This window comes from Chitinophaga sedimenti (assembly GCF_023156195.1).
GTDB classification, from domain to species: domain Bacteria; phylum Bacteroidota; class Bacteroidia; order Chitinophagales; family Chitinophagaceae; genus Chitinophaga; species Chitinophaga sedimenti.
Window position 1 is genome coordinate 4752274 of sequence record NZ_JAKUKA010000001.1, and the last position, 109062, is coordinate 4861335.

135 protein-coding genes, 1 tRNA gene, 9 pseudogenes and 1 riboswitch (1 of these 146 only partly in view) are annotated in these 109062 nt (G+C 49.1%); of the genes and pseudogenes, 50 read left to right on the forward strand and 95 right to left on the reverse strand.

The window, feature by feature from the left end:
• The first annotated feature begins 43 nt into the window (after positions 1-43).
• Positions 44-274: an enoyl-CoA hydratase-related protein gene (locus MKQ70_RS39705; protein ID WP_282456770.1), complete on the forward strand. Its 231-nt coding sequence runs from the start codon at positions 44-46 to the stop codon at positions 272-274.
• The gene (locus tag MKQ70_RS27110) at positions 249-821 is read left to right on the forward strand and encodes an enoyl-CoA hydratase-related protein (RefSeq protein WP_282456772.1); all 573 of its coding nucleotides are present in this window, start codon (positions 249-251) and stop codon (positions 819-821) included. The genes MKQ70_RS39705 and MKQ70_RS27110 overlap by 26 nt, the downstream gene beginning before the upstream one ends.
• A gap of 50 nt (positions 822-871) precedes the next feature.
• On the opposite strand, the gene MKQ70_RS27115 is transcribed toward MKQ70_RS27110, so the two are convergent.
• Positions 872-1552, reverse strand: coding sequence for an outer membrane beta-barrel protein (locus tag MKQ70_RS27115; protein ID WP_248075786.1), 681 nt, complete (start codon positions 1550-1552; stop codon positions 872-874).
• A gap of 226 nt (positions 1553-1778) precedes the next feature.
• Here MKQ70_RS27115 and MKQ70_RS27120 point away from each other — a divergent pair, with 226 nt between their 5' ends.
• The 3 genes and pseudogenes from MKQ70_RS27120 to MKQ70_RS27130 all read left to right on the forward strand — a co-directional run.
• Positions 1779-2438 carry a hypothetical protein gene (locus MKQ70_RS27120; protein WP_248075787.1) on the forward strand — a complete coding sequence of 220 codons (660 nt, stop codon included), beginning with the start codon at positions 1779-1781 and terminating at the stop codon, positions 2436-2438.
• 14 nt (positions 2439-2452) lie between these two features.
• A complete protein-coding gene (locus tag MKQ70_RS27125; protein WP_308199546.1) occupies positions 2453-2857 on the forward strand; it encodes a PAS domain S-box protein in 405 nt (134 codons plus the stop codon).
• Positions 2858-2950: 93 nt separating this feature from the next.
• Positions 2951-4306: pseudogene (locus MKQ70_RS27130) on the forward strand (ATP-binding protein); the annotation flags it as partial.
• 85 nt (positions 4307-4391) lie between these two features.
• Here MKQ70_RS27130 and MKQ70_RS27135 read toward each other — a convergent pair.
• The 12 genes and pseudogenes from MKQ70_RS27135 to MKQ70_RS27195 form a co-directional block, all read right to left on the reverse strand.
• Positions 4392-6365 (reverse strand): ATP-binding protein, encoded by a 1974-nt coding sequence (locus MKQ70_RS27135; protein WP_248075788.1) that lies wholly within the window; start codon positions 6363-6365, stop codon positions 4392-4394.
• 52 nt (positions 6366-6417) lie between these two features.
• Positions 6418-7530 (reverse strand): sensor protein KdpD, encoded by a 1113-nt coding sequence (locus MKQ70_RS27140; RefSeq protein ID WP_248075790.1) that lies wholly within the window; start codon positions 7528-7530, stop codon positions 6418-6420.
• Positions 7531-7607: 77 nt separating this feature from the next.
• Positions 7608-8732: a porin gene (locus MKQ70_RS27145; protein WP_308199200.1), complete on the reverse strand. Its 1125-nt coding sequence runs from the start codon at positions 8730-8732 to the stop codon at positions 7608-7610.
• Between the two features lie 75 nt (positions 8733-8807).
• A pseudogene (gene kdpC / locus MKQ70_RS42790) lies at positions 8808-9370 on the reverse strand (potassium-transporting ATPase subunit KdpC).
• Between the two features lie 6 nt (positions 9371-9376).
• Positions 9377-10897 carry a potassium-transporting ATPase subunit KdpB gene (gene kdpB, locus MKQ70_RS27160; protein WP_308199201.1) on the reverse strand — a complete coding sequence of 507 codons (1521 nt, stop codon included), beginning with the start codon at positions 10895-10897 and terminating at the stop codon, positions 9377-9379.
• Positions 10897-11433 carry a P-type ATPase actuator domain-containing protein gene (locus MKQ70_RS43400; protein WP_282456778.1) on the reverse strand — a complete coding sequence of 179 codons (537 nt, stop codon included), beginning with the start codon at positions 11431-11433 and terminating at the stop codon, positions 10897-10899. The genes kdpB and MKQ70_RS43400 overlap by 1 nt, the downstream gene beginning before the upstream one ends.
• Positions 11434-11446: 13 nt before the next feature.
• Positions 11447-13161, reverse strand: a pseudogene (kdpA, locus tag MKQ70_RS42795) (potassium-transporting ATPase subunit KdpA).
• A 14-nt stretch (positions 13162-13175) separates the two neighbouring features.
• The gene (locus MKQ70_RS27175; protein WP_308199547.1) at positions 13176-13256 is read right to left on the reverse strand and encodes a potassium-transporting ATPase subunit F; all 81 of its coding nucleotides are present in this window, start codon (positions 13254-13256) and stop codon (positions 13176-13178) included.
• Between the two features lie 92 nt (positions 13257-13348).
• Positions 13349-13675, reverse strand: coding sequence for a DUF7674 family protein (locus MKQ70_RS27180; protein ID WP_248075800.1), 327 nt, complete (start codon positions 13673-13675; stop codon positions 13349-13351).
• Positions 13676-13747: 72 nt separating this feature from the next.
• On the reverse strand, positions 13748-14386 hold the full coding sequence (locus tag MKQ70_RS27185; protein ID WP_248075801.1) for a GNAT family N-acetyltransferase: 639 nt from the start codon (positions 14384-14386) through the stop codon (positions 13748-13750).
• 1 nt (position 14387) lies between these two features.
• Positions 14388-14744 carry a DUF7674 family protein gene (locus tag MKQ70_RS27190; protein WP_248075802.1) on the reverse strand — a complete coding sequence of 119 codons (357 nt, stop codon included), beginning with the start codon at positions 14742-14744 and terminating at the stop codon, positions 14388-14390.
• Positions 14745-14749: 5 nt separating this feature from the next.
• Entirely contained in the window at positions 14750-14893 is a 144-nt protein-coding gene (locus MKQ70_RS27195; protein WP_248075803.1) for a hypothetical protein, read from the reverse strand.
• Between the two features lie 990 nt (positions 14894-15883).
• On the opposite strand from MKQ70_RS27195, the gene MKQ70_RS27200 reads away from it, so the two are divergent.
• Positions 15884-16651, forward strand: a complete 768-nt coding sequence (locus MKQ70_RS27200) for a transposase (protein WP_248065901.1) — start codon at positions 15884-15886, stop codon at positions 16649-16651.
• Positions 16652-16692: 41 nt separating this feature from the next.
• On the opposite strand, the gene MKQ70_RS27205 is transcribed toward MKQ70_RS27200, so the two are convergent.
• The 8 genes from MKQ70_RS27205 to MKQ70_RS27240 all read right to left on the reverse strand — a co-directional run bounded on the left by MKQ70_RS27205 (position 16693) and on the right by MKQ70_RS27240 (position 20945).
• Positions 16693-18036, reverse strand: a complete 1344-nt coding sequence (locus tag MKQ70_RS27205) for a sigma-54-dependent transcriptional regulator (protein WP_248075804.1) — start codon at positions 18034-18036, stop codon at positions 16693-16695.
• Between the two features lie 180 nt (positions 18037-18216).
• Positions 18217-18705: a hypothetical protein gene (locus MKQ70_RS27210; protein ID WP_248075805.1), complete on the reverse strand. Its 489-nt coding sequence runs from the start codon at positions 18703-18705 to the stop codon at positions 18217-18219.
• 31 nt (positions 18706-18736) lie between these two features.
• Complete coding sequence (locus tag MKQ70_RS27215) at positions 18737-18904, reverse strand: hypothetical protein (RefSeq protein ID WP_248075807.1); 168 nt, start codon at positions 18902-18904, stop codon at positions 18737-18739.
• 76 nt (positions 18905-18980) lie between these two features.
• Positions 18981-19247, reverse strand: coding sequence for a non-homologous end-joining DNA ligase LigD (gene ligD, locus MKQ70_RS27220; RefSeq protein WP_248075808.1), 267 nt, complete (start codon positions 19245-19247; stop codon positions 18981-18983).
• Entirely contained in the window at positions 19235-19882 is a 648-nt protein-coding gene (locus tag MKQ70_RS27225; RefSeq protein WP_248075811.1) for a DNA polymerase domain-containing protein, read from the reverse strand. Before MKQ70_RS27225 ends, ligD begins: the two co-directional genes overlap by 13 nt.
• Before the next feature lie 117 nt (positions 19883-19999).
• Positions 20000-20209: a Ku family protein gene (locus MKQ70_RS27230; RefSeq protein WP_248075813.1), complete on the reverse strand. Its 210-nt coding sequence runs from the start codon at positions 20207-20209 to the stop codon at positions 20000-20002.
• Complete coding sequence (ku, locus tag MKQ70_RS27235) at positions 20194-20649, reverse strand: non-homologous end joining protein Ku (protein WP_308199548.1); 456 nt, start codon at positions 20647-20649, stop codon at positions 20194-20196. The genes MKQ70_RS27230 and ku overlap by 16 nt, the downstream gene beginning before the upstream one ends.
• Positions 20631-20945, reverse strand: coding sequence for a hypothetical protein (locus MKQ70_RS27240; protein WP_248075815.1), 315 nt, complete (start codon positions 20943-20945; stop codon positions 20631-20633). The genes ku and MKQ70_RS27240 overlap by 19 nt, the downstream gene beginning before the upstream one ends.
• A gap of 58 nt (positions 20946-21003) precedes the next feature.
• Here MKQ70_RS27240 and MKQ70_RS27245 point away from each other — a divergent pair, with 58 nt between their 5' ends.
• Positions 21004-21366 (forward strand): hypothetical protein, encoded by a 363-nt coding sequence (locus MKQ70_RS27245; RefSeq protein WP_248075816.1) that lies wholly within the window; start codon positions 21004-21006, stop codon positions 21364-21366.
• Between the two features lie 96 nt (positions 21367-21462).
• Here MKQ70_RS27245 and MKQ70_RS42800 read toward each other — a convergent pair.
• The 4 genes and pseudogenes from MKQ70_RS42800 to MKQ70_RS27275 all read right to left on the reverse strand — a co-directional run bounded on the left by MKQ70_RS42800 (position 21463) and on the right by MKQ70_RS27275 (position 24745).
• Positions 21463-22544 (reverse strand): annotated as a pseudogene (locus MKQ70_RS42800) (DNA topoisomerase IB).
• A complete protein-coding gene (locus tag MKQ70_RS27260) occupies positions 22537-23193 on the reverse strand; it encodes an SDR family oxidoreductase (RefSeq protein WP_308199203.1) in 657 nt (218 codons plus the stop codon). Before MKQ70_RS27260 ends, MKQ70_RS42800 begins: the two are co-directional and overlap by 8 nt.
• Before the next feature lie 333 nt (positions 23194-23526).
• Positions 23527-24116: pseudogene (locus tag MKQ70_RS42805) on the reverse strand (YciE/YciF ferroxidase family protein).
• Between the two features lie 77 nt (positions 24117-24193).
• Positions 24194-24745: a hypothetical protein gene (locus tag MKQ70_RS27275; protein ID WP_248075822.1), complete on the reverse strand. Its 552-nt coding sequence runs from the start codon at positions 24743-24745 to the stop codon at positions 24194-24196.
• 326 nt (positions 24746-25071) lie between these two features.
• Here MKQ70_RS27275 and MKQ70_RS27280 point away from each other — a divergent pair, with 326 nt between their 5' ends.
• From MKQ70_RS27280 to MKQ70_RS41550, 6 genes are read left to right on the forward strand one after another with little or no spacing between them, the layout of a single operon-like run.
• Positions 25072-25407, forward strand: a complete 336-nt coding sequence (locus tag MKQ70_RS27280; RefSeq protein WP_248075826.1) for a CHASE3 domain-containing protein — start codon at positions 25072-25074, stop codon at positions 25405-25407.
• A 5-nt stretch (positions 25408-25412) separates the two neighbouring features.
• Positions 25413-25673, forward strand: coding sequence for a hypothetical protein (locus tag MKQ70_RS27285; protein WP_248075836.1), 261 nt, complete (start codon positions 25413-25415; stop codon positions 25671-25673).
• Positions 25613-26497 carry a sensor histidine kinase gene (locus tag MKQ70_RS27290; RefSeq protein WP_248075837.1) on the forward strand — a complete coding sequence of 295 codons (885 nt, stop codon included), beginning with the start codon at positions 25613-25615 and terminating at the stop codon, positions 26495-26497. Before MKQ70_RS27285 ends, MKQ70_RS27290 begins: the two co-directional genes overlap by 61 nt.
• Positions 26490-26939 (forward strand): response regulator, encoded by a 450-nt coding sequence (locus MKQ70_RS27295; RefSeq protein ID WP_248075840.1) that lies wholly within the window; start codon positions 26490-26492, stop codon positions 26937-26939. Before MKQ70_RS27290 ends, MKQ70_RS27295 begins: the two co-directional genes overlap by 8 nt.
• Positions 26940-26947: 8 nt before the next feature.
• The gene (locus tag MKQ70_RS27300; protein ID WP_248075843.1) at positions 26948-27904 is read left to right on the forward strand and encodes a response regulator; all 957 of its coding nucleotides are present in this window, start codon (positions 26948-26950) and stop codon (positions 27902-27904) included.
• Positions 27868-28386, forward strand: a complete 519-nt coding sequence (locus tag MKQ70_RS41550; RefSeq protein ID WP_248075853.1) for a two-component system sensor histidine kinase NtrB — start codon at positions 27868-27870, stop codon at positions 28384-28386. The genes MKQ70_RS27300 and MKQ70_RS41550 overlap by 37 nt, the downstream gene beginning before the upstream one ends.
• Here the strand turns inward: MKQ70_RS41550 and MKQ70_RS27310 are convergent.
• Positions 28372-29328: a DUF6528 family protein gene (locus MKQ70_RS27310; RefSeq protein WP_248075855.1), complete on the reverse strand. Its 957-nt coding sequence runs from the start codon at positions 29326-29328 to the stop codon at positions 28372-28374. The two genes, MKQ70_RS41550 and MKQ70_RS27310, sit on opposite strands and share 15 nt — an antisense overlap.
• 77 nt (positions 29329-29405) lie before the next feature.
• A complete protein-coding gene (locus MKQ70_RS27315; RefSeq protein WP_248075858.1) occupies positions 29406-29561 on the reverse strand; it encodes a lmo0937 family membrane protein in 156 nt (51 codons plus the stop codon).
• A 224-nt stretch (positions 29562-29785) separates the two neighbouring features.
• Between MKQ70_RS27315 and MKQ70_RS27320 the strand changes: the two genes are divergently transcribed.
• On the forward strand, positions 29786-30241 hold the full coding sequence (locus MKQ70_RS27320; protein WP_248075861.1) for a ferritin-like domain-containing protein: 456 nt from the start codon (positions 29786-29788) through the stop codon (positions 30239-30241).
• A 453-nt stretch (positions 30242-30694) separates the two neighbouring features.
• On the opposite strand, the gene MKQ70_RS27325 is transcribed toward MKQ70_RS27320, so the two are convergent.
• Positions 30695-30880, reverse strand: coding sequence for a CsbD family protein (locus tag MKQ70_RS27325; protein ID WP_248075864.1), 186 nt, complete (start codon positions 30878-30880; stop codon positions 30695-30697).
• A gap of 336 nt (positions 30881-31216) precedes the next feature.
• On the opposite strand from MKQ70_RS27325, the gene MKQ70_RS27330 reads away from it, so the two are divergent.
• The 4 genes from MKQ70_RS27330 (at position 31217) to MKQ70_RS27345 (ending at position 33617) form a co-directional block, all read left to right on the forward strand.
• Positions 31217-31576, forward strand: a complete 360-nt coding sequence (locus MKQ70_RS27330) for a response regulator (protein ID WP_248075867.1) — start codon at positions 31217-31219, stop codon at positions 31574-31576.
• Positions 31577-31754: 178 nt separating this feature from the next.
• Positions 31755-32072 carry a response regulator gene (locus MKQ70_RS27335; RefSeq protein ID WP_248075870.1) on the forward strand — a complete coding sequence of 106 codons (318 nt, stop codon included), beginning with the start codon at positions 31755-31757 and terminating at the stop codon, positions 32070-32072.
• Positions 32051-33100: a sigma-54 interaction domain-containing protein gene (locus MKQ70_RS27340; RefSeq protein ID WP_248075872.1), complete on the forward strand. Its 1050-nt coding sequence runs from the start codon at positions 32051-32053 to the stop codon at positions 33098-33100. Before MKQ70_RS27335 ends, MKQ70_RS27340 begins: the two co-directional genes overlap by 22 nt.
• Before the next feature lie 73 nt (positions 33101-33173).
• Positions 33174-33617 carry a low affinity iron permease family protein gene (locus MKQ70_RS27345; RefSeq protein WP_248075874.1) on the forward strand — a complete coding sequence of 148 codons (444 nt, stop codon included), beginning with the start codon at positions 33174-33176 and terminating at the stop codon, positions 33615-33617.
• A 244-nt stretch (positions 33618-33861) separates the two neighbouring features.
• Here MKQ70_RS27345 and MKQ70_RS43405 read toward each other — a convergent pair whose 3' ends face one another.
• From MKQ70_RS43405 to rimP, 12 genes and pseudogenes are all read right to left on the reverse strand, one after another.
• Complete coding sequence (locus tag MKQ70_RS43405) at positions 33862-34704, reverse strand: lyase family protein (protein ID WP_308199204.1); 843 nt, start codon at positions 34702-34704, stop codon at positions 33862-33864.
• Between the two features lie 28 nt (positions 34705-34732).
• Positions 34733-35074, reverse strand: a complete 342-nt coding sequence (locus tag MKQ70_RS43410; RefSeq protein ID WP_308199549.1) for a lyase family protein — start codon at positions 35072-35074, stop codon at positions 34733-34735.
• A 270-nt stretch (positions 35075-35344) separates the two neighbouring features.
• Positions 35345-35854 carry a SixA phosphatase family protein gene (locus MKQ70_RS27355; protein ID WP_248075876.1) on the reverse strand — a complete coding sequence of 170 codons (510 nt, stop codon included), beginning with the start codon at positions 35852-35854 and terminating at the stop codon, positions 35345-35347.
• A gap of 138 nt (positions 35855-35992) precedes the next feature.
• Positions 35993-37201 (reverse strand): amidophosphoribosyltransferase, encoded by a 1209-nt coding sequence (locus MKQ70_RS27360; RefSeq protein ID WP_248075878.1) that lies wholly within the window; start codon positions 37199-37201, stop codon positions 35993-35995.
• On the reverse strand, positions 37177-37839 hold the full coding sequence (locus tag MKQ70_RS27365) for an amidophosphoribosyltransferase (RefSeq protein WP_248075880.1): 663 nt from the start codon (positions 37837-37839) through the stop codon (positions 37177-37179). The genes MKQ70_RS27360 and MKQ70_RS27365 overlap by 25 nt, the downstream gene beginning before the upstream one ends.
• A gap of 127 nt (positions 37840-37966) precedes the next feature.
• Positions 37967-39373, reverse strand: a complete 1407-nt coding sequence (locus MKQ70_RS39725) for a peptidylprolyl isomerase (RefSeq protein WP_282456790.1) — start codon at positions 39371-39373, stop codon at positions 37967-37969.
• Positions 39374-39518: 145 nt separating this feature from the next.
• Positions 39519-39932, reverse strand: a complete 414-nt coding sequence (locus MKQ70_RS39730) for an EF-Tu/IF-2/RF-3 family GTPase (RefSeq protein WP_282456792.1) — start codon at positions 39930-39932, stop codon at positions 39519-39521.
• A gap of 115 nt (positions 39933-40047) precedes the next feature.
• Positions 40048-41382, reverse strand: a pseudogene (infB, locus tag MKQ70_RS27385) (translation initiation factor IF-2); the annotation flags it as partial.
• 887 nt (positions 41383-42269) lie between these two features.
• Complete coding sequence (locus MKQ70_RS27390) at positions 42270-42884, reverse strand: NADH-quinone oxidoreductase subunit E (protein ID WP_248075881.1); 615 nt, start codon at positions 42882-42884, stop codon at positions 42270-42272.
• 125 nt (positions 42885-43009) lie between these two features.
• Positions 43010-44116, reverse strand: coding sequence for a transcription termination factor NusA (nusA, locus tag MKQ70_RS27395; RefSeq protein ID WP_248075883.1), 1107 nt, complete (start codon positions 44114-44116; stop codon positions 43010-43012).
• Positions 44113-44256 carry a hypothetical protein gene (locus MKQ70_RS27400; RefSeq protein WP_248075885.1) on the reverse strand — a complete coding sequence of 48 codons (144 nt, stop codon included), beginning with the start codon at positions 44254-44256 and terminating at the stop codon, positions 44113-44115. The genes nusA and MKQ70_RS27400 overlap by 4 nt, the downstream gene beginning before the upstream one ends.
• Before the next feature lie 16 nt (positions 44257-44272).
• Positions 44273-44737 carry a ribosome maturation factor RimP gene (rimP, locus tag MKQ70_RS27405; RefSeq protein WP_248075887.1) on the reverse strand — a complete coding sequence of 155 codons (465 nt, stop codon included), beginning with the start codon at positions 44735-44737 and terminating at the stop codon, positions 44273-44275.
• Between the two features lie 193 nt (positions 44738-44930).
• On the opposite strand from rimP, the gene MKQ70_RS27410 reads away from it, so the two are divergent.
• Positions 44931-45164, forward strand: coding sequence for a GlsB/YeaQ/YmgE family stress response membrane protein (locus tag MKQ70_RS27410; protein ID WP_248075888.1), 234 nt, complete (start codon positions 44931-44933; stop codon positions 45162-45164).
• 213 nt (positions 45165-45377) lie between these two features.
• On the opposite strand, the gene MKQ70_RS27415 is transcribed toward MKQ70_RS27410, so the two are convergent.
• On the reverse strand, positions 45378-45578 hold the full coding sequence (locus tag MKQ70_RS27415) for a hypothetical protein (protein WP_248075891.1): 201 nt from the start codon (positions 45576-45578) through the stop codon (positions 45378-45380).
• Between MKQ70_RS27415 and MKQ70_RS27420 the strand changes: the two genes are divergently transcribed.
• Entirely contained in the window at positions 45567-45710 is a 144-nt protein-coding gene (locus tag MKQ70_RS27420; protein ID WP_248075895.1) for a hypothetical protein, read from the forward strand. The genes MKQ70_RS27415 and MKQ70_RS27420 overlap by 12 nt on opposite strands.
• Here MKQ70_RS27420 and MKQ70_RS27425 read toward each other — a convergent pair whose 3' ends face one another.
• Positions 45711-46151, reverse strand: coding sequence for an HAD-IA family hydrolase (locus tag MKQ70_RS27425; RefSeq protein ID WP_248075898.1), 441 nt, complete (start codon positions 46149-46151; stop codon positions 45711-45713). It abuts the gene before it with no gap.
• Between the two features lie 312 nt (positions 46152-46463).
• Between MKQ70_RS27425 and MKQ70_RS27430 the strand changes: the two genes are divergently transcribed.
• Positions 46464-46537 (forward strand) — tRNA-Ile (locus tag MKQ70_RS27430).
• 105 nt (positions 46538-46642) lie between these two features.
• The gene (locus MKQ70_RS27435) at positions 46643-47284 is read left to right on the forward strand and encodes a hypothetical protein (RefSeq protein ID WP_248075901.1); all 642 of its coding nucleotides are present in this window, start codon (positions 46643-46645) and stop codon (positions 47282-47284) included.
• A gap of 80 nt (positions 47285-47364) precedes the next feature.
• On the opposite strand, the gene MKQ70_RS27440 is transcribed toward MKQ70_RS27435, so the two are convergent.
• The 3 genes from MKQ70_RS27440 to MKQ70_RS27450 all read right to left on the reverse strand — a co-directional run bounded on the left by MKQ70_RS27440 (position 47365) and on the right by MKQ70_RS27450 (position 50203).
• Positions 47365-48723 (reverse strand): sulfatase family protein, encoded by a 1359-nt coding sequence (locus tag MKQ70_RS27440; protein ID WP_248075903.1) that lies wholly within the window; start codon positions 48721-48723, stop codon positions 47365-47367.
• Positions 48724-48837: 114 nt separating this feature from the next.
• Positions 48838-49596 carry a pyrroline-5-carboxylate reductase gene (proC, locus tag MKQ70_RS27445; RefSeq protein WP_248075906.1) on the reverse strand — a complete coding sequence of 253 codons (759 nt, stop codon included), beginning with the start codon at positions 49594-49596 and terminating at the stop codon, positions 48838-48840.
• A 121-nt stretch (positions 49597-49717) separates the two neighbouring features.
• Positions 49718-50203 carry an HNH endonuclease family protein gene (locus MKQ70_RS27450; protein WP_248075909.1) on the reverse strand — a complete coding sequence of 162 codons (486 nt, stop codon included), beginning with the start codon at positions 50201-50203 and terminating at the stop codon, positions 49718-49720.
• An 886-nt stretch (positions 50204-51089) separates the two neighbouring features.
• Here MKQ70_RS27450 and MKQ70_RS27455 point away from each other — a divergent pair.
• The 5 genes from MKQ70_RS27455 to MKQ70_RS27475 all read left to right on the forward strand — a co-directional run bounded on the left by MKQ70_RS27455 (position 51090) and on the right by MKQ70_RS27475 (position 53813).
• A complete protein-coding gene (locus MKQ70_RS27455) occupies positions 51090-51662 on the forward strand; it encodes a CPBP family intramembrane glutamic endopeptidase (protein ID WP_248075911.1) in 573 nt (190 codons plus the stop codon).
• Positions 51662-51892 (forward strand): putative signal transducing protein, encoded by a 231-nt coding sequence (locus tag MKQ70_RS27460; RefSeq protein WP_248075914.1) that lies wholly within the window; start codon positions 51662-51664, stop codon positions 51890-51892. Before MKQ70_RS27455 ends, MKQ70_RS27460 begins: the two co-directional genes overlap by 1 nt.
• A 37-nt stretch (positions 51893-51929) precedes the next feature.
• Positions 51930-52805 (forward strand): phosphatidate cytidylyltransferase, encoded by an 876-nt coding sequence (locus MKQ70_RS27465; protein WP_248075918.1) that lies wholly within the window; start codon positions 51930-51932, stop codon positions 52803-52805.
• 81 nt (positions 52806-52886) lie between these two features.
• Entirely contained in the window at positions 52887-53543 is a 657-nt protein-coding gene (locus tag MKQ70_RS27470; RefSeq protein ID WP_248075919.1) for a phosphatidylserine decarboxylase family protein, read from the forward strand.
• Positions 53544-53600: 57 nt separating this feature from the next.
• A complete protein-coding gene (locus MKQ70_RS27475; protein ID WP_248075921.1) occupies positions 53601-53813 on the forward strand; it encodes a hypothetical protein in 213 nt (70 codons plus the stop codon).
• 114 nt (positions 53814-53927) lie between these two features.
• Here MKQ70_RS27475 and MKQ70_RS27480 read toward each other — a convergent pair whose 3' ends face one another.
• Positions 53928-54626, reverse strand: coding sequence for a YjjG family noncanonical pyrimidine nucleotidase (locus tag MKQ70_RS27480; protein WP_248075924.1), 699 nt, complete (start codon positions 54624-54626; stop codon positions 53928-53930).
• Positions 54627-54710: 84 nt separating this feature from the next.
• Here MKQ70_RS27480 and MKQ70_RS27485 point away from each other — a divergent pair, with 84 nt between their 5' ends.
• The 5 genes from MKQ70_RS27485 (at position 54711) to MKQ70_RS27505 (ending at position 58284) form a co-directional block, all read left to right on the forward strand.
• Positions 54711-55211 (forward strand): SDR family oxidoreductase, encoded by a 501-nt coding sequence (locus MKQ70_RS27485; protein ID WP_248075928.1) that lies wholly within the window; start codon positions 54711-54713, stop codon positions 55209-55211.
• Between the two features lie 4 nt (positions 55212-55215).
• Entirely contained in the window at positions 55216-55416 is a 201-nt protein-coding gene (locus MKQ70_RS27490; protein WP_248075931.1) for an SDR family oxidoreductase, read from the forward strand.
• Between the two features lie 198 nt (positions 55417-55614).
• Positions 55615-57489 carry a BatD family protein gene (locus tag MKQ70_RS27495; protein WP_248075940.1) on the forward strand — a complete coding sequence of 625 codons (1875 nt, stop codon included), beginning with the start codon at positions 55615-55617 and terminating at the stop codon, positions 57487-57489.
• 31 nt (positions 57490-57520) lie between these two features.
• Complete coding sequence (locus MKQ70_RS27500) at positions 57521-57901, forward strand: hypothetical protein (protein WP_248075942.1); 381 nt, start codon at positions 57521-57523, stop codon at positions 57899-57901.
• 11 nt (positions 57902-57912) lie between these two features.
• Positions 57913-58284, forward strand: a complete 372-nt coding sequence (locus tag MKQ70_RS27505; protein WP_248075944.1) for an SH3 domain-containing protein — start codon at positions 57913-57915, stop codon at positions 58282-58284.
• On the opposite strand, the pseudogene MKQ70_RS41555 reads toward MKQ70_RS27505, so the two are convergent.
• The 12 genes and pseudogenes from MKQ70_RS41555 to MKQ70_RS27565 all read right to left on the reverse strand — a co-directional run bounded on the left by MKQ70_RS41555 (position 58279) and on the right by MKQ70_RS27565 (position 63939).
• Positions 58279-58637, reverse strand: a pseudogene (locus tag MKQ70_RS41555) (LytR/AlgR family response regulator transcription factor). The gene MKQ70_RS27505 and the pseudogene MKQ70_RS41555 sit on opposite strands and share 6 nt — an antisense overlap.
• Positions 58638-58726: 89 nt before the next feature.
• Positions 58727-59080: a LytR/AlgR family response regulator transcription factor gene (locus tag MKQ70_RS27515; protein ID WP_248075949.1), complete on the reverse strand. Its 354-nt coding sequence runs from the start codon at positions 59078-59080 to the stop codon at positions 58727-58729.
• Positions 59070-59348, reverse strand: coding sequence for a hypothetical protein (locus tag MKQ70_RS27520; RefSeq protein ID WP_248075951.1), 279 nt, complete (start codon positions 59346-59348; stop codon positions 59070-59072). Before MKQ70_RS27520 ends, MKQ70_RS27515 begins: the two co-directional genes overlap by 11 nt.
• An 8-nt stretch (positions 59349-59356) precedes the next feature.
• Positions 59357-59773 carry a histidine kinase gene (locus MKQ70_RS27525; protein ID WP_248075960.1) on the reverse strand — a complete coding sequence of 139 codons (417 nt, stop codon included), beginning with the start codon at positions 59771-59773 and terminating at the stop codon, positions 59357-59359.
• 336 nt (positions 59774-60109) lie between these two features.
• Entirely contained in the window at positions 60110-60319 is a 210-nt protein-coding gene (locus tag MKQ70_RS27530; RefSeq protein ID WP_248075962.1) for a winged helix-turn-helix domain-containing protein, read from the reverse strand.
• On the reverse strand, positions 60280-60819 hold the full coding sequence (locus MKQ70_RS27535; protein ID WP_248075965.1) for a response regulator transcription factor: 540 nt from the start codon (positions 60817-60819) through the stop codon (positions 60280-60282). Before MKQ70_RS27535 ends, MKQ70_RS27530 begins: the two co-directional genes overlap by 40 nt.
• 70 nt (positions 60820-60889) lie before the next feature.
• Entirely contained in the window at positions 60890-61906 is a 1017-nt protein-coding gene (locus MKQ70_RS27540; RefSeq protein WP_248075967.1) for a sensor histidine kinase, read from the reverse strand.
• Complete coding sequence (locus MKQ70_RS27545) at positions 61907-62413, reverse strand: gliding motility lipoprotein GldH (protein ID WP_248075970.1); 507 nt, start codon at positions 62411-62413, stop codon at positions 61907-61909.
• Positions 62403-62876, reverse strand: a complete 474-nt coding sequence (locus tag MKQ70_RS27550) for a DUF1732 domain-containing protein (RefSeq protein ID WP_248075979.1) — start codon at positions 62874-62876, stop codon at positions 62403-62405. The genes MKQ70_RS27545 and MKQ70_RS27550 overlap by 11 nt, the downstream gene beginning before the upstream one ends.
• Positions 62873-63295 (reverse strand): YicC/YloC family endoribonuclease, encoded by a 423-nt coding sequence (locus MKQ70_RS27555; RefSeq protein WP_248075981.1) that lies wholly within the window; start codon positions 63293-63295, stop codon positions 62873-62875. Before MKQ70_RS27555 ends, MKQ70_RS27550 begins: the two co-directional genes overlap by 4 nt.
• 54 nt (positions 63296-63349) lie before the next feature.
• Positions 63350-63496, reverse strand: a complete 147-nt coding sequence (locus tag MKQ70_RS27560; RefSeq protein ID WP_248075984.1) for a hypothetical protein — start codon at positions 63494-63496, stop codon at positions 63350-63352.
• Positions 63497-63516: 20 nt separating this feature from the next.
• Positions 63517-63939, reverse strand: a complete 423-nt coding sequence (locus MKQ70_RS27565) for a pseudouridine synthase (RefSeq protein ID WP_248075987.1) — start codon at positions 63937-63939, stop codon at positions 63517-63519.
• Between the two features lie 192 nt (positions 63940-64131).
• Here MKQ70_RS27565 and MKQ70_RS27570 point away from each other — a divergent pair, with 192 nt between their 5' ends.
• The 4 genes from MKQ70_RS27570 (at position 64132) to MKQ70_RS27585 (ending at position 67099) form a co-directional block, all read left to right on the forward strand.
• Positions 64132-64794: a Crp/Fnr family transcriptional regulator gene (locus MKQ70_RS27570; RefSeq protein ID WP_248075990.1), complete on the forward strand. Its 663-nt coding sequence runs from the start codon at positions 64132-64134 to the stop codon at positions 64792-64794.
• A gap of 444 nt (positions 64795-65238) precedes the next feature.
• A complete protein-coding gene (locus MKQ70_RS27575; protein WP_248076000.1) occupies positions 65239-65754 on the forward strand; it encodes an LpxD N-terminal domain-containing protein in 516 nt (171 codons plus the stop codon).
• On the forward strand, positions 65754-66191 hold the full coding sequence (locus tag MKQ70_RS27580; RefSeq protein WP_248081695.1) for an LbetaH domain-containing protein: 438 nt from the start codon (positions 65754-65756) through the stop codon (positions 66189-66191). The genes MKQ70_RS27575 and MKQ70_RS27580 overlap by 1 nt, the downstream gene beginning before the upstream one ends.
• 233 nt (positions 66192-66424) lie before the next feature.
• The gene (locus MKQ70_RS27585) at positions 66425-67099 is read left to right on the forward strand and encodes a hypothetical protein (protein ID WP_248076002.1); all 675 of its coding nucleotides are present in this window, start codon (positions 66425-66427) and stop codon (positions 67097-67099) included.
• On the opposite strand, the gene MKQ70_RS27590 is transcribed toward MKQ70_RS27585, so the two are convergent.
• From MKQ70_RS27590 to pheS, 3 genes are read right to left on the reverse strand one after another with little or no spacing between them, the layout of a single operon-like run.
• The gene (locus MKQ70_RS27590) at positions 67096-68079 is read right to left on the reverse strand and encodes an NAD-dependent epimerase/dehydratase family protein (RefSeq protein WP_248076003.1); all 984 of its coding nucleotides are present in this window, start codon (positions 68077-68079) and stop codon (positions 67096-67098) included. The genes MKQ70_RS27585 and MKQ70_RS27590 overlap by 4 nt on opposite strands.
• A gap of 13 nt (positions 68080-68092) precedes the next feature.
• The gene (locus MKQ70_RS27595) at positions 68093-68956 is read right to left on the reverse strand and encodes a 3-hydroxyacyl-CoA dehydrogenase family protein (RefSeq protein ID WP_248076006.1); all 864 of its coding nucleotides are present in this window, start codon (positions 68954-68956) and stop codon (positions 68093-68095) included.
• Between the two features lie 9 nt (positions 68957-68965).
• Positions 68966-69859, reverse strand: a complete 894-nt coding sequence (gene pheS, locus MKQ70_RS27600; RefSeq protein ID WP_248076010.1) for a phenylalanine--tRNA ligase subunit alpha — start codon at positions 69857-69859, stop codon at positions 68966-68968.
• A 307-nt stretch (positions 69860-70166) separates the two neighbouring features.
• Between pheS and MKQ70_RS27605 the strand changes: the two genes are divergently transcribed.
• Positions 70167-71441 (forward strand): histidine kinase, encoded by a 1275-nt coding sequence (locus MKQ70_RS27605; RefSeq protein WP_248076012.1) that lies wholly within the window; start codon positions 70167-70169, stop codon positions 71439-71441.
• A 159-nt stretch (positions 71442-71600) separates the two neighbouring features.
• On the opposite strand, the gene MKQ70_RS39740 is transcribed toward MKQ70_RS27605, so the two are convergent.
• From MKQ70_RS39740 to MKQ70_RS27625, 5 genes are all read right to left on the reverse strand, one after another.
• On the reverse strand, positions 71601-73193 hold the full coding sequence (locus MKQ70_RS39740; RefSeq protein WP_282456805.1) for an efflux RND transporter permease subunit: 1593 nt from the start codon (positions 73191-73193) through the stop codon (positions 71601-71603).
• A 16-nt stretch (positions 73194-73209) separates the two neighbouring features.
• Positions 73210-74796 (reverse strand): efflux RND transporter permease subunit, encoded by a 1587-nt coding sequence (locus MKQ70_RS39745; RefSeq protein ID WP_282456807.1) that lies wholly within the window; start codon positions 74794-74796, stop codon positions 73210-73212.
• A gap of 133 nt (positions 74797-74929) precedes the next feature.
• Entirely contained in the window at positions 74930-75934 is a 1005-nt protein-coding gene (locus MKQ70_RS27615; protein ID WP_248076013.1) for an efflux RND transporter periplasmic adaptor subunit, read from the reverse strand.
• Between the two features lie 65 nt (positions 75935-75999).
• Positions 76000-76905 carry a TolC family protein gene (locus MKQ70_RS27620; protein ID WP_248076015.1) on the reverse strand — a complete coding sequence of 302 codons (906 nt, stop codon included), beginning with the start codon at positions 76903-76905 and terminating at the stop codon, positions 76000-76002.
• On the reverse strand, positions 76884-77357 hold the full coding sequence (locus tag MKQ70_RS27625; RefSeq protein ID WP_248076018.1) for a TolC family protein: 474 nt from the start codon (positions 77355-77357) through the stop codon (positions 76884-76886). Before MKQ70_RS27625 ends, MKQ70_RS27620 begins: the two co-directional genes overlap by 22 nt.
• A 111-nt stretch (positions 77358-77468) precedes the next feature.
• On the opposite strand from MKQ70_RS27625, the gene MKQ70_RS27630 reads away from it, so the two are divergent.
• Positions 77469-77684 (forward strand): hypothetical protein, encoded by a 216-nt coding sequence (locus MKQ70_RS27630; protein WP_248076019.1) that lies wholly within the window; start codon positions 77469-77471, stop codon positions 77682-77684.
• A 30-nt stretch (positions 77685-77714) separates the two neighbouring features.
• Here the strand turns inward: MKQ70_RS27630 and MKQ70_RS39750 are convergent.
• From MKQ70_RS39750 to gcvT, 13 genes and pseudogenes are all read right to left on the reverse strand, one after another.
• Positions 77715-77897 (reverse strand): annotated as a pseudogene (locus MKQ70_RS39750) (hypothetical protein); the annotation flags it as partial.
• 111 nt (positions 77898-78008) lie between these two features.
• Complete coding sequence (locus MKQ70_RS27635; RefSeq protein WP_248076024.1) at positions 78009-78620, reverse strand: TetR/AcrR family transcriptional regulator; 612 nt, start codon at positions 78618-78620, stop codon at positions 78009-78011.
• Positions 78621-79160: 540 nt separating this feature from the next.
• A complete protein-coding gene (locus tag MKQ70_RS27640; protein WP_248068777.1) occupies positions 79161-80024 on the reverse strand; it encodes an IS3 family transposase in 864 nt (287 codons plus the stop codon).
• Positions 80025-80615: 591 nt separating this feature from the next.
• Positions 80616-81875 (reverse strand): pyridoxal phosphate-dependent aminotransferase, encoded by a 1260-nt coding sequence (locus MKQ70_RS27645; RefSeq protein WP_248076044.1) that lies wholly within the window; start codon positions 81873-81875, stop codon positions 80616-80618.
• Between the two features lie 274 nt (positions 81876-82149).
• Positions 82150-83976, reverse strand: a complete 1827-nt coding sequence (locus MKQ70_RS27650; protein WP_248076047.1) for a DEAD/DEAH box helicase — start codon at positions 83974-83976, stop codon at positions 82150-82152.
• A 5-nt stretch (positions 83977-83981) separates the two neighbouring features.
• Complete coding sequence (locus MKQ70_RS27655) at positions 83982-84161, reverse strand: hypothetical protein (RefSeq protein WP_248076056.1); 180 nt, start codon at positions 84159-84161, stop codon at positions 83982-83984.
• Positions 84162-84187: 26 nt separating this feature from the next.
• Positions 84188-84364, reverse strand: coding sequence for a hypothetical protein (locus tag MKQ70_RS27660; RefSeq protein WP_248076058.1), 177 nt, complete (start codon positions 84362-84364; stop codon positions 84188-84190).
• Complete coding sequence (locus MKQ70_RS27665; RefSeq protein WP_248076068.1) at positions 84328-84846, reverse strand: hypothetical protein; 519 nt, start codon at positions 84844-84846, stop codon at positions 84328-84330. The genes MKQ70_RS27660 and MKQ70_RS27665 overlap by 37 nt, the downstream gene beginning before the upstream one ends.
• A 2-nt stretch (positions 84847-84848) precedes the next feature.
• Positions 84849-85100 carry a hypothetical protein gene (locus MKQ70_RS27670; RefSeq protein ID WP_248076071.1) on the reverse strand — a complete coding sequence of 84 codons (252 nt, stop codon included), beginning with the start codon at positions 85098-85100 and terminating at the stop codon, positions 84849-84851.
• Positions 85101-85143: 43 nt separating this feature from the next.
• A complete protein-coding gene (locus MKQ70_RS27675) occupies positions 85144-85884 on the reverse strand; it encodes an SWIM zinc finger family protein (protein ID WP_248076096.1) in 741 nt (246 codons plus the stop codon).
• A 208-nt stretch (positions 85885-86092) separates the two neighbouring features.
• Positions 86093-86815, reverse strand: coding sequence for a 2-phosphosulfolactate phosphatase (locus MKQ70_RS27680; RefSeq protein ID WP_248076098.1), 723 nt, complete (start codon positions 86813-86815; stop codon positions 86093-86095).
• 17 nt (positions 86816-86832) lie between these two features.
• Complete coding sequence (locus MKQ70_RS27685) at positions 86833-87306, reverse strand: SRPBCC family protein (protein WP_248076102.1); 474 nt, start codon at positions 87304-87306, stop codon at positions 86833-86835.
• A gap of 94 nt (positions 87307-87400) precedes the next feature.
• The gene (gene gcvT, locus MKQ70_RS27690) at positions 87401-88489 is read right to left on the reverse strand and encodes a glycine cleavage system aminomethyltransferase GcvT (protein ID WP_248076104.1); all 1089 of its coding nucleotides are present in this window, start codon (positions 88487-88489) and stop codon (positions 87401-87403) included.
• Between the two features lie 171 nt (positions 88490-88660).
• Between gcvT and MKQ70_RS39755 the strand changes: the two genes are divergently transcribed.
• From MKQ70_RS39755 to MKQ70_RS41560, 7 genes are all read left to right on the forward strand, one after another.
• A complete protein-coding gene (locus MKQ70_RS39755) occupies positions 88661-89566 on the forward strand; it encodes a M28 family peptidase (RefSeq protein ID WP_308199206.1) in 906 nt (301 codons plus the stop codon).
• Positions 89567-89592: 26 nt separating this feature from the next.
• Complete coding sequence (locus tag MKQ70_RS39760; RefSeq protein WP_282457656.1) at positions 89593-90141, forward strand: M28 family peptidase; 549 nt, start codon at positions 89593-89595, stop codon at positions 90139-90141.
• A gap of 2 nt (positions 90142-90143) precedes the next feature.
• The gene (locus tag MKQ70_RS27700) at positions 90144-90278 is read left to right on the forward strand and encodes a hypothetical protein (protein WP_248076107.1); all 135 of its coding nucleotides are present in this window, start codon (positions 90144-90146) and stop codon (positions 90276-90278) included.
• Between the two features lies 1 nt (position 90279).
• On the forward strand, positions 90280-90633 hold the full coding sequence (locus MKQ70_RS27705; RefSeq protein ID WP_248076110.1) for a hypothetical protein: 354 nt from the start codon (positions 90280-90282) through the stop codon (positions 90631-90633).
• Between the two features lie 160 nt (positions 90634-90793).
• Complete coding sequence (locus MKQ70_RS27710) at positions 90794-91396, forward strand: NUDIX hydrolase (protein ID WP_248076113.1); 603 nt, start codon at positions 90794-90796, stop codon at positions 91394-91396.
• A gap of 459 nt (positions 91397-91855) precedes the next feature.
• A complete protein-coding gene (locus tag MKQ70_RS27715) occupies positions 91856-92419 on the forward strand; it encodes a hypothetical protein (protein ID WP_248076117.1) in 564 nt (187 codons plus the stop codon).
• 224 nt (positions 92420-92643) lie between these two features.
• Positions 92644-93645 carry a BamA/TamA family outer membrane protein gene (locus MKQ70_RS41560; protein WP_248076161.1) on the forward strand — a complete coding sequence of 334 codons (1002 nt, stop codon included), beginning with the start codon at positions 92644-92646 and terminating at the stop codon, positions 93643-93645.
• Here the strand turns inward: MKQ70_RS41560 and MKQ70_RS27725 are convergent.
• The 8 genes and pseudogenes from MKQ70_RS27725 to thiS form a co-directional block, all read right to left on the reverse strand.
• Positions 93642-93938 carry a ThiH family protein gene (locus MKQ70_RS27725; protein WP_248076162.1) on the reverse strand — a complete coding sequence of 99 codons (297 nt, stop codon included), beginning with the start codon at positions 93936-93938 and terminating at the stop codon, positions 93642-93644. The two genes, MKQ70_RS41560 and MKQ70_RS27725, sit on opposite strands and share 4 nt — an antisense overlap.
• Positions 93935-94753, reverse strand: coding sequence for a radical SAM protein (locus MKQ70_RS27730; RefSeq protein ID WP_248076181.1), 819 nt, complete (start codon positions 94751-94753; stop codon positions 93935-93937). The genes MKQ70_RS27725 and MKQ70_RS27730 overlap by 4 nt, the downstream gene beginning before the upstream one ends.
• Positions 94750-95529 (reverse strand): thiazole synthase, encoded by a 780-nt coding sequence (locus MKQ70_RS27735; protein WP_248076183.1) that lies wholly within the window; start codon positions 95527-95529, stop codon positions 94750-94752. Before MKQ70_RS27735 ends, MKQ70_RS27730 begins: the two co-directional genes overlap by 4 nt.
• 2 nt (positions 95530-95531) lie before the next feature.
• Positions 95532-96164: a thiamine phosphate synthase gene (gene thiE, locus MKQ70_RS27740; RefSeq protein ID WP_248076185.1), complete on the reverse strand. Its 633-nt coding sequence runs from the start codon at positions 96162-96164 to the stop codon at positions 95532-95534.
• A pseudogene (locus MKQ70_RS27750) lies at positions 96161-96908 on the reverse strand (hydroxymethylpyrimidine/phosphomethylpyrimidine kinase). The gene thiE and the pseudogene MKQ70_RS27750 overlap by 4 nt, the downstream one beginning before the upstream one ends.
• On the reverse strand, positions 96893-97465 hold the full coding sequence (locus MKQ70_RS27755; protein ID WP_248076208.1) for a thiamine phosphate synthase: 573 nt from the start codon (positions 97463-97465) through the stop codon (positions 96893-96895). The pseudogene MKQ70_RS27750 and the gene MKQ70_RS27755 overlap by 16 nt, the downstream one beginning before the upstream one ends.
• Positions 97462-99318, reverse strand: a complete 1857-nt coding sequence (thiC, locus tag MKQ70_RS27760; protein WP_248076211.1) for a phosphomethylpyrimidine synthase ThiC — start codon at positions 99316-99318, stop codon at positions 97462-97464. The genes MKQ70_RS27755 and thiC overlap by 4 nt, the downstream gene beginning before the upstream one ends.
• A 48-nt stretch (positions 99319-99366) precedes the next feature.
• Positions 99367-99570 (reverse strand): sulfur carrier protein ThiS, encoded by a 204-nt coding sequence (thiS, locus tag MKQ70_RS27765; protein ID WP_248076235.1) that lies wholly within the window; start codon positions 99568-99570, stop codon positions 99367-99369.
• A gap of 50 nt (positions 99571-99620) precedes the next feature.
• Positions 99621-99722, reverse strand: a riboswitch (TPP riboswitch).
• Positions 99723-99797: 75 nt separating this feature from the next.
• Between thiS and MKQ70_RS27770 the strand changes: the two genes are divergently transcribed.
• Positions 99798-100043 (forward strand): hypothetical protein, encoded by a 246-nt coding sequence (locus tag MKQ70_RS27770; RefSeq protein WP_248076238.1) that lies wholly within the window; start codon positions 99798-99800, stop codon positions 100041-100043.
• 292 nt (positions 100044-100335) lie between these two features.
• On the opposite strand, the gene MKQ70_RS27775 is transcribed toward MKQ70_RS27770, so the two are convergent.
• Together MKQ70_RS27775 and dnaN are read right to left on the reverse strand one after the other, a co-directional pair.
• Complete coding sequence (locus tag MKQ70_RS27775; RefSeq protein ID WP_248076241.1) at positions 100336-100590, reverse strand: hypothetical protein; 255 nt, start codon at positions 100588-100590, stop codon at positions 100336-100338.
• Positions 100591-101151: 561 nt separating this feature from the next.
• Positions 101152-102270: a DNA polymerase III subunit beta gene (gene dnaN, locus MKQ70_RS27780; protein ID WP_248076297.1), complete on the reverse strand. Its 1119-nt coding sequence runs from the start codon at positions 102268-102270 to the stop codon at positions 101152-101154.
• 315 nt (positions 102271-102585) lie between these two features.
• On the opposite strand from dnaN, the gene MKQ70_RS27785 reads away from it, so the two are divergent.
• Together MKQ70_RS27785 and MKQ70_RS27790 are read left to right on the forward strand one after the other, a co-directional pair.
• Positions 102586-103266, forward strand: a complete 681-nt coding sequence (locus tag MKQ70_RS27785; protein ID WP_248076325.1) for a hypothetical protein — start codon at positions 102586-102588, stop codon at positions 103264-103266.
• Positions 103242-103490: a hypothetical protein gene (locus MKQ70_RS27790; protein WP_248076328.1), complete on the forward strand. Its 249-nt coding sequence runs from the start codon at positions 103242-103244 to the stop codon at positions 103488-103490. The genes MKQ70_RS27785 and MKQ70_RS27790 overlap by 25 nt, the downstream gene beginning before the upstream one ends.
• Positions 103491-103818: 328 nt before the next feature.
• On the opposite strand, the gene MKQ70_RS27795 is transcribed toward MKQ70_RS27790, so the two are convergent.
• Together MKQ70_RS27795 and MKQ70_RS27800 are read right to left on the reverse strand one after the other, a co-directional pair.
• Complete coding sequence (locus MKQ70_RS27795) at positions 103819-104031, reverse strand: thioredoxin domain-containing protein (RefSeq protein WP_248076331.1); 213 nt, start codon at positions 104029-104031, stop codon at positions 103819-103821.
• A complete protein-coding gene (locus tag MKQ70_RS27800; protein WP_248076347.1) occupies positions 104001-105203 on the reverse strand; it encodes a TlpA family protein disulfide reductase in 1203 nt (400 codons plus the stop codon). The genes MKQ70_RS27795 and MKQ70_RS27800 overlap by 31 nt, the downstream gene beginning before the upstream one ends.
• A 114-nt stretch (positions 105204-105317) precedes the next feature.
• On the opposite strand from MKQ70_RS27800, the gene MKQ70_RS27805 reads away from it, so the two are divergent.
• Positions 105318-106046, forward strand: coding sequence for an MFS transporter (locus tag MKQ70_RS27805; protein WP_248076351.1), 729 nt, complete (start codon positions 105318-105320; stop codon positions 106044-106046).
• Complete coding sequence (locus tag MKQ70_RS27810; protein ID WP_248076354.1) at positions 106043-106594, forward strand: MFS transporter; 552 nt, start codon at positions 106043-106045, stop codon at positions 106592-106594. Before MKQ70_RS27805 ends, MKQ70_RS27810 begins: the two co-directional genes overlap by 4 nt.
• A 20-nt stretch (positions 106595-106614) precedes the next feature.
• On the opposite strand, the gene MKQ70_RS27815 is transcribed toward MKQ70_RS27810, so the two are convergent.
• The 4 genes from MKQ70_RS27815 to MKQ70_RS27825 form a co-directional block, all read right to left on the reverse strand.
• Complete coding sequence (locus tag MKQ70_RS27815) at positions 106615-107691, reverse strand: iron-containing alcohol dehydrogenase family protein (RefSeq protein ID WP_248076357.1); 1077 nt, start codon at positions 107689-107691, stop codon at positions 106615-106617.
• A gap of 34 nt (positions 107692-107725) precedes the next feature.
• Complete coding sequence (locus MKQ70_RS39770; RefSeq protein WP_308199209.1) at positions 107726-108073, reverse strand: cytidylyltransferase domain-containing protein; 348 nt, start codon at positions 108071-108073, stop codon at positions 107726-107728.
• Positions 108055-108435 (reverse strand): cytidylyltransferase domain-containing protein, encoded by a 381-nt coding sequence (locus MKQ70_RS39775; RefSeq protein ID WP_282456814.1) that lies wholly within the window; start codon positions 108433-108435, stop codon positions 108055-108057. The genes MKQ70_RS39770 and MKQ70_RS39775 overlap by 19 nt, the downstream gene beginning before the upstream one ends.
• Before the next feature lie 98 nt (positions 108436-108533).
• Positions 108534-109062, reverse strand: the end of a protein-coding gene (locus MKQ70_RS27825; RefSeq protein WP_248076371.1) for a DegT/DnrJ/EryC1/StrS family aminotransferase. 662 nt of this gene lie beyond the right edge of the window; the window shows 529 of its 1191 coding nt (coding positions 663-1191); the start codon falls outside the window, past its right edge; its stop codon occupies positions 108534-108536.

A 109062-nucleotide genomic window follows, 5' to 3' on the forward strand; every position in this document is an offset into this window, starting at 1 on the left:
GCCCAATCCGCCGCCTATATCATACCTCAAAAACCTTCCCGTTATGTTTAAAACGCTCGAATTTACCGTGGCGGACGGCATTGCCACCATTACCCTGAACCGCCCCGAAGTTTACAACGCATTTGACGACACGCTTAGTTATGAATTACAGGATGCCCTGAAGCAGGCGGACAAAGACGCTGCCGTACGTGCCGTGGTGCTCACCGGCGCAGGCAAAGCCTTGCAGCGGCCAGGATTTAAAAGCTGCCATGGGCGCGGGCAAACGCAACCTTAGCGAATCGTTGCACAAGCGGTACAACCCGATTATACGCGCGATGCGCAATATGCCCAAACCAATTATCTGTAAGCTGAACGGCGTAGCCGCAGGGGCAGGCTGCTCGCTCGCCCTGGCCTGCGACGTGATCATTGCTTCCGAGGCGGCGTCCATGGTGGAGATATTTATCAATATTGCCCTGGTGCTGGATTCCGGCTCGTCGTACTTTTTACCGCGTACGGTGGGGTACCACCGGGCGTTTGAGCTGGCGACGAAGGCCACTAAGCTGTCGGCGGCCGAGGCGAAGGAGCTGGGACTGGTAAACCGGGTAGTGCCGGCGGCGGAGTTAGATGCGGTGGTGGACGAAGAAGCCCGCTTTTACGCCAACGCCCCCACGAAAGCCATCGCCCTTATGAAGAAGATGCTCACCAAAGGCATGACGGAAGACCTAGACGCGGTGCTGGAATACGAGGCCTATTGCCAGGAGATTGCCGGCAATACCGCCGATAATGCGGAGGGGGTACAGGCGTTCCTGGAGAAGCGGAAGCCGGTGTTTAAAGGAGCATAAAAAAGCCCGGCACGCAAATGCCGGGCTTTAAATATGATACAGCGTACTGATTACAGGCCGCTTAAACAGATACCGACGGAATACGGGAACGCTTCCTGTCCGGTATTGCTTTTAAACACGTTGCTGAAGCTATAAGAGCCGATAACAGCCCAGTTACCCCAACCCACGCGCGCCGTACCGGCATATCTCCAGGTATTAAAGAAACGTTTATTCTGTTCTTTAAGAATGTTCTTTTCGCCACCCAGCGATGCTTTCGACTTCGTGTGTGCGTTCAGCAGCATACCCACTTTAGCACCAATAGCCGCTTTAAAGCCTTTGTTGGCATTGTCCGGAACACCGCGGAAACGTAATTCCAGCGGAACGTCCAGGTAAGTGGTCATCACTTTGTATTTGCTGAATGCGGTGGTATTTACATAATTCACCTGCTGGGAGTTGCCGTTAGACATGTCGATCTTCTGATCGTCGAGGAAAATACTGCTGGTACCGATACCCAGACCGGCAGCGAAGCTGTAATGGCTCTTAATCGGGAAATCGTAAGTCAGATAAACGTTTACGCCACGGGAAAAACCGGTAACGCGGGCGCTGTCCGCACCGGCCCAATTGTCATACGTCAGCTGGACCATAAAGAAATCCCTGGAATAGCGGGCCCTGTTAGCCACACCGGACATAGACGAGCTGGAAGTAGTGCTGGTGTTGTTGTCCTGTGCGAATACGCCAATAGAAGCAGCCATCAGACCTAACGTAAAGAGTATTTTTTCATAATATGTTTAATACTTAGCGAAACGAATATTCGGCAAATTTAATGGAATGCAAACAACCAAAGGTTAAAATATTGCAAAAATATCTATGGAAGAATGAACAACGCTGTTCCTATTATTTGCCGTAACTTACAGGCTATCAGCCACCCCAGCCCATTTCTACCGTCCGGCAGCCTCCTTTAACGCTAACAAGTTTTGAATGACGAAGATCATTAAAAGCCCTGTGCTTATTGTATTGATCGTTGCCCTCGTATCCATGTCGTGGTTTACTTACAAGATCATCGTAGCCAACCATAAAGCGATGGAATGCGGAGAAAGGGTACAGCAATCCGACGAAAAAATGCGGCTGCTGCATACCATCTATCAACAAAACGCCACCCTTAACGCCTACATGACAGGCTTCCAGTCTGCACTTGATAAAACGCCCGCGCAACACCCGGCCGAACACGTACTTAGCCAACACGTAGGAAAACTACGTACACAACGTGCCGCCACACCACATCTGCAGCAGCTCTCCGATTCGCTGGTACAAATGGTCGATCAGCGCATTACCCTGGACCGCCACATTCGTAATACTGAACAAACCGAGCCGGCCATAGCGCTTAACATGTTGCAAGATAGCGGAAGGCAGCAGTTATTGCAGGCTATTAACGATGTACACGGCCGCATGGTCGATGAAGAGCGCCGTTTCATGGACCAGCACATCAGCAACCACCGCTTCTTTGCCGGCAAAGTTTATAATCTTTCTCTTGTAGGAAGCGGGGTGGCGCTATTATTTCTACTTGCCGGCATCATCCGGTTTGTGCTGGATTATACACGGTCGAAAAAGCCGAGGCCCTACTGCGCCGCAGCGAAGTAAAATATCGCCGGCTGATCGAAGATGCGGAAGTGATCATGTACACCACAGACCTTGCAGGCTTTTTCACTTATATCAGCCCCAAAGTTGAAAGCATTACCGGGCACACGAACACCGAGTTGATCGGCAAACACTACAGCCTTTTCCTCGATCCTGCTACTCACCAGGAACTGGTGGAACATTACACCACACAAGCCCGCAACAACATTCCCAGCACCATCCGCGAATTCCGTATCACCCGTAAAAACGGGTCGCGCATCTGGGTAGAGCAACAGGCAATGCTCATTTGGGAGAACGATCAACTTTCCGGCTACCAGTGCATCGTGAAAGACATCGATGAGCGAAAGCGCTTCAGGACGAGTTGCGGCTGTCGCAGCAGGAAAAAGACGAAATGCAGATACGGTTGCAGTCCATCCGGATAATACTACGTCCATCATCTTTATAAAAGACTTAAATGGCCACTTCCTGCTGATCAATAAAAAGTTTGAAGAAATGTACCGGTATCGGCCAGCCGCCTTGTTGGCCGTACCAATAGTGAAATTCCTCCACCATTCGATCTGTTGCGCGATACCGCGACCGACCTTGATGTACTGCGCACGGAAGCGCCGCAAAAGATTGAACATTATATACTGCACGAGGGAAAGAAGTATCACTATACCACTACTAAATTCCCGCTGCGCGATCACCGGCAACAGGTATTCGGGTTGTGCGGCATATCTACCGATATTACTTACCGCATTGAGCAGGAACAGCAGCTGCTCGCAGCTAAACGCGCCGCAGAGGCGGCCAAGCGTGCACAGGAAACGTTTATGGCCAATATGAGCCATGAGATTCGCACACCAATGAACGGTATCATTGGTATGACCAACCTGTTGCGGAAAACGTCGCTGCACGCCGAACAAAAAGAGTTTTTAGACGCAATTAAAGACTCCGCGAACAACTTACTCGTAATTATAAACGACATACTCGATTTCTCAAAGATAAAGTCTGGTAAAATGGCATTTGAAAATTCGAATTTCGACCTCCGTTATTTAGTGCGGAAAACGATCTATCTCTTTGTACACAAGGCTCATGAAAAAGGGCTTGAACTGATTTATCGTGTAGATGATGCAGTTCCGGCACACATTCTTGGCGACCCGGTACGACTGCGGCAAATCCTCGAAAACCTGCTGAGCAATGCTATCAAGTTTACGGAGAAAGGCAATATCACCCTGAACGTAAACCTTCGCAGCATCGACGACACCAGCGCCACGGTATCGTTTGAGGTGCGCGATACGGGCATCGGCATCCCGCAGGAAATGGTGGGAGAAGTGTTTGAAAGTTTTACGCAATCGCACCCGGGCATCGATCGCAAATACGGTGGCACCGGGCTGGGACTGGCCATCTGCAAACAGCTGGTGGAATTGCAGCAGGGCGACATCACGCTGGAAAGTACACTGGGCAAAGGTACCAGCGTTCGTTTCCAGATTCCGTACACCCGCAATTTGTTTACCGCGCCGGAGGAACTGCTGCCGAACGAAACACCCACCATTACGTTGCAGGAAAAAGAACTGCTCGTGGTGGAGGACAATGTTATCAACCAGAAAGTAGCTTTTCATACGCTGAGGAAAGCAGGTGCCCGGGTCGATATTGTATCCGGCGGCGAAGAAGCGGTGGAAATCATCAGGGAAAAAGAATACGATTGTATTCTGATGGACATACAGATGCCGGGCATGGACGGATACAAGGCCACGGGGCTGATCCGCGAAATGGGTTACACCACGCCAATTATTGCCATGACCGCCTCGGCGATCAACGGCGAACGCGAAAAATGTGTGCGGGCGGGCATGACCGACTACATTTCCAAACCATTTATACCCGAAGAATTATATAAGAAGATACAGGACGCGATCGTGCGCACGGCGCGCAGCCTGCAAAGCAAGGCCGCCATCCTGGAACATGCCGAACCCATGACGCTCATCGATACACACTACCTGCAATCGCTCGCCGAACATGACCGCGACTTCCTGCTGGACCTGGTGGAAATCTTCCGCAAACGCTCCGACTTCCTGTTGCACGAAATGCTCTATAGCGCCGAAAAGCAGTCCTGGAACGACGTGGCCCACATTTCGCGGCAGCTGCGGGCAGAGTTGAATACCATCCGCATCGTTCCCATGATCGCCATGTTGCTGCATATTGAAGAAAACGCCGTGCACCTCGAACACCTCGACACGATCGTACCGGAGATAAAAGAGGTGATGAATCTCTATGAAGAAGCTGACGACATCCTGCGGGAAGAAATTGCTTTAATGAGTTAGCCTTTAGTAACAGGCAACGAAAAGTAGAACCGGCTTCCCCCGCCTTCGGTACTTTCCACTTTGATTTCGCCCCCTGTGCCTCGATGAATTCGCGGGCTATGGCCAGCCCCAGGCCGCTGCCCTTGTGCGCATCCACACCCGGCACCTGGAAAAACCGGTCGAATATTTTATCGCGAAAGGCCTCGGGAATACCCATGCCTTTATCGGTAACGCTGAACACCAGTTTGTCGTTCTCAGGTTGCAGATCAAGCTGTATAGAAGAATTCTGTGGGGAATAACGGATCGCGTTGGTGAGCAGGTTAACCAACACCCAGGCAGCCTTTTCCGCATCGGCGGTAATAGCGGGCAACTCATTGTTTGGCACGTACAAAATGGCAACATGCTGTTCCGCGGCCTGTTTACGCACCGCCTCCAGCGCATATTCCACGATACCCAATGGCTTCACGGATTGTATTTGTAATTGGATATTGCCGCTTTCCACCCGGGAGAAGTCGAGCAGGTCGCTTACCATTTTTATCATCCGGCGATTGTCGGCCTTCAGGCTATCGATCAGCTCGTGCTGCTCACCGTTCAATCCCCCGGTACGCTCATCCTCCAGCAGGCGCAAACTTAAGTCGGACGACGCCAAGGGTGTTTTTAATTCGTGGGAGATGGTAGCAATGAAATGCGTTTTAGCAATATCCTGTTCTTTAAACGTGGTGATGTTGCGCAAGATAATCACGTACCCGATCCGCTGCCCGTCCTGCGTTATATCCGCCACTTCCCGGGTGAAAAAGCTTTCTTTACCATCAACTACGATCTTCAGTGGCGTGTTGTTCGTTTCGGTAACGAGGTAACGCAGCAGGTCGTTGCGCCGGGCTATTTCCGTAGCCGTGCGACCGGGCAGTTCACCTTCGCCGAGGTTCAGCAGTTGCAGCGCCTGTTTATTCGCGAACAACACCACATCATTTACATCAAAACCGATCGTCGCATCTTTTAAAGAACTGATCACTGCTTCGGCGCGTTGTTTTTCGAACACGATACGTGCCAGGTTGCTATGTTCATACTCATCCAGGCGTTGCGCCATGGTATTGAATGCATTGGCGAGTTCACCGAATTCGTCGCTGCGTTTAAAATGCAGGCGCTGGCTGTATTGTTTGTCCGCTATGCCTTTGATGCCCGCCGTTAATTCCTGGATGGGGCCGGCAATATAACCGGGAAAATTGTACACGAACGTAATACCCAACAGCAAACAAATACCGCTAATCACGGCAAGATATATCAGCGCCTTATCCGCTGTTTTACCTGTGCGCTCATATTTACCTACGATCGCCTCCATGTTTTGTTTCATCAGCTCATCGATCTGCGTACGCATTGCTTTGGCCAGGACAGGCGACAACACCGGGGAGCCTTTGGCGGTTTTATAAATCAACGCCAGCGTGGCGGTGGTTTTCGCTTCGCCTTTTTCCGTAACGTTGGCCTCTTGTTTAGTAAGTGCCGCCTCAAAGCGTTGCGGATTGGGCCAGTTATTCAATGCCCACAGCATTTCGCGGCTGTATTCCAGCGACTCATAATTATCCTCCAGTACCAACCCGGCTTCATGGTTCAGTTGCCGCAGGTGGTAATAGCTCACGGTGCTGACGAGTATCAACATAAAAACAAAAACAGCACGCCGGCCGTTATTTTCGATTTAAGTCCGGATCTACTCATGACAGGATAACAATATCGGTTTCATTGGAAGATAAGGTTTTTAACAGCTGGTTAAAGATGTTCGTCCGCAAAATTATCCTAAAAAGACTGATATGCGGCTTCCCGATGCATACCGTGGTGATGTCGCGCTCCTTCACCGTACGGATGATCGCCTCCGCAATGTTCGTATCCTGCACCTGTAATACCTCTGCGCCCAGTTCGGTGGCCAGTTTCATATTGTTGATCAGGTGCCTTTGCAATGCCAGGTTAATACGCCCCGTACTTTCAGATGGCGTTTGCACATATAGGACTTGCCAGTCGGCATGATAATAGGCCGCCAGCCGCGCGGTTTTACGGATCACCTTACGGGCAATTTCATCATTGGTGGAAATGCAGGCAAGGAAACGTTCATGGCGCATTTGCTGGCCGCGCGGCACTTCCGTTTCCACTTTACGCTCCACCTGCGACGCCACTTCCTTTAAGGCGAGTTCCCGCAGTTGCAATATCTTTTCAGATTGAAAGAAATTCCTCAGCGCCGTTTCTACTTTAGACGCCTCATATATTTTGCCCTCCTTCAGCCGGGTAATCAGTTCATCCGCCGTAAGATCGATGTTCACTACTTCATCGGCCAGTTGCAGCATTTTATCCGGTACCCGTTCGGTTACTTCCACGCCCGTAATGGCTTTAACGTGGTGGTTAATGCTTTCTATATGTTGAATATTGACCGCCGTGATCACACTGATGCCTGCCTGCAACAGCTCCACCACATCCTGCCAGCGCTTTTCATGACGGCTCCCGGGGATGTTGGTATGCGCCAGTTCGTCAACGATCACCCACTCCGGCGTAAGCAGCAGGAGCGTATTGAGATCCATTTCTTCCAGCAGCTTGCCCTTGTAAAACACCTGTCGGCGCGGCACGAGCGGCAAACCCGCTACCAACGCTTCTGTTTCCTTACGGCCATGTGTTTCCACATACCCGATCTGTATGTTTACGCCCGAGCGCAGCAGGGCATGGGCTTCCTGGAGCATCCGGTAAGTTTTGCCCACGCCGGCGCTCATGCCGATATATATTTTAAACCGACCCTTCGTCGTTTTATGGCTGCCGGAACTAAGCCCTCCCGGTACTTGCATGTGCTGTTTGGTTTTAAGATTAGATTGCGCGCCGGACGGCCACTGTTCGCCGGCTACCAACCGGCGCGCAACCGATTTTAGAAAGCAACCGCCATCATGGCTGTAATGGACAGGTTATGCTTATCCAGCTCGGCGCCTTTTGTAAAAATTTCGTTCCTGCTGTTGAAGACCTTTCCTTCCAACCTGAACATTACGGCCGACACTGGATTCAGGTCGAGATTAAGCGAATAACCACCAACGCGGAATCCATCCGGCAACCCGGTAGCGACGATTACCCCGTTTTCATCGTGGTAATACTCACCACGTGCTGCCATCGCCAGTTTTTCTGTAAGCGCAATACGCGCAATACCTGTGATACTATACCATTTATTCATGCCCGACAAGCCTTCACTTTTCTGCTCCATACCATAATCGAATCCGGCCGTGAGGGTGAACTTTTCTGTAACATTCAATACACCGTAAAGATCACTAAAATAGCGCATCTGCTTCACGCTATCGGCCTTGTCGTTCCCGATAAATGTACTCCAGTTCACCAGGATGGCGCTATTGGGCTTATAGGCCACCTGCGTGCCCAAAGCGGGTGTTTGGTTGCCGTCCGGACGCCTGATGCGCTGCCATCCATTTAGATACATGGCTGCCACGGTCCATTGATCATTATTCCAGGTAATTTTTGCGCCGGTTTCATAGTAGGGCGTATTTTCTGCCGAAAGACTGCGCGTAAGTGTGGGACAATCTTTGCCGACGGCACTCTCAAAACCAATATGCGAAGGCATGATGCCTGCGTCCAGCCACAAATTATGCCCCAGCCTGTACCCCACATTGGCCTCGTATACATGGCGCATCACATCTGTTTCAGCCGCCAGGTTAGCCGTTGCGTAAGTACCTGCCATTAATCCCAAGTTAGCCCTCACCCGGTCGGTACTGTAGGCGGCCTTCAACAGCCCGAGATTCAGGTTCAATTCGTTATGCTTGTTGTGATTGTAAAGAAACGATGGTTTAGTATGATTGCCGGGTTCTCCGAAATCATAACTATAATAAACTTCAGCGTACGCCGAAAAAGTCAACGGTGTTTTTTTAATGCTGTTCCGTCCTGGGCATGTGTGTTTGTTGCGTACAACAACACGGCTGCCAGCGCTAATTTTTTCATCTTTATAATACTTGTTTAGTCTGTTTCTTGCGGGTAACACTACCGGGTCATTCACCCGGCAGTGTTCAACCGGCTCGCCTGCACAATCGTGATAGCGCGGCCATATTAGTTTTCAAGGATAATTCGCCACTTACTTCAATTCGTCAAGTGCGAGGTTTAATTCCAGTACATTTACGGTAGCCGGGCCAAACATGCCGAATAAGGGGCGTGTTATATGACCATTTACCAATCCGGTGATTTTACCCGCGGGCAGATTACGTACCGCAGCTATCCGCGGCACCTGAATCATCACCGCCGCCGGCGACAAGTGTGGGTCCAACCCGCTGGCGCTTGCGGTAACAAGTTCCGTTGGTATTTGCTCTCTTCTAACCCCCGGATTATGTACCAGGAAGGTATCAATACGGTCTGCCACAACCTTCAGGTAATCAGGATTGCTGGGACCTTTATTAGAGCCACCGGAACTGGCGGCATTGTAATCCACAGCTGAAGGGCGTGAATTAAAATATTCGTCGGCCGTAAATTTCTGACCCAGGTTTGCATACCGACCACATTTCCATTACGCTCCACCTTAACGCCATCTCCGCCACCTGGCGCCATTTTGGCAACGGCGGCAATCAACAAAGGATATAATACAGACACCAGCACAATCAACACAGCAGTCAGCTTGATTGAGGGCAACAGATAATTTTTCATTTTACTTTACTTTAAATAATTAAAAAAGAGCGCCATCAACATATCTATCAACTTGATGCCGATAAACGGCGCTACAATCCCACCCAGTCCGTATACGAACAGATTCCGGCGCAAGAGAGCGCTGGCGCCGATAGGCCGGTAAGCGACGCCGCGAAGCGCGAGCGGTATCAATATGGGAATGATGATGGCATTAAAGATGACGGCCGACAAAACTGCGGACTCCGGACTGTGGAGATGCATGATGTTTAGCCCCTGTAATGCAGGAATGGACGAGATGAATAACGCCGGAACAATCGCGAAGTATTTCGCGACATCGTTGGCAATGGAAAAAGTGGTAAGCGTACCGCGGGTCATCAGTAACTGTTTGCCAATTTCAACAATTTCGATCAATTTGGTAGGGTCATTGTCCAGGTCCACCATGTTACCTGCTTCCTTCGCCGCCTGTGTACCGCTGTTCATTGCAACGCCGACGTCTGCTTGCGCCAATGCGGGTGCATCATTCGTACCATCGCCCATCATTGCCACCAGCCTGCCCTGTTGCTGCTCCTCTCTGATATAACGCATCTTATCTTCCGGCTTTGCTTCGGCAATAAAGTCGTCTACTCCTGCCTTATCGGCAATATACCTGGCCGTAAGTGGGTTATCCCCGGTAACCATCACCGTTTTTACGCCCATTCTTCTGAGTCGCTCAAACCGCTCCTGTATACCTGGTTTAATAATATCCTGCAGCTCTATTACCCCTTTAATTTCACCATTCTTCGCAACGACCAGCGGGGTACCACCATCTTTGGAAATAAGCTCAACCCGCTCCCTGGTTTCGGCCGGGAAGCTGTTTCCAGCGCTCTCGGCCAGACGGCGAATAGCATCGTATGCCCCTTTACGAATGCGGGTTCCGTCGGGGAGATCAATGCCACTGGTTCTTGTTTCGGCCGTAAACTGCACCATGTTGGCGTCGTTAATGTTTAATTTGTCCGTCAACTCACTACCTGCCAGCTCAACAATCGATTTGCCTTCGGGCGTTTCATCTGAGAGGGAACTAAGCGCGCAAAGTCTTACAAATTCATCTTGTGAAAAACCATGAGCAGCATAAAAGTTAGTCGCCTTTCTGTTACCGATTGTAATGGTGCCGGTTTTATCCAGCAACAGCACGTCCAGGTCGCCGGCAGTTTCGACGGCTTTACCCGATTTGGTAATTACGTTCGCCCGCAAAGCCCGGTCCATGCCCGCAATGCCGATGGCCGACAACAGTCCGCCAATGGTTGTTGGGATAAGACAAACAAACAAAGAAATAAACGCGGCGATGGTGATCGGTGTATTAGCGTAATCAGCGAACGGCTTCAGCGTTACACACACAATAATGAATACAAGGGTAAAACTGGCGAGCAAAATTGTAAGCGCTATTTCATTGGGTGTTTTCTGCCGGCTGGCCCCTTCTACGAGTGCAATCATTTTATCCAGAAAAGATTCTCCTGCTTCTGTACTTACGCGCACTTTTATTTTATCGCTCAGCACGCGCGTGCCACCCACTACGCTGGACTTATCACCTCCGCTTCGCGAATCACGGGCGCGCTTTCGCCGGTGATCGCAGACTCGTCTATACTGGCCAGTCCTGCTATGATCTCGCCGTCGGCCGGAATGATGTCTCCGGGTTCGCAAACGAAAACATCCCCCTTTTTCAACCGTGCCGACGACACAATTTTTATCTCGTTGGTGAAGATGTCTCCAACAGCCACCACCAGTTTCGCAGGTGTTTCTTCTCTTGTTTTACGAAGACTTTCTGCCTGCGCCTTACCCCTTGCCTCGGCAATGGCTTCTGCGAAGTTGCCGAACAACACGGTTAAAAGCAGCACAACGAATACAATAAAATTATACGCAAGCGAACCTTGTGCTGTATCGCCGGTAAGTAAGGCGTAAAGCGTTACAATCAGCATTACCAGGGTACCAAGTTCCACCATAAACATAACGGGGTTCTTGATCATCAACCTTGGATTCAGCTTCACGAAAGACTGTACAAGACTTTGTTTAACAAGATCTTTCGGAAATAATTTATTCTCCTGTTTCATATTGATTACTCCATTATAACATTGAAAAATACTCTGCCAGCGGGCCAAGCGCTAATGCCGGGAAAAAGGCCAGCGCGGCGATGATGGCAATTACCGCGAACGTCATCGCGCCAAAGGTGATGGTATCGGTGCGCAACGTTCCGGCAGATTCCGGCACAAACTTCTTCTGCGCCAGGAGGCCTGCAATAGCCACCGGACCGATAATGGGCAGATAACGCGACAGGATCAGCACAAAGCCGGTACTGATATTCCAGAAAAGATTATTATCTGTTAATCCCTCGAAACCGGACCCGTTGTTGGCGCTGGCCGAAGTGTACTCATACAGCATTTCGGAAAAACCGTGGTAACCGGGATTATTGAGCCAGTTTCCCGGCGGGGTTGCCCATGCTGCGCCTATGCCGCGGGACAGTACATAAGAAGAAAGAGCTGTACCGGATAATATTAGGAACGGGTGAAGTAACGCGACAATAGCTGCAATTTTCACTTCCCGGGCTTCCACCTTATGGCCCATCAGCTCTGGCGTACGTCCTACCATTAACCCGGCAATAAACACGGTGATGATTATAAAGATGAAATAGTTGAGTATACCTACACCACAACCGCCATAAAAGGCGTTGGTCATCATAGCGAGCAGCTGCATCATTCCACTGATAGGCATAGTGCTGTCGTGGAAGCCGTTTACAGACCCGGTAGAGATAACAGTGGTAATGATACTCCAATATCCGGTGGCCGCAGGTCCGAACCGCACTTCTTTGCCTTCCATGGCTCCCGTTGGTTGCGCTATACCCATTCGGGCAATTAATGGATTACCGTTAATTTCTGATATAATCGTCGGAATGACCAAACAGAGAAATCCCGCGGTCATTACACCGAAAATTATCCACGCAAACTTCCGACGCCTGATAAAAAAGCCGAATGCAAAAATCATAGCCAGCGGAATAATAGTCTGTGCCACCATTTCGGTGATATTGGTAAGGTAGTTGGGATTTTCCAGCGGATGCGCGGAGTTAGTACCGTAGTAACCACCTCCATTTGTACCAAGATGTTTAATGGCTACAAATCCGGCCACTGGTCCACGCGACACATTCACCGTATCCCCTGTACAGATACATATTGTCCCTTAGGTGCATAACTCGCCGGCATCCCGTTAAAAACAAAAATGATTGCCAGTACTATCGATATGGGGAGCAATATGCGGGTGATCGACTTCGTAAAAAAGACCCAGAAGTTACCCAACTTTACCGTTGTCTTTTCTTTCAGCGCTTTAAACACAACCACCAGTGCTGCCATGCCTGTAGCAGCGCTCACAAACTGAAGGAATGCTAACACGAAAATCTGCGTAAGATAAGTTACCCCTGTTTCACCCGAATAGTGTTGGAGGTTACAGTTCACCAAAAAGCTAATCGCTGTATTAAAAGCCAGGTCCGGTGTTTGGGCGGGGTTCCCATCCGGGTTCAAGGGCAATTTGTCCTGGAACAATAACATTACAAAAGCGTATACCAACCAAACCATATTGATCGTCAACAACGCTTTCAGATGTTGCTTCCAGGTCATTTCCTCATCGGGATTTATCCCGGAGATTTTATAAATCCCTTTTTCAACCGGTGTGAGAAAGTCCATCCAATTTTTTTGCCCCAGGTATACTTTTGCAATGTACTTGCCTAACGGTATGGAAATAAGTACCGTGAGAATGAATATTAATAATATCCCTGCTAGTTCTGTATTCATGGTAGGTCAGCGTTTTAAAATTTTTCCGGTTTCAGTAAGACATAGATCATATAGCCGAAAACCAGAATCGAAAGAATAAATAATGCGGTCATCATGTTTTAAATTTTTTCGAAGTAATCGACGGTTTTGAAAAAGATTACAAAGCAGCCAAGTGCTGCGGCAATCAGAATAATAGTCAGCATAGTTTTTATATTTGATGATATTGGATGCGTACTTGTTGTAACGGCAGCGGCAACAGACCCTGGAGCGATTGCTTATGCGTATCGACCAATGGAGAAATGCCATAGATGTACACGTTTTCAATCGCGTTTTTTAACAGGCCGCTACCGTTGCGATATAACACGCCGGCCACGCGAAAACAGCGGCCGGCTTCCTGTAGCTGCCCCTTTTTCACGAGGGCGCTGGTATATTCCATAAAAGCATGTATCACTTTGGATACGGAGTGGCCACAGGCGGCGGTGAATGCCGGCAGCTGCTGGCGAATAAGTTCCGGGATGCGTTCGTCGGGTATCATGATGTTTCGATTTGTGCTGGATAAGCCATCCAGATGCCAATGTGCCAACAAAAAGCACTAAGCACCTGGCTATCAATAGTTAATAACTTTTTTGAGTGATAATTTCCGGTTGGCGGAAACCACCCACCCTTCAGAAACGGAAGGGTGGTTTTCAAAATCCGCATGGTACATTTCTTTCGGCGGCTCAAATAACATGGCCGTACAAAGACAGTTTTTAAACTGTTTGCTCTCCAGGATACCATAGTTCACACAGCTTTTACAACCGTTCCAGAACGCTGCATCGTGGGTAATATCATCAAAGGCGACAGGCTCGTAACCCAGGCGACTATTGATTTTCATCACGGCCGCACCAGTGGTGATGCCAAATAATTTCGCCTGCGGGTACAGGAACCGGCATAGTTCAAACAGGCGTTGTTTCAGTTGCACGGCCACACCCAATCCGCGGAAGGCGGGTGGTACAATAAGACCACTGTTGCTCACAAAGCGGCCCTGCTCATACACTTCCAGGTACGTAAAGCCGGCCCATACCCCTTTTTTGGTAAAGGCAATCACCGCCTTCCCCTGCAATATTTTCTGCTTAATGGCTTCGGGATCGCGTTTGCTGATGCCCGTGCCGCGCGCTTTGGCGCTGGATTCCATTTCGGCCACAATGGGTAATGCAAAGTCAATGTCGGCCGCAGTGGCGATGCGGACGGTTATGTCGGTTTCCATCCTAACTAAGTTTTAGTTGTTCGTTGATAAACATCCGGTACAGGTGCGAAGGGATGATCGAGTATAATTTGACGCGCTGCGCTGCATCCTTTAAGGGTAGCGCAGATATCATGGGCATGAAGTAATGCTCCACCGCGTATTGTACTTTGGTGTTGCCACGTTCGTACAACCGTCCCACCAGCTGCATGCAGCGGCCCGCCAGGGCGTAGTCGCCGCGGTTCACCTGCCGGCAGGTGTAGGTGGTTAAACAACTCATGGTTTCGTAAATGTGAAACACCGCGGGAAACTGGCGCAATGGTTTGCACAGTTCTGGCAGCGCATCTTCTATCATGGCCGGCACTTCATATTGATTGATCATATTATTTAAAAAATTTTGATGAGCAATTGCGCGATAAGCGATACAATAAACAGCGACGCCAGCAGGTAATACATGATGTAAGGATGCTTTGGCGCCGGTTGGTATCGCGGCCTTAAGTAACGCGGCCGCATCATCAGTTTCGGTTTCATGATCGTAACGTTTGCGGGTATATGCCAAAAGGTATTCCGGGGCCGTTTTCGGGGCATTATTAATTACTAATCAAACACTTACGGTTATCGGCAACAAAAAACACCATGCAGAAATTGCATGGTGTTTTTCATTTTAACAGGGTGAGATCAGCAGCAGCTTTACTATCGGCCGCCGTTGGGTCACTCACATCAACGGCCGGTACTATATTCACCATCTTCTCCACCTCTTCACCATGCTTTCACCATGTCTTCACCATGCTTTGAGGATGCTTTGAGCCATTTTGGTAAAATGCTATCACTGCTCGAAATTTTCTCCATCCTGGCAAACTTTTTCTCCATTCCGGCAAATTTTCCGGGGAGCAGCGGGGGTATCTTTGTGTAGTTGATAGTAGTAAAATCGCCCGAAATGAGTGACCTTTAGGTTTGTGAAAAGAAACAAAAGAGAAGATATTATTACTATTACTACTATAACTTTTTTTTTTTTGGTTCTTTTTTCTTTTTGTGAATTAACACGCAGATTGTGGATAACTGTAAGGTCAACCGGACTACGGCAGGCACTTTTAGAGTGACAAGGGTAAAACCCAGGTTGTGTTTTAATCCTGCCGTAGCCTGGTTTGAACAAAACCCAAATAGAAAATAAACGTAGAGCTTATTAAAGGTCTAGGGAAAGTTCAAACTGGTTGATCTCACTGGCTTTATTCATGGATCTTCGCGGGTCCCCAAAAGAAACAAAACCAATGAGTGTAAAATTCGTTCATTTTGCCGGAATAGATGTATCCAAGAGCAAAATAGATATCTGTGTGCTGCTGTCAGGTGATGTAAAGTACCCTACAGCAACTGCTTTGAACAAAGCAATAAAGGATTTGCTGACATGAAAAAGTGGCTTCGCAGTCTGATGGGCAACGCTATCAAAAAGTTATTGATCTGTATTGAGAATACAGGGCATTATAATGAGGCCGTTGTTCATTACCGGACAGCCAGCAAATAGCCGTGAGTCTGGAAAATGCCGCTAATATCAAAAGGAGCATCCGCGATATCCGTAAGAAAAGCGATCCCAAAGATGCATTAGACATCGCTCGTTATGCTAAGCATCATAGTGATGAGTTGCAGCTATGGAAAAAACCCATATCAGTAATCACCACACTTAAGCAACTACTGGCACAGCGTCGGAGATTACTGAGTGTATTAAAGGCCCTCAAACAGCCATTGGAAGAGAAAGCCTTCTATGACTGGAGTGGCGTTCCTAAAACCACAGCATACACAGCGGGCATACAGGGCCTTGAACTCGATCTTAAACGAATCAATGAGGACATCGCCCAACTGGTTAAGGAGGACGCCCAAATGCGCCGTCAGGTCAGCTTGATCACCAGCGTTCCTTCTGTAGGGCCTATCACCGCTTATCACCTCATCTGCTACACCGATGGATTTAAGCAAGTGAAATCGGGCAAACAGCTAGGTAGTTATTGTGGCGTTGTTCCATTTGAACGACGAAGCGGCAGCAGCGTGCGAAAGCCTGCCAGGGTCAGTCATTTAGCTAATAGAGTGCTTAAAAGCCTCCTGCACATGTGTGCCCTGACAGCCACCAAAATGAAAAACAGCTTTGGGGATTATTTTCGGAGAAAAATAGCCGAAGGAAAACACAAGATGCTTGTTATAAACGCTTTAAGAAACAAAATCGTCCTAACTATAACAGCCGTTGTACAAAAACAGACGAGGTTCGATAAAAATTATATCTACCAAAATTTGCAAAAACCATAGAAAACACAACGGCGGCTGAAGAAAGAGAAAAAGGTGGCTAACTAAGCGTGAATATTATACTCTTTGATTTTGTTGTATAACGTGGTAAGACCAATATCGAGCAGTTCGGCGGCTTTGGTCTTGTTGCCTTTCGTGTGTTGCAGGGTTTTAATGATGTGTTGCTTCTCCACATCGGCGAGTTTGAAACTGCTGCCCGCACCAGGGTGCTGCTCCCAGTGAAAATCGATAGGCAGGTCTACCGGCTCCAGCGTAGCGCCTTCGGCCAATATGATCGCGCGCTCGATCACGTTGCGCAACTCGCGGATGTTGCCTTTCCAGTGGTGGTGCTGCAATGCTGTGAGGAATGGCTCGCTCATGGCCTCCACACGCTTGTTCAGTTTGGGCGATAAAGTGGCCATGAAATACGCGGCCAGTGTGGGTATATCTTTACGCCGCTCGTTCAGCGACGGCAATTTAATCGTGAACGACGACAAGCGGTAAAACAGGTCAGCACGGAAATGGCCCGCTTCTATTTCGGCTTCCAGGTTGCGGTTGGTGGCGGCAATGATGCGGATGTCTACCTTCACGGGTTTAGCGTCGCCTACCTTGTAAAACTCGCGGGTTTCGAGTACCCGTAACAGCTTGGCCTGCAGCTCCATGGGCATTTCGCCGATCTCGTCGAGGAAGATGGTGCCTTTGTTCGCTTCTTCCAGAAAGCCCGTACGGTCTTTATTGGCGCCGGTAAACGCGCCGGCCTTGTAGCCGAACAATTCGCTCTCCAACAGTTCTTTGCCGATGGCGCTGCAGTTTACTGCTACAAAAGGTTGCGTACGCCGCTCGTTGCCCTGGTGAATACTTTGCGCAAACACCTCTTTACCTGCGCCGGTTTCGCCGAGCAGCAACACGGTTACATCGGTCGCTGCTACTTTTTGTGCCAGCGCTATGGCCGATTTAATTTCCGGGCTCTGACCAATAATATTATCGAAGCCGTACTTGCCGGAAATCTTTTTCTCCAGCGCCTTTACACGGAATTGCAGCAGGGCTTTGTCCATCGCCTTGCTCACGAGGGGAATAATGCGGTTGTTGTCGTCGCCCTTGGTAATATAATCAAACGCACCGTTACGGATGGCCTGCACGCCATCGGGGATGTTACCGTAAGCAGTTAATACGATGATTTCTGTTTCTGGATACTTATGGCGAAGCTCTGCGACCATTTCTACGCCGTTAGCGTCGGGCAGCTTAACGTCGGATAAAATCACCTGCACTTCTTCGCGCTCCAGCAACCGATGCGCATTGCGCCCATTGGCGGCTTCCAGCACCTGGTAGCCTTCGAGGGCAAGCAGGCGGCCCATCAGTTTACGTAATTGCTCTTCGTCGTCGATAATGAGAATAGTGCCTTTAGCCATGTACAGAAAGATATGCAGGCAAAGGTAAGTGAAGTAAGGGCAAACAAAAAAGGGGCTTAAAGCCCCCGTTCCGGCGATTACACACTTTTCTGGTTAAAGAGGTTTCCGTAAATTTTTCACAACGATGGGGGAACGGGGGCTTTGGTTTTTCCAGGATTGGGTCAAACAAAGATTTTATGACTATGTCCGTTTTTCAGTTTTCTGGTTCCGTTTAACGGAGATGGCGCCAATGATGGATGCCAGCGTACCCAGGATGCCGTTAATAAACAACACATTACCAAAGAGGAATATCCAAAAACCTTCGCGTTTATACGGACTGGTATCGCTTAACTGATTACCGTCGGAAGGCACGCCCGCTGTACCATTAGGCTCCATAATCAGGTGAAACACGATCGTAAATACCGATACAATGATCACCGCCCATAGTGTGGTATGCAACCCCATCTTAACCAGCGATGGGATAGACGCACCACCACCTTTCACCCGGTTGTAGTGGATTACCGAGAACAGGACGCCCGGGAACAATACCAGGTGCACGAAGTAGCCTGTCCAAAGGTTAGCCGCATAATTTGTCAGGTAAAAGATAACCGTAAAAACGATCGAAACTGCTGCGATCGTAATACCGTAAATAGGCGTCAGTCTTGGCTGTGAGTGATGTACTGTTTGCATAGCCTTTCTGTTTTAAGGTGAAACGAATACGCTAGGAATGTTTCCGTACCCTGTGTTCCCTGCGGAACATCTTACGCTGCAAATCGCCTTCGTCCAGGGCCGCCGTTCTTTTCTTTTGTAGTACCGCAGCGCCGATAACTGCTATCGCCGCGGCGGCTGCCAAGCCGCTCCACAACACGGTCTTCTGTTGTTTGTTCATAGCGCTTTTGCTTATACCCTCATTATTCCAACTTCCGCGCCATTTCAATTCCGGTCCATACTTTTCACAATCGCCTTCAAATCATTCTTTTGTTTATGGATATCTTTCCACAGATCGCCGACTTTTTCAGCCGTTTCGGCATGTTTCCGATGTGAAAATCTTCGAGGCGAAGCTTACCGTTTACCTCTTCCCAACGCAGCGGGGCCGATACGGTGGCTCCGGGCTTTGGTCGTACAGAGTAAGGCGCAGCCACGGTTTGGCCGAAGCTGTTCTGTAAATAATCGATGTATACCTTGTTTTTCCGCTGCGCTTTCGCCCGCACAATACTGGTTACCTTTGGCATTCGTGCGTGCGCTTCCGTAGCCACATGCTGCGCAAAAAGCGGCACACCTCATATTCGTATTTTGCGGCCACCGGTATATAAATATGAATGCCGGATGAGCCCGAGGTTTTCACATAACTCTTTACTTCCATCTCTTCCAGTATTTCATGAATGCATAAAGCCGTTTCTATTACATATTTAAAACTGATGCCTTCCGGATCAAGGTCCAGCACGATATAATCGGGGTTATCCAGCTTGCTGGTGCGCGACAGCCAGGGATTGAGCTCTATGCAGCCCAGGTTGGCCATATAAGCCAGTGTTGCCGCGTTATTGCACACCAGGTAATCCACCACTTTACCGGTAGAACTGGCCAGGATGGGAACCGTTTTTAGCCAGTCGGGGCTTGTTTTAAGATCCAGATCTTTCTGATAGAAGCTAACGCCGTTTATGCCGTTGGGGAAGCGGTGTAGAGACAAAGGCCTGTCTTTCAGGTGGGGCAGCAGCACATCCGCTACCTCCGGGTAGTAGGCTACCAGTTCGCCCTTCGTAATCTCATCTTCCGGCCAGTAAATTTTTTCCTGGTTGGTTAATTGCACGGGGTGACCGTTCAGTTTGACGGTAACATCCTTTTTCCGCGTTTGGGTTTCCTGTTCCATATTCATCTTTTTATCGGTTACGGGTTTTCTGCTGTGGGTTAAATTCATAATGTATAATCGCTACTCTTACGAGTAGTCTTAATCCCCACCCTGTGGAATTGTTTCTACAAGACTTTGTCAGGATACCCGCTTTTTCCCACCCAGACTAGCTTTCAACTGGTCGAGCAGGTCGGTGCTGCGGGTGTGCACCACTTTCATTCGTTTTACCGGGCGTTTTTTACCGCTGGCTTTCGCTTTGATAATCTTGATCAGCTCAGCGGTGTACTCGTCTTTATATTTACTGATATCAAATGGTTCGGTATATTCCTCCACTAACTTCGTCGCCATATCCACCTCTTCTTGTTAATTTTAACATTGGTGGGGAGGTTTAGTTCTTCGGCGGTACGCACTTCGTCGCCAAAGCGGAGGCGCTGCAGCAGCAGGTAATTTTCGCGCGGCCGCACGATCGCCAGGTTCTCCTGGCTGCGCAGCACGAAGCGGCAAAAGCCCGCCTTCCCGGTTTTCTCCAACGTTTGCAGCAGCAACTGGTAAGCCTTTCCGCCACCTTTGTCCGGCTCAATGAAGTACGCACTCTCGAAATACACGTCGTCAATTTCCTCCTGCTGTACAAAGGATTCTATTTCGATCATTTTACTCTTCTTGGGACTGGCGGCTTCAAAATCGGCATCGTCCAGCACTACGTACTCATCATTGTAATTGTAGGCCTTTACGATGTTTTCCCAGCTTACTTCCTTGCCTGTTTTTTCATTTACCCTTTTGAAACGGATTTTACTATGGTCTTTTTATCAAGCATGTCCAGGTCAATATGGCTTTCCTGAACCGCGCTGTATAATTTAACGGGGATATTTACGAGGCCGAAGCCCAGCGTGCCTGTCCAGATAGATCGCATGGCGCTATGTTTTTGGTGTACCGGATACTGGTGCAAAAAAGACCATCCCGAGAAATCAGGATGGTCGCTTCTTCTATATGCATAACTTGGGGGAAACAGTGGATTGCTACTTTCAGGGTTTACTGTTACGAGTCGCTCAACAGTTGCAAATTCCAAGCCGGATTTTGGTGGCATGTGTTTTGGATTTTTATATCTACCTAAAACATGATTATCTCAATAAAAACGTCATTATATGGAAACACCTCAAAAACCCGGCGCAATGAATACCCTGTCGCAGATTATGAACAAGCTGCACAGCAAGGGATATGACAATGAATTAAAGATGAGCGATCACGGACGTATGCAGTCGCCGGTTGATCAAAAGATATATGACCCGGAAGACCTGAAGATCATCAAGACCTACCGGTTTGAGGGCGAGTCCGACCCCGCAGATTCGAGTGTACTTTATTTAATGGAAGATAAAGAAGGCCAGAAAGGCTATGTACTGGACGCTTTCGGCGCTTACAGTACACACGACGAAAGCGGATTTGACGACTTTATTAAAAAGATTCCCGTGGAAGACCGCGAGGAACAGTTAATCTACGGCGGACTGTAACCCGCTATTGATTTCGCCCCTGGGATAAAACCAGGAATGAACCGCAGGCCAAAAGGGCCTGCACGAGCAACAGGTTTTCATAACCTACATTTTAGATCAGGCTGCCCTACGGGATGCTTTACGGCTGGAGAGAAGATGTTTTAACAACGACAACAAACACTTTTCGTCCGCCCCTAATGCGCCCTGGGCGGCCTTTTTGTTTTTCATCGCCTCGAGGAAAGGGGCAATAGTACGGGCTTCGTACATTTCGAACAGTTGTGGATGGATGTAATATTTTTTACAAACGGCGCGAGTATTCCCCAGTTTGCAGGCCACACCATCTATAATTCCCAGCACATTTTTTTTGCATTCGGCCAGTGTTTCAAAAGGCACCAGTTCGGCCATCATATTTAATGCGTGTACAGTGCCTGCCCATGTGCGGAAATCTTTACACGTAAATTCCTCATCTGTGCAGTTTTTCAGGTATTCGTTCACCTCACCTGAATCCGGGCTGTGAATAGTATCACCGTCGTAATACTGAAACAGCTCCTGACCAGGGATGTGTTGCACTTTTTGTAATAACCGCACCAATGCGGCATGTTTCAACTCAATTTTATGCAGCACGCCTTTTTTCCCTTTGAATTTAAAAAGGCCTTGTTGCCATTCACTTTCACATGCTGGTTGTGCAACGTCGTCAGCCCGTGCGAGCCGTACAATTTTTCGTAAGAAGCATTGCCCACACGGATTTGTGTTTCTTCCATCACCCTCAACGCGATCGCAATTACTTTTTGTTTGTCGAGTTGCCGGCGGCGCAAATCTTTCGCGATCTGTTTGCGGATCTGTGGCAGCTGTTTGCCGAAAAGGTACAACCGGTCGTACTTGGTTTCGTTGCGCACCTTCTGCCAACTGCTATGATAGCGGTACTGCTTACGCCCCGCAGCATCAATACCGGTGGCCTGCAGATGCCCGTTCGCATAAGGGCATATCCACACCTCTTTCCAGGCTGGCGGTAACACCAAACCACGTACACGCTTCAGCGTATCTTCATCGGTAATTTCTTTTCCTTCTTTATCCAGGTAGATAAAGTTATCACCCTTCTTTTCGCGGGTAAAGCCGGGCGCAGATGCGGAAACATACCGCAAACGCACCGCCCGGGCTATGGCAACGGGATCCGTCACTATTTGTGCAATATTATCCATTGACTACTTCTCCTCCGTTTGGATGTAAAACTTGTCCACTCATGTAGCTGGCATCTTCTGAAGCCAGGAATACATAACTGGGTGCTATTTCTGCTGGTTGCCCCGCGCGGCCCAACGGCACGTCGGAACCGAATTTGGCCACATGGTCCGCCGGAAAAGTGGCCGGAATCAAAGGTGTCCATACCGGGCCCGGCGCCACGGCGTTCACGCGAATGCCACGGTCAGACAGTTGTGCGCTCAGCGATCGGGTAAAACTCACGATTGCCCCTTTGGTAGATGAATAGTCCACCAGGTTCGCGCTGCCGCGATAAGCCGTAACAGACGTGGTATTAATGATGCACGCGCCTTTAGACATATGCTTCAGTGCTGCTTTCGTGAGATAAAACATCGAAAAGATGTTTACCGAAAAGGTTTTATGCAATTGTTCCGCCGTAATATCTTCGATTTTCTCCTGCGGATACTGTACGGCGGCATTGTTCACGAGGATATCTATCTTCCCGAAACTGCTCATTGCTTCCGCCACTACTTCTTCACAGTGCACTTCGGCACTGATGTCGCCGGGCACACAAACAGCCCTCCGGCCACGGTCTTCCACCTCCCGGCGTGTATTATAAGCATCTTCCTCTTCTTCGAGATAGGCCAGCACCACATCTGCACCTTCATCAGCAAAGGCCAGGCTACAGCGCGACCGATGCCGCTATCGCCGCCAGTAATGATCGCTACTTTGCCTTCCAGGCGGCCTTTCTTCGGCGACGTTTTCGGTTCTGCTACCGGTTTGGGTATCATTTCCGTTTCCACACCAGGCTGGTGATCCTGATGCTGCGCCGGGCGCAGCTCCTGTTGTTCGTTCGACTTCTGCATTGGTTAAAGGGTTTTGCGGGAAAAAAGTTGACGGCGGGTACTGTGTCTCTCTGTTTATAATAGATGGATGACTAACTCAGGGTAACAACATATTGTACCACGCCGTCAACATGCTTTGATATTATTCAGATAAGGCTTCTTCGTTCACAGAATTCTCGGCAACGCCGGTAAGCAGCGCATCTGCTTCTTTTTCCTCATCCAATGTCTGCTGCAGCAGGTCTGCTACATCGTCGTGTCCCATCTTTTGCGCGAGCGTACGCAGGCTGCCATAAGCGGCAATCTCGTAATGCTCTATTTTCTGGGAAGCGATGATGATGCCCGCATCACGCACCATGGAATCCTCCTCTGTGTCTTCCAGGATTTCCTGTCCTTCGGCGATCAACCCTTCCATGGCTTCACATTTTTTGCCTGCGGGCGTTTACCCAGCATCTCAAAAATTTGTTCAAGGCGGGCAACGTGCTCTTTGGTTTCTTCGAGGTGATTACCGATGCAGGTCGCCAGATCTTCTGTAGTAGCGCCTTTCTGCATTTTAGGCAATGCTTTTACCAGGTGTTTTTCTGCCCAGTAGATGTCTTTCAGTTCTTCCATGAATAATTCGTGGAATTTGGAGTTCTCCATGCTCTCAGACACTTTTTTCTTAGTTGTGCTGCGGGCAGCGGTGCTGCGACCGTTAGTAGCCTTGGAGCTACGTGTTGCTGTTTTGGTGGCCATAAAAAATGATCATTTATAAGGTTTACAATTGTGGATAGTGCCGTCCGGCGGCGTGCCGGACGACAAAGCTTCTTTTCCTATTTATTTGGGAACGGGTATTTATCTGTTTTATCCACGGCATCGTGCTCGTCCGGATTTTTCGCCTTGCCAGCCAGTATGCTGTCGGGCGATTGCTCCTCTACATCGTTATTCTCTTCGCTTTCCTCCTGGCTTAACGGCGCTTTCTCTTTCACATCACGTTTATCCTGTGCGGGAATTTTATCGTGTTGTGTTACTTCCTTTTCTTCTTCCTGCGGGATGGTGTTTTTATCCGTCAGGGCTTCGAAATCTTCACCCTCAGCCTTGGATTCTTTTTGCGGGCCGGCGCCGGTCAGGGCTGCCGTACCGGGTTGCTCGTCGCCTTCCGCTTTGGAAGCCTTTTGCTGCCCGGCCTCATCTCCCGGCGCTACATGATGCCTCGGTTCGGTAGATGCATCCCGCTGCGAACCGGGTGATTCCGGGTCTATAGGAAACTTATGTTCATCGGGCGTGCTGCCGGTGTTGGGCTGGTGCCCCTGGCTGCCTGCTCCGGGTCGTTCTATCGGTTTTGCCGCCATGGGCGAAACCGGGTGACTGCCTTTGTTATTCATAATAAATGATTTTACAGGTTCTCAAAATGAATAGTTGTAGTTTGATGTAGGGGCAGTGGTAAAAGATCAAATGCCATTCCCGGAAACCGGGGTGCAGATTTTTTTAACACTTTGTGATCTTTCCCGTACAGGTTTGTGTTTAAAATGCATGATTATTGCGGATAAGCAGGCGCTACTGCTGTATATCGCCCGCGCCGCCAACGCTTTGCTGTAGAAATGGACTTAACTTTTGTAGAAAAAGTTGCCCATCAATACGTTACGGTTATCGCACAGCAGCATCAATCAGGAATCACTAATTTTAAACTGTATCATCGTCCTTATATATCATGCATAGCGCTCTACATAAAAAAATACGTTTCGGCTTTTATGTAGCCTTTACCATCATTATCGCTGCGTCCATTTTTTCGTATCTCGTAGCGAAGAACCTGGTGGAAAACGCGAACATGTCCAGCCACACCATTGAGGTATCGCGACGCCTGGAAATTATAACCAAGGAATTGAAGGCCGCGGAAGCAGCCGTGCGCGGGTATAATCTTACCGGCGACAGTACCTTTCTGCAACCGGGCATGGAGGAACGTAATAATATTATAGAAAAGGAGTACCGCACCCTGCGCCGCATCATGTCCGACAACCCCCGGCAGCAGCGCCACCGGATACGCTGAAGGAATTGCTCGATATTAAATATTACCAGCTGCTGCAGTCACAACGGCACCGCACCACCAACCTGGGCGCTAAAATCGCGGTACGGGAAGGAGAAATCAACATGGACCGTATCGATAAAAAGGTACAGGACATGACGCAAATCGAAGACACGATCCTTAAACACCGCCAGCAGAACTTCCAGTTTTTTCAAACCTCTGGGTGCCTGTGCTGCTCATCGTATCGCTTTTCGCCATCATCCTGGGCATTTACTCTTACGTGGTATTAAATAAGGAGTTCCGGCTACAGCTGCATATAGAGGCCCGCATGCGGAACTACCAGCGGGAGTTGCAGGATAATATTGCCTTACTGAACAAAACAAACCTGGAGCTGGAGCAGTTCGCCTACGTAGCCTCACACGATTTGCAGGAGCCGCTGCGAAAGATCTCTACCTTCAGCGACCGGTTACAGTTGAAATATAAGGAGCACCTGCCGGACGAGGCAGGGCAATTACTCGAACGCATGGTAAGCGCCGTAGGCCGCATGCGCGTGCTCATCAACGACCTGCTCCAATTTTCCAGGGCAGGCCGCATTTCGCCCGAAACAATTGAACCGCTGGATTTAAACACGGTCATGAATGAAGTGCTCACCGACCTGGATGTAAGTTTGCAGGAAAAAGGCGGCAAGGTGCACGTAGATCAATTGCCCGTTATCGAAGGCAGCCATACGTCCATCCAGCAACTGTTTCAGAACCTGTTGTCTAACTCTTTGAAGTTCTCGCATCCCGCGCGGCCACTGGAAATCAACATCCATTCAGAAGTGATCAAAGGGAAAGACACCGGTTTTGCGAAAGAAGATAAGTGGAATGAAAGCTTCGTCCGCATTACGGTAGAAGACAACGGCATCGGCTTCGACCAGGAGTATGCGGAGCGGATTTTCCTCATTTTCCAACGCCTCCACGGCATGAGCGAATACCAGGGAACCGGTATTGGCCTGGCCATCTGTAAAAAGATCGTAGATACGCACCATGGCAACATTTCAGCCGTTGGTATTTCGGGCCAGGGTGCGAAAATGATCGTTGTTTTACCCTTCAAACAGAAATGGGATGATTAATTTTAACGGGGCAGAAAAAAAGAGCATACTTATTGCTGATGATGATGCAGACGATCGGGAAATGCTGAAAACAGCGTTCGAGGAAAGCGGGAGCAAACAGCAATTGTGTTTCGTGGAAAACGGCGAGGAACTCATCCAGTTTCTCCGGCGAAAAGGAAAATATGCCGACGATCTGAAGTATCCATATCCCCGCATCATCCTGTTAGACCTGAATATGCCAAAGAAAGACGGCCGCGAGGCCCTGCGGGAGATAAAAACGGATAAACAGCTGAAGACATTACCTGTAGTGATCTTAACTACATCAACAGAAGAAACAGATATCGTAAACACTTATGAACTTGGCGTGAATAGTTACGTAATCAAACCTGTCACTTATAAGGGACTGGTAGAATTTACCCGCACGTTTCAACGCTATTGGCTCGACATTTCAGAACTACCATAATTAGCAGGATGACAGAAGAATTAGTACATATACTGATGATCGACGACGACGAGGATGACTATTTTCTCGTAAGCAGCCTTTTAGATGATGTGTCGCCCGGACAGTACAAAGTCGACTGGGCCGGCACCTACAGTGAGGGTATTGCCGCTATCGAAACCCGTCAGCACGACATTTACCTCATCGATTACCGCCTGGGACAATACACCGGTATCGACATTCTGCGCCACTTCCAGCAGATCAGTTATAAAGTACCGGTAATTATCCTCACCGGTAAAGGTGACTATACGATCGATAAGGAAGCAATGACCGCTGGTGCGTCCGATTACCTGGTGAAGGGTGAAATTACCGCACCGGTATTGGAAAGAACCGTACGTTATGTACTGGACGAGTTTCGCCACCTGCGGGCTATTGCGGAAAGCGAGCGCAAATACTTCGGAATCTTCGAAAAGTCGCACGACCTGATCCTGCTCGCCGATTGCAACAAGAAAATTATTGATGCGAACCCCGCCGCCTTGCGGAAGCTGGAGTATAGTAAGGACGAGCTGCTGCAACTGCACATGCAGGACCTGTTCCTGGAAAAAGAGCAGGGGCTGGAGTTTGTGGAAGAAATATGTAAAGAAGATGCGATCACGCATATAGAATATATCTTCAAAAGCAAAAGCGGTAACCGCCTGGATGTGCTGGTGAACGCGAATATGCTGGATGAGGAAAACCAGGTATTCCTTTGCGTGGCGGAAGATATTACCCTCCGTAAACGCGAAGAACTGGAGAAACGGCAGCAGGAAAAATTTGTAGTGTCCGGCCGCATTGCGCGCGTAATTGCGCATGAAGTGCGTAACCCGCTCACCAATATTCTGCTGGCGGTAAGCCAGTTTAAAATGGAGCCGGTATCGCCTAACCTGGAAGAAAGCGTGGTGTACCGGATATCGTGGAGCGTAACTGTCACCGCATTAACCAACTGGTAACGGAGCTGCTGCAAAGTACCCGTATGATGGACCTGCACCCCGAGTCTGTTTTCGCTAACCAATTGCTGGTAAAAACGCTGGAACATGCACAGGACCGCCTGCAGCTCAACGGCATCAAGGTGGAAAAAAACTTCATGCGCCCCGATGTTATCCTGCAACTGGATGTAGACAAAATGATCATCGCCTTCCTCAACATCGTAATCAACGCGATAGAGGCCATGAAGCCGAACGAAGGCGTGCTAACACTCACTACATACATCGAAAAGGACAAGGTGTGCATCCGCATCAAAGACAATGGCATCGGCATTCCGGAAGAGAATAAGGCGCGGTTATTCGAGCCGTTCTTTACGGACAAGACCAAAGGTACCGGGTTGGGTTTAACATCTACACAGAATATTATTTTGAATCACAAAGGTTCTATTCACGTGGAGAGCGCGCCGGGCAAAGGAACGGAGTTCGTGATTTTTTTACCTGTTCAATAAATAGATTCCGCTATATATGAAAACCAAAGCCGCAGCGTATACTGCGGCTTTTTTTTTTTTACAGGGGCGCCAAGGGCGGCCGTCGTAGCTGAAATCGTTGTATAAGATCCAGCGGGCTTTATAAATCTTTAATCCTTTTTCCCGGTAGATACTGTTGCCCTGCAGGTCGAGAATTTCGTCCGTCCACCACTGCTCTTTGGGAATACTTACGATGGTAGGATAACCCGGCGGGCCGGAGGATACACTCTTTATATGCTTTACCGTTTTGGCGGACATAGTATCTATGCGCATAGTAGCTGCGTCTACCCGGGAAAAAACCGTGGTAGTGGTGAGCCAGAGCGAGTCGCGGTCGAATACCGGGAACAGGTCGTGCCCCTCCGCACCGGGAATACCAACAGAGTCGATCAGCTGAAGATTCGGATGCGCACAATCAAAATTATAGCGGAAGCGGTACAAGTGATGCCGCCCGGCTGACCATAAAACATTACGCTGCCTGTCCCACACCACGTTATGTCCGAACGGAATCGGCACTTGCTGCTGATAATTTATTTTATGGGTAGTATCTACCTTGAATAAAGTGAGATAATTGCCGTTGCTCGACGCCGACACAATGTTGCCATCGGGCAACAGTTCCACGCTGTGCGTGTTGCCACCTGCATACGCGCAAAACATCGTGCGTTTATCTTTTATGCGCACTATGGCCACCCCGCCGCCGGAGGCGCAGGTGATCAGATACTCACCGTTGGCTACCACTTTGGCGTCGCTCGGATTGGTGAACCATTTTGCATGGGCAGTATCGGCCTTCCACTCCCGGGTAATACGGCCGGTACCCGGCTCCACGATAATGATGCGGTGCTGCGACTGTTCACACAGTACCATGGCGGGTTTTGGCGATTGGGCGGTGCAATAAGCTGGCAATAAAAGCAGCAGTAACTTCTTCATACATCAACAAAATAATAAAAAAGGGTTGATGGAAGTAATTCCATCAACCCTGATTTATGTCGAAGGTGATCTCTTTATCAAACCGGGTTTCTACCCCTGATAACATTGATAAGAATGGCGATAATCGCCAGCACCAGCAGTGCGTGAATAAGGCCGGTTACGGAGTAAACAAATACGCCTAACAACCAACCGATAATGAGGATCACAGCAATCAGATATAATAAGCCGCTCATAATTTGGAGTTTTTAGTTCACTACTACATGTTAAAATTTTGTGCCAGTTGCGAAAACCGCCCAAATCCCGCGAAACAGCCATCCTGCCGCATCTGTTTGTAGACCCGCTTCCACCATGCGTGAAAAAACTCCGCACGAAAAACACCATTCCATCGTTTTAAGCGCGGCACTACTACATGGTAAAGTTTTTGTCTTATTAAGTGTATACACCAAAACAATAAATCATGAACGATCAAATAACCGAAGTAATCAGCGATCTCGTTAAGATAAATAACGACCGCATCGAGGGTTATCAGAAAGCGATCAATCAGACCGATGAGCTGGACCTCAAAGAACTGTTTGCCCAAATGATAGCCGAAAGCAAAACCTACCAGGTACAATTAAATCAGAAACTCCGCGCAGAAGGAGAAGAGCGTGAACGCGATTCCACCCTGGCCGGTAAAATATACCGCGCCTGGATGGATGTAAAGGCCACCTTCAGCGGCGGTAACCGCCACGCGATCCTGGCCAGCTGCGAATATGGCGAAGATGCGGCGCAGAAAGCGTATCGTCAGGCATTAGCCGATGATCACAACCTGCCCGCCGAAATCAGCCAGCTGATCCGAAACCAGCAACAATCCTTAAAAGCATCGCACGATAAAATCCGTCATTTACGTGACCTGGAGAAAGTGAATGCTTAATCGTGATGATCTAATATTCATCCGCTGGTTAATCCCGTTACATCCATGTTAACTTCCGTACCATCCATATAACACCCATTAAATCCAAAAGCAGGACTCCTCGGGAATCCTGCTTTTTTGCGTCTTATCTTCCAGGCATAAAAAAGCAGCACCTTTTATGGCGCCGCTTCATGTTTAGTTTTAATTATCGTCTCCGTTAATATAATTACAAAGTTTAGGTTGAGATCAGTCTTTTTAAAAGCTGTCCTGCATTTTTCAATACAGGACAGCGTTAAGGCAAGCTTATCAGGTCTTGTTCTGCTTTGTTGTTCATTCCGTCTTCTTTCGAAGCATCGTATATGAATACTCATGCCTAAAAGACCGAAAAAGATGCCCAATAACTAAAACAACAGCTATGATAAAAAGTATACACCGCCTAGACAAACGGTTTATTAGATCTCTCCTTATAATATCTTAAAGCTCAGCGATGAGCTTATCTACTTCATCTTTTGATTTGCCCAGTTTCTGTTGCAGTTTACCATACAGCTCGTCTTCCTTTCCTTCTGCGTAAACCAGGTCGTCGTCGGTAAGGTCAGCGTACTTTTGCTTCAGTTTACCTTTAATTTCGTTCCACTTACCTTTAATTGTTAATGAGTCCATGGGTTTCCGTTTTTGGTGTATGAAAAAATTGTCGTGTCCGTTGACCCCTGTCTTGGGTACGAAGGAAATAATCCAATTACCATACCAGCGAGCCGGCACGAGGGAGAATCATAGATTTACGGTTTATTTTGTTAATTCGCACGCCAGATTGTGGAATTTTGCACGTGCGTGCCGGGAAAAAAATTCCACAATTATGGGGTGCCGCTCAATAAAAACGTTCAGGCAAGCTAATTGCAGTGTTAGTTTCACTGATAGTGACATAAGACAAGTGACTGTATCTAGTTTTATATCAGCCTATGCAATTTACACAGCGCTATATGCGCACAATATTTCAAAATGGGTGATTTCATATTGATAATTGATGATGAACCGGATATCTGCAAGCTGTTGCAACTAAGCCTGCTGAGGCGAGGTTATAATGTGAAGTACGTACATGCGCTGGAAGAAGGCATGAAGTGCATACAAGATCAACAACCGGATATCCTGTTTTTAGACATACACCTGCCGGATGGGTCCGGGTTGGAGGCTTTACCTGCTATAAAAAAGCAGTGTCCCGAAACGCCGATCGTAACGATCAGTGCATACGACACGGGTATGGAAATGGAGCAGGCCCTCAATGCCGGCGCCTCGTTTTTCCTCCCGAAGCCCTTTAGCCTGAAGCGTTTACAAGAAGTTATCTATCAAATAAAAAGCTAAAACCGTTAGGGCGGCACTGATTTAAATCGTAAATTTAGTAACCCGGCTAACATCATACGAATATGAAGAGTATCCTAATCATTGACGACGAAATAAATATCTGTACGCTGCTCAGCAAATTCCTGTCGAAGCATGGATTTAAGGCTGAGTCTACGATGTCGGTGCCACAGCATTAAAAATGCTGAAAGAGAAACCGTATGATCTAATCCTGTGCGATTACAGGTTAAAAGATACAGATGGAGCGCAACTGCTCAACGACATCCGCCAGATCAGACCACGTACCGTCGTAATTATTATCACGGGCTACACAGACGTGCGTATTGCAGTGGATATGGTGAAGAATGGTGCGTACGATTATATTTCCAAGCCACTTTACCCGGACGAAATTCTGGCGCTGGTGCAAAAGCACTGTCACAAGAACCCGTTCCGCTGCGTGAACCCGTTGCCGCCGCCCCGGCTGCCAATGGCCGCGCCGTGGAAGAGCCGAAACCGGTAGTCGAAGAGGAAAAAACACCGCTTTCCCTCAAATCTTCCAAGCCGAACGATAAATATGTATATGGTAAAAGTCTTCCTGCTAAGGAACTTTATCGCCAGATTACCCTTGTGGCGCCCACCGATTACAGTGTAATCGTGTACGGCGAAACAGGTACCGGTAAAGAATCCGTAGCACAGTTGATTCACCAGAACAGCCAGCGTAAAAATGAACCGTTTGTAGCGCTGGACTGTGGCAGCCTCTCCAAAGAACTGGCCGCCAGCGAATTGTTCGGCCATGAAAAAGGATCATTCACCGGTGCTATCGGTACCAAAATCGGGGCATTCGAACAGGCAACCGGCGGTACGCTGTTCCTCGACGAGATCGCGAACCTGTCGTACGACATCCGGGTAGCCCTGCTGCGCGTTATCCAGGAAAAACAGATCCGCCGCGTTGGCAGTCTCAAGGAAATTGAAGTTGACGTTCGCCTGGTAGTAGCTTCCAACGAAAAATTATCCGAATCCGTACAAAAAGGTAAATTCAGGGAAGACCTGTTTCACCGCTTCAACGAGTTCACCATCTATATTCCACCATTACGCGAGCGCCTGGACGATTTACCGCAGTTGGTTGACACGTTTATGCAGCAGGTGTGCAAAGAGCTGGGCAAACAACCGATCCCGATTTCAAGTGACGTGTGGGATTGCTTCCGCCGGTACGATTGGCCAGGCAACATCCGCGAACTGAAAAACGTGATCCGTCGCGCCTGCCTGTTAACACCGCCCGATGAGGAAATTGCAGTAGAAACCCTGCCCCTGGAACTCAAAGAAGAATCCACCCGCGAAACTTTCTCTGCAGGTGGCGACGGCTTCGAGGAACATGATATGATCACCGACGCGAACGACCTGAAGGCCGTGGCGCTGAAAGCGGAGTACAATAAGATCATCAACGTGCTGAAAGCGGTAAAATATAACAAAACCAAAGCCGCCCAGCTGCTGAACATCGATCGTAAGACGTTGTACAACAAGTTGAGGTTATTGAATATCAACTATTAAGATTATTTGGCAAGAATATCAGGTAACGGGTCTCTCTTAAAAAGGAGGCCCGTACTTTTTTAAACCATGTTCTATGAAAAAGAAAATTCCACTCTTTGAAAGGATCGCCGGAAAAGTAATTTCCGCGACCGGTAGTTCCCGGGCTTCTATGATCGCCATGGGCGCCATCGTGGTTTGGGCCATCTGCGGGCCCCTTTTTAACTACAGTGATACCTGGCAACTCGTCATCAACACCTCCACCACCATTATCACCTTCCTGATGGTATTTGTGATCCAGAAATCGCAGAACAAAGACAGCAAGGCTATCCAATTAAAACTAAACGAACTTATCGCGGCAACAAAAGAAGCCAGTAACCGGCTGATCGATGTGGAAGATTTATCGGAAGAGGAGCTGGATACCCTGCACAAATTTTATTTTAAACTGGCGGAAGAAACCGGAAAACAGCTGGAATTGAAGCAATCGCACTCTGTAGAAGAGGCCATGTCGAATACAAAGGAAAAATTAGGCACAAAATAGCAAAAACCTTACTGGTAGAGGATTTGCAAGCATATATTGTATTTAAAACACAAAACATTTTAAAAATCGGGGCATTAAAATTATTTATTGTAAAAAGAACAATAATAGCTTATCAAATTGATTATCAACTAAAAATATAAAGCGGCTCTTCCAGAGCCGCTTTATTCAAAATCATCTTATTTATTGATAAACTTCGGGTGAATCATATTTTCGAACGTAAAAATCTCATCCCATTTCTCCTGCGTCAGCAACCCTTTTCTTTGACTGCCGGGTCGTGCACCGACTTACCCGTCTCCAACGCTTCCCTCGCAATTGCTGCCGACTGCTCGTATCCAATGATCGGGTTCAGTTGTGTAACGATGCCAATACTGCCCATCACCATCGCGCGGGTGTGTTCCGCGTTCGCCGTAATACCCGATACACATTTCTCGCGCAGGGCATTGCAGGCATTGGTCATATAAGTAATAGATGTGAATAACGCCATTGCAATTACCGGCTCCATTACGTTCAGCTGCAACTGGCCACCTTCCGCCCCAAGCGTTACCATCAGGTCGGCGCCGATTACGTAAAACGCGGTCTGGTTCACTACTTCCGGAATTACCGGGTTCACCTTGCCCGGCATGATCGACGAGCCTGGCTGCATCGGCGGCAGGTTAATTTCGTTTAACCCTGCCCGTGGACCGGAAGACAATAATCTCAAATCGTTACAAATCTTCGAAATCTTTACCGCAGTACGCTTCAGTACACCGGAAAGTTGCACATACGCGCCGGTGTCGTAGGTCGCTTCAATAAGGTCGCCTGCCAGTACCAGCTCCAGGCCGGTCACGTCGCGGAGGTATTTAGTTACGAGCCCCGCGTACCCTTCCGGGGCATTCACCCCGGTACCGATGGCGGTGGCACCCATATTTATTTCAGAAATCAGTCGTTTACTATCTTCGATCCTCGCCAATTCCTCGTTCAGGTTCGTGGCAAATGCGCGGAACTCGTCGCCCAAACTCATCGGCACGGCATCCTGCAACTGGGTGCGGCCCATCTTGAGCACATTTTTAAATTCATTTCCCTTGGACCCAAAAGCCTCGGCCAACAAGCGGATCGATTCGCTGTAAGCTGTTAATTTATTGATTGATCAGCGCAATGCGGAACGCCGTCGGGTACGCGTCGTTCGTGGATTGCGAGCAGTTTACATGGTTGTTCGGATGACAATATTTGTACTCGCCCTTCTTTTTACCCATCATCTCGAGCGCCACATTCGCAATTACCTCGTTCGCGTTCATATTCACCGAAGTACCTGCCCCGCCCTGAATCAGGTCGCTCATGAACTGGTCATCAAAATCGCCGTTGATCACCCGGTCGCTGGCCTGGATAATATACTCCGCAATCTGCGGATCCAGTGTGCCCAGGTCCCGGTTGGCCATCGCGGCGGCCTTTTCACAAACCCTAACGACTGCACGAAAAATCGCTCCGTCCGGATGGGGATGCCCGTAATATGAAAATTCTCCAGCGCACGCTGCGTCTGAATGCCGTAATACACGTCATCACGCAATTCCTTTTCTCCTAAAAAATCATGTTCTATCCTAACCATTATTATTCGTTTAGTGCTAATAAACGGCAGTTTACACCTTTTTTCCATTTAAAAAGCAGGAGTCCCACCTCCGTATGCTATGCAACAGCCGTTGCGTCGCACACTTCAGCGGCAGCAAATCAATTCATCAACCTAAAAACAAGATTTAAAACAAAGTCGCGCCCTCATTTTTGGGATAATCGAAAAAGAGGAAGCGCTTTTTAGCGCGGTCAAAGTCTTTCCAGCAATCTGTATCCGCGGCTATCGCAAATATACCGGCAGTGGGTACATTGTCGATGCGCATTTCCTCTGTCAGGTAGTTCGCGAAATCGGTGATGCCTGGGTTATGGGCAAAAATCGCTACCTGGTCAAAGTCATCATCAATTTTGGTAATTACTTTCAGGAAAGTGGAGGCATAACAGAGGTATAATTCCTCTTCCAGCAAAATGGCCTGCCGTGGATATTTCCACTCCCTGGCCATAATTTTTGCGGTAGATCGTGCCCGCTTAGCCGGACTCGAAATAATAAGTTGCGGAATAGTGCCACGTGACGAAATGCGCTCTGCCATTTCAGGAGCCGCCGCCTTGCCGCGTTTATTGAGCGGCCGGTCAAAGTCGTCCATGTCCGGGTCTGTCCAGCTGGACTTTGCATGGCGAACGAGAAGCAATGTTTTCATAAAACAGTTTGAAAACAATTGATAAACAAACAGTTTATTCCAATTTACGGAATTTACACCGGAAGTTAAATCGTAAATGCTTCCCATCAGCCAGCTGGTGACCGAATTAAGACTAAATTAACACGAACGGGCAAGTACTTAGTACCCCCGTTCGTTTTTGCCTTCCATAAAGTTCATGAATGCCTTGTTCACTACGCGGTTACCGCCGGGAGTGGGGTAATTGCCGGTAAAGTACCAGTCACCCAGGTTGTTCGGACAGGCATCGTGCAAACCGTCTATTGACTGGTAAATCACATCCACATGGGCGCTGATGCCCGTCGGGGTAATGATTTGCGCGATCTTATCAGAAATCTCCTGTGTAGTAAAAGGTTTATAGATATTACGCACCACGTTTTGCGCGTGCAGCGTGTTGGTTCTTTCCAGTTCTTTACACAAACCGTAGGCCTCCTGCAAAATGTGCTCCCTTCCGGTTTCCTTCAGCAACGAGATCGCTGCCTGGAAGGCAACGAAGTCGCCCATTTTACTCATATCGATACCGTAACAATCCGGGTAACGGATCTGCGGCGCAGATGATACTACAATAATACGCTTAGGTCCGAGCCTGTCCAGCATTTTGATAATGCTTTCGCGCAGGGTGGTACCGCGAACGATGGAGTCATCGATCACCACCAGGGTATCTACGCCTGGCTGCACCGTACCATATGTAATGTCATACACGTGCTGTACCATTTCGTTACGGCCACTGTCTTCGGTAATGAACGTACGCATTTTCACGTCCTTGATCGCGATCTTGTCTATGCGGACGCGGCGATTCACCATTTCAGTGAGCTTCTCCTCATCAAAATCTTTTTCCCAGCTCATGATCCTTTCTACCTTAATACGGTTCAGGTAAGTTTCCAGGCCTTTGATCAGACCATAAAAAGCTACTTCGGCCGTGTTGGGAATAAAGGAGAAAATAGTGTGACGCAGATCGTTGTCAATCGCTTTCAGTACGGTTTCAGAAAGATTACGGCCGAGCGAAGAGCGCTCTTTGTAAATCTTTTCGTCGTTGCCGCGAGAGAAATAAATACGCTCAAAGCTGCACGCACGGCGCTCTTTGGGCGTTAATATCTGTTCAATGCTGTAGTCGCCGTTTTCTTTCACGATCAGCGCATTGCCGGGCATCAGCTCCAGCACTTCGTTTTCACCAACGTTAAAAGAGGTACGGATGGCGGCTCTTTCAGAAGCAGCAACGATTACATCATCATTAATATAATAGTAGGAGGGGCGTATACCGTGCGGATCGCGGATCACGAAGGAATCGCCGGAGCCAATGAGGCCGGCTACGTGATAACCGCCGTCGAACATGGAGAATGCGTTTTGAAGAATGCTTTCACGTCCAGGCCATTCTCACGGGTTTCGTCTTCTTTAGCCAGGAAATGATGCACTACTTCCAGCATCGCTGCCAGATCGCTGTTCTTGTGGGTATCGCCCGGAAATACTTTTACAAAATTGAAAAGCTCATCAACATTCACCAGGTTAAAGTTACCCGCCATGGTAAGGTTGCGTGCGGGAATGGTGTTGTGACGAACAAAGGGATGGCAAAGCTCTTCGTTGTTTTTGCCCTGTGTAGCGTAACGCAGGTGGCCCATCAGCAATTCGCCCAGGAAACGTACGTGACCTTTCATCAAACCAGGATACTTGGTGATTTCAGGCTGATACTTCTCTACTTCGGAAATTTCCTGTCTGATCCTGGCGAAAACGTCTGCAATAGGTTGGTTAGCGCTGCTGCGGATGCGGTTCATGAACGGAACACCGGGTTCGGTGTGTAATTTTACTGCGGCTACCCCCGCTCCATCCTGACCACGGTTATGCTGCTTCTCCATCAGGAGGTAGAGCTTGTTGAGTCCGTAGAAAACCGATCCGTATTGTTGTTGATAATAACTGAATGGTTTTCTTAATCTTATGAATGCAAGTCCGCATTCATGCTTAATCGCGTCACTCATGCCGTAAAATTGAAGATGCAAAGTTAGTGCAATTTGGGAGCACGGCAATGGACTTTTTGGTGTTATAGGTGGATAGAACTTCGGCGCCATCAATGAGAAAGGAGCACCATTTACGGTGCTCCTTTCTCTATTTTAATAAAAAGCTGACGGATTTATTTCTTAGCCGGGCGTTCATCCATGAAGCCACATTCGTACAGTTTTTGAACTCGGGCTCCACATCCACATAAAAAGTAGGGATTTTGTCCAGCAGCCATTTGTTCAGTGTTTCGGCCTGTTTAATCTTCATCGCGCGTTCCCGGATGCGGGCGTAATCGTCCTGCAGGTTTTCGCGGTGCGGCTGGGTGCGGGTTTTCAGGTATACGATGCGCATACCATTGCCGCTGCGAGGGTCTTCATACTTCATTGGCTTGGACACTTCACCCGGCTTCAGGTCGTTCAGCGCCAGTACAATGTCTTTATAAGTAGGATCATCCAGCATATCGATGGTGATCAGGCTGCTGCCGCTGTTAGGATCCTGGATCATACCGCCGGTGAATTTCGCGTCCGGCAGATCGCTGTATTTGTAAACGGCGTCTGCGAAAGTAGTTTTACCGGCCATGATGGCGCTGCGCAGAGAATCTACTTTCTTGGTGGCGGCAGTCATATCTTCATTGGTAATGCCTGCTTTGATCAGGATGTGCTGTACGGTTACGTTATCACCCTGCCTTTTCAACATTTTAATCAGGTGGTAACCGAACTGCGACTTCACGGGCTGGGAAATTTCACCTTCTTTCAGGCGGAACGAAGCCGACAAAAATGCGGGGTCCCACATGTTTTTATCGTTACGGTTCAGCGTGTAAATACAGCCGGTTTCCTTACATCCCGGATCCTCCGAGTAAATCTTAGCGAGTGTGCCGAAGTCGGTAGTACCCGATTCTGCACGCTTTTTAAATTCGTTCAGGCGCTCCACGGCATAGTTGCTCATTTCGGAACCTGCTTTTGGTATCACCACCAGCTGCCCCACTTCCAGTTCGGATTCGTAGAACGGCAGGCTGTCTTTCGGAATACGTTCAAAGTTTGTTTTTACTTCGGTAGGCGTCACTTTCACCGTGCCTACAATTTTTTCGCGCATCGCATCGGCCAGCATCTGCTCGCGGATGGGCTCGCGGAAACGTTCGCGCAGCTGGTAAACAGTGTAGCCAGTTATTTCCTCCATTTTCTGGCGGGTACCGTACACCGATTCAAAGTAACGGATCTGGCTTTCGATACGACCGGAAACGTCGGCATCGTTAATGGGCAGGGAGTCGCGCTCGGCCTGCAACACCAGCACCTTGTGGGCAATCAGTCGTTCCAGTACGCTGCAGCTGGCATTAGCCGGCAACGGCTGATCCAGTGCCTGTTTCTGGAAGTCTACAAGACCAGATTCCACTTCGGAACGGAGAATGATTTTATCGCCAACTTTGGCAACGATCTTGTCTACAATGTAACGCGTCTGGGCAGAAGCGGCGGAGGCCAGGCACAGGGCGGAGGCAGACAGTATCAATAATTTCTTCATATTTCTCAGGTGAATCACCAAAATAACCAATAAATACTAAGCCCCGCAAAGACGGGTCGCTTATTTAACAAAAATTTCGGATTTAGAAAGGGCGGAAACCTTTGTTGACAAAGCCTTCCGCCCTTTTCTTATGTACGTTATGGTATTATAAAGTACGCTTAACTTCTACTTCTTCAAAACCTTCCACGATGTCTCCCACCCTGATATCATTATAGTTTCTGATACTCAGACCGCACTCCATATTGGATACCACTTCTTTCACATCTTCTTTGTAGCGTTTCAGGGAGCCGAGTTCGCCGGTGTAAACCACGATACCGTCGCGTACCAGGTTCACCCTGGTGTTGCGGGCTAAGCGGCCATCCAGTACGAAACAACCAGCCACTGTAACCTTGTCGAATTTGTAGGTTTCGCGGATTTCCACGTTGCACACCACTTTCTTTTCGATTTTCGGTTCCAGCATGCCTTCCATAGCGCTCTTCAGTTCGTCGATCGCGTCGTAGATGATGGAGTAAGTACGGATCTCGATGTTCTCTTTCTCGGCCAGTTTCGCCGCCTGCATCGACGGGCGCACCTGGAAGCCGATCAACAGCGCATCGGATGCGGTAGCCAGGGAGTACGTCGGATTCTGTAATCTGACCCACACCTTTGTGTACCACGCTTACTGCAATCTCTTCGGTAGAAAGTTTCTGCAGGGAATCGCTCAGTGCTTCTACCGAACCGTCAAAGTCACCTTTGATGATGAGGTTAAGCTGCTTGAAGTTGCCCAAAGCCAAACGGCGGCCGATCTCGTCCAGCGTAATGTGCTTTTTGGTACGGATACCCTGCTCACGCACGATCTGCGCACGGCGGTTAGCCACATCTTTAGCTTCGCTTTCGTCTGCATACATCTTGAACTTCTCACCAGCCTGCGGCGCACCGTTCAAACCAAGGATCTGTACAGGAGAGGATGGACCTGCAACTTCCAGACGCTGACCGCGTTCGTTGAACATGGCCTTGATTTTACCGAAGTGCTGACCAGATACGATGGTATCGCCCTGGCGCAGGGAGCCGTTGGATACGAGCAGAGTAGTTACATAACCACGGCCTTTATCCAGCGTTGCCTCGATGATGCTGCCGGAACCTTCGCGGTCCGGATTGGCTTTCAGTTCGAGCAGTTCTGCTTCCAGCAGTATTTTTTCGAGCAGGAGGTCAATGTTCAGACCATTCTTCGCAGAAATTTCCTGGCTCTGGTATTTACCACCCCAGTCTTCTACAAGCAGGTTCAATTGCGCCAGCTGTTCCTTAATTTTTTCCGGATTAGCCCCTTCCTTATCAATTTTGTTGATGGCAAATACCATCGGCAGGCCTGCAGCCTGTGAGTGGGAGATGGCTTCCTTGGTCTGTGGCATGATCGCATCATCCGCAGCTACTACGATAACGGCAATATCCGCCACTTTTGCACCACGGGCACGCATCGCGGTAAACGCTTCGTGACCGGGAGTATCGAGGAAGGTCAGTTTTTTACCGGTAGCAGTGGTCACCTGGTAAGCACCAATGTGCTGTGTGATACCGCCGGCCTCACCAGCTACTACGTTCGCGTTGCGGATGTAGTCAAGCAAAGAGGTTTTACCGTGGTCAACGTGACCCATGATCGTTACGATCGGCGCTCTCGGCACCAGATCAGCCGGATCATCTTCGATTTCCTCTTCATCAGTATCATCTGCATCTTCCAGACCGATGAATTCAACTTCGTAACCAAATTCACCGGCTACCAGTTCAATTACCTCTGCATCCAGACGCTGGTTGATGGATACCATGATGCCAAGACCCATACATTTTGAGATTACCTCTGCAAAGCTCACGTCCATCAGGTTTGCCAGTTCGCTTACGGACACAAACTCAGTTACCTGCAGTTTGTTATCCTCAGAGCCCCTGTTGGCCATCTGTTCGTCATACTCACGGCGTTTCTCACGGCGGCGGGTTGCCTTGGTGTTTTTACCACCACGGGTATTGCCACCAAGTTTGGCCATGGTTTCCTTGATCTTATTCTGGATCTCGTTTTTGTCGATTTCTTTATCTTCCGGACGACGGTTATCGGGTTGATTATTACCGCGGAATCCGCCACCTTGTCCGGGGCCGCGATTGCCATAGTTACCGCGGTTCTGACCACCTTGTCCGGGGCCGCGGTTACCGTGCTGTCCGCCACCAGGTCCACGGTTGCCATGTTGGCCACCTTGTCCGGGGCCGCGGTTACCGTGCTGTCCGCCACCGGGTCCACGATTGCCATGTTGGCCGCCTTGGTTACGTTCCTGGTAAGGACGGCTTTGGCCGGTGCCTGGAGCATTTGTATTACCACGGTTATCGTTGTTGCGATTGTCGCCGCGGTTACCACGGTCCTGCGGGTACTCGCCCGGTTTAATGGGCTCCTGCTTTTTCTCAACGATAATGCGTTTGCGCTTACGTTTTTCGTTATCCTGTTTGGCTTTGTTGTCGCGACGGTCGTTATTTACCGGCAGTTCGATCTTGCCGATCAACTTAGGACCTCTCAGCTTTTCAGCTTGGATGTTCGTGATTACCTTATCACTATCATCGCCGGCGTCACCGGATTCGTCATTTTGGGCAGGCGTTGGTATTTCGGCCTGTTCCTGTTTTGCCGCAGGGGCAACCACTTTCTCAGCCGGGGGCGGAGTGGCGGGCGTTTCCTTAACGACTACCGTAGCGGGTGCCTGAACGGCGGGGGCTTCTTCTGTTGTTACAGCCACTTTTTCTTTTTTATCTTCTACTACTTCTTCCTTCTTTTCTTTTACGGGCTCCTTCGCGGGCGGTTGCGGTACAACCACTTCAGCTGCGGGCTTCACCGGTTCGGGTGTTGGCTCGGGCTTAGGTTTTTCCGCTGCCGGGGGCGGCGTAACGGGCGCTACAGGCGCGGTTTCTCCTTTTTAACCGCAGCCGGAGGAGGCGTTTGCGGTTTCCTGTGGCGGTTCAGCGCATCCAGGTCAATAGTCGTCACAACTTTAGGCCCGCTGATACGGTTTGTATCAACAGGTTTAGCCGCCTCTGCAGGCTTATCCTCTGCCTTGGGAGGCTCAGGGGCTTTTTCCGGTTGTGCAACCGGTGTTTCGGCTTGTGGCTTCGTTGGTTCTGGCTTAGGCTCCGCTTTTGGAGAGGCAGGTGCTTCCGGCGTAACCGTTGAGGCTACGGGCTCGGGCTTGGCTTCCTCTTTGGCGGGCGCCGTTTTTTTGGCTGCCGCGGCGGCTGCTTCTGCTTCTTCTTTCTCTTTCTTCTTCGCGGCATCTAACACGGTACCTTTCGGCAAAGCAATCTGGTCGCTTTTGCGCTTATTCGCTTTATCCTGCTGAAATTCCGCCTGCAACGCATTGTACATCGGTGCGGTGAGACGGGCGTTGGGCGAGCCAAATTCTGCCGTATCGTATCCTTTATTGGCCAGGAAGTCGACGAGCGTATCCTTACCAATATTAAATTCCTTGGCGGCAGCCAGCAAGCGCGGTGTGTTGTTTGTTGATTCGGGCATATTGAATTTCTGCCTCTCCCCTTCTTCGCCAGTGGCGAAGACTGTTTTAACTTTTAATTAATTACTTAATAAGATACCATCTTCACTTTATGAAGCCAATCCCCCGGGGAAGGTGGGGACGAGCTTTATTCTTTCTCAAACTCCTCTTGTAATATCCTGCGAACTTCTGTTACTGTTTCTTCTTCCAGGTCTGAACGGCGTACCAGCTCTTCTGCGGTCAGTTCCAGCACACTGCGGGCAGTGTCGCAACCAATACGTTTGAGCTCGTCGATGATCCACGCTTCGATCTCGTCGGAAAATTCTTCCAGGTCGATATCGAATTCTGCCTGTTCCTGCTGCTCGTCGCGGAAAACGTCGATTTCGTAACCCGTTAACTCGCAAGCCAGTTTTATGTTCACACCCTTTTTACCAATGGCCAGTGATACCTGGTCCGGATTCAGATAAACAGAAGCGTATTTGTTGTCGCTATCGACGTCCATACGGCTGATCCTGGCGGGCGTAAGCGCGCGTTGGATAAGCAGCTGAAGGTTGTTGGTGTAGTTGATGATATCTATGTTTTCGTTGCGCAGTTCGCGTACGATCCCGTGGATGCGGCTACCTTTCATACCTACGCAGGCGCCTACCGGGTCTATACGGTCGTCATAAGACTCTACTGCTACTTTCGCTCTTTCGCCCGGCTCACGTACGATCTTTTTGATCACGATCAAACCGTCGAAAATTTCTGGAACCTCAATTTCCAGCAGTTTTGCCAGGAAGGAGGGGTGGGTTCTTGAAAGAATGATCAGCGGGGAATTGTTCTTCATTTCCACTTTCTTCACTACTGCCCTTACGTTTTCTCCTTTTTTGAAGTAGTCGGTCGGAATTTGTTCCGCTTTAGGCAATATTAACTCATTCCCTTCATCATCCAATAATAAAACTTCTTTTTTCCATACCTGATAAACTTCACCGGTTACGATTTCGCCAACCCTGTCAGCATATTTTTTTACCAGGATGTTCTTCTTCAGATCGCCGATACGGGCAGAAAGTGTTTGTTTCGCTGCCAGGATGGCGCGGCGGCCAAAGTCCATGATCTCCACTTCTTCATAAAGATCTTCACCTACCTGGTAATCGGGTTCTATCTTGATGGCATCTGTATACGCGATCTGGGCGTTATCGTCTTCCACCTCGCCATCGTCCACGATGGTACGGCGGCGCAGGATCTCCGTGTCACCTTTTTCGGTATTTACGATCACGTCGAAGTTCTCGTCAGAGCCATACTTTTGCGCAGGAGCGTTTTGAACACATCTTCCAATACCTTCATCAACGTAGGACGGTCGATATTTTCCGCTTCCTTAAACTCGGTGAATGACTCAATCAGGTTAATACTAGCCATTTTTTTACTTTATTGTTTAAAACACAATGCACACATGCGTGTGCTTGATTTCAGAGAAATTTATATCTGTTATTTTTTGTTCTTTCTTTTTACCGATCAGCTCCTCGATGGTCACTTTTTCTTCGTCCGCCGCCAGCAGCTTACCTTCTTTGGCTGCACCGTCCAGCAGAGTTACCTCCACCTTACGGCCAATGTTCTTCCTGAACTGACGCTGATTTTTCAGCGGCTCGTCCAAACCAGGCGAAGATACTTCCAAAGAAAAATCATCGTTCGGGAAGATGCCGGAAGGTTCCAGCAGTGCATACAAAGCGCGGTTAAAACTCACCAGTTTCGAAATGGCGGCCCCGTTGTCAGCATCCAGGTAAACCTTTACATTGTTGGTCGGCTTAATTTTGATTTCAACCAAAAAATAGTCCGGGTTCTCCGCGATCACCTGTTCTACCAGCGTCTGGATCGATGCTATAATTTGTTCCTTTTCCATACAAAAAACAGAGAAGGGGACTTTCACAGCCCCCTTCTTTAGAATCTTTTATCAATGCAAAATTAAGATTTTATTTCAATACAAAAAGTATTTTTAGGTAAATGAAGGCTTTTCGCTAATTACAGTGTGGTCAACACTTCACATATAAAATAAAGGCTTTATATTGACATCGAACTAATTAAAAAAAAGAACTATGCATTGGTTGTGGTTTATACTTATCGGCGCTGCGGCGGGCTGGTTGGCGGGATTGATCGTGAAGGGGCAAGGAATGGGCTGCCTGGGCAATATACTCCTCGGCATCGTCGGCGGCGTACTGGGCGGATGGATTTTCCGCCAGTTACACCTGGCGCCCGCCGGCACTTTTGTAACGGCTTTTGCCGGTGCGTTCGTAATCCTTATGATCGCCAACCTGATCAGCCGGAAATAGTTTCATACAGGCCGCTCCGACCGGAGCGGCCCCCGTTTGCATCGAGGAGCTATAATCCCCGCATCTCCCTACCAGCTTTGTTCTATGGTTAACGCCTGCGAAAACCGCGATACCACCAATCGTCACTACAACGCAACAGCACAATGGCCGAAAACTCCCGATCAACAGGCCTTGCAAGTAATCTTTCATCAACAGAACCACTCCATCAACCCGTTAAAGAAAACCTAAAAACAGGGCCACCATTACCCCCTGAACAGGATTATCTGTTAACTTCGCAACCATGACAGCAATTCTTAAATTCCTTTTTACATTTTTATTTTTTGGCTGCTCTACAAACTGGTATTCGATTTCTTCATCCCGGTTTACAGGGCCACCAAACATGTAAAACGCCAGATGAACGACATGCAGGAACACATGCGTGAACAATTCCGTCAACAGGAGCAATCTTCCGGATATACTCAAAATACGCCGCCACCGCAACCCAGCGAACGACCGGACAAACCGGCCGATCGCGGCGATTACATCGAATTCGAAGAAGTTAAATAGTTATTTAGCGGCACGAAAGATATCCAGTATCGTTTGCGGTGCCTGCAGGTGAATCGTGCGTATACCCAATTCCTGCGCAGCAACGATGTTGGGCAGCGTATCGTCGATGAACAACGTCGCTGCGGGATCCAGGCGGTTTTCGTCCAGGATCAGCTGGTACGCTTCCTTCTCCGGTTTACGCAAACCGATTTTGTGTGAGTAATAGGCCTTGTTAAAGAACATGTCTACCGAAGGCAGACCGCGCGTTTGCATCAGGCGGGCGTTAAAGGCCGTGTGATGTATAGCGTTGGTGTTGCTTAACAGAAACGTATCGTAGTAATTCTGCAGCTGTTGCAGCAATTGCAAACGCGCCACGGGAAAGTCCAGCAGCATGGCGTTCCACGCGTCTACCAGTTGCGGAACGGTAACACCCTCGGGCGCCTCCTGCAGTAATTCGTGCAAAAAGTCATCGTTGCTGATAGCGCCAGTTTCCGGTCTTCGAACAAGGCATTCGCATGAAACTGCGAATACAGCTGCCTGAAATTTGTAACACCAAGATCTATGAACGCATTCTCGGTTAACATGTAATCGATATTGAGAATTACACCTCCCAAATCGAATATTATATGTTTGATCCCTTCCATATCGCTAATGTATTGAGCCGCGGCAAAGGTAATACAGTAGCGGGGTACGGGAAGTGTAAAAAATAATTTGAAATGATTAAAAAATATTTAATTTTGCCCCTCCCCTGAAAGGGGGAAGTTCTTAGGAACAGGTCCTATAGCTCAGTTGGTTAGAGCACCTGACTCATAATCAGGGGGTCCCAGGATCATGCCCTGGTGGGACCACGAAAAAAAGCAGTTACTCGTTTACGGTAACTGCTTTTTTATGTTGATGTTTTTCAACGTAATGGACTTCCAACACGCCGGCCCGCCTTTTGTATTACCCTCCACATGACTCGTCACCTACTCGCCATATCCTGCGTATTACTCGCCGTCGCCTGCCGCCAGCCGTCGACCTGCACACCGGTACGCCTTGAAGGGAAAACCGCCATAGCGGCTATTCTTGCTTTTGATACCATCATTCCGAATACGACCATCGTGGTACCCGATTCGATTGTATATTCTTCTACAAAGCAGATTACCGGGTTGCTGGATACGCTGGCAGACAGGCAATTGCTTAGTTACCGGCTGCTCGACAGCGCCCGCAACCGCCGCCGCCTTACCGGCCCGCAACTCGATGGACCCGATACGATTATGCTATATCGTTACGCCATCAGCTGGTCACCCGCCGCGAGGCCGGAAGGTGCCCGCCGTTCCGTTACCAGCGCCAGTTTCCTGGGGACCATTCTCCCAGGTGAAGTGCGCTATAGCGGCCGTGAAGTGCGGATTGGCAAAGTGGCCATTATAGAGGACGACACGTTATACTTCGATCACTCCTGCGAAAAAATTGCATTTCGTTATGCGTATAAAATGGAGCCCGCGAATGACCTGGGTGCTGCCCTGGCAGGCCCTGCGCATATGAGTACCGTGCGGTATTGTACGGACGGGTACGGACGGGCAGCTTACGGCAGAAACACAAAGGCCCGCCGTTGAAGTGGCAGGCCCTTAATCCGTTTATTTTTTTGTTGGAAAATCATCTTCGGCTGCTGCCAGATGTTTTTCCAACATCCGCGTCAGCTCCTGTTCTTTGCTGAAGAAGGCCGACTTGCCGGTGAGGTTATGCATTCCCCGGGATCTATCTGCAGGTTAAAAAGCTGTTTGGTTTCGCGACCCTTCACTTTATACCAGATCAATTTCCAGTTATCTTCCGTACGTACGGCGCGTTGCACATCCTTATAAGAGGTAAATACCGCCGGGCGGCCGTTTGCTGTTTTCTTCACCACCGGCAGCAGGCTTTGCCCCTCCAGCCCTTCAGGGCGTGGCAGGCCGGCATAGTCGCAAAGCGTGGGGTAAATATCCGTGAGTGCACAAAGGGCGTCGCGGCGCGCATCCGTGGGCAACCCCGGCCCGGAAAGGATTAGCGGTACCCGCATGCTGTGATCATACAGGTTTTGTTTGCCCAACAGGCCATGCTGACCAACTGCAAGGCCGTTATCCGCCGTAAAAATGATCAGGGTATTTTTGTCTTTCCCGTTTTTTTCCAATGCATCCAGCACCCTGCCAATACAATCATCTACTTCGGTTATCATAGCGTAGTACAGCGCCAGCTCACGTTTCACGAGATTCGTGTCGCGGGGCAACGGTAACAAATTTTCGTCGCGGACCGTTAACTCGCCGTTATCGAAGGGATGTTCAGGCATGTAGCTGCGGGGCAGCGGCAGTTTCGAAGGGTCGTACAGTTTGGCGAATTTTTCCGGGGGCGTACGCGGGTCGTGCGGTGCGGTAAAAGCAACGTACATCAGAAAAGGCGTGGAATCTTTCTTTTGGGAAAGATATTGCACCGCCGCATCTGCATAATACTCGCTGGAGAAGTGGTCGCCGGTAAACTGCGCACTGTTGGGGTATTGACCGGAACTGTCGAAATGGTATAGCCGTGGGGTGGCGTGGCCACCCAGTTTTACCTGGTGCATGCCGCCCATGAAAATATTATCAGCAGTGGTAAAAGCAGATTTAAACCCTTCTTTGCTGTTATGCCACTTGCCGGTTTCAAAGGTTTCGTAGCCCTTGCTGCGGAAGTAAGCAGGGAAAGTGGGGTAGTCGCAACCGCCGTTGATAAAGCAGTCCGGCAGCTGGTAATAAGGTTTGCCCGTTAGCAACATGGCCCGGCTGGGTGCGCATACCGCACCACTGTTTGCCCCCAGGATGTGCGCGCGGGTAAAGGCGACGCCGCGCTTCTTCAGGCGGTCCATATTGGGAGTGATCACGTGTTTATTCCCCAATGCGTGGATGGTATTGTACCGCTGATCGTCCGTAACGATCACCAGGATGTTAGGCCTTGCACCTTGCTGGGCGAGCAGCGGTTTTCCTATCAGAATAAAGCTGGCAAAAAGGGCATAAAGAAGGCAACCGCCTACCCTTTGTCTCTTGAACATAGCAAATCTTTAAATGGTCAGTATACTGGCACAGGCATATTAAAAAAGGCCCGGCGTGGTCCGGGTCCGGAAATTTATCCTTTTACGATCTTATTATAGGAAGTAGCGATGCCCTTAATGAGCGATGAACTGAAGCCCCTGGTGTTCCATTTCGTTCAATCCCGCGATGGTACAGCCTTTGGGTGTGGTTACCTTATCAATTTCTTCCTCCGGGTGACGTTTCTCGCGGATCAGCAGTTCGGCGGCGCCTTTTACGGTTTGTGCCGCGATGAGGTTGGCCGTACGCACATCGAACCCGATTTCTATACCGCCCTGGATATTGGCGCGGATAAAGCGCAACGCGTAGGCAATACCGCAGGCGCCCAGTACGGTAGCCGCATCCATCAACTTTTCGTCGATGCTGACAGTAACACCCAGCTGGTTAAACATGCTCTCTACAAACTGTACCTGTTCTTCCGATGCAAATTTATGGCAGATGCAGGTCATAGATTCGCCGATCGCGATGGCGGTATTGGGCATGGCCCTTACAAGCGGCATATCGCCACCCACAATTTTTTCCAGGTCGTCGATAAGGATGCCGGTGACCACGCTGATAAGCACCTGCCCCGGTTTGAACAGCGGTTTCAGGCCGGCCAGCACCTCCTTCACGTTATACGGCTTCAGGGCAATCAGCACAATGTCTGCCCAGGCAACGGCTTTGCCGTTATCTGCCTCAATATTTACGCCCTGGTCCTTTAACCTGCCCAGGGTGGCAGTATTGCGTTTGGTAATAGTGATATCCGCGGCTTTGGAGAAGCCGCTTTTCAATAATCCTTCTGCTATGGCGGAACCCAGGTTTCCGCCGCCGATAATGGCTATTTTCTTCGATGACATACGCGCAGTTTTATCCCTTACGGGTCTGGTAAGGTAACACAAAACAGGCAGCCATGCAAACGACGAACGGCGCCCCCGCAAAGGACCGCCGTTCGTCGTTGTATTTTCCCAAAAGCTGGTGTTAATCGATCGTTACATGGCTCCAGTTTTCGCCGCTTTTGATGCGGTAAAGCTGCATTTCACTGATATCGAACTGCTCAGCGATCTGCTTCATCGTTTTGCGGCCTGGTTTGGCCAGGATGCGTTTGATGCTTTTCACCTTGGTGATATTCAGTTTAAGCCCTTTTACCCGGTTCCGCTGGCGCTGCTTGTAGGCCAATTTGGCGGGACTATTCTGCTGGTGCTCCTCCATTTCCTGCTTGGTGGCCCAACGGAGGTTGGCCACCTTATTGTTTTTCTTGTCGTAATCGAGGTGTATTACGTACCGGTGGCTGCGGCCAGGTTTCGAACAAAACAGCTTGGCTACTTCGCGGTGGAGGTATAGCGACTGGTAAGTGTCGGCAGGCTTGATATTAAGCACCGTGTAGCCTTCTACCGTGGAACCGGTAAGTACTTTGCCGTCGTCATAATCTTCGGAATAGCTGATTACCCTGCCAAGATTTGACACGGCATACTTTTTACGCAAGGCAGATTTATTTTTTCTGCAAGTCTTTCCAGACTTCGTTTTTCTGATTTTTAAATGCGGTGGCCATGTGAAGTAATTTTTTTGTTGATTTTTGGGGATACATTTTTTGATGCTGAACCACACTTTCAACGAACCCATTCTTTTCCGGTTACTGTTTTTTATTGCCTCTTGGGGGAGCTTATTTATACCTTTAGTTGCGTCCTGAATTCGCCGTTCTTCTCCGGATCTGCCACAAGTTGTTGATTGTGAACTGTATATTTCTACGTGGATGTGCATTCATATTCCGTGCCGTTTCCCTGAGTAGTGTTTGTTATGACGTTCACTGTTCGGGAGCTAACTCCGGTTAGGGGATTTTTACCTCGTATTGCTGTTCCTGTTGTCACGTTATGCCGGAAGGATGATGTTAGTTAGTATACCTACAACCGTAAAAACCGCTTTCTTCCCACAGTTTACCAACTTAAAAAAGGCGATTATGACGCTGCGGAACCGTCAACTGGAAAACACAATGTAAATTTACAGAAATTTATACTGAGAACGATCATGAACGGCTTCCTTAATAAACAACCGGCATCGGCGCAACTGGCTACTTTACTTGGCTTTTTATCGGCTTCTTCTTCCTCTACTCCTTTGGCAGCCCCATGCTCATTTCGGCTATCTCGGGCGGCTACACGTTAGAAGAGCTCTTATCGGCTGTCAAAAAGGATTCCGGCCTTGCTAACTCTCTGAAATTAGCACAATTTTTATATACTTTCATTGTTTTTCTTGTACCTGCCGCACTTTTTCTTTACCTCCGTGAACCCCGGCCTGCGGCGGCACTTGGGCTCAATCGCCCCCGTCTGTCTACAACCTCGTATTTTCTCTTCTTATTATGGCAGCCGCCCTGCCACTTGTAGCCTGGCTCGCCGAATGGAACGCGGGGTGGCCGGTAGGCGACACACTGCGCAAAATTCAGGAGTCAGCAGAAGAAGGCACCAAAGCCATGTTAGCAGCCAAAAGCATTGGCGACCTGCTGGTAAACCTGTTAATAGCCGCCGTATTGCCAGCTATTGCCGAAGAAGTATTTTTCCGCGGCGCCATGCAGCGCGTATTTGCCGGAATCACCGGAAGTGGCGTCGCCGCCGTGATCATTACCTCTATTATCTTTTCGGCCATTCACCTCGAAGCCCCGGGTTTTGTACCACGCGTAGCGTTGTCTATGGTGCTTGGCTTTATATACTTGTTCAGCGGTAACCTATGGCTGTCCATCATTGCTCACTTTTGCAATAACGCATTGAGCGTATTATTGTTCTATTTTAACGGCAACGAAACCGAGAGCGACGAAAGTTATGCCTGGTATATTACTGCGCTGAGCGCACTGGTGGTGATCGCGCTGTTCGCCATGATGCGCCGCAGCAACAAAAACAACGTTTTATCTGTTTCACAACATCAAAATGAAGAATAATGGAAAAAGATTGGATTAAAGTATTTTCAAGCCCGCAGGGCTTTCAGGCGGAACTGGTAAAAGGCATGCTCATCGAAAATGGCATCAGCGCCGTATTATTAAGCAAACAATCGTCTGCTTTCCAGCAAATGCTGCCGGGAATGGAGGAAGTATACGTTCATGTGTCGCAGAAAGCTGCCGCCGAAAACCTGATTCGTGACGCGGGTGCGAACATTGAAAACAATTTTTAGCTTTGTAACTGATCAAATATAGCTTTACGGCCTGTCAATGAAGACCTTCATTACCCGCACAATATCCGCCCTCTTTTTTGTAGCCATCATGCTCGGGGGCATACTGTATACGTCCTTTACCTTCTTCCTGCTCTTTTTCATCGTGAACTTCTTTGCCCTGCAGGAGTACTTCCGGCTGGTGCGAAAAATAGATCCGGAGTATGAGCAGATATCCAGCTGGCACCGCTATGGCGTACTCATCGCCAGTTGTGGCATTATGATGGCCTTTTCCGGCGACCAGTTCGGCGGTGAAACCCTGTCGCTGGGCTTTTTAGGCTGGGCCATCGCCATCGTATTTATGATGGTTTTACCCCTGGGCGAAATACTGATGAACAACACCTTTTCGCTCAAAAACATGGGCTATTCTGCCCTGGGCCTGCTATACGTAACCATCTCCATGGGTATGCTGGTAGATATGCGTAATAACGATGTGCTGCAATTCACCCTGCCCTCCGGCAAACCCATTGGCTACCTGGTACCATTATTACTGATCATTTTTATCTGGATAAACGATACCATGGCCTATATCGTGGGCTCGCTGATTGGCCGTACCCCATTTTTCCCGACTATTTCGCCTAAGAAAACCACAGAAGGTTCCATTGGCGGTATGATCCTGGCTGTTGCAACGGCAGGTGTGTTTGGCTGGTTCTGGGGACGAACCGTACTGCCATTTCAGCACTGGCTGGCGCTGGCGGGAATTGCCGCAGTGTTCGGCACAACGGGCGATTTACTGGAATCAAAACTAAAAAGACTGGCAGGGGTAAAAGATTCCGGCAACATGATGCCCGGCCACGGCGGTTTCCTCGACCGGTTCGATTCATTACTGCTGGCCTCCCCCTTTGCCTGGCTGTACGTTTACTTTTTCCTTCACTGAGAATAATTAACTTCGTACCGCGGTTTGCGGTAAATATGCATAGCAAACACTATATCTAATTCTTAAATAATCAAAACAAAGATGACAATCCATCGCGAAGGAACGGCTACGATTTTATTGGTTTTAGTGGCCCTGGCAGTTATTAACGGCATCATATATTATTTCACCAGCGCTTACCCGGCCGTTACCTGGGGACTGCTGTTCATCTCCCTCGTGTTCTGGCTCTTTATCATTTCCTTTTTCCGCGTACCCAGCCGCGTGTTTAAAGCTGACGAGAATCTCGTTATTGCCCCCGCCGACGGCAAAGTGGTAGTGATCGAGGAAACCTTTGAAGCAGAGTACTTCAAAGACAAACGGTTGCAGATTTCTATTTTCATGAGTCCGGCCAACGTACACGTAAACCGCAACCCGATTGCCGGCGAAATCAAGTTGTCGCAATACCACGCCGGTAAATACCTGGTAGCCTGGCACCCTAAATCATCTACCGAAAACGAACGCCACACCGTGGTAATCGCTAATAAAAATAACGAAATCCTTGTTCGCCAGATTGCAGGTGCACTGGCCCGCAGGATCGTTAATTACATGAAAGCAGGTATGAAAGTGGAGCAGAACAGTGAAATGGGCTTTATCAAATTTGGCTCCCGCGTAGACATTTACCTGCCTGTTGGCACTAAGGTGAACGTGAAGCTGAACGAGATCGTACGTAACGGTCAAACGGTGATCGCTACACTGTCTTAATGTTTTAACAGTTTGTTTTGGCCTTAATACCTTAACTTTAAACTAAATAACGCAGTTATGAAGAAAGTATTTGCTTCCGCCGCTATCGTTCTTTGCTTCGCCGCCACCGCTGTTGCGCAGGATAAAACAAAGGCCGAGCCTAAAAAGGATAAAAAGGAGGCAGCCTGCAAACCGGGCGAAAAAGGCAAATCATGCTGCACCCAGCCCAGCAAAACAGCGGCTTTGAGAACGGCGAAACCGGTGGCTAAAACACCGGCATCAAAAAGTTAAATCAAGTATGCCATAATTGAAAAAGCGCTGCCTTACGGTAGCGCTTTTTTATTTTGTATATGCTTTATCCTTGTATAGCTATCCTATATGCATGTAACACTGAGTGTATATCTATTAAAGGATCTTCTTCAGCTCGCTCAAACAGCTGATCGAATAGGTCGGTAATACCGGGGACCCCGGCTTACCCGGACCAAAATACACCTGGTCCATGCCCACGTTCTGCGCACCCAGGATATCCACATCCAGCGTATCGCCGATCATAATGCTTTCTTCGGCCGTAGTTCCGGCTTTCGCCATCGCATAGTCGAATATTTCGCGGTGCGGCTTCAGGCTGCCAGCGCCTTCGGAAGTGATTACATGGGTAAAGTAGTGGGAGATGCCCGCGTTCTTCATTTTCAGGAACTGCGTTTCCTCAAAACCGTTGGTGATGAGGTGTAACGGGTAGTTTTTCGCGGCCAGGTAATCCAGCACCTCAATGGCATAGGGAAACAGCGCGGTGCGTGTAGGCAGCACCTGCAGGAACTGCTCGCTCATGAGACTACACAACTTTTCGTCCGCAATTTTATACTCCAGGAATGTTAGCCAGAAACGCTTAAAACGTAATTCTTTCCGGTTGATGAATCCCTTGCGGAAGCGGTCCCACAGTTTATCATTATGTATGGTGTAACGGGTATAAAAATCGTCGAAAGAAGCAATGCCCCTGTTGCTGAGGGCGTTCAGTTCGTAAAGATGTTGCAGGGTATGCGTGGAATTGGTCTCAAAGTCCCAGAGGGTATGGTCCAGGTCGAAAAAAATATGTTTATACTTCATCATTCTTCACTTTAGCGCGATCAACAAAATTAGTACAAGTATGGCAAAGGATTTATTTTTATCCTGTTAAAAACGTTTGAGCACACTATGAACGCAGTCATTACAGGCGCCAGCAAAGGGATTGGCAGGGCAGTAGCCGAAAGGCTGGCCCGTGAAGGATTTAATGTGGCCATTTGCGCCCGCAACGCGCAACACCTGCAGGAAGCCGCCGATGGCATCCGCCGGCAACATCCGTCGGTTAAAGTACTGGCCGAAGCAGCTGATATGGGCGACAAAGCCGCCGTATTGGCCTTTGCCCAAAAGGTAAAAGCGGAGTTTGGGTCGATAGATATACTCGTAAACAATGCCGGCATTTTTGTGCCAGGTGCCCTATACCAGGAAGAAGATGGGCATCTTGAAAAGATGATGACCGTGAACCTATACAGTGCCTACCACCTTACCCGCGCCCTGTTGCCGGACATGATCGCCCGCAATAAAGGCCACATTTTTAACCTGTGCTCCACCGCCAGCCATAAGGCCTACCCGAACGGGGGATCTTACAGTATAACCAAATATGCCCTGCTCGGCTTCTCCGGGGAACCTGCGTGAAGAATTGAAGGAACACCGCGTAAAAGTAACCAGCATCAGCCCGGGCCCCACACTCACGGCTTCCTGGGAAGGTTTTGAGGCCCCACCCGATCGCATGATGCCACCCGAAGACATTGCCAGCGTTATCTGGAGCGCCTATACCCTCGCCCCACAAACCGTGGTGGAAGACATTATGCTTCGTCCCATACTGGGAGATATCAGCTAAGCCTTTTTAGTATGCCGAAACCCTTTACAGCAGACGCTTTTAGTATCTGCCCAACACCTTATTTTTAACTTACTTTTAACTTGTTTTTAATATTTTAGGGGGAAGGCATTGGTTAAATTTGTTTTTGATGATTTATATGATCCGGATAGGTAAAAAAGTATCTTAACATTATTGGCTTGCTGCTTTGCCTTTGCGGCAATGGCACAGGAGTTCCGCTTCGTTACGCAGGTAAGCAGCACCACCATTTCTATGGACGAGTACCTGCAGCTACAGTTCGTACTGGAAAACGCGCCTAACCTCTCGCAACTGACGCCCCCGGATTTTAGAGATTTCGAGATCATACAGGGGCCGATGCAGTCCACCAGCACATCGATCGTAAACGGTACGCGCAGCCAGCAGGTGGCTGTGATTTACCTGCTTAAGGCCAAACGTACGGGCAACTTTACGATCCCGGGTGCCATTGCACGGGTAGATGGCGTGAACAAGAAATCGAACCCGGTAAATATTGAGGTGACCAGCGGTCGCACCAACCGCAACAACCTGCCACAGCAGCAACAGCCTGCGCAGCAACCGCGGTATGGACGCCGCGCGCCGATGGAAGAATCGCCTTCGATTGTCCGTCCCGGCGAAGATGTAAATGAAAAGCTCCGCAAAAATGTCTTTGTAAAAGTAGAAGTAGATAAAACCAATGTATACGAAGGTGAACAGGTGACGGCTACTTACAAGCTGTACACCCGCCTGCAAACCTCTTCCAGCGTAACGAAAGTACCTGCCTTTAAAGGCTTTTCCGCTAAAGACGTGGAACTGCCAAATCCGCCGCAGGGCACCATGGAAACGGTAAACGGCCAGCAGTTCAAAGTATTTACTATCCGCAAAACCATGTTGTTCCCGCTACAAAGCGGCCAGCTGGAACTGGACCCGGCAGAAGTAGATAACCAGGTGCGTTTGCTGCGACTGGGCGCTAATACCCGCCGCAACCAGCAACTCGACGATCCCATGTTCCGGGATGTGTTCGGCAACAGTCCGTTCGATGATCCTTTCTTCGAAGACTATTTCAACCGCCCGGAAGTAACGTACGAAGACATTCCTTATAAGATAAAAAGCAACCCGGTAACGATCACTGTAAAACCGCTACCGGCGGCAAATCGTCCGGCCAGCTTTACCGGCGCCGTAGGCCATTTTGAAATGAGTGCGGTAGCGGATAAAAAAGCGCTGAGCACAGATGATGCGGTGACTTTAAAGGTGACCATCAGCGGTACCGGTAACGTAAACCTGATGCGCGCTCCGGAAGTAAACGTCCCGGACGCCTTCGAAAAGTTTGATCCGAAAGTAACCGATAACCTCGATAAAAACAGCAACCCGCTTAGCGGCGCGCGTACGTTCGAATATATTTTTATGCCGCGCGAGGCAGGCAGCCAGGTATTGCCTGCTGTGGAGTTCAGCTACTTCGACCCCAAAGCGGGCGAATATAAAGTATTGCGCTCCTCCGACTTCCCGCTGACGGTAAGCGCGGGCAAAAACGCCAATCGCGAAAAGCAAGACTACAGCAATGTTGGGCGCAACGACCTTTCCAACATTTATCCAACCGTAAAAGGCTGGGTAAAACAAACGCCTTACCTGTTTGGCAAACCGCTCTTCTGGGCGCTGCTCATCCTGCCATTCCTCCTGTATGGCGGAGTGGTGGCTTATCGCCGCAACCAGCAGTACCAAAGCAATAATGCCGGTTTACTGAAACACAAAAATGCGAACAAGGTAGCGCTGAAACGCCCGGAGCTGGCGGCACGTTATCTGAAAGAACAAAAAGACAAAGCATTTTACGAAGAAACCTCCCGTGCGGTATGGGGCTACTTAAGCCATAAACTGCGCATCCCGATGGCGGAACTCAGCAAACAGCTGGTGCAGGAAAAATTGCAGGATAAAGTGGAAGAAAGCAGCACCCGCGAGTTATTCGAGTTGCTGGACAATTGTGAAATGGCCCTGTATGCACCTACCGGCAGCAGCCAGTCGCGCCAGCACACCTACCGCCAGGCGATCGATGTAATCAGCAAGCTGGAAGACGATCTGAAAAAGTAATGGCCTGAACGGGCCTCAACCAATACCCACTATGAAACGCGCTATCCTCACTATCCGCTTACTGTTTTTCGCAGCGGCCATATTGGCTGCACACGCTGTATGGGCCGCTACGCCGCCGCAGCAGCGTTTCGAAAAAGCCAATGCCCTGTACAAACAACAACAATATACCGAGGCTGCAGCCCTTTATCAGCAACTGATCGATGAAGCTTTCCTGTCGCCCGAACTATACGTGAACGCCGGCAATGCGTTTACCGCAGCAACGCGCTGGGCAAAGCAGTATACTGTTTCGAGAAGGCATTGCTGCTCGATCCGGCGAATGAAACCGCACCGCGTAACCTTGCGCTGGCCAATCAAAAAATCGGCAGTACAGCACAATCGCTTCCTTTATTGTTTTTTGAAAAATGGTGGATAAATGCACAACGCATGCATACCGCCAACGGTTGGGCTACAGGCGCCATCGTACTATGCTGGGCGTTTATAGCGCTGTACGGCGCATATCGTTTCGCCGGCCGCAAAACCCTGCTGAAAATCGGGAGCTACGTGGCAGCAGTTTGCTTTATCACCTACTTCGTGATGGCCGCCTGGGTGCATCACCGCGCCAATACGCACGATGTGGCCATCGCTATGTCTGCCGCCAAAGCCAAGGCTGCGCCGGATGGTGACAGTAAAGACGTATTCGATATAAAAGAAGGCTTTCGTGTGGAAGTGCTGGACCAAACCAGCGATTTTTACAAAGTGGGGCTGAACGACGGCAAAACTGGCTGGGTGCCGGCTACCAGCATCAAAACGTTATAACCTTTCTATTCTTAATAAGAATTCCTGTTTCCTGTTCCGGGAAACAGGAATATTTTTTCCATCACTTAAGATAATTTCTCCGCCATCGCCCTTAATATATTTATCCATGTACGAGAGGTTGACCATAAAGCTGTGGTGCACGCGGAAAAACCTTTCTCTCCCAGTACTTCCTCTACTTCTTTTAACGTACGGCAAATGATCAACGGCTTTTCCGACTGTTGCGTAAACACACGTGTATAACCGCCTTCAGATTCGCAGTACGTAATATCTTTAATGGCCATCATGCGCAAACCATCCATAGTAGGAAAGGCGAGCCGCTCGTTCGGCTGAATGTGCTGGTACAGGTACTGCATCAAACTGTTCACATGCTTGTCCGACCCGTCCTGCCGCTTTGCCAGGGCTTTGTCTACCGCCTCCACCAGTTCATCCTTATCCACCGGTTTCAATAAAAATCAAGCGCGCTGTGGCGGAAGGCTTGTATAGCGTATTGGTTATAGGCAGTGGTAAAGATAATGGAAAAGGAACGGGACGAACACTGTTTAAGCATTTCGAAGCCGGTCATACCTGGCATTTCCACGTCAAGGAATACCAGTTGCGGCTGCAACTTTTCTATCGCGGTGAGGCCCTGCTGGCCGTTTTCGCATTGCGCCACGATTTCCACATCAGGACAATGCCTGTTCAGCAGTATCTGAAGTACTTCGCGACAATGCATTTCATCGTCAACAATAATTGCCTGCATAATAGAAGAAATAAGCGTAAAACCCTGCTGTAAATATACGGCTTGGTTAGCTCGCACCCGCCAGTTTTTTCTCCTGCTCTGCCACCACGCCGGCGGCGGTATCCGGCAGGGTAATTACCGTGTACGTACCCTCTATACGGCGGTGATGGTCGTAGAGGTGGCGGGTGATGATTTCGGCGTGTGTATCGTACCGTACATTCATCAGCTGAATGCGCTCGGCGGCTATTTCAGCGCCTTCGTTGCCTGCATCGGGTGGTAGCGTTGCGGGACGATAAGCCCCATTATCTTCCAGGCGGATGTAAAGATTATTGCGGGTATGTCCCACTTCAATATTCAGGTAACCGCCGGAGGCTGCTGGCGCAGCAGGAGTCGGCGGTAGATGGCATGGCGGGCATATGGTTGGACGATGAAGGGCGGGATCATGGTTTGTTCCCTGTCCACATCTCTCATCACCTTAATATGACAGGTGAACTTTTGTCCGAACCGCAGTTGTTCCAGCTGAATGTACAACTCCAGCGCCTCCAGCTCTGCGGCCAATGTAATCCATTCGCGGCGGCTGTTTTCAATCGTCAGGCGCATCAACTTGGCAAAGCTCATTAAATGCCGGCTGGCTTCGTCGGTGCTGGTGGTAAGAATAAAATTATGGATCGCACTCAGGCTGTTGAAAATAAATGAGGGGTCGAGCTGCGCCTGGAAAGCGTGCAGCTCCAGCGAGCGCCATGACTGTTTCACCTCCTGTTGTCTGCGCATTTTTACCTTCCACTTACGTTCGCGCCAGATGATAAGGCTGCAGAAGGCAATTGCCCCGGATATGGAAACCGCCCAGTAGAGCCAACTGGCGTGTCTAAAAATATAACTTAACGTATTCAACACAATAAACTGTAACTGCAGGGGCTGTTTTGGTCCTCAGATATATGTAAATATAGAGGCCCGGCGCTAGGCAAAAAACCGCCAATTATTATTAGGCGACATTTGAAAGATAAGAGGAGGGGATTGAGCGATAATTGGCTCTGAATGAGATAAACCGGTTTAGCGCATTAACAAACGGAGGGAGATGGCACTAAAAAAGGGCTTTTCAGCCCCTTATCAAACGTCTGTAAACTTGTAACCAACCCCGCGTACCGAATGGAAGTACCGCGAGTTACGGCTATCTTCTTCAAAATACTTGCGGAAGTTAAGAATGAAATTATCGATGGTGCGAGTGGTAGGATAAACATTATACCCCCAAACCACCTGTAATATCTTTTCGCGGGTTACTACCTCGCCTTTGTTTTCGATGAGCAGCTTGAGCAACATGGTTTCCTTTTAGAAAGCTCATGATGCTTACCATCTTTACCTACGCATTCCTGTGCGGCAAAGTCAATCGTGTTGCTGCCGAAGCGGTAAACGTTGGGCACGCTGTCTTTATCCCGGATCTTTTTATTTTTTACGATGAGTTTTTCTACGCGCAGCAGCAGCTCTTCCAGGTTAAAGGGCTTGGTCATGTAGTCGTCGCCGCCCTTTTTGAGACCCAGTACGCGGTCGGCGCTGCTGTTTTTGGCGCTCAGGAACAAGATGGGCACTTCGTTGTTCTGGATGCGGATGTTTTCGCAAACTGCAATGCCGTCCATTTCGGGCAGCATGATGTCCAGTATGATCAGGTCGAAATATTCGTTTTTAACAGCCTTCAAAGCAGTAGTGCCGTTATCTACAGCGGTCACTTCGTACCCCTCCAGCTCCAGGTTCAGCTTCAGGGCTTCCCGGAGGTTTTCCTCGTCTTCTACCAGTAATATTGATGCTTTAGTAGCTTCTTTCATATGCTGAATGATTTGGCCCGCGGTAAACCAGCCGGGGCGCTCTATAAATTTACTGACAACTCGTTAATTTCTATGCGCTTTGTACAGAATATTCGCCAAGGGTGATTTCGAATATCGTGCCCGCGGGTGCGTTATCCTTTACTACAATCGTGCCGTTATGCTGTTCAATTATCTTCCTGGTAAGGTATAAACCCAGCCCGGATCCTTTGGCACTGCGGGTATTCTCGTTTCCTATTCTATAAAACTTCTGGAAGATGCGGTCCTTTTCGTCAGCCGGTATACCCGGACCTGCGTCAATGACCTGCCATTTCAGCAGCCGGTCCTTTTCAAACAGCTTTACTTCGATATCCGTTCCTTTGGGTACGTATTTGATGGCATTTTCCACCAGGTTGCTCAACACAATCTGCAGCATAAACTTATCTGCATCGACCCATATATCCGGCTGGATGTCTGAATGAATGCGGTGGGAGGTTACGCGCCCGGCTATTTCATCGGTGCCGGCCTGCACCAGCGACGACAAGTCTACCTGTTCCTGGTAAAGCTGATAGCGTTGGTTTTCGAACTGCGACGCCAGCAGAATGTTGTTACAAAGCTGGTCCAGGCGGTTGGTTTCCCGGATCGTATTGTCAATCAGTTTGTGTTGTTTCTCTTCGTCCAGCTTACGTTTGCGGATGGTTTCGAGATTCAGTTTAGCGGCGGCGATGGGCGATTTCAGTTCGTGGGTCACCGCCATCATAAAGTTCTGCTGCTGCTGTTGCAGCTTGAGTTGCTTGCGGATGGCGCGGTATACGAGCCAGGCGCCCACCAGCAGTATGATCATAAAAATAGCGCCTTCGCCAATAAACTTAAAAGTGCGCAGATCTTCGTTCTTCGTAATCCGCTGTTCGGCCAGCCGGTATTCCATGGGCCGTTTCAGACTGTCGACCCGCATGGCGAGGTTCTCGCGTTCGTACCCTGTAATTTCCGCGCTCTGGCGAAACAGCAGTACGCCCCACCACACCAGCGCCATGATGGTGTAGATAAGCAGGAATAAGTACACAGGTGTTACCATCTTCCCGCTCTCCAGCTTATGGAATATCCTTTTCATCTATCTAAGCCTAAGCGTATCTTTCTGGATGCGCAGTCCCACGTTCATAACGCCGGACAGTGGATCCTGCCGCATGTTTTGTTGAAAGCTGAATTTGTAGGCGCCCGGCTTGGCGAAAACGCCACGTTGGTTAATGAGCACCCGGTGTTCAAAAATATCGTCGGTCCCGCTGCCCAGCCACTTCCCGGTAACATCTTCCAGTGGCAATTCTACACGCTGGCTGTCCACCTTGTTATCTGGCGAGATAATGCGGATTACGAGCCACAGGTTGCTGAAAGGGTAGCTGTCGCGGTGGCGCACGTTAGCATAAAGCGTATAAAAGTACCCGGTGTCTTCGGGTGCAATATTTAATTCAAAAGAGGGGATATAATCGGATTTCCAGGAATGACCGGGAATCTCGAGGTTCTTTTCATAGGTGTCCAGCTTGGGCGGCTTACAGGCGGCCACGTAAAACAGCAGGCCCAGTACGGCGCCTGCCAGCGGGATATTTCTGGTATTACAAAACATTCAGTACCTGTTCTTTTGCTTTTTCCAATTCATCTTTCATCATTACCACCCATTGCTGAATAGCGGCATCGTTTGCTTTGGAGCCGGTGGTGTTTATTTCTCGGCCAATTTCCTGCAGCACGAAGCCCAGCTTCTTGCCTTTGGCGGCGTCGTCGTCTTTCAGCATTTCCTTAAAGTAGCGGAGGTGATTTTCCAGGCGGATGAGCTCTTCGCTGATGTCCAGTTTTTCCAGGTAAAATACGAGCTCCTGCTCCATGCGGTTGCCGTCCACGTTTTCCTTACCTACATACTCGGCCAGCAGCGTTTCAATGCGTGTACGCACTTTATCTTTGCGCAGCGGGTCCAGTTCGCGTACTTTTTCGGTGTAGGCCGTAATGTTATCGATGCGGAGCAGCAGGTCTTTCTGCAACATGGCGCCTTCGTCCTGGCGGTGTTCGTCCAGTTCTTTCAGGGCCAGCTTCAATACGTCCAGCGCTTCGTTCCATTCTGCTTCGGTAATTTGTTCGGTAGCGGGGTTACTACTTCGGGGAGCTTCATCAGCACGTTCAGCATATCGTCCTGCGGCAGGCGCAGTTCTGTTGCCAGTGAAGTGATAGCGGAGTGGTAATATTTGGCCAGCTCGCTGTTAATCACCACAGGGCGGGTAGCCCCATTCTGTTTAATGTTGATGGTAGCGTCGATAGTACCGCGTTGCAGTACTGCCTGCAGCTGGTTGCGGATATCAAACTCGTAGGGCTTTAACAGGGGTGACATTTTCAGGTTCACCTCGAACTGTTTGCCATTCAGCGATTTTACTTCTGCGATGATGGTGGTATCGTTCCGGTAAACTCTGCACGGCCGAAGCCGGTCATGGATTTTAACATAGACTAAGTTTGTACGCAACAAACCTAGTTAAATTAGCGCAAAGCGCAAAGGAGCGGTGGTCGGGAGGCTGGTCTATTTATCGAACAGCGCCTTGAAAAGCTCCCCTCGCGTCATTTCTACCAGGTCGCCGGGCTGCATCCCTGCTATCGTAAGCCGTTCTATCCGGTAACGGATAAGCCTCAACGTGGGAAAACCGGTAGCGGCGGTCATCTTGCGCACCTGCCGGTTTTTGCCTTCGTTCAGGGTAAGGCTGATCCAGGGCGCCGGAATACTTTTACGGAAACGGATGGGGGATTGCGTTCCGGTACGGCGGGTTCTTCCCCAAACAACCGTGCTTTGGCGGAACGTGTACGGTAGTCCTTTCCATCTATGTTGATGGTTACGCCCTTTTGTAATTGCGCCACCGCTTCGGGTGTTACGGCACCATCTACCTGTACCCAGTACTCCCGTTCATGGGCAAACTTCGGGTCGAGCAGCCGATGGTTAAGATTTTTGTCGTTGGTGAGTATCAACAGCCCTTCGCTGTCGTAGTCGAGCCGGCCCACCGGGTACACGTCTTTGGGTACGTCGAAAAAGTCGGCCAGCACCTGCTTGTCGCCCTCGCGGCCGAAGCGGGTGAGTACATGGTAAGGTTTATATACAATGTAGTAGCGTAGTGGCATATCTTCCTAAAAAAGCAAAAGTAGGATTTTTGAAAAGGAGGAACATGGATACTCATTGCACACCCTGCTCAAACGGGACCAAAAACCCTTGGTCGGGGGCTGTATTTCCGTACTTTTGCAAATCCTCATGCCTGATTATGAGTTCCGAGTATGATCATAGAAAATATCGCGTGCCAGTATTGTAATAAACGGATGAACGATGTGTTTGTGACCGCGTCGGATGAGCATACCACAACGTTGGCTGCGGCCAAGCAGTGCACCGTCTACAAAAGGGGCGATATCATATTCCAGGAAGGCAGCCATCCTTATGGCATTTACGCCATCAACACCGGCAAAGTAAAACTTACCCATAGTGGCGACGACGGCCGCGAACAAATTATCCGCCTTTGCAAACCCGGCGATCTTATCGGCTATAAAGCGCTCATCAGTAATGAAACGTATACCGCTACCGCGGTGGTGCTGGAAGATAGCGCCGTATGTTTCGTTCCCAAGGAGGTTTTTGTTCGCATTCTGCAAAAGGACCCGTCACTGTCGCTGCGCATGATGCAGATTCTCACCAGCGAACTGAGGAGAGCCGAAACCAAAATCACCCATCTTTCCCAGAAACCGGTAAGAGAACGCCTGGCCGAAACACTGCTTACCCTCAAAGAAACGTATGGCCTCGAAGCTGATGAACAAACCATCAACGTGACCCTTTCGCGCGAAGAAATTGCCAACCTGGTAGGCACGGCAACCGAGTCGGCGATTCGCCTGCTGAGCGAGTTCAAAAAGGAAAAGGTGATCGATCTCTCTGGTAAAAAAATCCGCATCCTTCAATTGCAGCAGCTGATTAAAATGGCCAACCTGCAGGACTAACTCCCATATCTCCGATTTTTTTCGAACCGATCTGGTTTAAAACCTATCTTTTTCCTTTCGGAGGATGCTCAACGGCATTTTCGGAATTTATCAACAGGTACATTTCCAGGTGTTTTTTAAGGTTGATGTACGTGCAGTATGTTGAGATGATTTTGAACTCGCCGGTTGAAAGCCGCATGAACAAAGCGTTCCAGAGGGAATAAAAAAGTCCGACTGTGTGAACAATCAGACTTTCTTATTATGTGAATGGGTTAGTAAGTACAGGGAAATAAATTTCCCTACACAATATTAAAAAGAATTTCATGACAAAAGAAAAAATTTGCAAAAAATTTTATTCACAGCTTTAAAAAATTTGTGGATAACAGTACGGTAATGATGGGAGAAGATGTGTTACGATCAGCGTACAGTAATTCCATAACTTTGCTTCACTTAACAATCCATCTTATGAAGTTTGAATCACCGATCGCGGTTACGGAAATAGCTGCGCTGATAGGCGCAGAGCTTGTAGGGAACAGTAGTTTACAGGCAACCGGCATCAACGAGATCCATAAGGTAACGGAAGGCGATATCTCTTTCGTTGACTTCGAAAAGTACTATAACGCCTGCCTTAATTCGGCAGCCACCATCATCATTATTAACAAAAAGGTGGATTGTCCCGCCGGCAAAGCCCTGCTGGTGACCAACGATCCCTTCAGCGCATATGTTAGCCTGGTGAAACGCTTCCGTCCCTTTGTACCGGCGCATACGCCCATCAGCGATACTGCGGTAATCGGGGAAGGCACGGTATTGCAACCGAATGTGTTTGTGGGTCACCATGTTCGCATTGGTAAAAACTGCCTTATTCATCCCAATGTTACCATTTACGACCATACCGTCATCGGCGATAACGTGATCATCCAGGCAGGCACCGTAATCGGCTCCGATGCTTTTACTTCAAGAAACGCGCCGACCGCGAAGTGATGTACGATAAACTGGAAAGCTGCGGCCGGGTAATCATTGAAAGCGATGTGGAAATCGGTGCGGGTTGTACCATCGATAAGGGCGTGAGCGGCGATACGATCATTGGTCGCGGCACCAAACTGGACAACATGATTCATATCGGCCACGGTGCGGTAATCGGTAAAAACTGCCTGTTTGCCGCGCAGGTAGGGATCGGTGGCAAAGCGATTATTGAAGACAATGTAATACTATGGGGACAGGTGGGTGTATCCAAAGACCTGACCATCGGTAAAAATGCGGTGGTACTGGCACAGAGCGGCGTACCAAGTTCACTCGAAGGCGGCAAGGTATACTTTGGTTATCCTGCGGAAGATGCGAAAGCGAAGAAGCGTGAATTAGCGTGGATCAAGAGGATTCCGGAGATCTGGGAAAGAATTACGAACGCGAAAGCGGAATAGCTATATGGACGCCCCGGTACTGCCGGGGCGTTTTCGTTTGGTACCCGTCTATAAATGGCGGACGCGGATGGTTTGAGAGCCATGTATACTTTGCCGGCCAATAAGCACCCGTTGTTAAAGGGCCATGTATACTTTGCCGGCCAATAAGCACCCGTTGTTCAAGGGCCATGTATACATAGCCCACCATATCGGCAATAACCTTTAAATTAGCACCTCGAAACAACCCACAACCCATGAAACGGATCGCCACCTTCCTCTTCGCCTGCATCTGCCTCACCGCCGCCGCTCCAGCCAAAGACGACCTATATACCACCGAACAGGAATGGAAAGTAACCATCAACGATGGTTGGTTCAGTGCTAAAACCGTCACAATGGGCAATTTCAGCACGTCCTCCCGCAAAAACGGCATCGCTGCAGGCTCACCGTCGGCACAGTTCAAAAACACGCAAAACGCGTCCAATTTCACGGTAAAGGGCGAAGATGAAAATATGCTCGTGCAGGTACTACGCACTCCCATCATTACCTTTTCCGAACAAAAGCTGCCAAAGTACCTTTCCGAATTAAAAGGCGAAGCCACCCTCTTTTATGCCTGGATCAACGGCACCAAAGCGCAACCGCTGCAAACCTGGGAGCTGCTGCTCAAAGACCCCAGCTACCTGAACCTGAACGACAACGCCAGTATCGGCATTTTAAGAAGCGGCAAAGAAGAGCTACGCATCACCGCACACAACAAATTCGGCATCGTGAACTCGCACGAAAAACCCTGCTTCGAATTTCATGATGGTAAAAAAACGCTGGCGGCAGTAATGGTGGCCGAACAGCCACGCATGTGGGTAAGCGTAAAAGTGGAGGAGGGCCAGAAAAAGATATTGGTGGCCGCTATGAGCGCACTGCTCATGCGTATTTAGTTTGTCTTTTTGTATTCAAGATACTTCGCAGATATTTCCCGGATCGTCTGGTCCAACGGTTTAAAGGTATAACCGGGCAGCATCTTCGTAATTTTGTCGCTATTGTAAAACACCTTCAGCTGCGCCGTCCGCGCCGTTTCCCTGGTAATCAGCGCAGGTTTCCCGGTAATAAAACTCTTCAGTTTTTCCACGCGCCATACCAGCGCAGCCATCCGTGGCTTGGCGGCAATATGCGGCGGCTTTTTATGCAGCCCTTCCGCCATCTTAGTAAACAGGTCGCGGTAGCTCCAGTTGGCAGCAGACAGTACAAAGCGGTGTTTCGTTATATCGCTCTCCATCAGCATCACCATGGCTTTCACCACATCTTCCACATCCACAAATCCGTTGATGCCCTGCGTATAAAACGGAAATTCTTTCCAGGCATTTTTCAGCAGCGCGCCGGAGCCATCGCCCCAATAACCGCTGCCCAGGATGATGGAGGGGTTTACCATCACCGCGTTTAGTCCTTCTGCAATACCACGCCAAACTTCCATTTCAGACAGGTGCTTGCTTAATGCGTAAGCCGAATTGTTTTTGCTTTCTTCCCAACTGTTTTCTTCGCTGATCTCTTTCATTTCCTTCGCTCTCCCCAAAGAGGCTACGGAACTTACATGCACCAGTTTTTGTATGTTGAAGTCGATGCAAAGGTTCACGATGTTGCTCGTTCCTTCAATATTGATCTTCAGCATTTCGTATTTGTGGATGGGATTGAAGGAAACCACCGCCGCGCAATGGTACACATGCGTTACGTCCTCCATCGCTTCTTCCAGTGCAGTCACGTCGAGCACGTCGCCTTTTACCCACATTACTTTATCGCGCACATCCGCCAGCTGGTCGGGAATATGTTTACGGTACAGCGCTTTTACAGGCTTGCCCGCCTGTACCAACGTCCGTATTAAGTGACTCCCTAAAAAACCCGTACCACCGGTAACTAAGATCATGCGCTGAATATTGCTATTTGTTGTAATCGTAAAATCCTTTCCCGGTTTTGCGGCCCAGATGCCCCTGTTCCACTAAATCCTGCTGCATTTTCCCCGGTTCAAAACGCGGGGCTTTGTCAAAAGCGTTGTACATAGAAGTGCTTACGGCCAGGTTCACATCATTGCCGATCAGGTCCATCAATGCAAATGGCCCCATTTTAAAGCCGGCCGACTCCATTAATGTGTCAATGGTTTTGAACCCGGCTGCTTCGCTGGCTGCCAGCTGCATGGCCTCCAGGTAAAAATGACGCGCCACACGATTCACGATAAATCCCGGGGCATCGTTTACACGCACGGGTGTTTTACCTAACTGCAATGCCAACTCGTACAGCAACTCGCTCACCCAGGGCGCGGTTTGCGCGCCACTCACTACTTCTACCAGCTTCATCACCGGGGCGGGGTTAAAGAAATGGAATCCGGCCACACGGACTGGATTCATCACCTCCCGCGCAATGGCATCAATAGAAAGAGAAGAAGTATTGCTCGCAAACACGGCTTCGCTGTGGTTCACTTCCGCCAGCTGGTTAAACAACGCCACTTTCGCAGCCGGTTTTTCCACGATGGCTTCTATGATCACGTCGGCCAGGCAGTCCTGCGGATCAGAGGCGTAGCGGATGCGGCCTTGTGCAGACAATGCATCATCTGCCGAAATGCGGCCTTTCTCTACCTGCTGCAACAAACTTTGCGCAATCTGTTCGCGGGCTTTGTCGAGCATAGGCTCGTGCACATCCAGCAGGATAGTATAGTAGCCATGTGATGCCGTTACCTGCGCGATACCGGCGCCCATGGTACCGGCGCCGCAAACGGCAATGCTATTGATTTCGTGGACCGTAAACATGTTGCTCGTTTAAATCACATCCTCGAACTGCCGCAGGAAACGCACGTCGTTCTCAGAGAAGAGGCGGAGATCGTTCAGTTGATATTTCATCATGGTTAAACGCTCTATACCCATACCGAAAGCAAAGCCGGTATATTTTTCCGGATCAATGCCGGAATTGCGCAACAGGTTCGGATGCACCATGCCGCAACCCAGGATCTCTACCCAGCCGGTATGCTTACACACATTACAGCCGGGACCACCGCAAATAAAGCAGGTCACGTCCATTTCGGCGCTGGGCTCGGTGAACGGGAAGTAGGAGGGACGGAACCGTACCTGCGCATCCTTGCTGAAAAATTCCTGTACAAAGTGATACAGTGTTTGTTTCAGGTCGGCGAACGATACGTTTTCGGCAATGTATAGACCTTCTACCTGGTGGAAGAAGCAGTGAGCGCGTGCGCTAATGGTTTCGTTACGGTATACGCGGCCCGGACAAATAATCCGGATCGGCAGTTCACCCTTTTCCATGGCCCTTACCTGTACGGAAGATGTGTGCGTACGCAGCATCCAGGCAGGGTCCTGGTTAATGTAAAAAGTATCCTGCATATCGCGGGCAGGGTGATTTTCCGGGAGATTGAGGGCGGTAAAGTTGTGCCAGTCGTCCTCTATTTCGGGTCCCTCGGCAATGCTGAAGCCAAGGCGCTCGAATATGCTTACAATCTTATTTCGTACGATGGTAATCGGGTGGCGGGTACCCAGCAGCTGCGGTTCGGCAGGCAGGCTCAGGTCCAGGCCGGCATCAGCAGCGGAAGCAGCACTGTCCTTGAGCGCGGCAAATTCCTCATATTTGGCTTCTGCAGCCTGTTTAAAAGCGTTCAGCACCAGGCCGAATTCCTTTTTCTGTTCGTTGGGCACGGCCTTCATCTCGCCGAAGGTGGCCTTTACAATGCCTTTGGTGCCCGGAAGCGGATACGGTATTGTTCCAGTTCCTCGGCATTGGCGGGTTTGAACGCCGCAATTTCCTGCTTGTAAGCTTCTATTTGCTGTACTAACTGCTCCATAAGGCAACAAAGATAATTGAATTGAAGATATTTAGCATTTAATGGCTAAACCATCCGCCCGTACGGGATTTATGGTTAAAAAATCGTACCTTCTGGTTAGTGAAACGAGAATCGCCGTAAAATTCCGCCGTAGCCTGATACCTTTGCTATCTTAAAACCGGAATACGCGTATGCCGTCCCTTCCATACATCCTTTTTACCGGCCTGCTGCTTGCCGCGGCAGTATGGTTCGTTCTTTTGTTTTTCCGCTACCGCCGAAAATATCGTGCGGAAGCAATGCTGAACTACTTCGCCACCTCATTATATGGCAAAAACACTATTGAAGATATTATGTGGGACGTAGCCAAAAACTGCATCTCCCAACTCAATTTCGAAGACTGTGTTATTTACCTGCTCGACGAAAAGCGGCAGCGCCTTGTGCAAACCGCCGCCTATGGCCCCAAAAATCCGGTGCGCTTCGAAATACGCGACCCGATAGAAATACCGGTAGGGCGCGGCATCGTAGGCGCAGTAGCCGCTACAGGCCACGCCGAAATTATTGGCGACACCAGCCGCGATACGCGTTATATACTCGACGATGAACAACGCTTTTCCGAAATTGCCGTACCAATTTTTTATGAAGGCAGGGTGTATGGCATCATCGACTCCGAGCATTCGCACAAGTATTTTTATACGCAGGAACATCTTTCTTTGTTGGAAAACATAGCCGCTATCTGCGCCGTAAAAATTGGTAAAACGATAGCGGAAGAAATAGCGCAGCAGCGTGAAAAGGAAGTGCAACTGCTGCACAAACAGTTATCGGAACTGCGGCTTGTGTCGCTGAAATCGCAAATGAACCCTCATTTTTTGTTCAACTGTTTAAATGGCATTTATAATTGTATTCTCACTAACCAGGTAGATAAAGCCGCCTCCTATTTGAGCAACTTTGCCAAACTGTTACGCATGGTGCTCACACATGCCGAGAAAAATTTTATTCCGCTGCACGAAGAAATCACACTGTTGCAACACTATTTAAATATAGAGGCACTGCGGGTAGACAAAGCATTTAAATACAACATACAGGTAGATGAACAGATAGATGCAGATTCGCATTTTGTACCTGGCATGTTGATACAACCATTCCTCGAAAACGCTATCTGGCATGGCCTTATGCCGAAAGACCACGATCGCGAACTGCATATTAATTGGTTAAAGCCCGGCGAGCAAATGTTGTTGTGCGAAGTGATTGACAATGGCATAGGCCGTGCAAAATCGGCGCAACTCCGCACCGGCGGCTTGAAGCAGGGCGCTTATCAATCGCGCGGCATGCAGTTGTGCCTGGAACGCGTGGAGTTATACAAAGCATTGTTCAACACACAATTCAGGATCGATGTGTATGACCTGTTTGATGAAGAGGGCGGCGCCGCGGGTACCAAAGTGAACATCTCATTCGAGATGCCGATCTAGCGCTGCGGCTGAAGTGTGCGACGCAACGGGGGAAGCAAAGAATAGCTAAAGCTGATTACATAAAAAAAAAAAAAGAAGGCCGGGATAAGACTATCCCGGCCATTTAGTTAAACCTACAACTGTTACACTGTTTGTAACATTATTTTTATGCTGTTACAACTAGTTCATCATTTGTGCTGATGCGTTTTCACGCTCATTCAGCTCTTCGCCATATGGCGCCACCATACGCTGGCGGATGAGGCGTTTCTTCGATATTTTACCCATACCGAATTTCGCCATGATTTTATCCACGATCGCATATACTACCGGCACCACGATCAGGGTAAGGAACATCGACGAAATCAAACCACCGATGATTACCCAGGCCAGACCGTTCTTCGTTGCGGCCACACCACCTGTTGCCAACGCGATCGGCAACATACCAATCACCATCGCGATCGTAGTCATCAGAATCGGCCGCAAACGTGCGTGGTTAGCGTGGATGAGGGCGTTGTACGTACTTTGTCCCTGCTCTTTCATCTGGTTCGTGAAGTCCACGAGAATGATCGCGTTCTTTGCTACCAGACCAATCAACATGATCATACCTAAGATAGTGAAGATGTTGAGCGTGTTGTTCGTGAGCGCCAGCGCCAGCAATGCACCGATGATGGCCAGCGGGATAGAGAACAGTACCACGAATGGATAAATATAGTTATCGTACAGCGCCACCATGATCAGGTACACCAATACGATGGAGATCAGCAACGCCGCGCCCAGCGTGCCGAACGAGTCGCCCTGGTTTTCGGCGTCGCCACCGAACAGGTAAGATACGCCAACAGGTTTGTGCATTTGGGCCAGCTTTTCACCGAATTCCGCTGCTACGGTACCGGTCGGACGACCCACTACCTGCGACTGCACATTCACCGATGTACTCTTATCGCGGCGCTCGAGGCGGCTCGGACCCGAAGACTCCGTGATGGTGGCAAACTGAGACAGTTTCACCAGTTCGCCCTTGCTATTCACAAAGCTGATATTGCTTACATCGTTAATATCCTTACGGTTAAAATCGTCAAAGCGAATGTTGATATCGTATTCATATTCTCCCTGGCGGAATTTCACTTTGCTATCATCGGCAGTACCACTGAAAGCAGTTTGCATCGTACCACCCACCTGGTCCAGTGACAGGCCCAGCGCGCTCATTTTGTCGCGGTCCACCTGCACGTTGATTTCCGGGTTACCTTCCTCTACAGAAAGCTTCACCTCACTGCTACCTTCGATGGTACGCAACACGGCCATGGCCTGTTTTGCGAAAGCCATCGCAGTATCGAGGCTGGGCCCCATTACCACGAGGTCGATCGGCGCGTTCTGTGCAGTACCCATGATACTTACGGGCGTGGTTTTTACTTTTACGCCAGGCAACTGTTTGTTCAGTTCGCCCTTCAGTTTTGCGGCATAGATATCGGCAGCATCGGCACGCTCTTTCGCCGGCACCAGCATTACCGTAATCTCTGATTTATAAGCAGTGGACTGCGACGCACCAAAACCATCTTCTGAAGTCTGACCAACGGTGGTGATCAATGCGGTGATTTCTTTTTTCGAATGCAGCAGTTGCTCCACCTTACGCGTAGTGAGGTTCGTTTGCTCCAGCGATGCATCTTTCGGCATTTCGAGCATCACGATGAACTGGCCACGGTCGCCCTGCGGGATAAACTCACCACCGATGTAACCTTTTACCAGCAACATGAACGATGCAACGAGCAGTGCAACAGACAAACCAACGGTTGCCAGTTTATGCTTCAGCGCCCATTTCAGGATGCGTCATCCAGTTGGTAAATTTCTCCAGCTGACGCTCGAACCACAGGATGAATTTTTCGAAAATATTTTTACCCGTCATGTGCTCCAGTTTACCCCAGCGGCTGGAGAGCAGCGGCACGATCATAAACGAAGCAAGCAACGATAACATGGTTGATATCATCACCACCACGCAGAACTCGCGCAGGATCATAGATACCAAGCCATTCGTAAGCGAAATCGGCAGGAACACCACTACGATTACAAGCGTGATGGACGTAACGGTAAAACCGATTTCTTTCACACCATCATATGCCGCGCGTACTTTGTTCTTGCCCATCTCCATGTGACGGTAAATGTTTTCCAGTACTACGATCGCATCATCCACGAGGATACCTACCACGAGAGATAAACCGAGCAGGGACATCAGGTTGAGCGAGAAGCCCATAAACTTCATCCCGATAAAGGTCGCGATGAGGGAAGCGGGGATCGAGATCATTACGAAGATCGCGTTACGTAAGCTGTGCAGGAACAACAGCATTACAGCCGCCACGAGGAAGATCGCAATAACCAGGTCATGAATTACAGAGTCGGCAGATTCCAGTGTAAAGTCCGAAGAGTCGTTCGCTATTTTGATGCTTACACCATTAACAGCGTAATCCTGTTCAATTTTCGCGATTGCCTTTTTCGTTTCCTCACTCACGACTACAGCGTTTGCATCTGTTTGCTTCTGGATCTTCAGGGCGATCGCATTTACGCCATCGAGGCGCGCAATACGTTCTGCATCTTTCTGCGCATCCTGCACATCCGCCACATCGCCGAGGCGGATTTGCGAACCGTCTGCGGTAGTGGTAATTACCAGGTCCCGCAGTTGGTCCACGTTTTTGTACTTACCGGCAAGCCTTACCAGTATTTGCTGGTCGGTCGTTTTTACCTTACCGGTAGGGAAGTCGAGGTTAGCATTGGTAATGATATTCCTCACTTGCAGAATAGAAAGTTTGTACGCCTCAAGCTTAGCCGGATCAATGCTGATCTGGATCTCGCGTTCCTGGCCACCGATGATGCTTACCTGCGCCACGCCCGGCAGACGGGATAAGGTTGGCTGTACTTTTTTATCGATCAGGTCATAGAAAGCCTTGTCGTCCATTTTAGCGGTGGCTGACAGGGTGATGATCGGCAAGTCGTCGAGCGAAAACTTGTTCAGCGAAGGCGTTTTCGCATCGCCGGGCAGATCGGAAATGATGGAGTTGATTTTACGTTGCGCATCCTGCAGACCAAGATCCGCGTTCGCATCGTTGTTCAGCTCTACGGTTACGCTGGAAAGACCTTCGGAAGACTTAGAAATGATTTTCTTCACCTTTTCCATGGAGGCTACCGCGTCCTCAATTTTTTTAGTCACCGTGCTTTCCACCTCGGAAGGGGAGGCACCGGGATACACAGTGGTGATAGACACTACCGGCGACGAAAACTTGGGCAGCAGCTCATAGTTCAGCGACTTGTAACTGATAATCCCCATCAGCGTAAGGATGGTGAACAGCACCACTACGACGGTAGGTCTTTTTATGGATACTTCAGTAATTTTCATAATACTGTTTAGTTTGGCGGCCTGATCGGCCAATGATGTTGCATGCGTTCGTTCACTACGCGGAGAGTATCCGCCTCGCGCTTTGAGCGCCAACCACCAGCCAACCGGCCAAAAAATTTATCGGGTTCCTCTGTTACTTCTGCACGGTTACTTTTGAGCCGTCTGCCAGGTTAATCTGGCCGCTGGTAATTACTATGTCGCCTTCGCTAAGGCCTTCGCGAACTTCTACACGGTCGCCAAAAATGCGGCCTGCCACCACCTTACGCAATTTGGCTATTTCGCCTTCCATTACGTATACGTTGTTGCTATTTACACCACCGACAAACGCGGTACGTGCTACCAGGATTGCCGGGTCCATTTTAGGCATTTCGAACTGCGCGGTGCCGTACATGCCGGCTTTCAGTGCTTTGCCGCTAACATTCGCAATTTCCATTTCTACCGGGTAGTTCAGCGTAGCGTCGCCTTTGGAAGCGATGAAAGTGATTTTACCGGTATAGTTTACTTCGGGATATACATTGCTGGTCACCTTTACAGACTGACCTACTTTTAAGTTGATCACCTGCGCTTCCGGAACTGATACGGCGAGTTTCAGGCGGCTTACATCCACGATGTCGAACATTTTAGTGCCGGGCGTGAGATAAGAACCTAATTCAACATATTTCTTGTTGATGGTACCCTGGATCGGCGCTTTCACATAAGTGTCTTTTACCCTGCGGTTCGCGCTTTCCACTTTCGCGATAGCCAGTTCGTACTGCAGTTTCGCGTCGTCGTATTGCTTTTGCGTAACACCACCGTTTTTCAGTGCGGCTTCGTTACGTTCCATATCCACTTTCAATTGTTTCATGTTCACCTCGCTGGATTTGAGGTCGGTGCTCAGCAGCTCATCGTCTACCCGGGCAAGCATGGCGCCCTGGCTAACAAAAGAACCTTCATCTACCAGCAATTTTGTAATGCGGCCGGAAGTTTCGGACAGATAAGTAAGTTCGCGCACCGGGGCAAAGTTGCCGTTCGCTGTAAACTGCCTGTCGAACTCAGTTTTAGCCGCTTTCTCCACCAGCACCGGAACGGCGCCGCTGTTGCTTGTTTTTACGATTTCCGTTTTTTCAACGTTCTCTTTTTGTTGGCGCTCAGCTTCCACATGATCAACGCGAGCGCACCTATAGTGATAAGGCCGTAAATAATTACTTTCTTCATGACTTCAGATTAGTTTAAAAGTGTTTTAAGGTTACCATTGGATTTGATCAGCTCGAGTTCGGCGAGTTTGTATTCCAACAAGGCCTGGTTGTAACTGTTCTGCGCTTCGGTAAGGGAAGTTTCCGCGTTCAGCAGGTCGGTAAGATTAGCCAGTCCCAGGTTATAGTTGCTCTGGGTAGTATTGTACACCTCATCGGCGAGTTGAACGTTTTCTTTTTGCGTTTGAATGGTGCTCAGGTTGTTGGCCATGCTCAGTTTCGCGTTTTCGTAAGCGGAGCCGAGCTGCAGTTTGGTATCTTCCTGCATGCGGCCGATCTGGCGCAGCGTTACGTTCGCCTGGTTCACTTTGGAGCGGCGGGCGTAACCGTCAAAAATCGGGATGCGCAACTTCAGGGAAATAGCAGCCATGTCGTACCAGAAAGCCGTGGTGCTGCTGCCACCTTTGTATACGTCGAACTTATCACTCATCCCGTTGTAAGAGTAGTTCGCGCTCAGTGAAAGCGAGGGATAATACTCGGCCTGGTAAGCCTTTTTCTGGAACTGCTGTAGTTCCTCCTGCTTTTTCAGCAGTTTATATTCTATGCGGTTGTCCACACTGAAATTGCCGTAGTCAATTTGTCCCGCCGCTTTTTTCTCCAGCTCCGACAGTTCGACCGGAGGCAGCTCCAGCTTGGTTTCCAACGGCATACCCAGGTAGCTTTTCAGCGTATTGGTTTGTGTACGCAGTTGGTTTTCCAGTTGAATTTTTTGCGTTTTATAATTTACCAGGTTTACCTTAATGCGGTCCAGGTCGATGCGTTTAGCCAACCCGTTCTCGAATTGTGTTTGCGTGGTGGCCACCAGCTTAGTCAGTTTATCGATGTTGCTCTGCAGCACCGTTAACTTTTCCTGGTTTACGAGCAGATTATAATACATCTGCGATACCGGTAAATCACGTTTTCTTCGGACTGGGCAGTTTGCATGGCGTAGTATTGTTCGCCAGCTTTGGCCGCTTTAAGTCCTGTAAAAACGGACTGGTTGTAAATCTGCTGACTAAGGTCCGCGCCGATGCCGGTGTTCCAGGTGGTACCGGATTGCACGGTTACCAGTTCACCGGGACGACCAAGCGCGTCGCCGGGCAGTACAAATACAGGCTTGATGGCGTTGTCTGTCAGGCTACCGTTGGCGTTAATCTGCGGCAGGGCCTGTGCGCGGACTTCCGATGTTTTAAGTCGTCCGAGTTCCTCTTCCATCTTGGTTTGCGCAAGTTTGTGGTTATTGTCCAGCGCAAACTTCAGCGTTTCCTTCAGTGATAGTTTTGTTTGTGCGTTCACGTTGTACACACCTATGCCCAGTAGCAGGGCAAGCGATAGTTTCAACCTTTTCATGTGCTTTTTATTATGGCGTGTGTTTTATGCTTTTTCTGTGATTTCCAGGTATTTATTCAGTAGCTGATGTCCTTTTAGCGTGGCTACGCCGTATACAAAATGTACCGCGGTTTGCTGCATTACATCGTGCAAATCGTACTGGTCGGCCGGGAACTGCCTTGGGTTGTAGGCGCCTTCCAGCTGCAGCAGGCGCAGTCGTGCAACGATATCTATTTTGATCGTTGGTCGAAACAGGCCTTCAGTAATGCCTTGTTCCAGGTTGCTGCGAATGCTGCTGACGATATATGTTGCTTTAAAATCTTCTACTATTTTCAGGCATCGGGATGATATTTTTCCAGTTCGAAAAGCAGGACCGGATTAACGGATTTGGCGATGGTTTCTCACCCGTACGCTGCGTAACAGCAGGTCGATGGCGTCTATGGCATCATTATGGCATTGTTGCAGCTGGTTCTGCTGCTCGTCCGTCATAAAACGGATCGCTTCTTCTACCATCGCGTCCTTGTCTTCAAAATGTTCGTATACAGTTTTTTTCGAAATGCCGCACTCCCCTGGCGATGTCCATCATGGTCACGTTCTTGATCCCATACATCCTCATGAGCCGCAGCGTCGTATCCAGTATCCTGTCGTGCATGTTCATCTTCTAAACCGGCTTTACCTCTTCGATATACCTTTGATAAAAATTTGTGCGAGTTGTTTTTGCTTTTCGATGATGATCTCGAACTCGTCCTGCGTAGGTTCCCCGAGATGGGGGATGCCCTGTAAGGCAGAAAAACGAAGCCCGATCATTACCTGGTTATAAAGTTCAGCCACCTGCACCGTGTTCATTTCCTCAAATTCTCCATCCTTTACGCCTTTCTCCAACATCTTTTCAATCAGTGCCGCTTCTTTTACTTTTACTTCGTTCATCTTCTGCTCGAAATGTGCAGGTGGACTGTTCTTTAACAACTTGAATAATTCCAGGCGACAAAACTTCTTCACGAAGTTTTGCCTTATGTCGATTAAATCTCTTAATGCTACCGAAGCCGAGGTCATATTAGCCACAGCCTCTTCCAGCCCTTTGAAATACAACTCGCCCACTTTATCGAGAACGGCGGCATGCAAGCCGTTCTTATCGGGGAAGTAGTAATACAGCGAGGCCTTAGAGCAACGGATGTCGTCGGCGATCTCATTCATCGTGGTTTTACCCGCGCCAAACTGAGAAAACCGCTTTAGAGCAGCCTCCAGGATCTTGTCCCGCATCTCGTCTTTGTTCTCTGTATGCATTAACCTTTTGACTTTTTAGTTACAAAGTCAAAATTAGAACAAATTCCGAATATAGTAACATTAGTTGACTAATTAACGTGGTTTTAACACTTCGGTGACGGTGCAGGGACGGCGGGTTCCGTGGTTATTGGCGCTAACTAGTTTATAATGAAACGATTGTAACGTTTTCTTAAAGTGGATAATTATATTTTGTGTTGAGATTACAACAATAGGACAAATCCTCGTTTCACGCTACTTCCTATTTTTGTGTTGATGATACACAAAGCGAGCTTATCGACGCAAGTCAGGTTGTCGGGGGCGAATACGACAATCACCTCTCGACCATCCTTCGATGATCCTTCGATGTTGCTCGGTCGGGACGCGGTTTTGACGTGCTTTAATCGAAGGATGACCGAAGGATCACCGAGGGATCATCGAAGGATTATGGGGGCTATGTCGATTTCATCCCCACTTTCAAGCGCTTTGTCTTATACTAGAAAAACTTGACAGCTTATGGGAAGATTACTAAATAAGCTTGTCAGATGTGGATTAATTCCTGTTTTAACTTGACAAAGCATTTTGGGATTCAAGATAATACATGCTGTCCGGGGTTTTAAGCCCACATGACAGATGAGGCCGAAGATGATTGTAGGCATGGATTGCGTTAGCGACCGGCTCTATGGCCTGTTTATAAGACCCAAAGCGCCTATCAAGGCCAAACTCTTGTTTTAAAATACCATTTACCCGCTCTGCCAGGGCGTTATCATAAGGGCTTCCGGACTGCGTCATACTGATGTTAATGAACTTATCCTGCAAAATAGAAACATAGCCATCGCAGCAATACTGAATACCACGGTCAGAGTGATGAATAAGCTCCAACAAAGGCGTACGCCGGCTTTTTATTGCTTTCTGTAAAGCGCTGATACAACCGACGGCTTTTAAGTGCTGACTCAGATGATACCCCACGATTTTACGGGAGTAGGCATCAGTTACTAGTGATAAGTAGATAAAACCCTTATCTGTTGTCAGATAAGTAATGTCGCTTACCCAAAGCTGGTCCGGCCTGGTAACAGCAAGCCCGGTAACCAGGTTAGGCCATTTGCGGAACATGTGATTAGAGTCGGTGGTATAAACACGCTTTTTACGCCGTTGTATCAGTAGCTGGTGCCCGGCCAGTAAACGATAGAGTCCATCCCGGCCAAGTTTGATCCGATGGGCTTCCAGGCGGGGTTTAAGCATATGATAAAGCTTGATGGTACCAATACGAGGCAAGGCAGAGCGGATTTCTCTTACCCAGTCAAGCACCAGCGACTCCTGCAGCCCGGGATCTGTATCCCGGCTTCTGATATCATACCACGCCTGGCGACTTTTGCCAAACAAGCCACAAATCTTTGAAAATGAAACCTCTTGCAACAGTTCCTTCATTTCAGTGGCTGTTTGGTACCAGACTTTTTATGATATCAACCCCGAGCTCCTTTTCGGCGTTTTTTATCAATAACTCTAAAGCCATGATACGCAACTGCGCCTCCTTGAGTGCTGCTGACGACTCGCTTTCCCCGGCAACGCAGGCGGCGCTGCCGGCTGAGACGACCACTTTTCATACCAACGAACAAAATCGCGAACTGTACTGGCGCTACGAAGCTGATACTTCTCACATAGCTGCTGCTGACTCAGCGTGCCAGTCTGATACTCATGTACAACAGCGATTTTTAAAGATTCTGGATATACCGGCATGCCACCGGCTTTTCCTTTTCTACCTTTTTGTACCATAGTGCTACAAATTTAAGCCCTTATCGCTGTCAAGTGATTTTAGGAATAGACACTTTCACCACAATTTTGGACTGCATTCACCACCACCTGCATGTTCAGATGAACGGATTGCGCTACTTTTGGTTTAATAGCGATACAGCCGCTGAAGTGAGTGACAACGGCGGCTGACAGAAGTGGGGAAGCTGGCTAAAAAAGAAAAGGAGAAGCCATACAGCTTCTCCTTCCATATAATCGATGCGTTTTGAACTAGCTCAATTTTTCGAGCGCCGCTTTCAGTTTCTCCAGCATTTCCGGAATTTCTTCTTTTACGCAGGTGCCTACGCTCATGCGATACCAGGGAGACGTTTTGGAAGCGCCGAACGCGGAGAATGGTACCACGGCCAGTTTCGCTTCGTTCAGGATGTAAGACGTAACATCACTCTGACTTTCCAACTTTTTGCCTTCAGCAGTAGTTTTACCTACCAGGTCAATTTTCAGCGTCAGGTAGATGGCGGCCTGCGGAGCAATAGCCTCTACGTTATGACCGGCATTTTTCAGTGCGGTAAAGCCAGCGTAGATTTTCACCAGTCTTTCTTCGATCTCCGCTTTGAAGTGCTTCAGGTAAGTATTTACATTTTCTTTCTGCGCCAGGTATTTTGCGGCGGCTTTCTGCTCGGCCATCGGGCTCCATGCACCAACGTGGCTGAGGATCGCTTTCATTTTACCGATAACGTTAGCGGGACCAAGTGCCCAACCCACGCGCACGCCGGTTGCTGCAAATGATTTACTCATACCATCGATGAAAATAGTAAAAGGCTTCATTTCCGGACGCAGGCCAACCGGGTTGTAGTGGTGTGTATCACCGAAGGTGAGTACCCAGTACATCTGGTCGAACATCACGAACAGCGGTTTTTCGTTTTCGCCGCGCATTTTGTTTTCGGCAATTACCAGGTCGCAGATCTCTTCCAGCTGTTGTTTTGCAAACGCAGTACCGGTGGGATTCTGCGGAGAACAAAGGGCCAGGAGGGTAGCGCCCTTCAGCAGAGGCTTCAACTCTGCTGCTGTTGGCATAAAGTCGTTTTCCACACGGGTTTCCAGCACCACGTGTTCGGCTTCCAGGAAATGTGTATAGTGGTTATTGTTCCAGGACGGTGTAGCGTAGATTACTTTCTCGCCGCGGTCTACCAGCGTGCGGTAAGTAGCGTAAATGATCGGACGGCCACCGCAGGAAATCACGATTTCGCTGTTCGGGTCGTAAGTAAGGTTTTCGCGTTCTGCGATGAATTCGCCTACCGCTTTCCGCAGTTCGGGAATACCGTCTGCCGGCGGGTAGTTAGTATAGTGCTCTTTATAAGCGTTGATGATCTCCTGCTCAAATTCCGCCGGAATAGGGAATACCTTGGGATCAAAATCACCGATAGTGAAGTTGTAAATCTTCTCGCCCTTGGCCTGCTTTTCCTTTATCTCCCCTGCCAGTTTGATAATTTCAGATCCTATGAGCGTTTCGGCTAAATGCGATAGTTTCATAACCCAAGATGTTTTTTGATGTTTTAAATATTGGTTTTTGCGCCCGCAAAAGTAACCGTTTTATATATACTTTAAAAGAATCGCCCTGTTGTTTTTGATTTATTCAATTCGGCAGCCCATATCCAGGAAAAAATTCAAAAAAGTGGCATTTGCTGTACAAACCCAAAGTATTATTCTTTTCATAAATGTGGGAAATACATTCAACTCCTTCATTATCAACATAAAATAAAAAGCGACCGGGATAATCGGCCGCTTTTTATTTTATGTCGATGTGCTAACTAAACAGGTAAAGCACGTCTTCTTTCGTAAGTTTTTTGATAAAGCCGCTGTCGTCCGCAATAATTTCCTTTACCAGCGACTTCTTTCGCTCCTGCAGTTCCAGTATTTTTTCCTCTACCGTATCCTTACAGATCATACGGTAAGCAAAAATGTTTTTCGTTTGCCCTATACGGTGTGTACGGTCAATCGCCTGCTGCTCCACCGCCGGGTTCCACCAAGGATCCACAATGTATACATAGTCTGCCGCCGTTAAGTTCAGACCCACACCGCCCGCTTTCAGCGAAATCAGGAACACGCGGCATTCATCATTGTTCTGGAAATTCTGGATCGCCTTTTCACGGTCCTGCGAAGAGGTACTGCCGTCGAAGTACTCGTACTTGATGTGCTGATGCTCCAGTTTTTCGCGAATAAGCCCCAGCATGCCGAGGAACTGCGAAAAGATCAGCACCTTGTGGTTGCCGATGTTCTCGGTAATCTCTCGGGTAAGCTCATGCAGTTTTACACTATGGTTCGGGTATTGCTCCTGCTCGTTCAAAATCGCGGGACTGTCACATATCTGCCGCAGCTTCATCAGGCCCTGCAAGATGGTGAGCTGCGAGCGCTCCATGCCCTGATCTTCGATCACACCCAGGATTTTGGAGCGGTAGGTATTGCGATACGCGTCGTAAATATGACGCTGCTCCGGATCCATTTCACAGAAAATAACTGTTTCGATTTTGTCCGGGAGATCTTTCGCCACCTGCTCTTTCGTGCGGCGCAAGATGAACGGATAAATCAGCTTACGCAGGTGATCTTTCCTTTCTTCGTCCTGGAATTTATCGATCGGTGTGGCAAACTCATTCCTGAAAAAGTCTACGCTGCCGAGCATGCCGGGGTTCAGGAAGTTCATCTGCGCATAAATATCAAAGGTATTGTTCTGCATCGGCGTACCGCTCAGTGCAAAGCGGTTGCGGGTTTGCAACAACTGCGCAGCCTTGGTTACTTTACTCTGCGGGTTTTTAATAGCCTGCGATTCATCCAGTACTACATAGTCAAATTCCAGCTTCATGAGTAAGGTAATGTCGCTGCGCAACGTACCATAAGTCGTAATGATGATGTCGAATTTCCGCAGTTCATCATCGCTGCGCAAACGTGCAGGGCCATGATGAATGTGGTGTGTCATTTCCGGGGTAAACTTCTTGATCTCGTTTTCCCAGTTATAAATCAGCGTAGTGGGACAAACCACCAGCGCCAGGCATCTACCGTTCTTATTTTTATAGTGCTGTATGAAGGTAAGCGCCTGCACGGTTTTACCAAGACCCATATCGTCTGCCAGGATACCGCCCCAGCGCACTTCATCGAGGTAATTCAGCCATTGGAAACCGCTTTCCTGGTAAGGGCGCAGGTTGGCAAATACATTTGCCGGGATGGGCGTGCTGCGGATTTCGTCGAACTGCAGCAGCTTTTTACGCTTCTCGTCCAGCTCTACCAGGATCGCTTCATCATCAATAAACTCATACAGTTCATCGATCACCGAAAAATTGTATTTGGAAAGCTTCAGCCCTTTATCTTTTTCCTCGCCGATCTTAAACAGCAGCGAGTATTTCTTCAGCCATTCTTCCGGCAACAGGCCCAGCGTACCATCTGCGAGCTGCACATAGTTTTGCTTATTGGCCAGCGCCTTTTTAATTTCTTTGATGCTCACCTTCTGGTCGCCGTATACTACTTCCACCTGCGCATCGAACCAATCGATACCGGAACTGATTTGCAGGTTGGTAACGGGTTTCTGCGGATTAAAGCGGAAGTTGCGTAACGTGTCGAAGCCGAACACACGTACGTTCATTTCCTTCAGCGTATCAAAAAGAGGAAGAACCAATTATTCTTCAACGCCTCTTTGGCGCGCAGGAAAAAGTAATTGTAGTTGCTGTTAACGGCGAAGTTGGTGTGCAGGTTGCGGATCTTGTTCACAAAATCCATTTCCGCTTCCTTGTTCCGATGAATGACCAGCACCTTACTGCCTTCCTGCACCGTAATGCGCGTTTCCTCATTCCACTCTACATCATGACCATGGTAAGCAAATGCAGGCTGAATGATAAAGGTTCGCCCACTTCTTTCAGGTACACGCGGCAATCGGGCATAATATCGTCCACTTCTGCGAGCAGACCATTATCGAACTCAATCTCGTAGTTTTTGCTCAACGGCAGCAGGTAATCGCGCAGGTATCCGGCCATTCCTCGTTTACGATGCGCAGCGTGCCGTGCTGCTGGTATTGCTCCACCTGTAAGGCATCCAGCGGCTGGCGGAACAGGTAAATGGTATCTTTATAAAGGAAGATGAGGGGACTGGCCCACTGGTTGTCCGCCACATTCACCATCACATCGTCGATATCCACCCAACAAGTAATTTCTACGTGACTCGCCGTCGCCTTCGTTTTAAAGTGAAGCCCCAAATGGCTGTCCGCAATCTTCAGCGGCGTAAGGTTCTTGGTTTTGAACGTTTGTCCGTCGCGCAGCAAGAACGTGCGCCGGTGCTCTTCCAGCACAGGCAACAACTTCAGCAATTTCGGATGCAGGTATTCGAGGATCAGCTCCTTGGTTTCGGCAGGCAGTTCATCTGCATTCTCGTGCATGATGTTTTCCCAGATGCCTGCAAAAGGGGAGTTCTTGTTCAAAAACTTCCCGATTTCTGTTTGCTGGATTTTGCGCACGGGCACAATCAGCTCTCTATCTTTTCCTTGAATTGATAGAAGTCGATGTATTTGGTGAGGTCCAGCTTGCTGATGAGCGACACGAATTCGGTGGCTTCATCGTTGGCTTCGCCGGTAATAAGATCTGCTTTAAAATAAGGATACAGCGGCTCGTTCCCGTTCATCACCACGCCCAGGCGGCGGGTTACGGACAAAGTATCTTCCACCGCCGGCTCATTATGGTTATTGGCTGCGGTAGCGGCCGGAATGGGCGCCTCCACTTTTTGATGCTGGGGTCCAGTACACGGAGGAAAGGTTTGCCATTTACATATGTAAATGAAAACTTGCCCTCAGGTCGTCGGTGAGGGCGTAACCGTAAAGGGAGAGAAGTTTGTTTTTCTCTTTATCCCAATTGCGCAGCGTATCGAAATAATAAGGGCCGTTTTCCTGCAGCAGTTGCAGGAACAAAGCCGTTTTATGCTCGCACACCGGGTGTTCCGATTCGCTACAGGAGCAGTGTGTATCGAAATTACGTTCTTCGTTGCGTTGCAGGATCAGGGGATAGGTATGACCGTCTACCGTAAGCTCGGCCTCCACTTTTTCATCTTTGGCAGATTTAATCACCGCATGCGCCTTACGCAAAATCATTTCCGCCTTGTTGTAGATGTCCGGAGAAGCCAGCAGCTTCAGTGTTTTCACATCTATCGACTTCATTTTCACCAGCGTATGTTGCTGGTCATATTGCGTTTCAAAACTCTCGAAATGATTTTTATCCAGCATTTCCTGTAGCTGGAAAAGGGCGGCGGCCTCGTGCCGGCAGATGTCACCAAGGTTATAAGGGCACTGGCAACGGATATTCATTACCGCTGTTTCGTGGTATTTATTGATGGAAACCTTGTAGTAGTTGGCGTGCGTATCGCTCTTTACCCGGAAGGTGGCTGATTTCAGCACAGGATCTGCGTCAAGCAGCTCCACGCCCCCGGTAGCGTATATACGTTTCCCCCTGCGGATCACCTCGTCGGTCCCGTTATTATACACATATTTGAGCAGGTGGGGTAATGACATGCTTTTATGCATTGCCTGCTTTTTGGCACAAGCCGCGGGTTTTATAGTCCGTTAATTTTTTGACGGCTCATGAAAAGGCAATCCACAAAAGTAAGCCAAAATTTTCTAAATTCTGGCAATCGGAAGGCCGGAATGTGGGTGGTGAGGGTGAAAAATAAAAAAACCGGCATCCTTTTACTGGAATGCCGGTCAATATAATTCGTTTCTGCTATTCTATTACAAGTACGCCGTCCTTCAATACTGGCAGCACATTGGCCCCATCCGGCGTTAAACAGTAACGGATATCCTTTTCCAGGCCGAAGTTTGACAAGCGTTTGAAGTGTGTTGCATCCTGCATGGCCGCAAACAGGTCATTTTTGGCAGCTTCGTACATCGTTTCGGCGCCGATGGCGGCATCATCGTTTACTTCAAAGTGCTCGCGGATGCGGCTTACGACCGCCCCTGCGAACAGGGTATCTTCCAGGTTTACCCGGTCTTTCCAGGCAGCGCAGCCCGGGATAACGTGCTGCTTTTGGGCTACCAGGTAATCGCATACCGCAGAAATGTTCGGGAACGAGCCGGTCACGATCTGGACGGCGTCTTTCGCCATGTGCAGCAATTTAGTGCCATTGGTCGTGGTAAGCACCATCACTTTTCCTTCAATAAACTCGCGGGAATACTCAAAAGGAGAGTTGCCGTGCCTGAGGCCTTCAGCTATTTTGCCGTCGCGCTCACCTGCGGTGATCGCATCGAGCTGACGGCCAATGTTCACACACTCTTCCACGGTAGCCACCGGGATAATTTTCGCGGCGCCGTTATACAAAGCCGTGCAAATGGTAGAAGTAGCGCGTAATACGTCTATGATTACCACAATGCTGTTCTTTACATCGTAAAGGTGCAGCAGTGCGGGCGACAGGCAAACTTCCAGCCTGGGTTTATTACTTTCAGTCATGCTTCGAATATCTTGTTTTAGGTAAGGACCACCCTCCACTTTTCCGATTCCGCAAAGTCCTTAATGACCTCATTCCGCTTTTCCAGCAGTCGCTGCATGTATTTATGCAGGAATATTTTCTCAAACAGCTTTCCCAGTTTGCCATACGGAGTACCAAACTCCATGACGTCGATCATCACGGTGCCATTGTCAATTGCTTTGAAATGATGTTCGTGCTTCATATGGGTAAAATCCCCTTCCAGCATTTCATCACAAAAGAAATCGCTCTTTTGCATGGCCGTGATGTGTACCTTGAGGGTGCGCATCTTACGCAAATGTTTCGCGCGCCAGGTAACAGTTTCGCCATTTTCGATAAGGCCGTTGGTACGGCCCGCAATGGCTTCTTCGTTGGTATGCTCCATACTGCGTTTATGCAGGGTAATGCTCCGGCTGAGATCAAAAACCCGCTCTAAAGGCGCATGAATGACGGTCGTAATGTGAATTACAGGCATAGCGTAATTTTTACAGGTTCTTGTGAAAAAGTAAAAGACGCTAGTCCCAAGGTTTTTCTCCAGGATAATGGTTAAAATTTTTACTTTTTCACTACTAGTTAAGGAAAGGCGCTTTAACAACTTTCGCCTTCAGTAATTTATCTCTAACGGCAATATAAATTTCTGTATCCAGAACGGCAAAAGGCGTTTTAACGTATCCCAGGCCAATGGCTTTTTGCAGCGAAGGCGACTGCGTACCGGATGTTACGCGGCCAATGGTTTCGCCGGCAGCGGTTTTAATCTCGTAGTCGTGGCGGGGAATGCCGCGGTCGATCATCTCAAAACCAACCAGTTTTTGCTGTACGCCTTCCGCTTTTTGCTTTTCGAAGATAGCACGGTTAGTGAAATCTTTAGTGAATTTTGTGATCCAGCCTAAACCAGCTTCCAGCGGGGAGGTACGATCGTCGATATCGTTACCGTAGAGGCAGAAGCCCATTTCCAGGCGAAGGGTGTCGCGTGCAGCCAGGCCAATTGGCTTCAGGCCTTTAGGTCCGCCAACTTCAAACAGGGCGTTCCACACTTTATCGGCAGCGCCGTCTTTATCTTCAAAATAGATTTCGATACCACCTGCGCCGGTATAGCCGGTTGCGCTGATTACCACGTTTTCTACGCCGGCGAAGGTACCTTTTGCAAAAGTGTAGTATTTCATGTTCACGAGATCCACGTCCGTCAGCGACTGCAGCATGCTGGTAGCGTTAGGCCCCTGGATGGCGAGCAGGCAGGTTTTGTCGGAAATGTCGTGCATCTCCACGTTTTTAGTATTGAACTTCTGGATCCAGTTCCAGTCCTTTTCGATATTGGAGGCATTTACCACCAGCATATACACCTTGTTTTCCTCGATGCAGTATACCAGCAAATCGTCGACCAAACCACCTTCTTCGTTAGGTAAAGCGCTGTACTGCGCTTTGCCCGCGGTGAGTTTAGAGGCGTCGTTGGTTGTCACGCGCTGGATGAGGTCCAGGGCGTTTTCGCCTTTCAGGATAAATTCGCCCATGTGGCTTACATCAAAAACGCCGGCGTTATTGCGAACGGCAAGGTGCTCTTCGTTGATGCTGCTATAAGAAATAGGCATGTTGTAACCGGCAAATGGGGCCATTTTCGCGCCCAGGGCGATGTGCTTGTCCGTAAAAGGAGTATTCTTCATGATTTTCAATGGTTTAATTCCCCAACCAGATGCGCCGCAGGTTGGTTTTATTGCGCATTCCGGGAGTAGAGGCCCGGCAAAAATAGGAAATTGGTGTAATAATTGCGTTTATGCACCACAATCCCACGCCGGATGTTAATTTTGCGTCGTAAATCGTTTAAAATCATTCTTGTGAAAAGAATTTTGTTGTTACCGCTGGCATGCCTCTCTTTAATGGCTTCTGCTCAAAAGAAAGTGGATAAAAAAGCGGCCGCCAGCCTGCAGGCCCATATCAGTTACCTGGCCAGCGACAAGCTGGAAGGTCGCAGGACCGGCACCCCTGGTGAAAAAATGGCCGCAGAATATATTTCCACTCAAATGAAACAGGCCGGCATCGGTCCGGGCGAAGGCGGCAACTATTTACAGGAATTTACCATACGCGAAGGCAAAACAGCCGGCGAGGGTACTAAACTGGTAATTAACCAGAAAGCCCTGTCGTCCAAACAGTTCGTGCCACTGCCTTTCAGCGCTAACAAAAGCACCAGTGGCGAAGTATTACCCAATGTAAACGAGCCCGATAATATATGGATCCTCGATGTAAAGGAACTCGAGGAGACGGACAATCCACACACCAACCCGGCCGATGTATACCTTGCTGCAGCTAAGGAAGCCGAAAAGAATAAGGCAAAAGGGGTGATATTTTTTAATGGGAAAGAAAGTTATGCTTCCGTTGAGCGATGGCTGAATGAAGCCGCCAAACCTATTTCTATTCCTGTGGTTTGGGCCGACGCCAGCGCCAGTAAAATACTTGCCGACGACAAGGCTACCGGCTTCGACATAGAGCTGGGCGTGAACCTGCAGCAGACAAAACGTACCGGCACCAACGTCATCGGATATATTGATAATAATGCGCCCACTACCATTATTATCGGTGCACATTACGATCACCTCGGTTATGGTGAGGATGAAAATTCACTGGCATCCGGCGAAAAGGCGATTCACAATGGGGCTGACGATAATGCTTCCGGAACGGCGGCGCTCATCGAAATCGGCCGCATGCTCAAATCATCCAAAAACAAAAAAGTAATTACCTGCTGATCGCCTTTTCGGGTGAGGAACTGGGCCTGTTCGGCTCCAAGTATTATACGCAGCATCACACGCTGGATTTTAAGCAGGTGAATTACATGATCAATATGGACATGGTGGGCCGCCTGGATAATACCAAGGGCCTGCAGATCGGCGGTATCGGTACTTCACCCTCATGGGGCGCGCTGTTAAAAACATCGCTGCCCAAGGACCTGAAGGTGACGTACGACTCCTCCGGCACCGGCCCCTCCGACCACACCTCGTTTTACCGTAGCGACCTGCCCGTACTGTTCTTCTTCACCGGCACCCATGGCGACTATCACAAACCGAGTGACGATGCCGATAAAATCAACATCGATGGCGAAGTGCGTATCGTAAAGCTGATATACGACCTCATCGAAAATTCTACGAAGCAGGACAAACTGATGTTCACGAAAACCAGAGAAATGCAGATGGGCACGAGTCCCCGCTTTGCAGTAACGCTGGGCATTATGCCTGACTACACCTTCAGCGGTGGCGGCGTACGTGCAGATGGCGTGAGCGATAACAAACCCGCGAAAAAGCCGGCCTGCAAACCGGCGACGTAATCGTGGAGCTGGGTGGCAAAAAGGTAGCCGACCTGGAAACGTATATGCAGATTTTGGGCACGTTTAAAACCGGCGACAAAACCACCGTAAAAGTGAAACGTGGCGCGGAAGAAAAAACCTATAACATTACTTTTTAAGATGAAATACTTATCCCTTTTAGCCATCGTTACCTTATTGGCCTGTAACCGGGAGCGCAAAAAGCCGAGCAAAGACGGCTTCGACATCATCACGGAGAAAACGTACGTACTGCGCGAGGCGCAACCTGCCGCCGGCGATTCGGCGGAAGCGGCATATTATACAAAGCAGCAGGAGATCGTGGCGCTTTTGCAGCAAAACAATTTTAAAGCACACCCTTTAACGAATGACAGCCTCCTGTTCCGTCGCGAAAACGGCCTGGAAGTGGAAATTATCCTGCCCCGACACAACGAAGGAGCGGGCAAATTCAGCGTTATTGCCTTCGACCCGAAAAAAATCCGCTTTTTATTAATATGAATAAGGGAACAAATCAAGTGACGCAGTATATTAGCGCAAAGTAATATCCCTTGCATCAACACATTAGAGTTACGGTTGAGGCCGTAATTTTTGGTTACAATTCCCGGGATGGCCTATCCGTTTTACTGATGAAACGCACCATCCCGCCCTATATTTTCAAATGGGCCCTGCCCGGGGCTTTGCCCACAACGATGAACCGCTTGAAGATTGCGTAAAGCGGGAGCTGCGTTCGGAAACGGGCATCCAGATCAATTACCTCGAACAGCTTTATACCTTTGGCGCGCCCGACCGCGACCCGAGAGGCCGCGTATTGTCCGTTGCCTATTTCGGGCTTGTTCGTCCTACGGCGTTGAGCACCCAACCCCGGCCGGTGATCACGTCCTCGTTTCTCAATAAGACGAGCGACGACCGCGAGGCCCGCTGGTGTAAGCTGAACGAGTTACCGCAACTCGCCTTTGATCATAACCAGATCATTGAAAAGGCGCTCGCCAGGTTGCGCAACAAAATCCGTTACGAACCTATCGGCTTTGAACTGCTCGATAATAAGTTCCCGATTTCGGAGCTGGAAAAGTTATATGAGCTGTTGCTGTCCCGCCCGATCGATCGGCGAAACTTCCAGAAGAAACTGAATTCACTTGGTATTTTAATCGCGCATGAAGAGAAGCAAAAAGCTGCTTTACAAGGCCGGCCTGCCAAATTGTTCAGTTTTAACGAGCAGGAATACTCGAAATTGCGGGAAGAAGGGGTTTCCTTTGAGATTTAAACAATTCGATAATTATCAATCAGTTATTAATATTTGTGTATTTTCGACTATAATTATTTCTATTGGCGGAATTATTAAAATCTTTTGTGTATAAACAACATTAAATAGTCTAAATCCCCGATAGTAAAGCATTTAGCTAAAATCGCACGAAATCAAACTTTAAAACATGTTTTAGGTTGATGTGCTACCAGGACTGACAAAATTGCGTGTATGCTTCACCGGTATACACGCAATTTTCATTTAGTGAAAGGCCTGAGGTTTGCGTATATCCCTTTCCTTTTCGGTTGATGTGTTTTTAAGTGATTGTAGATTCACTGATATATACTGTAGTCTACTTAGCGTAAAATCCACACAAATATTTCAAAGTGAATCCCACAGCCGGTTTGGAAAAATTGTTCCCGCAGAGATTTAAAGTAAATACGGTCTTTTTTGGTATATTTAATATATAAATTCTCACTTATGAAGTTCATGCCTTTGCTTTTTGTTAGCCTATTTGCGGCAGTTTCGTTGAGTGCGCAGCAGGTTGACACGACTACCAAACAACAAAACCGTCCTTATCATCATTGGGCAAATCCACTTTATCTGGTCAACGGTGTTTATACCAATGGACTCAACGCTTTGGAGCCAAAGGACATTACGGAAGTGTCTGTCATTAAGGATAGCGAGGGTACAAAAAAGTACGGAGATATCGCAGACAATGGTGTTATTCTTATTACCACAAACAAGTCCATGCCAGCAGGAGTTCCTCTCATTAAGGCGGCGGAAGACTTCTGCGGTCAAAAACTTGTCGGTGGTATATACATGCTTGACGGACGAAAGGTTAAAGCGGATAACATCAATATAATCGCCAACGCCGTTAAAAAAATCGAAATATCTAAAAAGGAGGATGGCATCTGCCTTAATATTATTACAAATGTGATTGAAGCACCCGCCGCGCTTCCATCATCACCCTTCAAAGCCAAACCCGGTGAAATCTGGATCCGCGGCACGGCTTCAAACAACGCTCCCAACAACCGCGATTAACAACATCCATTATACCTGACTGGCTGCCGGTTCGTACCGAGCAGCCTTTTTTGAGCAAGATTTCGCACATTTGCATCTATGCGCAGGAAATTCATTTTGAGTGTTTCGTTGATTTGTGCGGCACTAGGCGTAAAGGCACAACAGCCCGATTCCATTCCCGTAATCCGCAAAAACAGTTTTTTCCGCTACCGGCCATTGGGTATGCGCCGGAGAAAGGTTTCGAAGTGGGCGTGGCTGGCTTGTATTCTTTCTATATTGATAAGCACAATCCCTCCCTCCGCACGCGCAACTCGTCTATCATCATGATCGCCAGTGTTACGACCGAAAAGCAGTGGAAGTTGGACCTCCGCACCGACTTCTGGACAAGTGACAATGCCCGGCACCTTAAGGGAAACCTTCGCTACCACAACTTCCCGTTCTTCTTTTATGGCACCGGCGACTCCACCCATTACAACGATCGCTCCCTCGTGGGCAACCGCCGTTTTAAGGGCCAGTTTGAAGCGGAAAAGCGTATTGGCCGGCATTTCTTTGTTGGACCATCCCTGTTGTTCCAGCACGATAAGTTCAACGCGAAGGACAATAAAGGCATTTATCCAGGCATGGCGCTGGTGGATAAAGACGGTGGATATGTAACATATATAGGCATTACAGGTGTGTTCGACAATCGCGACAACCAAAACTACACGACCCAAGGCTCGATGGTGCGCATCAATACTTCGTATGCGCCGGAGTTCCTGAGCAGTTACCCGCTCTGGAAGTTCGAGCTCAAGGCGAATCAATTCTTCACCTTCCTGCGTAATAATACCGTGGGACTGAATATTTATGCGGCTTCGGTGCAAGGCAATACCTTGCCGTTTTACCAGCTTCCTGAGCTGGGCAACGATTTTATTATGCGGGGTTATTACGCAGGCCGCTACCGCGATCAGAACTACCTGGCCGCACAGGCGGAGTACCGCTATTTCCTGGATCCTAAAATCCGCATCCGCTTGTGGAAACTGGATATGCAGCCTACCTTTGCGCTAGTAGCCTTTGCTGGCACTGGTTCCGTGTTCGAAAACCATGGTCAGGATATCTCCCGCTTCAAACCCAACTTTGGTGGCGGCGTGCGGTATTTCTATGATAAAAGCTCACGGCTCAGCGTCCGCCTGGATTATGGCATTGGCGAGCAACGGCCCGGAGAAAAGCGTCAGACGGGCTTCTATCTCTCGCTCGGCGAAGCGTTTTAACCATTTAATACCAGGTCCCAGTCTTTCCAAACCGGCTCATACTGCTGCCTCCGAAGCATTTCCGCAATTTCCCCGGGGCTACGTTCATCCGATATTTCAAACTGCTCCAACGATTGCTGGTCCACCACATATCCACCGGGATTGGTTTTAGAACCGGCGCTCATCGCCGTTACTCCTAATCGGATCACATTATCGCGAAACAGTTCCGACTCACGGGTGGAGATGCTTAATTCCACCGTTTCAAAACAAAGACGGTAAGCGCAGATCAGCTGTACGAGTTCCGCATCGCTCATATCCACCTTCGGGGTGAGTCCGCCGGAAAAGGGGCGAAGCCGCGGAAAGGAGATACTGTAGCGGGTTTGCCAGTATTTTTCTCCAGGTACGATAAATGCAGCGCGGTAAAAAAGCTGTCTGTTCGCCAGTCTTCCAAACCTAACAATACCCCAAGACCAATCTTGTGAATGCCTGCGCGGCCTAGCCTGTCTGGTGTTTCCAGGCGGTATTCAAAATTCGACTTCTTTCCTTTGGGATGATGTTTTTTATAATCTGCTTCGTGATAAGTTTCCTGGTAAACCAGCACGGTGTGCAGCCCTTTGGCGATCAGTTGTTCGTATTCGTCCTGGTCCAGCGGTTGCACTTCCATGGAAATATGCGCGAAATACGGCCGGATGATGTCCAGCGCTTTGCAGAAGTAATCCACGCCTACCGTTTGTTGGGCCTCCCCGGTAACAAGCAACACATGTTCATACCCCATTTCGCGGATGGCCGCCACTTCCTGCAGGATCTCGGCGCCGGTAAGCGTTTTGCGTTTAATCTTATTATTATAACTGAAGCCGCAATAGGTGCAAATGTTCTGGCATTCGTTAGACAGGTACAGCGGCACATACAGCTGGATCGTTTTTCCAAACCGTCGCTGAGTAAGCAGTTGACTGAGTGCGGCAATCTCGTTCAGCAAGGGCATGGCCGCCGGCGATACCAGTGCCATGAAGTCGGCCAGGCCACGCGTTTTCCGGGCAAGCGCATCGCGTACGTCCGTTTCCGTTTTTGCATAAATGCCTGCCTTCACCTCATCCCATGTATATCCGCGAAAAACGTTTTCGAAACTCATGATACCGGGTTTAAGAATGATAACAATGGACTGGTGGGCTGTGCGGTTTGCTGCACGGCGCCCAATCCCGCTACGTACGCGCTGCGGCCTGCTTCTACCGCCTGTTTAAAGGCTGTGGCCATGCGAACCGGGTCGCCCGCCACGGCAATCGCCGTATTAACAAGCACGGCATCCGCTCCCATCTCCATCGCTCTCGCTGCATGCGAAGGCGCGCCAATACCAGCATCTACGATCACCGGCACATTACTTTGCGCAATAATGATCTCTAAAAAATCTTCTGTTTTTAATCCCTTGTTGGAACCAATTGGAGAGCCAAGCGGCATCACGGCCGCCACACCAACCTCCTCAAGGCGTTTGCAGAGCACGGGGTCGGCGTGAATGTAGGGCAGGACCACGAACCCGAGCTTCACCAGTTCTTCCGCCGCCAGCAAGGTTTCTATCGGATCGGGGAGCAGGTATTTCGGGTCCGGATGAATTTCGAGTTTCACCCAGTTGGTGGCCAGTGCTTCGCGGGCCAGCTGCGCGGCGTACACGGCCTCTTTTGCGGTGCGAACACCCGAAGTATTCGGCAACAGGTGCAGGTGCGGATGCGCGAGATGACGGAGCATATTGTCCTGCTTACGCTCGTGCAGGTTTACCCGCTTGAGTGCTACCGTTACCAGCTGGGAACCACTGGCCAGCAGGGCATCTTCCATCACCTGCACGGCGCCGAATTTGCCCGTCCCGGTGAACAGGCGCGACTGAAATGTTTTGTCTGCTATGGTTAAGGTTTGCATTTTTAATTTTTAGGTAGATGTTGATGCACTGGTTGGTCGAGCTGTCGTAGTAGCCTTGCCACCAAGCCTGTTCTATCCTCTGCGTAAGTAATCAGTCCGGATACCGCCACGCCGTATATACCGGCCGCTTTCAACCCGGGCACATCGTCCTCCAGTATACCCCCGATCGCGAACACCGGCAGGCGAACGGCCGCCTGCTCCAGTACCCGGTGATATCCGTCCAATCCTAATGTCGGACTAAGTTGCTCCTTGGTTGTTGTAAACCGGAAGGGCCCGAGGCCAATGTAATCCGCCCCTTCAGACGCATGCCTGCGGATATCGGTTGCTGTGTTGGCCGTACCTCCGATGATAACATCCGGGCCTAATATTTTCCGCGCCTCCGCGACCGACATATCATTAAGCCCCAGGTGTACCCCGGTGGCGCCCACCTGTTTGGCGAGATGCGGATTATCATTGATGTAAAGCGCAACACCGAATGTATCGCATACAGCCTTGGCTTCCTTTGCGAGCTGCAGCCATTCTTGCGGCTGTGCGTTTTTCACGCGGAGCTGCACAGCCCGGCAGCCGGCTTCGCAGGCCAGGCGGATATTTGCGGTATGTGGTGGTTGCGATATATATAATAGTGGTGATGTCATGTAAAATGTTTTCCTAAGAGTGATGAATGACTTTGGAGGAACCTGTACGTGTAGGCCTTCGCGTTGGCGCAGGCTGTTTCTAATGGTACGCCCTTGGCGAGTTGTGCGGTAATGGCGGCTGAAAGCACGCAGCCGGAGCCATGTTTCGAATAAGTATTCGACTCATCGGATATGGGCGGATACTGCGTTACACCGCCCTCTCTAAATAGCTGGTCCACACCCGGTTTACCGGGATGATGCCCCCTTCAGCAACACCGGCGTATAGTGCGCCAGCAACGCCGCTGCTTCCTCACCATCTTCCCTACCGGCGATCGCCTGCGCCTCGTTGTAGTTCGGCGTAAGCAGGTACACCTCCTGCAACACCTCCGTCCATTGCTCCAGGCACGCTGCATTGTACAAATGATGCCCCGCAGAAGCCTTCAGCACAGGATCTACAACAAAGCGTAGACCCGGCTGCAATACGCGCAAAGCACTTATTACCTTTTGCACGGCTGTCACGCTCTGCATGATGCCGATCTTACAATACGTCACCGGAAACTTTTCCAGCAATGGCGCCGCCTGTGCCACAATTTTGCTGGCGGGCAGCCATTCTACTGAATAAAAACGGTCGTCTGTCTGCACCGTCAGCGCCGAACAAACAGCAAAGCCATACAGGCCCTGCGCTTCAAATGTTTTTACATCTGCCGTTAAACCTGCGCCGGCACTGGGATCCAGGCCCGCGATGCTCATTACGTATTTCTCCATGCCTGTTTTATACGTTCAAATGTTTGTAGACTTGCGCCCACATTTTCCCAAAGGGCGCCCATTAAAGCAACGCCGTCAAAACCTATGGATTTCGCCAGTGGTGCGGTTTCTGCGTTAATGCCACCCAATGCGACTAACTTCGCATAATGGTTGCCCGTCAACCTAAAACTACCTGCTTTGTACCCAGGTTTTGAAATACTGTCAAACACAGGACTTAGCAGCAGGCTGTCCCAATACTGCGAAAGCAATGGGATAGCGCGATCTGAGTGGATAGCCGTACTACCATATAGTCCGCGGGGTTTCTGTAAACCGCCTGGCAATGCCTGCCGGCGGGCCTCGCTCATGTGTACGCCCAATAAACCCAGGCGGGCAGCTATTTCCGGCAGACCTGCCAACAGGATTTTCCGATAGTGCCGCGTGTCCAGTTGCTCAAGCAGTTGCTCGCAAGAGCCATCTGGTTTGCGAAGCACAAGTATATCCAGTCCCGCATCCAGCAAGTCGTTGAGTCGTTTGGCCTCATCGGGCAGCGCTATGGGAGCTGTGAGCGCCCAGATCATAAATAGATATCCGCGCCTTGCTCTACAAATTTTTCTGCCTGCTGTTGCATGCCCGCCTGCAATGCGTCCTGCTCCTGTACTCCCTGTCCGGCTGCGAATTCGCGTACCTCCTGCGTAATTTTCATGGAGCAAAAGTGAGGACCGCACATGGAACAGAAGTGGGCTACCTTCGCGTTCTCCGAGGGCAGCGTGGCATCGTGATAAGCACGCGCCGTGTCGGGGTCCAGCGAAAGGTTAAATTGATCTTCCCAACGGAATTCGAAGCGCGCTTTACTCAATGCATTATCGCGGTATTGCGCACCTGGATGGCCTTTTGCAAGATCGGCGGCGTGGGCGGCCAGCTTATAGGTGATTACGCCCTGCTTTACATCTTCCCGATTTGGCAGCCCAAGGTGTTCTTTCGGCGTTACATAACAAAGCATGGCAGTGCCGAACCAGCCAATCATCGCCGCGCCAATGGCAGACGTGATGTGGTCGTAGCCGGGCGCGATGTCGGTCGTCAGCGGCCCCAGCGTATAAAACGGCGCCTCGTGACAATGTTCCAGCTGTTTGGTCATATTTTCTTTGATGAGGTGCATCGGGACGTGGCCCGGCCCCTCGATCATTACCTGTACATCGTGCTTCCAGGCTATTTTGGTGAGTTCACCGAGGGTTTCTAATTCTGCAAATTGGGCCGCATCATTCGCATCGGCAATGCTGCCCGGACGAAGACCATCGCCCAGCGAAAAGGCCACGTCATAGGCTTTCATGATCTCGCAGATCTCTTCAAAATGCGTGTACAAGAAGTTTTCTTTATGATGCGCGAGGCACCACTTCGCCATGATGGAGCCTCCACGCGACACGATGCCCGTCATACGTTTGGCGGTGAGCGGTACATATCGCAACAGCACGCCGGCGTGAATCGTAAAGTAATCCACCCCTTGCTCAGCCTGTTCAATCAGCGTATCGCGAAACAGCTCCCAGGTGAGGTTTTCGGCCTTTCCATTCACTTTTTCCAACGCCTGGTAAATGGGTACTGTACCAATAGGAACAGGCGAATTGCGGATAATCCACTCGCGGGTTTCATGAATATTTTTACCGGTGCTCAGGTCCATGATTGTATCGCCGCCCCATCTGCAGGCCCATACCGCTTTTTCTACTTCTTCCTCGATACTGGACGATACCGCGGAATTACCAATGTTCGCATTAATCTTCACCAAAAAATTACGCCCGATAATCATCGGCTCACTTTCCGGATGATTGATGTTATTAGGAATGATCGCACGGCCAGCCGCGATTTCATCCCGCACAAACTCAGGCGTGATAAAATTTTTCGGTGTATTAGCACCAAAGCTGTACCCTTTATGTTGCTGCGTTAAGTCATCCGACAGGCCGTAAAGTCGGTCTGCCAGCTGGTTTTCTCGGATTGCAACATATTCCATTTCGGGTGTGATGATCCCTTGTTTTGCATAAAACAACTGCGACACGTTTCGTCCTGCCTTCGCGCGTAACGGCCGTTGCAGATGCTCAAAGCGCAGGTTGTTCAGTGATTCATCTGCCATTCGCTGACGACCATACTCAGAAGAAATGCCTGGCAGTAATTCCACATCGCCTCGTTGCAAAATCCACTGCTCACGCAAACGGGGCAATCCTTTGCGGATATCGATCTGTTGCGAAGGATCTGTATAAGGGCCGCTGGTATCGTACAACGGCACCGGGGGATTAGGCGACGCTTCGCCATTGCGGCCGTGCAGGCGCGTAGGCGTGAGCGCTATTTCGCGCATTGCTACTGAGATATCGTGCAACTGGCCTTTTACGTAGATTTTTTTGGACGCAGGAAATGGCTCCCTGCTGATAACGTGAGACGTTGTCATGTAGGAAAAATTTAAAAGTGAAATAAAAGGAGAGGGAGGGGATAGGTGTTATCCTCCCTGCGTCGCACGAATAATGGTAACATTGTCCGACGGCTGCAAGGCCTGTTGGTCCCATTGCAGGCGCGGCACAACAAGGTTGTTGACGGCGACGGCGATGCCTTTTTCCGAGGAGAGTTGAATAAACTGTAAGAGCCCTGCCACCGTGGTGTGCGGCTGGACTGCATAAAGTTTATTGTTTACAAGTACTTCCATGGTAATGGTAGTTTAGGTGAAACAATAAACTTTAAGGATGCAAATGCATGAGAAGGATCAGTACTTTTCCCTACGACAGTATGAACTGCATCAGGTACCGAGGGTATTATCTCAGTTCCGGCTGTTATACCGGAACACCCCTAAAGTGTTGCTACAAATCTATGCAAGAATTTCGGGAAATTCCAAATCAGGTTTTATAGCATTATCTTTGATAAGATAGATAATATATGAAAAATCGATTGCTCGCCATCGCTATATTGGCCACTGCCGCGGGTTGCCACTCTCAAGAACCCGAAAAACATTCGCCGCTCGACAGTATGACGACCGGCAAAGATTCTGTTTTTGCGCCCGTGGCGGAATCTTTTAAGAAAGATACATTGCCTAAGCTCGACAGTGTGCCGGCCGACAAAATACCCGGCCAGTGGAGTCAGCCGGTACAGGGCATCGATTCGTTAACACAGGGTTTTTATTGAAGAAAACGGGAAAGCCGAAGCGCTAAACGTACATTCTCCCAATTACGAAAAGTGGGCTTTGCAAAAGATACATTGATCCTGTGGAGTCAACAGGAAACCGATTCTATAAAAACACCGTGGCTGATACGCTGCTCGTTCGCATCATCACCGATAGTAGCATGGTTTTATTTCCTATAAATGCCGAACCCGGTTACCTCGAAAAATTCAGCAAACGGAAAGAAAAAAAAATAAAAAAGTGCCGAAACGGTAATTTGATACCGCTCCTGCACTCCCGATATTATTGTGGTTTTCCTTAGAGGTTATAATATTGCCACAGTCCGATGCAGCAGGCAACGAGAGAGAAAAACAGACCCGCTACGGCCATCTGCAAATCCTCTGTAGTTTTACGCGCAAAAACAATTGATACCAGAGCGGCGCAAAGACTTGCGGCTCCCAGCAGAATTTTTGCTTCCGCGGCTTCGCTGATAAAAGCAAAAGCTACAGTAACGATGCCGACGATCAAGGAAATAAATCCGGCAATTTTAGGTACGCTGGTGGTGTGTTGCATAAATCGAAGTTTATATTAGTGATACAAAAAACATAGTTCATTCCTCTTCGCTTTCCGAATAAGGAAAGTAAATCAGGTTTTACCGAGGATGGTAACGTGCAAGCGTAAAAGACAAGTTATTTTCTCCGCGTCTTAAACTGTATGCCGATTAATACATCAATTCGTGGAACTTCATTTCAAAATTCCGGCACAGTAAGGCGGTCCGACAAGTACAATTGATAAACCCCACATTTTCTATCTTCTTCCTGTATTTCCGCTAACTGGAGTTTTTCTTAGGGTAGAGCGTTTGAGGCTACAATATGGTTACAGGTGATCGTTTCCGACGATGGAAAATTAGTATATTTTGCCCAACAGTACCGGATTTAGGAAGATTTTATATTGTAAAAAAGCAATCCCTTAAAAAAGAGATTGCTTCATATGTTAACAAATCATTAATCGTTTTGCGCTTTTCTTCAGTTTATAAATATTTATAATCTATTTTCCCACTAAAGAATCAAAATCAATCGTTTAAACAATAAAGAAAAAATGCTATGTAATTCCTTTATGATGTGATAACAGTACCTAGTTATTCAGCAATAATGGCATCACCAGCATCAGCAGGTCTTCGTTATCGCCTTTGTCTGACGGTTTCAGGATGCCTGCTTTGGTAGGCGTAGAAAGCTCGATGGAAATTTCGTCCCCCTCGGCTGCGTTCAGCATTTCGATCAGGAATTTAGCGTTAAAGGCGATCTGCATGTCTTCGCCATTATACTGGCAGCTCATGCGCTCGTTACCTTCGAAGGAGAAGTCCACGTCCTGAGCAGACAGCTGCAGCTCGCTACCGCTAATGCTCAGTGCAACCTGGTTGGTGCTCTTATTGGAGAACACGCTCACGCGCTTAAGGGCATTCTGGAAATCGCTTTTCGTCAGAATCAGGCGATAAGGATTTTCCTTAGGAATTACCACTTTGTAATCCGGGAAACGGGCATCGATAAGGCGACAGATCATCTGCGCGTTTTCGTGCGTTACGAAGAAGTGGTTAGCGCTGTAAGCCACTTTAATTTCGCTTTCGTTATCGGGCAGCACGGCCTTAAGCAGGTTCAGCGGCTTTTTGGGCACGATGAAATTGTCGCTGGACGGGCATTTTACGTCGGTGCGAATGTATTTAACAAGACGGTGTGCGTCTGTAGCTACAAAAGTTACGCTTTCGGGCGCCAGTTCAAAGTAAACACCGGTCATCTGCGGGCGGAGATCGTCGTTGCTTACCGCGAAAAGAGATTTAGCAATGGCGGTCACGATAGCAGAAGATGGCATGGTGAAAGAAGTAGCGTCTTCAGCAGCCGGCTCCTTCGGGAAGTTCTCCGGGTTTTCGCCCATTACCTTATACTTACCATTATCGGAAGTAATTTCCACTGCGTAGGAGTTCATATCCACGTTAAAACTGAGCGGTTGCTCCGGCAGATTCTTGAGCGAATCCATCAGGATTTTTGCGGGGATACAAATACGGCCACTTTCTTTGGCTTCTACCTCCAGCTTAACTTTCATCACAGTTTCCAGGTCGGTAGCCACTACCGTTAATTCGTTCTTGTCAATCAGGAAAAGAAAATCTTCCAGTATCGGCAATACCGTATTAGAGTTAATAACGCCACTGATCTGTTGCAATTGTTTCAATAAAGCCGAGGACGAAACGATAAACTTCATAAGGTTGTTTAAAATATTCCTTTGTAATATAATGCAAACAAAGATAGAAAGATTTGTCATTCAGACTAAAAAGGTGAATATTTTTCGGTGACAATAGCTCCATTATATATATTTATCACGCATTGGGCGCGATAAAATCTGCTATCTAACATACCAAACGCCCCCGTTGCAGCGTTATCATGGCAATAAATTTTTACGAAACAAGTTGTATTAGAAAAAAATTTAATTAGCTTTGCCTTGACCAAGAGCAAAGTGTATTGTTCCAGATGCCTGTTTAAGATTAAAGCCTGTGAAATCTAAACCGTTTTAAGCAGCATGAAAAAACTATTGAGCCTGTGTGTGCTGGCCCTGTTAGTGTTTTGCCAACCGGGGATAGCACAAAAGAAGAAAACGCCGGTAAAGAAAAAGACCTATAAGCCTGTCGCGGCCAAAAAGCCCGCGCCACCACCTGTGCAATACGATGCGCTCGCGACGTACATACGGGTGTGGGGGCTCATTAAATACCAGCACCCGGCAGTGGCCGGAGGCGCTTTGGACGCGGATTCGCTGTTCCTGAGCAACCTGTACACCGTAGAACGCGTAGCGAATAAAAACCAATTTAACCAGGCGATGACCAAAATGCTCGTCAGCCTGGGCGACCTGCCCTCAGACGGCGGCAACCTCGCAGCTGCGGAAAACGCAGACTGGACCACCAACAATCCACTACTCGACGATAATCTTCGCTGGCAATTGCAGCAAGTAGCGCGTCATGGTATCCCCGAAGGCGACGCCTCCTCCGAAAAAATCGCCGATCACCTGGAGAGCGTATTGTTTTACCAGGATATTCAATATCCGAACATGCCTTACCAGATGCTGTCGTTTGCCCGTTACTGGAACAGCGTACATTTTTCCAACACGCGCGACAGCCAGCAGTGGGACACGGTGCTTACGCATTACCTGCCCGGCTTTTATAAAGCCCGCACGAAGCCGATGTGGAGCAACTTATGCGCAACGTGATGGCCGCCTCCGGGCAATCGCAATCTGCTAATTTTAAAATTAAAAGTGCGGTAAGCCAGCCCATCAAACGTAAGCGTGTTACTGCGGAGAGTGGGCTTACGCCGGCTTTCATCGAGGAGTACCGGAACAAACGCCGTTTCCTGCAGCCACCGCTGGTGGTGATCAACGAAAGAGATATTAAATCTCTTCCAAAAAAGAAAAATGATTGGCAATTTGCCGTTTAATAGCTAATTTGCAGGCGTATTACTAAAAAAGCTTTACTATGTTGCTGGATTCTAACGTAAGTACTACTACATTTTATCAGGTTGGCGATATGATCGGATTTATCGGATGCTGGGTGACTATCATCGCATTTGCACTGATGTTGTTGTATGCAACCGTGAAGTACGTTAAAAAATAAGCTCAATCGACCTTTTTATAGGAAGCCGCTCTGCATGCAGGGCGGCTTTGTTTTTAACTGCTGAAGTGTGCGACGCAACGGCGGTTGAAGAGGGGAGAAAAAGATGGCTACATAAAAAAGCCGCTGTTCATCACAGCGGCTTTGCTTTATCATTATTTTTTTGCCATCGTTTTTTCCAGCAGTGTTTTTAGCGCGCCGGTTTTGTCTGACGGGCGCGGCGCATCGATCGTTACGATTTTTCCGCTTTGATCGAACACCATGAAACGAGGAATACCGGTGATGTTATAAAATTTGGTGATATCGCTCCAGCCGGAAGCGAACAGTTGAATGCCGCTCAGCTCTTCTTTTTCACGAAGTCCTGCCACTTTTGTTTGTCTTTTTCCACATCTACGGAAATGCTTACAAAAGCTACATTCTGATCGTGCATTTCTTTTTCCAGTGCTTTCAACGAAGGAATTTCCGCCTTGCAGGGACCGCACCAGGTGGCCCAAACGTCCACCAGCACTACTTTTCCTTTCAAATCTTTCAGCGTAACGGTTTTACCGTTCATATCCGGATAAGAGAAATTGAGTGCGGCTTCGCCGGCTGCGAAAGTGTGCAGCGATTTTTCGTACGCAGCGTAATCGGCCAGCATGGCTTCAGTGAACATCGACTTATAAGGCGCAACGCTTGCGGTTAACTCCTCAAAAGTTTTGATGCCGCGCATGCCGTTAATTACCAGCATAGCTTTTACCGTATCGTTGCCATAAAGTTTTGTTCCCCATGCCCAGCGCTCAGCCGTGTTCATTTTCTTTTGCGTCATGTCGCCGGTCACCATAGACCATGTGGTGTAAAAACTCATCAGCTTTTCCCCTTCGCCAAGTTGCAGCAATTTGCCATCGGCGTATTTGTTAGGCTGACTCACTTCACTGAAGAACGCAGGATACTGTTCTTTGGTCGGGTGCGCGGAATGCGGCGTGTACAGGAAGGACAGGCCGATCAGCTCCAAATCCGCGTCCACGGTGAACTTGAACAGTTCGTTGAACTTTTTGTTCGGTGTGGTAGCCTTGGCGCGGATGATTTTTGCCTCTTTTTCCAGTTGCTCGAAGCGCGGGAAAAACGTGGCGAACGTGCTGGTGTCGTTTTTCAACATAAGTGCTTTGCGGCGCAAGTCGCGGCTTTTGTCGGCCCATTCCAGCAACAGTTTGTTTTCGGGAGATGGGGCGGTAAGCTGGTAACCGGCATCTTCTGTGAGGTCCAGCTTCACCTGGTCGCCCGGCTTTAGGTACAGGCGCGTGTAGTCTCTTTTGTTTCCGGATACATAATAGTAGCCTTCCTGCACGGTGCTGAGGCCCAATACATAACCTTCGTCGCTTCCCACACGGGTTTGCGCGAACTCCTGCATTTTACCTTCCTTCACGGTGAAGAGGTAAATGGTGTTCGTTTTGGCTTCTTTTACTTTTCCCTGAATGATGGTTGGAAGGGCGGCGCGTGCGGAGAATGCAGCGGCCATTAAGCCCAACACCGCCACCGAAGCGCGGAGTTTGTTCTTTGTCATAGATCACGTTAAATTTTAATGTTGGCTATTTCTTAGCGCTAACGAAAATAACATTTCCCGCTGAAATGCAGCTTCCTCAGTGGCCCAGCGGTCAAAAAAACCTAATTTTGCAACATGGACCAGTCGTTGAATGGAAAGATATACACCTTTCAGTTCGTCTTACTCTGCTTAAGCAACGCGTTTTTCTCTGCCAGTTTTAACATGATGATCCCGGAACTCCCGGCGTACCTTACCAGTTTGGGCGGTGCTGATTACAAGGGTTACATTATTGGTCTCTTTACGCTCATGGCGGGACTTTCGCGCCCTTTCAGCGGCAAACTTACCGACACGATTGGCCGTATTCCCGTTATGGTATTTGGTTCGCTGGTATGCGTGGTGTGCAGCTTACTTTATCCGCTTGTTAGTTCCGTCGCTGCATTTTTGCTCCTTCGTTTTTTCCATGGTTTTTCTACCGGTTTCAAACCCACAGCGACTTCCGCATATGTGGCAGACCTGGTTCCGTTTAACCGTCGCGCCGAAGCGATGGGCATGATTGGCCTGTTCAGCACTATCGGATTATCGCTCGGACCGGCTATTGGCGGGTTCGTGGCCAGCATCTGGGGCACAATGGTTATGTTTCAGGTATCAGCAGTATTTGCATTATTGTCGGTAGTGATCCTGGTAGGTGCGATGAAGGAAACATTACCAGCCAAGCAGCGCTTCAGCGCAAAACTGCTAAAGATTTCGCGGCACGAACTGGTGGAGCCTTCCGTACTGCCCGCTGCCGTGGTAACGTTTCTTACTTATGTATGTTATGGCGCCCTCCTCACCGTGATCCCCGACTTTTCGGAGTACCGGGCATGAAGAACAAAGGACTTTTCTTCACTTTCTTTACCGCCAGCTCTATCGCCATTCGCCTGTTTGCGGGCAAGGCTTCGGATAAATACGGGCGCGTGCCGTTATTGAAAATTTCTACCGCACTGATGGCTGTTTCCATGTTCATGATCGCGATATCGCACACGCAATTTATGTTGTTGCTGTCTTCGCTGATTTACGGTGTAGCACTGGGTATTAATTCGCCCGTGGTTACGGCCTGGACGATTGACCTGGGGCAGCCTGAGCATCGCGGGCGCGCGCTGGCAACAATGTACATTGCTTTGGAAGCGGGTATTGGTTTAGGCGCTTACTTTTCTGCTAAAATTTATAATAATAACGCCCGGCTTTTTGAGCTTACTTTCTACGTGATGGCGGCGGTTACGCTGCTCGCCACTATTTATCTACTGTTCGTGCAAGGGGATAGGGGATGGAAGCAGTCGTTGCGGACGGCCGTCGAAAAAAGCGATCATAAAAAAGAGGCAGCTTTTGCGGATAAATCACAACCGGCCAATAATTATAACGGCGGACAATGGTGATCGTCCGCCGTTTTATCATGTTAGAATTTCTCGTACAATGCGCGCAAGCGATCGCGGGTCATTTGCTCCTTCCATGTGGGGCCAAGTGCGTTTTCCCACAGTGGTGCCATGCCCAGCGATACATCAATCATCTTGTTGAAGTCCGCGTCGGTTAAGCCTTTGGTAATGCCTTGCGGAATATCGATGTTATGTTTTTCCACCATTTGCTTAAACTCTTTTACACCTGCGGGATAAAATTCTTCAATCTTATCGAACACAATGCAGTTGCCGATACCGTGTTTGATGCCGAGCAGGTAAGCCAAACCATAGCTCACTGCGTGCGCCACGCCCACCTGTGAATAAGCAATGCTCATACCGCCGGCGTAGGAAGCCATCATCAGTTTTTCGTCGGCGTCGTCATCCCAGTTATCTTTTCTCAGGAAGATTTCCTGGCACAGTTCCAGGGCCTTTTCGCCGTAAGAGCGGCTGAAAGCATTAAGGTATGTGCCTTCCAGGCTTTCTATGCAGTGAATATAGCAGTCCATCGCGGTATAGAAGCGCTGGTTCACCGGTGCATCTTTGATTAATTCCGGATCGAGTACGATTTGATCGAAGGGGGTGAAATCGGAGTTCATACCCAGTTTGCGTGTAGGACCGGTAAGCACGCAGGTGCGGCTTACTTCCGCGCCGGTCCCTGCCAGTGTGGGGATGCCCACTTTGTATACGCCGGGGAACTTCACGAGGTCCCAACCCTGGTAATCGGCAGACGAACCCGGGTTGTTCATCATCAGCGATACTGCTTTGGCCATGTCCATTACTGAGCCGCCACCGATGCCAACAATACCGGATACCTCACCAAATTCGGCTTTCAGATCATCGCGGATTTTATCGACATATGTTGTTTTAGGCTCGTCGGTCACGTTGATGAAGATGACCTTATCTTTTCCACGCAACGGGATGCGGCCCGTCAGCGCAGGTTTGTTTTCAAAAACATGGTCCACAAAAAAGATCATCGGCGCATCGCCTTTGCGGTTTGGCGCGAGTATCTCGTCCAGTTGTCCGAAGGAGCCGCGACCATAAATCACGTATCCCACCATTTTAAAGTTCCTGAATTTCATATCGTTATATTAACTATTTGCTTTAAGAAATGCTTCAGCCTTTACAGTCTTCGGCCGTATCTATTTCTACACCCATGTATTCTGTTACAACCATTTTCAACGGAATGCCGTGTTCGAGGTAGCGGAGGCATTCAATTTTTTCTGCTGATTCCAGTGGCGTCATCGGCCAGGTCGTGAACTGCATCAGCGCATCTTTACGGAAAGCGTAGATGCCAATGTGTTCGTAATATACGGGCGTCACGTTTTTATCGCGGTGGTAGGGAACAGGAGAGCGGGAGAACATCAGCGAGTTGAAGTTCAGGTCTACCGCCACTTTCACGTAATTAGGGTCGGCTACGGAAGATGCGTCTTTTAATTCCTGCATCAGCGACGCCACCTGCACTTTTTACCGGCTTCACCATCGAATTCCTTCAACAGCTTTTCGAGTGCGGCGCGTTGTGCAAAAGGTTCGTCGCCCTGTACGTTTACCACGATATCAGCATCCATATCCTTTACCGCTTCGGCGATACGGTCGGAGCCGGATTCGTGTTCCTTTATGCTCATGACGGCTTTGCCGCCGTTGCTGGTGATTTCATTAAAAATTTCGTCGCTGTCGGTCACTACGATTACCTCATCGAATACGCCGGTGTTAACGGTCGATTCGTAGGTGCGCAGGATTACGGTTTTACCGCCGAGCAGCTGCATCAGTTTGCGTGGAAAGCGGGTGGCCCCTATGCGGGCGGGGATCATGGCTATCTTTTTCATGGCGGAGTTTATCCTTCTAACTAACAACAAAAGGAGCAACACAACGTTCAGCGTTGCGCCACTCCTTTATATCGTTTTGAAAAATGAGATCATCTTAATTATAAAACACTTTTAACCGCGTTAGCCAGTTTTTCGGCGCGTGCTGCCAATTCTTTCTCATCCCAGGTGAGGTTGATAGGAGTAGAAATGGTGCGGCCGATAATAGCGTCGGACGCCGGGAACTGCTTGGTTTTGTAAGCGTCCATGGCGGCTCTCACTTCAGGACCGAAACCGGTGAGGGAAACGCCGTCTTTGAAGTGGTTCCATTTGCGTACATAGTGCCAGTTGTTATCAAACCAGTAAAACGCGGGGATGCCTGCGGCTTTGATCGCTGCTGCTGCGGCCGCGGCTTTCGCTGCGTCGGGCAGGAAGAAGCTGAGGAACGTGGCGGCGTCGCCTTTCGGATCGGGCAGGCGGCGGAACGTAACACCCGGAATGTTTTTCAGGGCTGATTTGAGTACTTCTTTATTGTTACGCTGGATTTCCAGGAATTTGTCGAGTTTACGGATCTGCGCCAGGCCAACTGCAGCATGCAGTTCTGAGATGCGATAATTATAACCCAGGAAAGGATGGAGGTCTGCACCGCGG

Bases quoted from the DNA above. Each gene is read 5' to 3' on its own strand.
- MKQ70_RS39705 (WP_282456770.1), top strand. From the start codon at position 44: ATGTTTAAAACGCTCGAATTTACCGTGGCGGACGGCATTGCCACCATT.
- MKQ70_RS27110 (WP_282456772.1), top strand. From the start codon at position 249: ATGGGCGCGGGCAAACGCAACCTTAGCGAATCGTTGCACAAGCGGTAC.
- MKQ70_RS27115 (WP_248075786.1), bottom strand. From the start codon at position 1,552: ATGGCTGCTTCTATTGGCGTATTCGCACAGGACAACAACACCAGCACT.
- MKQ70_RS27120 (WP_248075787.1), top strand. From the start codon at position 1,779: ATGACGAAGATCATTAAAAGCCCTGTGCTTATTGTATTGATCGTTGCC.
- MKQ70_RS27135 (WP_248075788.1), bottom strand. From the start codon at position 6,365: ATGTTGATACTCGTCAGCACCGTGAGCTATTACCACCTGCGGCAACTG.
- MKQ70_RS27140 (WP_248075790.1), bottom strand. From the start codon at position 7,530: ATGCAAGTACCGGGAGGGCTTAGTTCCGGCAGCCATAAAACGACGAAG.
- MKQ70_RS43400 (WP_282456778.1), bottom strand. From the start codon at position 11,433: ATGAAACAGGAGAATAAATTATTTCCGAAAGATCTTGTTAAACAAAGT.
- MKQ70_RS27175 (WP_308199547.1), bottom strand. From the start codon at position 13,256: ATGATGACCGCATTATTTATTCTTTCGATTCTGGTTTTCGGCTATATG.
- MKQ70_RS27180 (WP_248075800.1), bottom strand. From the start codon at position 13,675: ATGATACCCGACGAACGCATCCCGGAACTTATTCGCCAGCAGCTGCCG.
- MKQ70_RS27185 (WP_248075801.1), bottom strand. From the start codon at position 14,386: ATGGAAACCGACATAACCGTCCGCATCGCCACTGCGGCCGACATTGAC.
- MKQ70_RS27190 (WP_248075802.1), bottom strand. From the start codon at position 14,744: ATGATCAATCAATATGAAGTGCCGGCCATGATAGAAGATGCGCTGCCA.
- MKQ70_RS27195 (WP_248075803.1), bottom strand. From the start codon at position 14,893: ATGAAACCGAAACTGATGATGCGGCCGCGTTACTTAAGGCCGCGATAC.
- MKQ70_RS27205 (WP_248075804.1), bottom strand. From the start codon at position 18,036: ATGGCTAAAGGCACTATTCTCATTATCGACGACGAAGAGCAATTACGT.
- MKQ70_RS27210 (WP_248075805.1), bottom strand. From the start codon at position 18,705: ATGCAAACAGTACATCACTCACAGCCAAGACTGACGCCTATTTACGGT.
- MKQ70_RS27215 (WP_248075807.1), bottom strand. From the start codon at position 18,904: ATGAACAAACAACAGAAGACCGTGTTGTGGAGCGGCTTGGCAGCCGCC.
- ligD (WP_248075808.1), bottom strand. From the start codon at position 19,247: ATGCCAAAGGTAACCAGTATTGTGCGGGCGAAAGCGCAGCGGAAAAAC.
- MKQ70_RS27225 (WP_248075811.1), bottom strand. From the start codon at position 19,882: ATGGAACAGGAAACCCAAACGCGGAAAAAGGATGTTACCGTCAAACTG.
- MKQ70_RS27230 (WP_248075813.1), bottom strand. From the start codon at position 20,209: ATGGCGACGAAGTTAGTGGAGGAATATACCGAACCATTTGATATCAGT.
- MKQ70_RS27240 (WP_248075815.1), bottom strand. From the start codon at position 20,945: ATGCCACCAAAATCCGGCTTGGAATTTGCAACTGTTGAGCGACTCGTA.
- MKQ70_RS27245 (WP_248075816.1), top strand. From the start codon at position 21,004: ATGGAAACACCTCAAAAACCCGGCGCAATGAATACCCTGTCGCAGATT.
- MKQ70_RS27275 (WP_248075822.1), bottom strand. From the start codon at position 24,745: ATGAATAACAAAGGCAGTCACCCGGTTTCGCCCATGGCGGCAAAACCG.
- MKQ70_RS27280 (WP_248075826.1), top strand. From the start codon at position 25,072: ATGCATAGCGCTCTACATAAAAAAATACGTTTCGGCTTTTATGTAGCC.
- MKQ70_RS27295 (WP_248075840.1), top strand. From the start codon at position 26,490: ATGATTAATTTTAACGGGGCAGAAAAAAAGAGCATACTTATTGCTGAT.
- MKQ70_RS27300 (WP_248075843.1), top strand. From the start codon at position 26,948: ATGACAGAAGAATTAGTACATATACTGATGATCGACGACGACGAGGAT.
- MKQ70_RS27310 (WP_248075855.1), bottom strand. From the start codon at position 29,328: ATGAAGAAGTTACTGCTGCTTTTATTGCCAGCTTATTGCACCGCCCAA.
- MKQ70_RS27315 (WP_248075858.1), bottom strand. From the start codon at position 29,561: ATGAGCGGCTTATTATATCTGATTGCTGTGATCCTCATTATCGGTTGG.
- MKQ70_RS27320 (WP_248075861.1), top strand. From the start codon at position 29,786: ATGAACGATCAAATAACCGAAGTAATCAGCGATCTCGTTAAGATAAAT.
- MKQ70_RS27325 (WP_248075864.1), bottom strand. From the start codon at position 30,880: ATGGACTCATTAACAATTAAAGGTAAGTGGAACGAAATTAAAGGTAAA.
- MKQ70_RS27330 (WP_248075867.1), top strand. From the start codon at position 31,217: ATGGGTGATTTCATATTGATAATTGATGATGAACCGGATATCTGCAAG.
- MKQ70_RS27335 (WP_248075870.1), top strand. From the start codon at position 31,755: ATGCTGAAAGAGAAACCGTATGATCTAATCCTGTGCGATTACAGGTTA.
- MKQ70_RS27345 (WP_248075874.1), top strand. From the start codon at position 33,174: ATGAAAAAGAAAATTCCACTCTTTGAAAGGATCGCCGGAAAAGTAATT.
- MKQ70_RS27355 (WP_248075876.1), bottom strand. From the start codon at position 35,854: ATGAAAACATTGCTTCTCGTTCGCCATGCAAAGTCCAGCTGGACAGAC.
- MKQ70_RS27360 (WP_248075878.1), bottom strand. From the start codon at position 37,201: ATGTTCGACGGCGGTTATCACGTAGCCGGCCTCATTGGCTCCGGCGAT.
- MKQ70_RS27365 (WP_248075880.1), bottom strand. From the start codon at position 37,839: ATGAGTGACGCGATTAAGCATGAATGCGGACTTGCATTCATAAGATTA.
- MKQ70_RS39725 (WP_282456790.1), bottom strand. From the start codon at position 39,373: ATGAAGAAATTATTGATACTGTCTGCCTCCGCCCTGTGCCTGGCCTCC.
- MKQ70_RS39730 (WP_282456792.1), bottom strand. From the start codon at position 39,932: ATGCAGGCGGCGAAACTGGCCGAGAAAGAGAACATCGAGATCCGTACT.
- MKQ70_RS27390 (WP_248075881.1), bottom strand. From the start codon at position 42,884: ATGCCCGAATCAACAAACAACACACCGCGCTTGCTGGCTGCCGCCAAG.
- MKQ70_RS27400 (WP_248075885.1), bottom strand. From the start codon at position 44,256: ATGGCTAGTATTAACCTGATTGAGTCATTCACCGAGTTTAAGGAAGCG.
- rimP (WP_248075887.1), bottom strand. From the start codon at position 44,737: ATGGAAAAGGAACAAATTATAGCATCGATCCAGACGCTGGTAGAACAG.
- MKQ70_RS27410 (WP_248075888.1), top strand. From the start codon at position 44,931: ATGCATTGGTTGTGGTTTATACTTATCGGCGCTGCGGCGGGCTGGTTG.
- MKQ70_RS27420 (WP_248075895.1), top strand. From the start codon at position 45,567: ATGCAGGAACACATGCGTGAACAATTCCGTCAACAGGAGCAATCTTCC.
- MKQ70_RS27435 (WP_248075901.1), top strand. From the start codon at position 46,643: ATGACTCGTCACCTACTCGCCATATCCTGCGTATTACTCGCCGTCGCC.
- MKQ70_RS27440 (WP_248075903.1), bottom strand. From the start codon at position 48,723: ATGTTCAAGAGACAAAGGGTAGGCGGTTGCCTTCTTTATGCCCTTTTT.
- proC (WP_248075906.1), bottom strand. From the start codon at position 49,596: ATGTCATCGAAGAAAATAGCCATTATCGGCGGCGGAAACCTGGGTTCC.
- MKQ70_RS27455 (WP_248075911.1), top strand. From the start codon at position 51,090: ATGGCAGCCGCCCTGCCACTTGTAGCCTGGCTCGCCGAATGGAACGCG.
- MKQ70_RS27460 (WP_248075914.1), top strand. From the start codon at position 51,662: ATGGAAAAAGATTGGATTAAAGTATTTTCAAGCCCGCAGGGCTTTCAG.
- MKQ70_RS27465 (WP_248075918.1), top strand. From the start codon at position 51,930: ATGAAGACCTTCATTACCCGCACAATATCCGCCCTCTTTTTTGTAGCC.
- MKQ70_RS27470 (WP_248075919.1), top strand. From the start codon at position 52,887: ATGACAATCCATCGCGAAGGAACGGCTACGATTTTATTGGTTTTAGTG.
- MKQ70_RS27475 (WP_248075921.1), top strand. From the start codon at position 53,601: ATGAAGAAAGTATTTGCTTCCGCCGCTATCGTTCTTTGCTTCGCCGCC.
- MKQ70_RS27480 (WP_248075924.1), bottom strand. From the start codon at position 54,626: ATGATGAAGTATAAACATATTTTTTTCGACCTGGACCATACCCTCTGG.
- MKQ70_RS27485 (WP_248075928.1), top strand. From the start codon at position 54,711: ATGAACGCAGTCATTACAGGCGCCAGCAAAGGGATTGGCAGGGCAGTA.
- MKQ70_RS27495 (WP_248075940.1), top strand. From the start codon at position 55,615: ATGGCACAGGAGTTCCGCTTCGTTACGCAGGTAAGCAGCACCACCATT.
- MKQ70_RS27500 (WP_248075942.1), top strand. From the start codon at position 57,521: ATGAAACGCGCTATCCTCACTATCCGCTTACTGTTTTTCGCAGCGGCC.
- MKQ70_RS27505 (WP_248075944.1), top strand. From the start codon at position 57,913: ATGCATACCGCCAACGGTTGGGCTACAGGCGCCATCGTACTATGCTGG.
- MKQ70_RS27525 (WP_248075960.1), bottom strand. From the start codon at position 59,773: ATGCGCAGACAACAGGAGGTGAAACAGTCATGGCGCTCGCTGGAGCTG.
- MKQ70_RS27530 (WP_248075962.1), bottom strand. From the start codon at position 60,319: ATGTTGCTCAAGCTGCTCATCGAAAACAAAGGCGAGGTAGTAACCCGC.
- MKQ70_RS27535 (WP_248075965.1), bottom strand. From the start codon at position 60,819: ATGAAAGAAGCTACTAAAGCATCAATATTACTGGTAGAAGACGAGGAA.
- MKQ70_RS27540 (WP_248075967.1), bottom strand. From the start codon at position 61,906: ATGAAAAGGATATTCCATAAGCTGGAGAGCGGGAAGATGGTAACACCT.
- MKQ70_RS27545 (WP_248075970.1), bottom strand. From the start codon at position 62,413: ATGTTTTGTAATACCAGAAATATCCCGCTGGCAGGCGCCGTACTGGGC.
- MKQ70_RS27565 (WP_248075987.1), bottom strand. From the start codon at position 63,939: ATGCCACTACGCTACTACATTGTATATAAACCTTACCATGTACTCACC.
- MKQ70_RS27570 (WP_248075990.1), top strand. From the start codon at position 64,132: ATGAACGATGTGTTTGTGACCGCGTCGGATGAGCATACCACAACGTTG.
- MKQ70_RS27575 (WP_248076000.1), top strand. From the start codon at position 65,239: ATGAAGTTTGAATCACCGATCGCGGTTACGGAAATAGCTGCGCTGATA.
- MKQ70_RS27580 (WP_248081695.1), top strand. From the start codon at position 65,754: ATGTACGATAAACTGGAAAGCTGCGGCCGGGTAATCATTGAAAGCGAT.
- MKQ70_RS27585 (WP_248076002.1), top strand. From the start codon at position 66,425: ATGAAACGGATCGCCACCTTCCTCTTCGCCTGCATCTGCCTCACCGCC.
- MKQ70_RS27590 (WP_248076003.1), bottom strand. From the start codon at position 68,079: ATGATCTTAGTTACCGGTGGTACGGGTTTTTTAGGGAGTCACTTAATA.
- MKQ70_RS27595 (WP_248076006.1), bottom strand. From the start codon at position 68,956: ATGTTTACGGTCCACGAAATCAATAGCATTGCCGTTTGCGGCGCCGGT.
- pheS (WP_248076010.1), bottom strand. From the start codon at position 69,859: ATGAAGGCCGTGCCCAACGAACAGAAAAAGGAATTCGGCCTGGTGCTG.
- MKQ70_RS27605 (WP_248076012.1), top strand. From the start codon at position 70,167: ATGCCGTCCCTTCCATACATCCTTTTTACCGGCCTGCTGCTTGCCGCG.
- MKQ70_RS39745 (WP_282456807.1), bottom strand. From the start codon at position 74,796: ATGAAAATTACTGAAGTATCCATAAAAAGACCTACCGTCGTAGTGGTG.
- MKQ70_RS27620 (WP_248076015.1), bottom strand. From the start codon at position 76,905: ATGTATTATAATCTGCTCGTAAACCAGGAAAAGTTAACGGTGCTGCAG.
- MKQ70_RS27625 (WP_248076018.1), bottom strand. From the start codon at position 77,357: ATGAAAAGGTTGAAACTATCGCTTGCCCTGCTACTGGGCATAGGTGTG.
- MKQ70_RS27635 (WP_248076024.1), bottom strand. From the start codon at position 78,620: ATGCATACAGAGAACAAAGACGAGATGCGGGACAAGATCCTGGAGGCT.
- MKQ70_RS27640 (WP_248068777.1), bottom strand. From the start codon at position 80,024: ATGAAGGAACTGTTGCAAGAGGTTTCATTTTCAAAGATTTGTGGCTTG.
- MKQ70_RS27645 (WP_248076044.1), bottom strand. From the start codon at position 81,875: ATGAAACTATCGCATTTAGCCGAAACGCTCATAGGATCTGAAATTATC.
- MKQ70_RS27650 (WP_248076047.1), bottom strand. From the start codon at position 83,976: ATGAACGTACGTGTGTTCGGCTTCGACACGTTACGCAACTTCCGCTTT.
- MKQ70_RS27660 (WP_248076058.1), bottom strand. From the start codon at position 84,364: ATGGCCGGATACCTGCGCGATTACCTGCTGCCGTTGAGCAAAAACTAC.
- MKQ70_RS27675 (WP_248076096.1), bottom strand. From the start codon at position 85,884: ATGTCATTACCCCACCTGCTCAAATATGTGTATAATAACGGGACCGAC.
- MKQ70_RS27680 (WP_248076098.1), bottom strand. From the start codon at position 86,815: ATGACTGAAAGTAATAAACCCAGGCTGGAAGTTTGCCTGTCGCCCGCA.
- MKQ70_RS27685 (WP_248076102.1), bottom strand. From the start codon at position 87,306: ATGCCTGTAATTCACATTACGACCGTCATTCATGCGCCTTTAGAGCGG.
- gcvT (WP_248076104.1), bottom strand. From the start codon at position 88,489: ATGAAGAATACTCCTTTTACGGACAAGCACATCGCCCTGGGCGCGAAA.
- MKQ70_RS27705 (WP_248076110.1), top strand. From the start codon at position 90,280: ATGAAATACTTATCCCTTTTAGCCATCGTTACCTTATTGGCCTGTAAC.
- MKQ70_RS27710 (WP_248076113.1), top strand. From the start codon at position 90,794: ATGGGCCCTGCCCGGGGCTTTGCCCACAACGATGAACCGCTTGAAGAT.
- MKQ70_RS27715 (WP_248076117.1), top strand. From the start codon at position 91,856: ATGAAGTTCATGCCTTTGCTTTTTGTTAGCCTATTTGCGGCAGTTTCG.
- MKQ70_RS27725 (WP_248076162.1), bottom strand. From the start codon at position 93,938: ATGAGCGATGCGGAACTCGTACAGCTGATCTGCGCTTACCGTCTTTGT.
- MKQ70_RS27730 (WP_248076181.1), bottom strand. From the start codon at position 94,753: ATGAGTTTCGAAAACGTTTTTCGCGGATATACATGGGATGAGGTGAAG.
- MKQ70_RS27735 (WP_248076183.1), bottom strand. From the start codon at position 95,529: ATGCAAACCTTAACCATAGCAGACAAAACATTTCAGTCGCGCCTGTTC.
- thiE (WP_248076185.1), bottom strand. From the start codon at position 96,164: ATGACATCACCACTATTATATATATCGCAACCACCACATACCGCAAAT.
- MKQ70_RS27755 (WP_248076208.1), bottom strand. From the start codon at position 97,465: ATGATCTGGGCGCTCACAGCTCCCATAGCGCTGCCCGATGAGGCCAAA.
- thiC (WP_248076211.1), bottom strand. From the start codon at position 99,318: ATGACAACGTCTCACGTTATCAGCAGGGAGCCATTTCCTGCGTCCAAA.
- thiS (WP_248076235.1), bottom strand. From the start codon at position 99,570: ATGGAAGTACTTGTAAACAATAAACTTTATGCAGTCCAGCCGCACACC.
- MKQ70_RS27770 (WP_248076238.1), top strand. From the start codon at position 99,798: ATGAAAAATCGATTGCTCGCCATCGCTATATTGGCCACTGCCGCGGGT.
- MKQ70_RS27775 (WP_248076241.1), bottom strand. From the start codon at position 100,590: ATGCAACACACCACCAGCGTACCTAAAATTGCCGGATTTATTTCCTTG.
- dnaN (WP_248076297.1), bottom strand. From the start codon at position 102,270: ATGAAGTTTATCGTTTCGTCCTCGGCTTTATTGAAACAATTGCAACAG.
- MKQ70_RS27785 (WP_248076325.1), top strand. From the start codon at position 102,586: ATGAAAAAACTATTGAGCCTGTGTGTGCTGGCCCTGTTAGTGTTTTGC.
- MKQ70_RS27800 (WP_248076347.1), bottom strand. From the start codon at position 105,203: ATGACAAAGAACAAACTCCGCGCTTCGGTGGCGGTGTTGGGCTTAATG.
- MKQ70_RS27805 (WP_248076351.1), top strand. From the start codon at position 105,318: ATGGACCAGTCGTTGAATGGAAAGATATACACCTTTCAGTTCGTCTTA.
- MKQ70_RS27810 (WP_248076354.1), top strand. From the start codon at position 106,043: ATGAAGAACAAAGGACTTTTCTTCACTTTCTTTACCGCCAGCTCTATC.
- MKQ70_RS27815 (WP_248076357.1), bottom strand. From the start codon at position 107,691: ATGAAATTCAGGAACTTTAAAATGGTGGGATACGTGATTTATGGTCGC.
- MKQ70_RS39775 (WP_282456814.1), bottom strand. From the start codon at position 108,435: ATGAAAAAGATAGCCATGATCCCCGCCCGCATAGGGGCCACCCGCTTT.